Genomic DNA, 113,113 nt, shown 5'->3' with positions numbered 1-113,113 from the left:
CCGTCCGACGGGTCCAGCACGGGGATCGTGCGCCCCGATTCCGTGGGCACGGACGCATTGCCGATGTAGTGGTATTGCATGGAGCCCGATTGTGGGGTGCCCGCGCCGCTTGTCCAGTCCCGGGCGTTGTTCCGCCCCCTCGCTCGCCTTGGCGACTCCAGCGGCTTCAGTCCTCGGGCCAGCCCGCGTCGCGCAGGCCCTGCCGGTCCAGGACCTCCATCTTGCCGCGCCGCAGTTGCAGGCAGCCGGCCTGCTGCAGCTCCTGCAGGATCTGGTTGGTGGTCTGGCGCGACAGGCCCAGCATGCGCGCCAGCTGTTCCTGGGAAACATCCAGCTCGCGGCGCCAGCGCTGGCGGCCCAGGCCGTCCGGCTGCCACTGGTCAAAGCCTTCGGCCATGCGCACCAGGCGCCGCGCCAGGCGCTGCGGCGCAGGCAGCAGCGTGTGCTCCTCCAGCGCCATCAGGCACACGCGCAGCTTGTCGGTCAACAGCAAGGCCAGCGCCTGCCAGTGTTCGGGATGGGCTGCCAGCCATGCCTGCAACGGGGCCTGGGGCACGTGCAGCACGGTGCAGGCCGTGGCTGCCTGGGCGTCGTGGGTGCGCTCGGCTCCATCGAACAGCGCGATTTCCCCCAGCCACATGGGAGGCTCCACCAGGGTCAGCAGTGCTGTGCGGGCCTGCTCGCCACAGGCGGCCGTTCCCGAGATGCTGAGCGCACCACGCGCCACCGCGTACAGGCCGCAGGGCGGGTCGCCCCGGCGGAACAGCCAGTCGCCTGCGGCCAGCGTGCGGGGCTGGGCCAGTGCCTTGAGCTGCGCGGCCAGCTCTGGCGGCAGGGCGTGGAACCAGCGGCCTGCCTCGATGGTGGCCCAGAGGTCGGCCATGTCCGGCGGGCCGGCCGCCGCGCGGCGCCGTACGCCGCGCGGGGCGGCGTGGGCTGCCGGAGCTGCCGGGGCGGGTGCGGGTAAGCCCGAGGTGCGCGATGAGGCTTGTGTCGGATCCATGACAGACGCCAATCCTTGATGACACCACCATGGTTGCGCAACATCCACCGCAGGTGCAGCCTATGAAAACCCTCATCGACCAACTGTCCCAGTACGCGGACTATCACCGTGATCCGCGCAACATCCTCACGCACTTCGTCGGCGTGCCGCTGATCATGTGGGCGGTGGTGATTTTGCTGGCCCGCCTGCAGTGGGCCGCCCCCTTGGGCGACGGCCTGCCCGAGCTGCCATTGAGCCTGGCCCTGCTGGCGGCACTGGCGGCAGGCATCTACTACTGTCTGCTGGACCTGCGCTACGGCATCGCCATGGCCCTGGTGCTTGCCCTGATGCTGGCGCTGGCCCAGCCCATCGCCATGCTGCCGATGGGGGCTTGGCTGGGCTGGGGCCTGGGCATCTTCGCCGTGGGCTGGGTGATCCAGTTCGTGGGCCATTACTACGAAGGCCGCAAGCCGGCTTTCCTGGATGACATCGTGGGCCTGGTCATCGGGCCGCTGTTCGTGCTGGCCGAGCTGGGCTTTGCCCTGGGCCTGCGCCGCGAAGTGCAGCAGGCGGTGGAGCAGCGCAGCGGTCCCGTGCAACGGCGCGCGGGCGGCGCACACGCCTGAAAACGGCCCGGGCGCTGCAAGCTTGGCGCAGGCTTGGCGCCGTAGCATGGCGGGCGTTCCTGCGGAGCCATCCGTGGGGGCGTGTGCCTGCGCCTAAAATCACGCTGCTATCCCCCTGCGGGGGCTTTTTTGTTTCAACTCTCCTCATCCATCATGTCTTTCGACAAAGTCACACCGGGCAAGAACGCTCCTGAAACCTTCAACGTCGTGATCGAGATCTCGGCCAACTCCGATCCCATCAAGTACGAAGTGGACAAGGAAAGCGGCGCCGTCTTCGTGGACCGCTTCATGGGCACGGCCATGCACTACCCGGCCAACTACGGCTATGTGCCCCAGACGCTGTCCGGCGACGGCGATCCGGTGGACGTGCTGGTGATGACGCCCTTCCCGCTGCCCCCGGGCGTGGTGGTGGCCTGCCGCCCCATCGGCATCCTGCTGATGGAAGACGAGTCCGGCGTGGATGGCAAGGTCCTGGCCGTGCCCACGCAAAAGCTGCTGCCCGCCTACGACAAGATCAACTCGCTGGAGGACATCCACGAGATCACCCTCAAGCAGATCCAGCATTTCTTCGAGCACTACAAGGACCTGGAAAAGGGCAAGTGGGTCAAGGTGCTGGGCTGGAAGGGCGTGGACGAGGCCAAGAAGGAAGTCGTGGACGGCATCGCCAACTACAAGGGCTGATCCCTTTCACTCCCGTCGAGGGAGTCTCAACTGCGCTGAGGTAAATGCCCGCTTCGCAGTTGATACAATTTGAAACGCACCCGGTGCCTAGGCGCCGGGTGCGTTTTTTGTTTTGTCGTGGATCAGGGTTTGGACAGATCAATCAGGCGCTGATGGGGACATCGGCCCGGGAGCGAGCAAATGAAGGTGGCAGATTGGCGCATGGGCACGAAGCTGGGCATGGGATTCCTCGTCATGGTCCTGTTCTCGGCTGTTCTGGGAGCGGTGGCCTGGTTGCAGCTGGCGCAGATGCACCGCAACGCGTTGCATTTGTCGGATGTGGCCCTGCCCAGCATGTTCCATGCGGGCGCCATGCGCTCCGAGTACAACCGCTTGCGCCGCCATGAGGCCGGCATTGCCTCGGCGCGCAGCCTGGGCGAGGTCGATGGCTTTGCCAAGCAGGTGCAGGACCGACTGAAAACCATTGGCGAGCATGAGACGGCCCTGCGCGCGCTGATCGACCAGGAGGGCCTGCGCACAGCCTTTGACGACTACCTCGGCTTCAAGCAGCAGTTCCTGGCCATGCATGCGCGCCTGCTGGAGCGCGCGCGTGCCGGCAACTACTCGACCACCGAGGAGCAGGCCTTCATGGCCGACGAGATGGGGCTGATGTTCGCCGGCGAATCCGAGGCGCAGTTCGGCAAGCTGGCCGAAAGCGCCGGCCGCCTGCTGACCCTGCAGCGCGAGGCGGGCGAGCAGGCGCGCCAGCAGGCGCAGGCCGGCTTTGACCTCGCCCGCATCTGGGTGCTGGGCACGCTGGCCGTGGTGGTGGCCATTGCCGCCCTGGTGGGCTGGGCCATCACGCGTGCCGTGACCGGCCCCGTCGCCCAGGCCGTCCATGTGGCGCGCAACGTGGCGGCCGGCCATCTGGAGACGCCGGTCACCAGCCGCCGCCGCGACGAAATGGGCCAGCTCATCAACGCGCAGGAAGACATGCGCCGCAAGCTCGCCGAGCTGGTGGGCGAGGTGCGTGGCAACGCGCAGGGCGTGGCACTGGCCGCGGGCGAGATCGCCCAGGGCAATGCCGATCTGTCGGCGCGCACCGAAAGCCAGGCCAGCGCGCTGGAGGAAACGGCAGCCTCCATGGAGCAACTGGGCGCCACCGTACGGCAGAACGCCGACAGCGCGCGCCAGGCCAACCAGATGGCCGCCTCCGCATCGGGCATCGCCGCGCGTGGCGGCGAAGTCGTGGCCCGGGTGGTGGACACCATGAAGGGCATCAACGACAGCAGCCGCCAGATCGCGGACATCATCGGCGTGATCGACGGCATTGCCTTCCAGACCAATATCCTGGCGCTGAACGCCGCCGTGGAAGCGGCCCGCGCAGGCGAGCAGGGCCGGGGCTTTGCCGTGGTGGCGGGCGAGGTCCGTTCGCTGGCCCAGCGCAGCGCCGAGGCGGCCAAGGAGATCAAGGCGCTGATCCAGGCCAGCGAGCAGCGCGTGGAGCAGGGCACGCAACTGGTGGACAAGGCGGGCGAGACCATGTCGGAAATCGTCACCGCCATCCGGCGCGTGACGGACATCATGGGCGAGATCAGCGCGGCCAGCAGCGAGCAGAGCGCGGGCGTGGCCCAGGTGGGCGATGCCATCACGCAGATGGACCAGGCCACGCAGCAGAACGCGGCCCTGGTGGAGCAAAGCGCGGCCGCCGCCCAGTCGCTGCAGCAGCAGGCACAGGCCATGGTGGCCTCGGTCTCGGTATTCCGCACGGCGGCTGCCGATGCGCCGGCTGTCACCGTGGCGACTGCCGCAGCATCGCGCGCAACGGTTGTTGCCTCCTTGGCATCGCGTCCGGCCCTGGCTCCCATGGCCGCCGGGCCGGCGCAACAGATCGCTGCGGCCACCCCGGCCAAGGCCACCAAGAACACCAAGGCGACCACCGCCGACGATGAGGAGTGGGCCGCGTTCTGAGGCCTCACGCGCAGTTCAGCTCCATTTTCTGGCGGCGCCATGCTTTGCATGGGGCCGCTTTCTTTTTGCTTTTGGTGCTCAGCTGGCGCAGGTAGGGTGCGAGAGGCTGTGGCACAAATCTGCCAGTGAAGGTTTCTGCCTACTACCCGTACCTGAACTTGTCCTGAACAATGCCTGGATACTGGCAGAATGTAAGTGGATGTAGTCCTATTCTTACAGCGTGAACAACGGCGGCTTCTGGCGCCGCTCCCTAGGAACGAAGGGATATCCCGTGATCACCTTGTTCTCATGGCCGCCAGGCCTGGCGGCCACCAGTCTCCCAGCAGACCGCGCCACCGCGGTGGCTCTCCCTCTCCGATTCCTGCCAACGATCCGACTTGCGCGGTTGCGGCAGATCTGTTTTTGCGAAGTCCGTGCCGGGCCTGGTTGACGCCTGTCCATGGCGCAACACAAAGCCGGGCACAACAACAAGATGGCAGGACTTCGACAAGAAAGATGAATGTGAAAAACCTCAAGATCTCAACGCGCATGCTGGGCACCTTCGGCCTGCTGGTGGTGCTGCTGCTGGCCGTGGTGGCCGCAGCCCTGGTGCAACTGCGTTCCATGCGCGCCAGCATGGAAGTCATCACGGGCAACGCCATGCCCAGCGTGGAAGTGATCAACCAGATAGGCACCGATGTCGTGCGTACCCGTTTGCTGGAGGTACGCCATGTCAACAACGACGATGCCGCCTACAAGACCGATTCGGAAAAGCAGCTGGAGCAGCTGCAGCGCCGCCTGGCCGAGCGCAAGAAGGCCTACGAGCCGCTGCTGTCCTCCGACGAAGAGCGCAGGCTCTACGCGCAACTGCTCCAGGAACGCGATCGCTACCAGCAGCTGAGCCAGCAGGTGCTGGCGCTGTCGCGCCAGGGCGAGAAGGAAAAGGCCCAGGCCGTGCTGGGCGGCGAGTCGCTGAAGCTCTACAACGAATCGTCGAACACGCTGGATCTGCTGGTCAAGCTCAACAGCGATGCTGCCTTGCAGGAAAGCCGCAATGCCGAAGCCGTGTACGGGCGCTCGGTCGTCGTCCTCAGCGTGGCGGCGCTGGCCGCCGTGCTGCTGGCCGTGCTGGCCGGCCTATGGCTGACGCGCTCCATCCGCGCGCCGCTGGCGCATGCGGTCGATGCCGCAGACCGCGTGGCCAACGGCGACCTGGGCGGGACCATCCGCATCGACCGCCATGACGAAACCGGCCTGCTGCTGGGCGCACTGCAGCGCATGCAGTCCAGCCTGGTGCAGACCGTGCGCAGCGTGCGCCAGAACGCCGAAGGCGTGGCCTCGGCCAGCGCGCAGATTGCCTCCGGCAATGCCGACCTGTCCAGCCGCACGGAAGAGCAGGCCAGCGCCCTGGAGCAGACGGCAGCCTCCATGGAGGAGCTGGGCTCCACCGTGCGCCAGAACGCCGACAACGCACGCCAGGCCAATCAGCTGGCGCTCAATGCATCCAGCGTTGCGCGCCGTGGCGGCGAAGTGGTGGCCGAGGCCGTGGAGACCATGAAGGGCATCAACGACAGCAGCCGGCGCATCGGCGACATCATCGGCGTGATCGACTCCATTGCCTTCCAGACCAACATCCTGGCGCTGAATGCCGCCGTGGAAGCGGCGCGCGCGGGAGAGCAGGGCCGGGGCTTCGCCGTGGTGGCGGGCGAGGTGCGATCACTGGCCCAGCGCAGCGCCGAGGCCGCCAAGGAAATCAAGGCGCTGATCACGGCCAGCGTGGAGCGTGTCGAGCAGGGCTCGCAACTGGTGGACCGCGCGGGCACGACCATGAGCGAGGTGGTGGCCGCCATCGGCCGGGTCACCGACATCATGGGCGAGATCAGCTCGGCCAGCACCGAGCAGAGCTCCGGCGTGGCACAGGTCGGCGAAGCCGTCACGCAGATGGACCAGACCACGCAGCAGAACGCGGCCCTGGTCGAGGAAAGCGCGGCTGCCGCTGCCGCGCTGCGCAAGCAGGCGCAGGACCTGGTCGAGGCCGTGGCCGTCTTCCAGTTGCCCCGTGGCGCCACGGACAGCCATGCGCATGTGCCGCACAGGGTGGCGGCACCGGCCAGCACCGCAGCGCGCCCCGCAGCCCCGCCTGTCCGGCCCGCTCCGCCCGCCAGCCCTGCGCGGCCCGCGGCCCTGGGCGGCGGCGGTGCGGCTGCAGGTGGCGAGACGCTGGCCCGCCGGCTTGAGCGCGATGCCATACCCCCCATCCGGCCGCGCGCCGGACCCGCGCAGGCCGGCAAGCCGGCGCCACGCCAGCCCGGCCAGCCCGGGCAGGGCGATGACGACTGGGAAACCTTCTGAGCCCTACCCCTGGCGCAGCGGGCTGTGGGCCTGCAGCTCCTGCAGATAGCCGGCCATGCCCTCGCCCTCGCGGTCCAGAAAGCGCGAGATGGCATCGGCAAAGGACGGGTGGGCAATCCAGTGGGCGCTGGGGGTGACCACGGGCAGCAGTGCCCGCGCCATCTTGTGCTCGCCCTGGGCGCCTCCCTCGAAGTGCGCAATGCCGCGTTCTATGCACCAGGCGATGGGCTGGTAGTAGCAGGCCTCGAAATGCAGGCAATCCACGCGCTCCAGTGCGCCCCAGTAGCGGCCGTAGGCCGTTCCCTGCGGGGCCTGCAGCGCATGGGCGCGCCCGTCCGGATGGCCCGCTGACAGCCTTGCGGCCGCAGCATCCAGCGCGATCAGGCTGCAGGCAATGGGCTGGCCGTCGCGCTCGGCGATGAACATCAGCCAGGCCTCGGGCATCCGGCGCGCCATGGCCTCGAAGAAGGCCGGTTCGAGGTAAGGGGCGTTGCCATGCTCCAGGTAGGTGCGCTCGTGGCAGCGGTAGAAAAAGGCCCAGTCCTGTGCGTCCATGTCCGGCCCGTGCAGGGCGCGAAAGCGCACGCCGGCCTCATGCACCTTGCGCCTTTCCTGGCGTATCTTCTTGCGCTTTTCCTGGTTCAGCGTCGCCAGGAAGTGGTCGAAATCGCCGTGCCCGGCGCCATCGGCGCCCTGGTTGCTCCAGTGGAACTGCACGGTGCTGCGCTGCATCCAGCCGTCGGCATCGCAGGCGGCCAGATCCTCGGCATCGCTGAACAGCAGGTGCAGCGAGGACAGCTGCTGCGCCTGGGCCCATTCGCGCACCGCACGCACCAGGGCTGCACGCAGCAAGGGCGTGCGCGCCAGCAGGCGGCTGCCCGGCACGGGCGTGAAAGGCACGGCCAGCACGCCCTTGGGGTAGTAGTCCAGCCCGTGCTGTGCGTAGGCACGTGCCCAGGCAAAGTCGAACACGTACTCGCCATAGGAGTGCGCCTTGGCGTAGACCGGGCAGGCGGCAACCAGCTCGCCGCCCTGCCAGAGCGTGACCACGCGGCCGGCCCAGCCGGTTTGCGGCACGGCGCTGCCGCTGGATTCCAGAGCGCTCAGGTACTCGTGGCGCATGAAGGGCGTGGGCGCGGCCTGCGATGCCAGCAGCGCATTCCAGGCCTGGGCATCGAGCTGCTGCACGCTGTCCAGCACGCGGGTGATAATTGCGGTTTCAGCCATGCCATTCCTTGCGGGCCGGTGTGACGCGCGCTGCCGCCTTTCGCTGTGGGGTGGCCTTGTCGGCCCTGTTGGCTCCATTGCATTCCATGACGCTCTCCATCTGCACTGCCCAGCTCAACTTTGTCGTGGGCGACCTGCCCGGCAATGTCCAGAAAATCATTGCCGCAGCCCGTGAAGCTTATGCCACGGGAGCACGCTTGCTGCTGACTCCCGAGCTTGCCCTGTGCGGCTATGCAGCCGAAGACCTGTATCTGCGCCCCGCCTTTCTGGATGCCTGCGATCAGGCCGTGCAGCAGCTCGCGCGGGAGACCGTGCAGTGGCCGGGCCTGGCGCTGGTGCTGGGCCATCCCTGGCGCGACCCGGGCGCCGGTGGCGCGTTGCGCAATGCGGCCAGCGTGCTGCGCGACGGGCGCGTGGAATGCAGCCATGCCAAGCAGTGCCTGCCCAACTACGGCGTGTTCGACGAGCAGCGCTACTTTGTGGCCGGCCAATCGCCCTGCGTGATCGAAGTGCAGGGCGTGCGCGTGGGCTTGCTGATCTGCGAGGACGCCTGGCATCCCGAACCCGCGCGCACAGCTGCCCAGGCCGGTGCGCAATTGCTGGCCGTGATCAATGCCTCGCCCTTCCATGAGGGCAAGCAGGCCGAACGCGAAGCCACGCTGGCCGCGCGCGCGTGCGAGATGGGCCTGCCCCTGGTCTACGCACATCTGGTCGGTGGCCAGGATGAAATCGTCTTTGATGGCAGCTCCTTTGCAGTGCAGGCGGACGGCTCCATTGCCGCGCGTGCACCGGCATTTGCCGAGGCCTTGCCGCGGGTGGAGGTCCGCACGGGCGGGCAGGGGCTGGTGCTGGCAGGCGAGGTGGTTGCGCAGCCAGGGCACCTGCCGGCGCTGTGGTCCGCCCTGGTGCTGGCCGTGCGCGACTACGTGGGCAAGAACCGTTTCCCCGGCGCCCTGCTGGGCCTGTCGGGCGGTATCGACTCGGCCCTGGTGCTGGCGATTGCAGTCGATGCACTGGGCGCGGACAAGGTGCATACGGTGATGATGCCTTCGCCCTATACGGCCGACATCAGCTGGATCGACGCGCGTGACATGGCCGAGCGCGTGGGCGTGCGCTACGACGAAATCTCCATCGCACCGCAGTTCGAGGCCTTCAAGGCCGCGCTGGCCCCGGCCTTTGCAGGCCGCGCCGAGGACACGACCGAAGAAAACCTGCAGGCCCGCATCCGTGGCACCTTGCTGATGGGCCTGTCCAACAAATTCGGCTCCGTGGTCCTGACCACGGGCAACAAGAGCGAGATGTCCACCGGCTACTGCACGCTCTATGGCGACATGGCCGGCGGCTTTGCCGTGATCAAGGACGTGCTCAAGACCGAGGTCTTTGCGCTGGCGCGCTGGCGCAATGCCAACGATCCGTTCGGCACGGGGCTGGACCCCATCCCGGATCGCATCATCACGCGCCCGCCCAGCGCCGAACTGCGCCCGGACCAGAAAGACCAGGACAGCCTGCCCGCTTATGAGGTGCTCGATGCCATCGTGCGCCGTTACATGGAAAATAACGAAAGCATCGCCTCCATCGTGGCCGACGGATACGCCAGCGCCGATGTGGAGCGAGTGACGCGCCTGATCCAGATCAACGAGTACAAACGCCGGCAGGCGCCCGTGGGGCCGCGACTGACGCGCCGCAGCTTCGGCAAGGATTGGCGCTACCCCATCACCAACCGCTTTCGCGCTTGAAGCACCTGAGGCGGCGGGGTTTCCCGGCCAGCCGTTTTGCCCCGTATTGCATGCACTGAGGAGTTCACCCCATGAAAATGATCACCGCCATCATCAAGCCGTTCAAGCTGGAAGAGGTCCGCGAGGCACTGGCCGACTGCGGCGTCAACGGCCTGACCGTCACCGAGGTCAAGGGCTTTGGCCGCCAGAAGGGCCATACCGAGCTTTACCGCGGCGCTGAGTACGTGGTGGACTTCCTGCCCAAGGTGAAGATCGAGGTCGTGGTCCGCACCGAGGACGTGGACCGCTGCGTGGACGCCATCGTCAACGTGGCGCGCACGGGCAAGATCGGTGACGGCAAGATCTTCGTCACTGCCGTGGAGCGCGTGGTGCGCATTCGTACCGGCGAGCTCGACGACGGAGCCATTTGAGTCCGGGAGCAGGGCAGGGCGCATTCGGCGCCCTGCATTCCTGATGTCTCGATGCTGGCGGCCATCCTCTGCAGGGTGGCCGCTTTCGTTTCCGCTTCGGTTCAGATCACGGCGCGCAAGGGGGCCGTCTCCAGGCCCGTGCCGGCGTTCTGCACCAGGGATTGCAGCAGCGTGGGGATGTCGCTGCCGCTTTCGATCAATCCCATCTGCCACTCGCCCATGAAGCCGTGGCCCACGCAGGTCTGCAGGAACTGCAGCATGCTGTCGTAGTAGCCATCCACATTGAGCAGGCCGATGGGCTTGTCGTGGTAGCGCAGCTGGCGCCAGGTCCAGACCTCGAACAATTCCTCGAAGGTGCCTATGCCGCCGGGCAGGGCGACGAAGGCATCGCTGCGCTCGGCCATCATGGCCTTGCGCTCGTGCATGGTCTGGACGATATGCAGCTCGTCGCAGGCATGGTTGGCCAATTCCTTGTCCACCAGCGCCTGCGGAATCACGCCCACGACGCGGCCGCCGGCCTGCCGCGTGGCCTCGGCCACCTCGCCCATCAGGCCGCTGCGGCCGCCTCCATAGACCAGCTGGCCGCCGTGCTCGCCGATCCAGCGGCCGGTGGCGCGGGCTGCCTCGATGAATCCGGGCTGGTCGCCGGGACGCGAGCCGCAATACACACAAATGGAAAACGTGGGATTTGTCATGCAATGAACCGTTGATAGAGGGCGGCCAGCCAGACGCCGGCGCACAGCAGCAGCGCCAGCATCACGGCCGCGCTGCCCATGTCCTTGGCCTGCTTGGACAGAACGTGCCATTCGGGGCCTATGCGATCGACCACGGCCTCGATGCCGCTGTTGAGCAGCTCCACGATCAGCACCAGCAAGACCGTGCCCGCCAGCAGTGCGACCTCGATCCAGCTGCTTGCCAGCCAGAAGGCGGCAGGGATCAGCACGATGGCGGCCAGCGCTTCCTGGCGGAAGGCTTTTTCATTCCATCCGGCGCGAAGGCCTGACAGCGAATAGCCCGCCGCGTGCCAGACACGCGTCAGGCCTGTGCGGCTTTTCTGGGGATTGACAGGTGCACTGTCGGTCGGGTCGGGAGATGCGGCGGGCATGCTTGCGAGTGTAGGAGATGCGACGCTGCCTCTGGGCCTGTCAGCGCTTTTTCCTGGGTGCCGGTGCCTGGTGGATCAACTGGGTGCCAGCCCATGCGTCATGCCAGAACTGGCGGCGCGGATGCAAGCGGCTCAGAAGTGCCCAGAGCGCCACCCACAGCACCAGCAGCATCAGCGTGGTCAGTGCAGGTACGCCGGCCGAATAGGCCGCCAGCGGCGGCAGCAGCCAGATCCAGCTGAGCACATAGCGCCGCAGCGCGCGCAACTGGCTGACGGGCTGGCCTGCCGCATCCACCAGGCGGATGTGCCAGGTCTTCATGGCCAGCGTCTGGCCCTTGGACCAGAACCAGACGAAATAGATACCCAGCACCACGAACATGAAGGCCTGCAGCGCATGGCGGTTGTCCATGGCATTGCGCGTCTGCGACAGGGTGCCGAACAGATAGCCTGCAATGAAGACCACGCCGAACAGCAGCATGCCCTCGTAGAGCCAGCAGGCCATGCGCCGCGCCAGTCGCGGGGCCATCTGTGGGGAGGCTGCGGTTGCGGCTGCCGTGGTGGAGGCGGGGGATGTGGCGTTCGTCATGCGGACGGGGAGATCGGTGCGTCAGTGCGTCAATGCGAGGGGGGCGCTTCGCCGTGCGATGGCTGGGATGCAGCATCGGGGCTGTCATGCAGTTCCATGGGCGGCAAAGGCATGGGCGTGGCCGAGGGCACCTCGACAGGCGCCGTCTCCACCAGCGCCGGCGGGCGCACGGGATGGGTCTCCACCGCCGCAGGCGATGGGGCCTGGGGCACGGGAAGCGGCGGGTTGTAGATGGTGGCGGGCGGAATCTTCGGCGGATTCGGAATGGTGGCCGGAGCCACCGAGGCCGCCGGAATCCGCGCCAGCCGCTTGGGCGCAACAGGTTCTATGGCAGTGGCGGCGCCCTTGGCCTTGGGCGCGGCGCGCGCGGCCAGCAGGCGTTTTTCCTCGTCGCTGAGCGCCTGGTAGGCCTCCCACTGGGCGCGCTTGTCCGTGGCCAGGCGGTTGGTCAGGGCGAAATTCAGGCGGGCCTGGCTGCGCTGCTGGGCGCTGAGGCTGGACCAGGTCTGCATGCGATCACGCAGCTTTTCCTGCTCTTTTTCACTGAGCTTGTCCCAGCCCTCGGCCAGCGCCATCCAGCGGCGCTTTTGCAGCGCGTCCATCATGGACCAGCGCTCGGACAGGGGTTCAAGCACGCTGCTCTGCGCCGGTGTCAGCTCTGCCCAGCGCGGGCCGGAGGCCAGGTCCGTGGCGCGCTGGCGCGTGGCTGCATCACCGTGCAGGGTCTTGGAGGCTGCGATCGTGGCCGGCGAGACGGTGCTGGGTGCCAGCCGTACCTGCTGCACGACGCGCCAGCCGGTCCAGGCCAGCGCCATCAACAGCACCGCCGCCAGGATGGCGGCGGCTGGGCGGTGGAACGCGGCGCGTGAATCAGTGGGCATGCAGGCAGGCAAGGCGGGGATCAGCGTTCCGTGTTGGTGGCCGAAGTCTTCAGGTACTGGATGAAGCCGGGGTCGGCGTAGGCGGCGGGCGGCAGATCATCGGTCAGCAGGGCGGTATCCACCTCGGCAACCTCGGTCAGACCTGTCTGGTCCGTCTGCACGTTGACGACCACCAGTCCAACGATCAACGCCAGCACCGGCACGGCCGAGATCAGGGCGCGCCACCAGGTGCCGCCTTCGTCGCCCGAGCCCAGCGTCAGCGTGCCGCCCTGGGCCTGGGTTGCGTTGGCGGTCTGCAGCGGCGCAGCGCGCAGCTCGCGCCGGCGAACGGACAGGGCACGCTCGCGCGCGGCCCGCAGCCGTTCGGTGATGTCGTATGGCAGCAACGCCTCGCCGTCGCCCAGGCGCGCGGTGATCCGGCGTGCGATGCGGTCGGCCGCCATTTCGCTGTGGAGAGTGGGCGCAGTCTTCATAGCTCGATTCCTTTGGCCTTCAGTGCCTTGCTCAATGTCTGGATGGCGCGGAAACAATGTGTTTTTACACTTCCTTCGGAACACCCCATCGCGGCAGCGGTCTCCGCGACGTCCATCTCTTCCCAATAACGCATCAGGAAAGCTTCGCGTTGACGTGCTGGAAGCTCCTGTATCTCTTTTTCAATGCTTTGCAAAGTCTGGGCCCGCTCGGTCAGATCCTCGGCGCTGCGGGCGGTTTCACCGTTCTGGCCGGAGTCGGCATAGGTTTCGAGCCAGTCGAAGTCCGCATCGTCGCCGGCCGATGCCTCCAGGTCGCTCATGCGGGTGAAGAGGGCGTTCTGCGTTTTTTGCCTGCGAAACCAGTCCAGCGTGCTGTTGGACAGGATGCGCTGGAACAGCATGGGCAGCTCGGTGATGGGCTTGTCGCCATAGTGCTGCGCCAGCTTGAGCATGCTGTCCTGCACGATGTCCAGCGCCGCCTCCTCATCCCGGACGTGGAAAAAGCTGCGCTTGAAGGCTCGCTTTTCTACGCTTTTGAGGAAGTCGGATAGTTCTTGCTCGGTTGCCAAAAGGAACGCAGGCCCGGATGAGGGGCTCGTTGATGAGGGGCTGAACGGGTGCGGGGCCTGATTATCGCACCGCACTGTCAATTTTTTTCGCAGGATGGCGCGCAGGCTTGTTGCAGTGCGATAATGTCTGCTGCAATTCAAAAAGGCAAACGGGTCACGGTCCGGCGTTTACTCACTCGCCCATGTCTGTTGGTCCTAAGTCCCGCACCGGCCTCACAAGGGCTTCAGGCAAGGGGCACCCAAGGTTTTTCGTTAGAGAAATTCACAAAGGTTGATCATGGAAATTTCCAAAGCCGAGTACTCCAGCGCGGCAGCAGCGGCGTCGCAGTCCCATGCATCCCAGGAGCTGATGGGCTCCGAGATCCTCGTCAAGTCCCTGCAGGCCGAAGGTGTCAAGCAGCTTTGGGGCTATCCGGGCGGTGCGGTTCTGTACATCTACGACGCCCTCTACAAACAAGATTCCATTCAGCATGTGCTGGTGCGCCACGAACAGGCGGCCGTGCATGCGGCAGACGGTTTTGCCCGTGCCACGGGTGAAGTCGGCGTGGCCCTGGTGACCTCGGGTCCCGGCCTGACCAACGCCGTGACCGGCATTGCCACCGCCTATACCGATTCCATTCCCCTGGTCGTGATCAGCGGCCAGACCTCGACGGCCTACATCGGCACCGATGCGTTCCAGGAATGCGACACCGTCGGCATCACCCGCCCCATCGTCAAGCACAACTTCCTGGTGAAGGATGTGCGCGAGCTGGCGGACACGATGAAGAAGGCCTTCCACATCGCGCGCACCGGCCGTCCCGGCCCCGTGGTGGTGGACATTCCCAAGGACGTGTCCTTCAAGAAGGCGCTCTACGCCGGCTACCCCGAGAAGGTGGAGATGCGCTCCTACAACCCGGTGCGCAAGGGCCATGCCGGCCAGATCCGCAAGGCGCTGCAGTTGCTGCTGGCCGCCAAGCGACCCTATATCTACACGGGCGGCGGCGTTCTGCTGGGCAATGCCTGCAACGAGCTGCGCACGCTGGTGGACATGCTGGGCTACCCGGTCACGCATACGCTGCTGGGCCTGGGTGCCTATCCGGCCAGCGACCGCAAGTTCCTGGGCATGCTGGGCATGCACGGCACCATCGAAGCCAACAATGCCATGCAGAACTGCGACGTGCTGCTGGCGGTGGGTGCACGCTTCGATGACCGCGTGATCGGCAACCCCAAGCATTTCATGTCGGTGGAGCGCAAGATCATCCACATCGACATCGATCCCTCTTCCATCTCCAAGCGCGTGAAGGTGGACGTGCCCATCGTGGGCGACGTCAAGGAGGTGCTGACCGAGCTGATCTCCATGATCCGCGAGGCAAGTGCCCGTCCCGACGCAGCGGCCCTGGGCCAATGGTGGGAGACCATCGAAGGCTGGCGCAGCCGCGACTGCCTGCAGTACAGCCGTGGCGATGGCTCGGTCATCAAGCCGCAGTACGTGGTGGAGACGCTGTGGAACATGACCCGCGACGCCGATGCCTACATCACGTCCGACGTGGGCCAGCACCAGATGTGGGCCGCGCAGTACTACCGCTTCGACGAACCGCGCCGCTGGATCAACTCCGGCGGCCTGGGCACCATGGGCGTGGGCCTGCCCTACGCCATGGGCATCAAGCTGGCCAAGCCCGAGTCCGAGGTGTTCTGCATCACGGGTGAAGGCTCCATCCAGATGAACATCCAGGAGCTGGCCACCTGCCTGCAGTACAACACGCCGGTCAAGGTGGTGTCGCTGAACAACCGCTACCTGGGCATGGTGCGCCAGTGGCAGGAGATCGAGTACTCGGGCCGCTACAGCAGCAGCTACATGGACTCGCTGCCCAACTTCGTGAAGCTGGCCGAGGCCTATGGCCACGTGGGCATGCTGATCGAGCGCCCCGAGGACGTGGAGCCCGCCCTGCGCGAGGCACGCAAGCTCAAGGACCGCACGGTGTTCATGGACTTCCGTACCGATCCCACCGAGAATGTGTTCCCCATGGTGCAGGCCGGCCGTGGGATCACCGAGATGCTGCTGGGAGCTGACGACCTCTGAGCATGGTCCCTTGCGGGATCTGCCCGGGGTCACTCCTGCCGCATCCGTTCCAGTGAGCCGTCCTCGAGGCGGCCCCTTTGACGAATCTATTGCCTGCCAAGCCCGACGTTTACCGGCGCCGGGGGAGGGCAGCGAAAAGAGGAATCTTTCTTTCATGAAACACATCATTGCCGTGCTGCTCGAAAACGAGCCGGGAGCCTTGTCGCGCGTGGTGGGCCTGTTCTCGGCCCGCGGCTACAACATCGAATCGCTGACCGTGGCCCCCACGGAAGACGCATCGCTGTCGCGCATGACCATTCAGACGAATGGCTCCGAAGACGTGATCGAGCAGATCACCAAACACCTGAATCGCCTGATCGAGGTCGTCAAGGTCGTGGACCTGACCGAAGGCTCCTATACCGAGCGCGAGCTCATGATGGTCAAGGTCCGCGCCGTGGGCAAGGAACGCGAGGAGATGAAGCGCATGGCGGACATCTTCCGCGGCCGCATCATCGACGTGACCGAAAAGAGCTACACGGTCGAGCTGACCGGCGACCAATCCAAGAACGACGCCTTCCTGCAGGCGCTGGACCGCACGGCCATTCTGGAAACCGTGCGCACCGGCTCCTGCGGCATCGGCCGCGGCGAACGCATCCTGCGCGTTTGATGCGCTGCGACGCATCTGAACCTGAAACCTGTCCCCTTCCCCTTTCAACCCCTACACACACGAAGCCTGGAGCCAACATGAAAGTTTTCTACGACAAGGACTGTGACCTGAGCCTGATCAAGGGCAAGACCGTTGCCATCATCGGCTACGGCAGCCAGGGCCACGCACACGCGCAAAACCTGAACGAAAGCGGCGTGAAGGTCGTGGTCGGCCTGCGCAAGGGCGGCGCTTCCTGGGACAAGGTCGCCAAGGCTGGCCTGACCGTCGCGGAAGTCGACGACGCCGTGAAGGCCGCCGACCTGGTCATGATCCTGCTGCCGGATGAGAACATCCCCGAGGTCTACACCAACAACGTGGCCCCCAACATCAAGCAGGGCGCCACGCTGGCCTTTGCCCACGGCTTCAACATCCACTACAACCAGGTCGTGCCCCGCGCCGATCTGGACGTGATCATGGTCGCCCCCAAGGGTCCTGGCCACACCGTGCGCTCCGAGTACCTCAAGGGCGGCGGCGTGCCTTCGCTGATCGCCGTGTACCAGGACAAGTCCGGCAAGGCGCGTGACCTGGCCTTGTCCTATGCCATGGCCAACGGTGGCGGCAAGGGCGGCATCATCGAGACCAACTTCAAGGAAGAAACCGAGACCGACCTGTTCGGCGAGCAAGCCGTCCTGTGCGGCGGCGCGGTGGAACTGGTGAAGATGGGCTTCGAGACCCTGACAGAAGCCGGCTACGCTCCCGAAATGGCCTACTTCGAGTGCCTGCATGAGCTCAAGCTCATCGTGGACCTGATGTACGAAGGCGGCATCGCCAACATGAACTACTCGATCTCGAACAACGCCGAATACGGCGAGTACGTGACGGGTACCGAAGTCATCAACGACAAGTCGCGCGAAGCCATGCGTGCTGCCCTGAAGCGCATCCAGACCGGCGAATACGCCAAGATGTTCATCCAGGAAGGTCGCACCAACTACCCGAGCATGACGGCCCGCCGCCGCATGAACGCCGACCACGCCATCGAGAAGGTCGGTGGCCAGCTGCGCGCCATGATGCCCTGGATCTCCAAGAACAAGCTGGTTGACCAGAGCCGCAACTGAGATTGCTGCATTCCATCTTGCCTGGGTCGCGCAAGCGGCCTACGCAAGGTGCAGGACAAGGCCACCCCGACGGGTGGCCTTTTTCGTGCAGGGAAGGGGGCAGCGCGAAGGTACACTGACTCTTTCGGGGCGGCGCGGTCCGCTCCCTTAGAATACTATCGTTTTAATAGCTGCCCGCGCCTGTAGGCGCTGTGCTGGAGGCTGGATTGATGCAAAACCACAATGAGTCCAACGAGATTGAGGGCGTGGTGGTGCGCAAGCGCCGCAAGGGTATCTACATCCTGCCCAACCTGTTCACGCTGGCCGCGCTGTTCGGTGGCTTCTACGCCATCGTGATGGCCATGAATGGCCGCTTTGAACTGGCTGCCGCAGGCGTGTTCTGCGCCATGGTGCTGGACAGTCTTGACGGCCGCGTGGCACGCATGACCAATACGCAAAGCGCCTTTGGCGAACAGATGGACTCGCTGTCGGACATGGTGTCCTTCGGTGCCGCTCCGGCCTTGATCGCCTATGAATGGGCGCTCAAGGGCATTGGCCGCTGGGGCTGGATTGCCGCCTTTGTCTATTGCGCCTGCGCCGCACTGCGGCTGGCGCGTTTCAACGTGAATACCGGCACGGTGGACAAGCGCTGGTTCCAGGGCCTGCCTTCGCCTGCTGCTGCGGCGCTGGTCACGGGCTTCATCTGGCTGCTGGACGAAGCGGGCCTGCTGCGCGGCCAGGATGCCTGGCTGAGCTGGACGCAGATCACCTGGATCATGTTCTTCCTGACGCTGTACGCGGGCCTGACCATGGTCACCAATGTGCCGTTCTACAGCTTCAAGGACGTGCACTTCAAGAAGAGCGTGCCGTTTGCCGCCATCGTGCTGATCGCCCTGGGCATCGCCATCATCAACATCCACCCACCCATCGTGCTGTTCGGCGTGTTCCTGCTCTACGGTTTCTCGGGCTATGGCGTCTACGCCTGGCGCAAGGCCAAGGGCCAGCGCACCAGCGTCATCAGCACTTCGACCGACGAGCCCGAGGAGCGCGGCCTGCACAAGTGATGCGGTGCAGCATCTTCACAGCCTTTGTGAACCTGTGCTAAAGTCATCCGAATGCAATACCTGTCGCTAGCTCTACTACTGATGTCCAACGGGCAGAGACAGTAGCGCGCGCGTACATACCTACTTTCACGGCCCGTTTGCACCAGCGACGGGCCGTTTTGCATTTGTGGGGTCGCTGGAGCAGGTGGGTCTTGTTTTTACCTAGACGATAGAAAGCACTTCAGCCATGTTGCAAAACCCTTCGACCAAGTACCGTCCGTTCGCTTTCGCTCCCGTGCGTCTGCAAAATCGCAGCTGGCCCGACGCGACGATTACCAAGGCTCCGATCTGGTGCAGCGTGGACCTGCGCGATGGCAACCAGGCGTTGATCGAGCCCATGGACATCGATCGCAAGATGCGCATGTTCGAGCAACTGGTGAAGATCGGCTTCAAGGAGATCGAGGTCGGCTTCCCCTCCGCTTCGCAGGTGGAGTTCGACTTCATGCGCAAGCTCATCGAGGAAAACCGCATTCCCGATGACGTGACCATCCAGGTGCTGACCCAGGCACGCGAGCACCTCATCCGCCGTACCTTCGAGGCGCTCGAAGGCGTGCCCCGTGCCATCGTCCATCTCTACAACGCCACCGCGCCCGTGATGCGCCGCGTGGTGTTGAACATGAGCGAAGACGAGATCGTCGAGCTGGCCACCACCAATGCCCGCATGTTCAACGAGATCGCTGCCGGCTATCCCCAGACGCAATGGACCTTCCAGTACTCCCCCGAGATGTATTCGGACACCGAGCTGGAGTTTTCCAAGCGCGTCATCGATGCCGTCACCGAGGTATGGCAGCCCACGCCCGAACGCAAGTGCATCATCAACCTGCCCACCACGGTGGAGCATTCCACGCCCAATCTGTTTGCCGACATGGTGGAGTGGACGCACCGCCACATCCAGCGCCGTGATTCCATCGTGCTGTCCGTCCATCCCCACAACGATCGCGGCACGGGCACGGCCACGGCCGAGCTCGCGCTGATGGCTGGTGCCGACCGCCTCGAAGGCTGCCTGTTCGGCAACGGCGAGCGCACGGGCAACCTCGACGTGGTCAACGTGGCGCTGAACATGTACATCCAGGGCGTGTCGCCCGGGCTGGATTTCTCCGATATCGACGGCATCCGCAGCACGGTCGAGCATTGCAACCAGTTGCCCGTGCACCCGCGCCATCCCTACGTGGGCGATCTGGTCTACACCTCCTTCTCTGGCTCGCACCAGGATGCGATCAAGAAGGCCTTCGCCGACCGCAAGGAAGGCGACGTCTGGGACATGCCCTATCTGCCCATTGATCCCAAGGACCTGGGCCGCAGCTATGAGGCCGTGATCCGCGTCAACAGCCAGTCGGGCAAGGGCGGCATCGCCTATCTGCTTGAAAGCGAATATGGCCTCCAGTTGCCGCGCCGCCTGCAGATCGAGTTCAGCCAGGTCGTGCAGCGCGAGATGGATGCCAGCGGCAAGGAGTTGGCTGCGGCCGACCTGTGGAATCTGTTCCAGCGCGAATACGGCCTGCAATCCATGCAGGCGCCGCACTACCGGCTGAGCGAGAACGATGGTGTGGTCAGCCTGTCGGCCGACCTGGCCGTCGAGGGCGGCAAGCGCACGGTCGAGGCCGAGGGCACGGGCCCGATCGACGCCTTCGTGCAGGCGCTGAGCGAGCACTGCGGCCGGGCCGTGCGCGTGCTGGACTACAACGAGCATGCCATCGGCGAGGGCGCCAACGCCAAGGCCATCGCCTACGTGGAGCTGCGCGTGGACGAGTCGCATGTGTGCTATGGCGTCGGGGTTGATGCGAATATCGTCTCCGCTTCGTTCCGGGCCATCATGTCCGGCTTGCAGCGCGTGCCTTCTTCCAAGAAGGCGGCGGCGCAGGAGGCGGTTGCCGCTTAAATTCCGTTCCCTAGCCGGTGCAGCCACAAGCGCACCGGCTTTTTTCATCGCCTGCCCGTGGGCAGGAGCTTCGCATCCACAAGAAAGACGAGACTCCCCATGACCGAACAGTTGATCATTTTCGACACCACCTTGCGTGACGGCGAGCAGTCGCCCGGTGCCTCCATGACCCGTGACGAAAAGCTGCGCATCGCGCGCCAGCTCGAGCGGCTGAAGGTCGATGTGATCGAGGCCGGTTTTGCGGCCAGTTCCAATGGCGACTTCGAGTCGGTGCAGGCCATTGCGCGCGCCATCAAGGACTCCACCATCTGCTCGCTGGCCCGTGCCAATGACCGCGACATCGCCCGTGCGGCCGAGGCTCTGAAGGACGCCAACCGCGCGCGCATCCACACCTTCATCGCCACCAGTGCGCTGCACATGGAGAAAAAGCTGCGCATGACGCCCGACCAGGTGCTGGAGCAGGCGCGCCAGTCGGTGCGCTTTGCGCGCAACCTGATCGCCGACATCGAGTTCAGCCCCGAGGACGGCTACCGCAGCGACCCGGACTTTCTGTGCCGCGTCATCGAGACGGTGATTGCCGAAGGCGCGACCACCATCAACGTGCCCGATACCGTGGGCTACGCCATCCCCGAGCTGTATGGCGCCTTCATCAAGAACCTGCGCGAGCGCGTGCCCAACAGCGACAAGGCGGTCTGGAGCGTGCACTGCCACAACGACCTGGGCATGGCCGTGGCCAACTCGCTGGCCGGCGTCAAGCTCGGCGGTGCGCGCCAGATCGAGTGCACCATCAACGGCCTGGGTGAGCGCGCCGGCAACTGCTCGCTCGAAGAGGTGGTGATGGCCATCAAGACGCGCAGGGACTACTTCGGCCTGGACGTCAACATCGATGCCCAGCACATCGTGGCCGCCAGCCGCATGGTCAGTCAGACCACAGGCTTCGTCGTGCAGCCCAACAAGGCCGTCGTGGGCGCCAACGCCTTCGCCCACGCCTCGGGCATCCATCAGGATGGCGTGCTCAAGGCGCGCGACACCTACGAGATCATGCGTGCCGAGGATGTGGGATGGAGCGCCAACAAGATCGTGCTGGGCAAGCTCAGTGGCCGCAATGCCTTCAAGCAGCGCCTGCAGGAGCTGGGCGTGGAGCTCGACAGCGAAGCCGCGATCAATACGGCCTTTGCTGCCTTCAAGGAGCTGGCCGACCGCAAGAGCGAGATCTTCGACGAGGACATCCTGGCCCTGGTGACGGAGCAGGATGCCCATCAGCAGGCCGATCCCTTCCAGTTCATCTCGCTGGCCCAGCAAAGCGAAACGGGTGAGCGTCCACACGCTTCGGTGGTGTTCAGCCGCGACGGCCATGAGATCAAGGCGCAATCGGATGGAAACGGCCCGGTCGATGCCTCGTTCAAGGCCATCGAGTCCGAGGTGAAGAGCGGAGCCGAGATGCTGCTGTACTCGGTCAACGCCATCAGCGGCTCCACCGAGAGCCAAGGCGAAGTGACCGTTCGCCTGCAGCGCAGCGGGCGCGTGGTCAACGGCGTGGGCGCGGACCCGGACATCGTCGTGGCCTCGGCCAAGGCCTATCTGAGCGCGCTGAACAAATTACACAGCAATGCAGAGATCGTGGCTGCGCAGGGGTAAGCACTCGCCTTATAATTTCATTTAAATTATCGAAAAGTCGCACAAGTTATTGTCACAGTGCGACTTTTTCGATTAATGTAAGGTCTAGTCACAAATTCTTGCTGCTTGGAGCATTTCTCATGCCCACCCTACGCCGTGCCCGCCTCGGTCGATTTGCTCAGGTCATGTCTTTTCTTGCCCTGAGTTGTGCTCTTGCTGCCCCGGGCGCGCATGCCGCGCCCGCCAAGAAAGTTGCCAAGAAACAGGTGGCCGTGGCCCCTGTCAAGAAGAAGGCGGTGAAGGAGCGCGCCACGGCCGCTCCTCAGGGCAAGCGCGTTGCCAAGAGCGCGCGCCAGCCCAGCCGCATCGCTGCACGCAGCGTTGCCAGCCCCATTCGCGCCGTTGCCTACGAGCCGCGCCTGTCCTTCGGCCAGATGGCCGGCCTGCATGCGGTGGCCGATCCTCTGGATCTCAAGAGCAGCGTGGCCCTGGTCCTGGACCAGGACACCCATGAGGTGCTGCTGAGCAAGAACGACCATGCCGTCTTGCCCATCGCCTCGTTGACCAAACTGATGACGGGCCTGTTGATTTCCCAGGCCCATCTGCCGATGGATGAGACCATCACCATCACGCAGGACGACGTGGATACCGAAAAGGGCAGCAGCTCTCGCCTGGCCGTGGGCACCACGCTCACGCGCGCCGAGATGCTGCACCTGGCCCTGATGTCCAGTGAAAACCGTGCTGCCCATGCCCTGGGTCGCACTTTCCCGGGTGGCCTGGATGCCTTCGTGCAGCAGATGAATGCCAAGGCGCGCCTGCTTGGCATGACCGATACCCGCTACGTGGAGCCTACCGGCCTGTCCAGCCGCAACCAGTCCAGCGCCCGTGATCTGGCTGTGCTTGTGAATGTGGCGCACAGCGATCCGCTGGTGCGCGAGTACACCACCTCGCCCGGCTACGAAGTGGCCGTGGGCCGTCGCACGCTGCAGTACAACAACACCAATCGCCTGGTGATGAGCCCCACCTGGGACATCGGCCTGCAAAAGACCGGCTACATCTCCGAGGCGGGTCGCTGCCTGGTGATGCAGGCGCAGGTGGCTGGCCGCAAGATCATCATGGTCTTCCTGGATTCGGCCGGAAAGTTCAGCCGCCTCGGCGATGCCGAGCGCGTGCGCCACTGGGTGGAGTCCATGGGTCAGGTGGCTGGCGATTCCATGATCCACAAGGTCAAGGGCTGAGTTTCTTTGCCCTCAACAACAAAGGCGCCTTGGGCGCCTTTGTTGTTTTTGATCGCTGGTCGTCTTGCCGCCTGCTGATTGCAGCGCCCTGATCAGTGGCTGCTGCGCGCGTAGGGGTTGGGTGGCGGTGCTGCCGGGCGGGTTGCGTTGAAGCCCAGGGCGCCCGAGATCTCCTGTGCGGTGGACTGGAGCTTGGACATCCAGCTTTCGTCCAGCCGGTCGGCGGGGGCGGAGATGGACAGGCCGGCCACCAGCTTGCCCTGGTCGTCGTAGATGCCGGCGGCCATGCAGCGCACGCCCAGCTCCAGCTCTTCGTTGTCGCGGGCCACGCCATGGTGGCGCACCTTGTCCAGTTCGTTTTCCATGTCGGCCAGCCGCGTGATGCTGAAATGCGTCTTGCCGGGCAGGCCGGTGCGCGTGGCGTAGGCGCGGACCTGCTGCGCGTCGTCCGCCGCCAGGAACAGCTTGCCGTTGGAGGTCAGGTGCAGCGGCGCATGGCCGCCGATGGCGCGCACCACCTGCATGCCGGAGCGCTCGCTGTAGGCGCGTTCCACATAGACGATTTCATCGCCCTGGCGCACGCTGAGGCTGACCGGCTGCTGGATCTGCTTGTGCAGCTGGCGCATGGGAATCAGGGCCGCTTCGCGCACGCTCAGGCGGGCCTTGACCAGATTTCCCAGTTCCAGGAAGCGCATGCCCAGGCGGTAGCTGCCCGATTCGGGACGATCGACAAAGCGGCCGATGGCCAGATCGTTGAGGATGCGGTGCGTGGTGGAGGGGTGCAGGCCGGTGCGCTCGCTGATCTCCTTGAGCGATACCGCTTCCTCGCGCGAGGCCAACACGTCGATCAACGTGAACATGCGTTCCAGAACCTGGACGCTGGGCTTGGGGGAGGCCGCGTTATCGTTTTTTTTCATGAGGCGGAGTGGGGTTTCGGCATTCGGTCATTCTAGCGGCGACCATGGCATGGCGGCATATGTGCCGCCAGCAAACAGCGGCTATGCGCATAAGAAATGTCGCGGAAAAGGGAGGGAGTGATGCTGTATCAGCGCGGCAGCTGATCCACGCGCTGCCAGCGCTCGTCAACGCGCACCTCATGGGGCAGGAAGCGCGCCTTGTAATTCATCTTCTGGCTGTCGGCGATCCAGTAGCCCAGGTAGACATAGGGCAGGCTCATGGCCCGGGCCTGGTCGATCTGCCACAGCACATTGAAGGTGCCGTAGCTGGCGGGGTCGTTGGGCTCGTAGAAGGTGTAGACGGCAGACAGCCCGTCTTCCAGTACATCGAGGATGGAGACCATCTTCAGCGTGCCGATGCCGCCATCGGCCGCGGGCGCGCGGAACTCCACAAGGCGCGAGTTGACGCGGCTTTGCAGCAGGAACTGGGTGTACTGGTCCACGCTGTCATGGTCCATGCCTCCGCCGCTGTGGCGGCTTTGCTGGTAGCGCAGGTACAACTGGTAGTGCTCGTTCGAGTAGTGCAGGCGCTGGATCGATGCCGTGAGATCGGCGTGGCGCACGGCGGCGCGGCGCTGGCTGCGGTCGGGGCGGAAGTCGTGGACCAGGATGCGCATCGGCACGCAGGCGCGGCAGCCGTCGCAATACGGCCGGTAGGTGAACATTCCGCTGCGGCGAAAACCCAGTGAAACCAGCTCCGAATAGGCGCTGTTCTGGATCAGATGGCTGGGCGTGGCCACTTGCGAACGCGCCAGCCGGCCATCCAGGTAGCTGCAGGGGTAAGCGGCGGTGGCATAGAACTGCAGGGCCTGCAGCGGAAGATCGTTCGGGTGCGTCATGGTGTTCTGGCGGCAGCCGGTGATGTGTCGCCGGCCTCACCGGACGGTGGCAGCAACGCGTCCCAGTATACGTTTTCGAACTGCCAGCGCATGGGCGGCAGCTGGCTTTGCTCGGCCACGGTCTGCAGGAACCGGGCGCGCGGCATTTCGCGTGCGCCCAGCGAGGCCAGATGCTGCGTCGCCTGCTGGCAATCGATCTGCGCGGCGCCTTGGTGTCTGCACAGCGCAACCAGGGCTGCCAGCGCGATCTTGGATGCGTCGGTGGCATGCGCAAACATGGATTCGCCAAACACGGCGCGGCCCAGTGCCACGCAATACAGGCCGCCCACCAGGCGTCCATCCACCCAGGTCTCCACGCTGTGGGCTGCACCCTGGTGGTGCAGGTCGGCATAGGCATCGAGAATTTCCTGCACGATCCAGGTGCCATCCTGGTCATGGCGCACCGTCTGGGCGCAGTGCTGCATCACGGTCTCGAACGCGCTGTCGATGCGGATCTCGCAGCCCGGCGTGGTGCGAAAGCGCTGCAATGTCTTGCGCAGGCTGCGGTGCAGCCGGAACTGCGATGTCTGCAGCACCATGCGTGGATCGGGCGACCACCACAGTGTGGGCTGGCCTTCGCTGAACCAGGGAAAAATCCCCTGGCTGTAGGCGATGCGCAGGTGCGCCGCATCCAGAGTGCCGCCTGCGGCCAGCAGGCCCGGGATGGGGTCGTTGGGTCCCCATGCCGTCTCCACAGGAGGGAAGGCCTGGTGGGGGATGAGCCATGGGAGGGGATGGGACATGATCGGGTGCGGACGGAGGAAATGGTTTCGTATTCTCTGCAGCCGCAGTCTTGCACAAACCATGCTGAAGAGGGCTGCGTGGATGCGAGGGAATCGCCTGGCCGGGGTAGGTGAACCTCCTACGCGGCCTTGTCGCGCCAGGGGACAGTGCCGCATGGCAGGCTTGGGCTATGCTGGTTCCGTCTTCTTGCGGATGCTTGGCTTTCGCTGTGAAGGCATCGAAGGAGGATGAGCGATGTTTTTCAGCAAAATCTTTGGCGCAAGCCTTGCCGAGCCGCGCTATATCCGTCGCACCCGGGCCTACCTGCAGGAAGCCCGCATGGCGATGCTGGAGCACACCATTGCCGCGGAGTACTACAAGTCCTCCGCCGACATGTATGCGGAACGCGCCGCGCGGCTGGAAGAGGAGCTGCGCGCATGGGAAGAGGGTGTCGAGCAATCCCGTGCCGCCCATGTCTCGCGCCGCGCCCATGCCAGGCACAGCAAGCCCGTCACCGTGGAGCCCGCCGCCCCTGCGTCGCCGCCGAACACGCCCACCGTGGGCATGGTGCGTGCAGCCTGACCCAACAAAAAAGCCCGCATGCGTCGGCATGCGGGCTTTTCATCTGGCTCCTCAACCTGGGCTCGAACCAGGGACCTACGGATTAACAGTCCGGCGCTCTACCAACTGAGCTATTGAGGAATATGTTGGCGTTGGGTCTTGTGCGATTGCAAGGCCACTGAAATTTGGCTCCTCAACCTGGGCTCGAACCAGGGACCTACGGATTAACAGTCCGGCGCTCTACCAACTGAGCTATTGAGGAATACACGTCTATCGACAGAGATCTTGTGCGGTTGCAAGATCTTGAAATTCTTTTGGCTCCTCAACCTGGGCTCGAACCAGGGACCTACGGATTAACAGTCCGGCGCTCTACCAACTGAGCTATTGAGGAACAAGACCTAGATTATATGACGTAAAAAACACGTCGCAGAAAACTCGGGGGATTTTTTTCGGAAGGGCCTGCAGCAGCGGCCCCTCGGGCTCCCCGGCGCCATCAAGGCTCGGGCCTGAACCACAGCCATACCAGCACGCAGCCCATGGAGGTCAGCGCCACGGCCTGCACCCAGGCGGGCGGGCGTGTCCACAGCAGTATCACGGCGCACAGGCTCATCATGGCGCTGGCGCTCCATTTGGCGCGCCGGCTCACGCAGCCGCCCCGTGCCCAGTTGCGCAGCATGGGGCCGAACAGGCGATGGCGCCACAGCCAGGTGTGCATGCGCTGCGAGCTGCGCGCTGCGGCCCATCCGGCCATGAGCACGAACACCGTGGTGGGCAATCCTGGAATGAAGATGCCGGCAATGCCAGTCGCCAGGCTCAGGCAGGCAAACAGCTGCAGCGCCCAGCGCAACGGGGCGGCCGGCATGCGGTGCAGGGGAGGGGGATCGTCATCATGGAAGGCCTGCGCCGTGCCTGCCTGCGCAGTGGCCTCGGGCTCCAGGGCCTGTGCCGTGGGTATTTGCTGCGCGCCTGCCTCACGGTCCTCTGGGGACGCGGTGGATGACTCTCTGGCGGTGCTGGGCATGCTGCGATTGTGCCAGCGCGCTGTGGCCATGGCGGCCAAGAGGTAGCCAAGAGGTGGCCAGGGGGCGGCCGGGAGCCGGGCGGCCGCTATGCTTGGCAACCCACATTTACATGCATAGCCTTGCACTGCCATGACTGTCCGCACCATTTTGAGGATGGGCGATCCGCGCCTGCTGCGCGTCGCCCAGCCCGTGACCGAATTCGACACCGACGAACTGCACCTGCTGCTCAGCGATTTGCTGGACACCATGCATGCAGCCAACGGCGCGGGGCTGGCCGCTCCGCAGATTGGCGTGGACCTGCAGATGGTGGTGTTCGGCTCCGGCCTGCCCAATCCGCGCTACCCCGACGCGCCCGTGGTGCCGCGCACCGTGCTCATCAACCCGGTCATCACGCCCATTGGCGAGGATGAACAGCTCGACTGGGAGGGCTGCCTGTCCGTGCCCGGCATGCGCGGCATGGTGCCGCGCTGGAACCATATCCGCTACACGGGCTTCGATGTGTTTGGCGATGCCATCGACCGCACGGTGGATGGCTTTCATGCGCGCGTGGTCCAGCATGAGTGCGACCACCTCTGGGGAAAGCTCTATCCCATGCGCATGCGCGACTTCAGCCAGTTCGGCTTCACCGATGTGCTGTTCCCCGGCATCAGCGCGGCCGAGGACGACTGAGCGGGCGGTCGCCGCCCGTATTCAAGGATCTGCGGTCAGGTCTTTGTATACAAATCGGTAGACAATTTTTCCATGCTGGCGCCGTACATTGGCACTTCCCGCCAAGGCGGGGATTGTGTGCGTTCGCCCGTCAAGAGCTGCCAAGCAGCCACCGGGCTTCGCGATGCAGGATGCAGGAGAGCGCGGCCTATCGGGTCGGCGGCCAAGGGTGCGCGGGGGCGTGCCTGACGCCCCCCGGCTGCCGCGAACTTGTCCGGCGTTCTGTGAACAAGAGGACAAGGAGACAGCGATGGAAAAAAGTTCTGGCAATGCGCCGGCCCTGGGCGCAGACATCCGCCCGGAGGACGAGCAACTCGGCCTCACGGCCAACACCCTCTATGGTTTGCAGCATGTGCTGACCATGTACGGAGGCATCGTGGCCGTGCCCCTGGTCATGGCCAATGCGGCCGGCATGTCGGCCTCGGACACGGGCCTGCTGATCACGGCCTGCCTTTTCATGGGCGGGTTGGCCACGCTGCTGCAGACGCTGGGCATTCCGTTCTTCGGCTCGCGCCTGCCGCTGGTGCAGGGCGTGTCCTTCTCGGGCGTGGCTACCATGGTCAGCATTCTGCACACGGGCGGCGGCATGCAGGGCGTGCTGGGCGCCGTGCTCTTTGCCTCGGTGTTCGGCCTGATCATTGCGCCCATTTTTTCCAAGCTCACCCGGTTTTTCCCGCCGCTGGTCAATGGCTGCGTGATCACCATCATCGGCCTGTCGCTGATGCCGGTGGCGGCCCACTGGGCCATGGGCGGCAATCCCCAGGCAGCCGACTACGGCAGCATGGGCAACATCGGGCTGGCGGGCCTGTCGCTGGTCATCGTGCTGGCGCTGAGCAAGCTGGGCAACGCCATGATCTCGCGCCTGTCCATCCTGCTGGCCATCGTCATCGGCACGGCGGTGGCGGCCATGATCGGCAAGTCCGACTTTTCCGAGGTGGGCAGCGGCGCCTGGTTCGCCGTGCCCATGCCGCTGCACTTCGGCTGGCCGACCTTCAGCCTGGCGGCGACCCTTTCCATGTCCATCGTGATCCTGGTGACCTTGGTGGAAACCTCGGCCGACATCCTGGCCGTGGGCGACATCGTGGGCACCCGCGTGGATTCGCGCCGTCTGGCCGACGGCCTGCGCGCCGACATGCTGTCCAGCGTGGTGGCCCCGTTCTTCGGCTCGTTCACGCAGAGCGCCTTTGCCCAGAACGTGGGCCTGGTCGCGGTCACGGGCATCAAGAGCCGCTATGTCGTGGCCTTCAGCGGCCTCATCCTGATCGCCTTCGGCCTGCTGCCCATCATGGGGCGCATCGTGGCCTGCGTGCCGCCCTCGGTGCTGGGCGGCGCGGGCCTGGTGCTCTTTGGCACGGTGGCGGCCAGCGGCATCCGCACGCTGGCCAAGGTGGACTACCACAACAACATGAACCTGATCATCGTGGCGGCGTCCATCGGCATGGGCGTGCTGCCCATGGTCAAGCCGGACTTCTATCACCACTTCCCGGACTGGTTCGCCACCATGTTCCATTCGGGCATCAGCTCCACGGCGGTGACCGTGCTGCTGCTGAACCTGGTCTTCAACCACTTCAAGCAGGGCAACCCCGAGCAGCCTTCGGTGTTCGGCGCAGGTTCGGAGCGCGTGCTCAGCGAGGCCGTGCTGTCTGCCCTGGCCGATGGCGACCGGGTGGTCGATGGCAAGCTCTATGACCGCGAGGGCAAGCAAGTGGCCACGGTGTCGGCGCCTGCGGCCGCCATGCACTGACGGCCGCACCCGCGCCAGCGCCTGGATGCAAAAGGCCCGCCCTGGTTGACAGGGCGGGCCTTTTTTTCGCCGCAAGCTCAGACCGCCAAGGCCTGCAGCAGCTCGGTTTCTATGAGCAGCTGGCGCTGGTTGTTCTGCAGTTCGGCGCCCTCGATCAGAAAGCTGTCTTCCACGCGCTCGCCCAGCGTGCTGACCTTGGCCAATTGCACGCTCAGGTGGTGCTGGGCCAGGATGCGCGCCACGGTGTAGAGCAGGCCGGCGCGGTCCGTGGCCGAGATGGACAGCAGCCAGTGCTGGGCTTTCTCGTCGGGCTGCAGCGTGACGCGCGGCGCAAAGGGGAAGCTTTTGACGCGGCGCGACAGGCGCCGGGGGGATGGCTCGCGCAGCGGCCCGCCCTGCATCAGCGCGGCGACCAGGTCGTTCTCGACCATGTGCATCAGCTCGCGGTACTGCTCCTGCATGGCGGGCGCGACCACCTGGAAGGTGTCCAGCGCATAGCTGTTGTGGGCCGTGTGCACGCGCGCATCCAGAATGGAGAAGGCCGCCCGGTCGAAGTAGCCGCAGATGCGTGCGAACAGATCGGGCTGGTCAGGCGCGTAGACCAGCACCTGCAGCCCCTCGCCGGCCAGGGAGCGGCGCGCGCGCACCACGGGGCGGGTGGTGCCCACGTGGCGCGACAGGTGGCGCGTGTGCCAGGCGATGTCGGCCGCCTCGTGGCGCATGAAATAGTCCACGCCCAGCGTGTCCCAGAGCTTCTTGTGCGATTCGAAGGGCTGGGCTGTCAGTGCCAGCTGCACCAGGGCCTCGCGGCGGCGGGCCTCGATTTCGGCGGCTGCATCGGGCGCGCGCCCGCCCATGACGCGCAAGGTCAGGCGATAGGTGTCCTCCAGCAGCTTGCCCTTCCAGGCGCTCCAGACCTTGGGACTGGTGCCGCGGATGTCGGCCACGGTCAGCAGGTACAGGGCCGTGAGATTGCGCTCGTTGCCCACGCGCTCGGCAAAGGCCTGGATCACCTCGGGGTCCGACAGATCCTGCTTTTGCGCGACCTGGCTCATGGTCAGGTGCTCGCGCACGAGGAATTCGATCAGCTCGGCGTCGGCGCGCGCAATGCCGTGGGCGCGGCAAAAGCGCTTGGCCTCCACGGCGCCGATGATGGAGTGGTCGCCGCCCCGGCCCTTGCCGATGTCGTGGAACAGCGCGGCCACGTACAGCAGCCAGGGCTTGTCCCAGCCGCTGGCCAGCTGCGAGCAGAACGGGTACTCATGCGCATGCTCGGCCATGAAAAAGCGCCGCACATTGCGCAGCACCATGAGGATGTGCTGGTCCACCGTGTAGACGTGGAACAGGTCATGCTGCATCTGGCCCACGATGCGCCGGAACGGCCACAGGTAGCGCCCCAGCACCGAGGTCTGGTTCATCAGCCGCATGGCGTGCGTGATGCCGCTGGGCTGCTGCAGGATCTTCATGAAGGTGGCGCGGTTGACCGGGTCGCGCCGGAAGGCCGCGTCCATCAGGTCACGCGCGCCGTACAGCGCGCGCAGCGTGCGTGCCGACAGGTCGGTGAGGCCCACATGGGTCTCGTACATCAGAAAGGTTTCGAGGATGGCGTGCGGCTCGCGCTCGTAGAGATCGTCGCTGGCCACCTCGATGGTGCCGGCCTTCTCGTAGAAGCGCGAGTTCAGCCGGATGCGCGGCGTGGGGCGCGGGTTCAGCCGCTCCTCGATGTTCAGCCGCAGGATCTGGCACAGCTGGGTCACGGCCTTGGCCGCCCAGTAGTAGTGGCGCATCAGCGTCTCGCTGGCGCGCATGGCCAGCTTGCGCCCCTCGGCCGAGGTGGAGCGGTAGCCGAAGGCCTCGGCCACGGCAGTCTGCTGGTCGAAGACCAGGCGGTCCTCATGCCGGCCCGCCACCGCGTGCAGGCGCGCACGTATCAGGCTCAGCAGGGCTTCGTTGTCCTCGAGCTGCCGGCGCTCGAAATCGGTGATCAGCCCCTTGCCGGCCAGGGCCTGCCAGCTGCTGCCCAGGCCTGCGGCACGGGCCAGCCAGATCATGGTGTGCAGATCGCGCAGCCCGCCGGGCGATTCCTTGCAGTTGGGCTCCAGCGAGTAGGGCGTGCTCTCGTACTTGTTGTGGCGCTGGCGCATTTCCAGCAGCTTGCCGGACAGAAAGGCGCGCGCGTTCATCTGGGCCTGGTAGCGCGTCTGGAACTCGGCGAACAGCGGCTCGCTGCCGCAGATGCGGCGTGATTCCAGCAGGGCGGTCTGCACCGTCAGGTCGCGCTCGGATTCCTCCAGGCATTCGGCCAGCGTGCGCACGCTGGAGCCGATCTCCAGGCCCGCGTCCCAGCAACTGCCGATGAATTTCTCGATGCGCGAGGCCAGTTCGGCATCCGCCGTGCCGGCGGCTGGCAGCAGCACCAGCACGTCGATGTCGGAATAGGGAAACAGCTGGGCGCGCCCGAAGCCGCCCACGGCGGCCAGGCAGGCCTCGGGCGGCATGCCGGCGCGATGCCACAGCGCGCGCAGCAGCGTGTCGGCCAGATCGCTCAGGTGCTGAAGCACCAGGCGCACGCCGCGCCGGCCCATGGTGGGCGCCAGCAGCGAGCCTATCCAGCGCCCGCGATCCCGGGCGTACTGCGCGCGCAACTGCTCCAGCGAGTCCGGGGCAGAGGGCGCAGCGTGGGAAGGAGTGTGGTCAGTGGTCTGTTTCATGCGCGGCGAGGGCAGGGAGGGCGCCGGGAGCGGGTGCCCCGGACGCCATGCCATTTTGCCTGCGCATCACGCAAGAAACATGCCGAGCCTCAGCAGCTCGTGGTGGTAACGAAGGGGGGCAGCGCGGGCGAGCCGGCCGACAGGGTCATGACTTCGTAGCCGGTCCGGGTCACCACCAGGGTGTGTTCCCACTGGGCCGAGAGGCTGTGGTCCTTGGTCACGATGGTCCAGCCGTCCTTGCCCAGTTCCTTGATCTCGCGCTTGCCCAGGTTGAGCATGGGCTCGACGGTGAAGACCATGCCTTCCTCCAGCACGGTGCCCGTTCCGGGGCGGCCGTAGTGCAGGATCTGGGGCTCTTCGTGGAATTTCTGGCCGATGCCGTGGCCGCAGAACTCGCGCACCACCGACAGGCCGTGGCCTTCGGCAAAGGTCTGGATGGCGTTGCCGATGTCGCCCAGCGTGGCGCCGGGCCTGACCTGCTGGATGCCCAGCCACATGGCGTCGAAGGTCAGTGCCGACAGGCGCTTGGCCGCGATGGAGCACTCTCCGATCATGAACATGCGGCTGTTGTCGCCGTACCAGCCGTCCTTGGTGATGACCGTGACGTCCACATTGACGATGTCGCCCTTCTTGAGCGGCTTGTCATTGGGAATGCCGTGGCAGACCACATGGTTGACCGAGGTGCACAGATGTCCGGGGTAGGGAGGGTAGCCGGGCGGCTGGTAGCCTATGGTGGCGGAGACCGTGCCCTGCTGCGCCATGCATTCGGCGCCCAGGCGGTCGATCTCGGCCGTGGTGATGCCGGGCTTGATGTGGGGGGTGATGTAGTCCAGCACTTCCGAAGCCAGGCGGCAGGCCACGCGCATGGCTGCGATGTCTTCAGCGCTCTTGATGGTGATGCTCATGCCCGCAATTATCCCATTGCGCCTTCGGGCGTGCAGGGGTAAGGGGCGGCTGTCGCCATCGGGACGGCGCAGCCCGGTAAAATAGCGGCCTCACCGATTCAGCGCCTTGCGGCCAGCCCCCGGAGGGCGGGGCCGCAGGGCGCTTTTCACAAGCCTCCTCACCCAACAGGCCGCCACGTGACCTTGCATCTGACACAGTTGGAGGGTGGAAACGCTCTCAGCTCGTTCCGCGCCCAGCAGCTCCTGACCGAACTGGTCTCCATCCATCCCAAAATCACCGGCATTGCCGCGCGCTTCGTGCACCTGGTGGCCACGGACGCCGCACCTACGCCCGCATTGCAAGAGCGCCTCCAGGCGCTCTTGACCTATGGAGACCCCTATGAAGGCCCGGCCGACGGTGCCGCCCTGGTGGTCACGCCGCGCCTGGGAACGATCTCGCCCTGGGCCTCCAAGGCCACGGACATTGCCCGCAACTGCGGCCTGGGCGTGTTCCGCGTGGAGCGCATCACCGAATACCGCATCGCCTTCAAGACCGGCCTGCTGAGCAATGTGCTGGGCAGCGCGCCTGAACTTTCGGCCGAGCAGACTGCACGGATCGCCGCCTTGCTGCACGACCGCATGACCGAATCGGTCTTCGCCACGCGCGCCGAGGCCGAGCAACTGTTCTCCGCCCTGGACGCCGCTCCCATGGAGTTCGTCGATGTGCTGGGCGGCGGCCGCGCCGCGCTGGAGACCGCCAACCGCCAATGGGGCCTGGCCCTGGCCGACGACGAGATCGACTACCTGGTCGATGCCTTCAAGGGCCTCCAACGCAATCCCACGGACGTGGAGCTGATGATGTTCGCGCAGGCCAACAGCGAGCACTGCCGCCACAAGATCTTCAACGCCCAGTTCACCATCGACGGCGTGGCCCAGGACAAGAGCCTGTTCGGCATGATCCGCAACACGCACCAGGTCTCGCCCCAGCACACGGTGGTGGCCTACTCGGACAACGCCTCCATCATGGAAGGCCATGAGGTCGAGCGCTTCGTCGCCACCTTCGAGGCGGCCCTGGACAAGATCAAGGCGCCCAGCTACCAGAAGAAGCAGGCCGTCAACCACGTGCTGATGAAGGTGGAGACGCACAACCACCCCACGGCCATCTCCCCCTTCCCCGGCGCATCGACCGGCGCGGGCGGCGAGATCCGCGACGAAGGCGCCACGGGCCGCGGCTCCAAGCCCAAGGCCGGCCTGTCGGGCTTCACGGTCTCCAAGCTGTGGGGCAGCGAAGTGGGCAAGCCCGAGCACATCGCCAGCCCGCTGCAGATCATGATCGAGGGCCCGCTCGGTGGCGCGGCCTTCAACAACGAATTCGGCCGTCCCAACCTGACCGGTTATTTCCGCGAGTACGAGCAGCAGGTCGGCGTGGGTGCCGATGCCGTGATGCGCGGCTACCACAAGCCCATCATGATCGCGGGCGGCCTGGGCGTGATCGACTCCGAGCTGACTCAGAAGATCGAGTTCCCCGCCGGCACCCTGCTGATCCAGCTGGGCGGCCCCGGCATGCGCATCGGCATGGGCGGCGGCGCTGCCAGCTCCATGGCCAGCGGCACGAACGCGGCCGAGCTGGACTTCGACTCCGTGCAGCGCGGCAATCCCGAGATCGAGCGCCGCGCCCAGGAGGTCATCAACCACTGCTGGGCCCAGGGGGACAAGAACCCCATCCTGGCCATCCACGACGTGGGTGCCGGCGGCCTGTCCAATGCCTTCCCCGAGCTGACCAACGATGCGGGCCGTGGCGCGCGCTTTGACCTGCGCGCCGTCAACCTGGAGGAATCCGGCCTGGCGCCCAAGGAAATCTGGTCCAACGAAAGCCAGGAACGCTATGTGATGGCCATCGCTCCCGAATCGCTGGCCGAGTTCACGGCCTTCTGCGAGCGCGAGCGCTGCCCGTTTGCCGTGATCGGCACGGCCACGGAAGAACGCCAGCTGGTGCTGGAGGACACGGCGGTGGCCTCGGGCGACCAGAAGTTCCCCGTGGACATGCCCATGAACGTGCTGCTTGGCAAGCCGCCCAAGATGCACCGCGACGTGGCCACCGTGCAGCGCGAGCTGCCGCCCATGGACCTGACCGGCGTGCCGCTGGAAAACGCCGTGATCGACGTGCTGGCCCACCCCACCGTGGCCTCCAAGCGCTTCCTGATCACCATTGGCGACCGCGCCGTGGGCGGTCTCACGCACCGCGACCAGATGGTCGGCCCCTGGCAGGTGCCCGTGGCCGACGTGGCCGTGACCCTGGCCGACTACCGTGGCTTCAAGGGCGAGGCCATGGCCATGGGCGAGCGCACGCCGCTGGCCTCCATCAACGCCCCGGCGTCGGGACGCATGGCCGTGGCCGAGGCCATCACCAACATGCTGGCCGCGCCCATCGAGCTGTCCAAGGTCAAGATGTCGGCCAACTGGATGGCGGCCTGCGGCGAGCCCGGCGAAGACGCGGCGCTCTACGCCACCGTCAAGGCCGTGGGCATGGAGCTGTGCCCGCAGCTGGACATCTCGATCCCCGTGGGCAAGGACAGCCTGTCCATGCGCACCCAGTGGAACGAGGGCGGCCAGGTCAAGAAGGTGACCTCGCCCGTCAGCCTGATCATCACGGGCTTCGCCTCCATCGACGATGTGCGCGGCACGCTCACGCCCCAGCTGGACGCCTCGGAAGACGACAGCACCCTGGTCCTGGTGGACCTGGGCCGCGGCAAGATGCGCATGGGCGGCTCCATCCTGGGCCAGGTGCTGGGCCAGTCCGGCAATGAAACGCCCGACCTCGATGACGCCAAGGACCTGATCGCCCTGGTCGATGCCGTCAACGACCTGCGCGCCAAGGGCCAGATCCTGGCCTACCACGACAAGGGCGACGGCGGCCTGCTGGCCACCGTGGCCGAGATGGCCTTCGCCGGCCATGTGGGCGTGGCCATCAACGTGGACATGCTGGTCACCGAAGGCGACGGCATCAGCGACAGCCGCATGGACTCGGGCGAAGGCAAGAACTGGGCTTCCCAGATCAGCGGCCGCCGCGACGACATGACGCTGCGCGCACTGTTCAACGAAGAGCTGGGCGCCGTGCTGCAGATCCGCACGGCCGACCGCGCCGCCGTGCTGCAGACCCTGCGCGAGCATGGCCTGTCCACCTGCAGCCACATCATCGGCAAGACGCGCCCCGTCTCGTCCAAAGTCGATGCGGGCAAGGGCGAGCTGCAGGTCTGGCGCGATGCCAAGTCCGTCTTCGGCGCCTCGCTCAGCGACCTGCACCAGGTCTGGGATGCCGTGAGCTGGAAGATCGCCCAGCAGCGCGACAACCCGGCCTGCGCCGACAGCGAGCACGCCGCAGCCGGCGAGCCTGCCGACCCGGGCATGCACCTGCACCTGACGTTCGACCCGGCCGAGAACCCCGCCGCACCCTTCCTGAACCTGGGCGCGCGCCCCCGCGTGGCCGTGCTGCGCGAGCAGGGCGTGAACTCCCATGTGGAAATGGCCTACGCCTTCACCGAAGCCGGCTTCGACGCGGTGGACGTGCACATGACCGACCTGCAAAGCGGCCGCGCGCAGCTGCAGGACTTCGCTGGCGTGGTGGCCTGCGGCGGCTTCAGCTACGGCGACACTCTGGGCGCCGGCATCGGCTGGGCGCGCTCCATCACCTTCAACGACAGCCTGTCCGCGCAGTTCCAGCAGTTCTTCGGCCGCAGCGACACTTTCGGCCTGGGCGTGTGCAACGGCTGCCAGATGTTTGCCGAGCTGGCCGACATCATTCCCGGTGCCCAGGACTGGCCGCGTTTCACGCAGAACCAGAGCAACCGCTTCGAGGCGCGCCTGTCCATGGTGGAAGTGCTGGAGTCGCCCAGCCTGTTCCTGCAGGGCATGGCCGGCAGCCGCCTGCCCATCGCCGTGGCCCACGGCGAAGGCTTTGCCAACTTCCGCTTCCGCGGCAATGCGGACAAGGCCATCGCCTCCATGCGCTATGTGGACAACCACGGCAAGGCCACCGAGCAGTACCCGTTCAATCCCAACGGATCGGCCGGCGGCCTGACGGCAGTGACCACGGCCGATGGCCGCTTCACGGCCATGATGCCCCACCCCGAGCGCGTGTTCCGCAACGTGCAGATGAGCTGGACCAACGGCGACAAGTCGGAATTCAGCCCCTGGATGCGCGTGTGGCGCAACGCCCGCAAGTGGCTGGGTTGATGCACTGAGCGACGCTGCAAAGCAGACAAAGGCCCTTCGGGGCCTTTGTTTTTTGGCGCCTGCCCTTACTGCTCCAGCATCTGTCCTGTGCGCGCGCGGGCCTGCTGGACCAGGGTGGAGATCAGCACCGTCTCGGGCAGGTTGTGCCAGTAGCGGCGCGGCATCTCGCGCAGCATGGCCTGCTCCTTCAGGCGCGCCGGATTGAAGGTGCTGGCGTAGTAGGTCAGCCACAGGGCCTCGCCCGCGTCGGCTGGCGGGGCATCGCTGCGGCGCGCGCCGGGCGCCAGGCGCAGCGCATGGCCGTCCCAGTGCGCGCTGCATTGCGGCGTGAGGATGGCCCAGTGCATGTTGGCAAAGCGCTTGCAGAAGAAGGGCGCTGCCGCGCGCACGATGTGGTGCTCGGGCTCGAACCAGGCGATGTGCAGCTCGGGCTGGTCCGGCCGCTGCGTGGTCCGAAAGCGCACAAAGGCGTGCATCTTGTGGATCTCGCGCGAGACGGGGCGGGCCAGGGCCTCGATGGCGCGCCAGTCCGCATCCAGTGCATCCAGCCGCAGTTCGGGCCGGGCCTGCATGCGCGCCAGCCAACGGTGGCATAGCTCGAAGCGGCCCGCCGCGCGGTGCAGGCAGGCATGGCGCAGCGCGGACATCTGGGTGTCCGACAGGGACAGCCCGGCCTCGCCGGGGCCGGCCAGCCCGGCCAGTGCCGAGGCGGGCATGGCCTGCTGCGGCGTGCTGGAAAACAGGTCCACGCCCGCGCCGAGTTGCTGCGCCCCCCGCGTGTCGGGCCACCGCCAGCGCACCACAGCGGGGTCGGCGCCATGGGCCAGCAGCGCCCTGCAGGCTGCGCGAAAGCCGGGCCAGTCGTCGGGGCTGTCGAGTTCGATGGTGAGAGCCTGTGCTTGCATGGCGTGCTCCAGGTTCTAGAACAGGCTGGCCTGCACCGCGTTTTGCACGCGCATGCCGCTGTGCCGCGCCTGGGCCTGGCTGGCCTGCGACTGCGCGATCAGCCGGGTGCGCAGCGCGGCCGAGTCGGTCTCGCCCAGCAGGGGCCGGTGGCCGTCGATCAGCACGAAGGGCAGGGCCTTTTGCACGGGCGCGCGCAGCCGCAGCAGATCGTCCAGCCGCAGCCTGCGCACGCGGCGCGCCGCCAGCAGGCGGTCCACCGTCTGCGTGCCCAGGCCCGGCACGCGCAGCAGCAGGCTGCGCGGCGCACGGTTGAGGTCCACGGGGAACTGCTGTCGGTTGGCCAGTGCCCAGGCCAGCTTGGGGTCGATCTCCAGGTCCAGCATGCCGTGGCGGCTGGCCGCCGCGATCTCGCCCGCCCCGTAGCCGTAAAAGCGCATCAGCCAGTCGGCCTGGTAGAGCCGGTGCTCGCGCATGAGGGGCGGCGCCTGCGGCGGCAGATCGCGCGAGGCATCGGGAATGGGGCTGAAGGCCGAGTAGTACACGCGGCGCAGGCCGTAGCCCGCATACAGCGTGTGGCTGGATTCGAGGATGTCGGCATCGGTTGCGCGGTCGGCGCCCACGATCATCTGCGTGCTCTGCCCGCCCGGCGCGAAGCGCGGCACGGCGGCGCGCTGCGCAGGCGCGCCGGGCAGGGACTGCGCCTGGCGCTGCTCGCGCGTGGCCGCGCGCCAGGCCTGCACCTGCCGGTCCACGCCCTGCATGGCCTGGCGTATGCGCTGTCCATCCTTTTCAGGCGCGAACTGCGCCAGGCCGCTGGCCGTGGGCAACTCCACATTGATGCTCAGGCGGTCGGCATGGCGGCCTGCCCGGGCCAGCAATTCGGGGGCGGCATCCGGGATGGTCTTCAGATGGATGTAGCCGCGAAAGTCATGCTCCTCGCGCAGCCGGCGCGCCACCTCCACCAGTTGCTCCATGGTGTAGTCGCTGGAACGGATGATGCCGCTGGACAGGAACAGCCCCTCGATGCAGTTGCGCCGGTAGAAGTCCAGCGTCAGCTGCACCACCTCGGCCACCGTGAAGCGGGCGCGCTGCACGTTGGAGCTCTTGCGGTTGATGCAGTAGCGGCAGTCGAAGATGCAGACATTGGTCAGCAGGATCTTGAGCAGCGAGATGCAGCGCCCGTCGGGCGCATAGCTGTGGCAGATGCCCATGCCGGTGACCGAGCCCATGCCCTTGCCGTCCAGCGAGTCGCGCCCCTGCGAGCCGCTGGAGGCGCAACTGGCGTCGTACTTGGCGGCGTCGGCGAGGATGAAAAGTTTGCGTTGCAGCTCCATGACTGTATGAATATACAGTAAATTCACCTGGCACACCCGATTTTCCGAGAGCCCATCCCTCGGCCAGGGTCTGGTCAGGCCTTGCCTGGCTCCGGGTTGAACACGCCGTCGCGCTATCGCCATGGCAAGCGGATTGCAATGGTTGGTAGTGCAATGGAATGAAACCGCTTTCAGTGCGGAATGAGTGCTCGCTTTCAATGAATGGGTGGTGTGCATCACGGGAAATGGTGAATGCGTGTTTCCTGCGTCTTTCGCAATGCTTGAAGGCTGGCATGGCCTGGTGCCATCAACGCACGCGCCGATATAGCGCGCTTGCTGTGCGCCATGGGCTTCCCCGTTCCTGGGAGAGAGGCTTGGTGTTGTTGTGATTTGTTTCAAGTTGCCGATAACTATTGCTGATAGGCTTTCGTGTTTGCCGGGCAGTGCCGTTTCATTCAATGCGCCCGGCGATGACAAACACTTGGAGAGGGAGCTTCGGTGTCGCGTGTATTAGGAACAGAGAGCGAAGTGCTGGCGCTGTCGCCGGACGCCTCATCCAGCAAGGCCGCCAAGGGCCTGCAATCGCCCGCCAAATGGCCCGCCATGGGCGCCAACGATGTGGCGGTATGGGGTGAATGCCAGGGCAGCGGCAGCAAGCCCTACCAGACCCAGGTGGACCTGTCGGGGCCTTCCTTCAAATGCTCTTGCCCCAGCCGCAAATTCCCCTGCAAGCACGGGCTGGCGCTGATGCTGATGCGTGCCGGCGGGCAAGTCCCCGAAGGCGGCGATCCGCCCGCCTGGGTGCAGACCTGGCTGGACAGCCGCCAGGAAAAGGCCGAGAAGAAAGAGGCCAAGGCTGCCGCCGCAGCGGCCGAGCCGCCGCCCGACCCCGAAGTCGCGGCCAGGCAACAGGCCAGGCGCGAAGACAAGCGCTGGGACAAGGTGGAGGCGGGCCTGCAGGAACTGTCGCTGTGGATGCAGGACATGGTGCGTGCGGGCCTGGCCAACCAGGCCGGCGACGCGCAGATGCGCCAGCGCTGGAACAACATGGCCGCGCGCATGGTCGATGCGCAGGCCACGGGCATGGCGGCGCGCATCAAGGATTGCCGGGATCTGGTGGACAGCCACCGCGACTGGCCGCGCGACATGCTGGTGCAGCTGGGCCACTGGCAGTTGATCATCGACGCCGTGCGCCGACGCGAATCGCTCAGCCCCGAGGTCAAGGCCGACGTGATGGCGGCGCTGGGCTGGCCCATGGACAAGGCCGAGGTGCAGGCCAGGGGCCAGTCGGTCGAGGACGAATGGCTGGTGGCCGGCCTGCGCATGATCGAGCGCGAAGGCCGGCTTATGGAGCGGCGCGTCTGGCTGCAGGGCCAGCGCACGGGGCGCATGGCCCTGGTGCTGGACTATGCGCAGGGCGGGCGCGGCTTTGAATCGGCCTGGGTGCCTGGCCATCGCTACGGCTGCGCGCTGAATTTCTATCCGGGCCACGCGCCGCTGCGCGCCATTGCGGCCAATGGCAACGGGCCTGCGCTGCCTGCCGATGGCGCCAGCCCGCTGGCCACCTCGGCCGTGGGCGACGTCCTGCAACTGCTGGGCCAGCGCATTGCCGCCAACCCGCTGCAGGCCACGCAGCCGCTGTGCCAGGACCGGCTGCGGCTGGTGCCCGCCCAGGGCCAGTGGTTCGCGGCCTGGCCCCAAGCGCCGGATGCATCGCCGGTCGCCCCTGGCACGGCGGCGCCAGTGCAGCCCGTCCCCGTGGCGATTGACGATGCCCAGGCCTGGCACCTGCTGGCGCTCAGCGGCGGTGCGCCCATGCAGCTGTTTGGCGAATGGGAACCCGGCCCGGCCGTGGGCCGCTGGCGGCTGCTGAGCGCCTGGCAGGCCCGCGAGGGCGACGGCGCCCAGCAATGTATCTGGCAGAACCAGGGTGATCCGGTATGAGCAACGCACAACTTTGGGCTGCGCTGCAGCAATCGGCCATGGTCGGCTCGGACCGGCTGGCCGTGCCGCCTGCGCTGGCTTCGGGCGTGGACCCGTCCGCAACCGGGTCGCAGCAGGCCGTGCAGGCGGCGCTGCAGCCCCGCGCCGACCTGCCCGGTGACTCGCCCGCCCAGCAACTGCTGCGCGCCAGCGCCGTGGCGGCCGTGTTCGAGCGGGTAGGCTGGCAGCCTGGCGCGCAGGTGCGCCTGACGGCACCGCTGGCCGTGCCCGCCGCAGCGCCTGCGGAGTCGCGCACCGCGCCTGCCGATGCGCGCCTGCACACCCTGATGGGCGACGTGCTCAAGGACGGCCCGTTCGAGCTGCAGGCCTCCATGCTGCGCACCCTGGACCAGGCCGGCCAGCGCCTGCCCCATGACCTGCTGGTGCCCGCGCTGGAGCAGGGCCGCCAGTCCGTGGAGCTGCGCCAGTGGCTGGCCCCCGTGCTGGGCGAGCGCGGACGCTGGCTGGGCGCGCTCAACCCGCAATGGGGCTATGCCAGCGGCGTGGAGGAAACCGCCGACCCCGAGCTGGTCTGGCAGGAGGGCTCGGTGGAGCAGCGCGTGGCCCTGCTGCGCAGCGAGCGCGCAACCGATGCCGCCAAGGCCCGCACGCGGCTGGAAGGCAGCCTGAAGGAGCTGGGCGCCAAGGAGCGCCTGCCCCTGGTCCAGGCCCTGGCCGTGGGGCTGGGCATGGACGATGAGCCGCTGCTCGAAAAACTGCTGTCCGACCGCAGCAAGGAGATCCGCGAGAACGCCGCGCAAATGCTCTCGTGCCTGCCGGACAGCGCGCACAGCCAGCGCGTCATGGGCTGGATGCAGTCCATGCTGCAGCAGGACGACAAGGGCCAGTGGATCGTGGAGCCTCCCGAAGAGGGCTCCAAGGAATGGGAGCGCGACGGCATCGCGCTCAAGCCCGACGCCTACCACCGTGGCGGCAAGAAGGCCTGGCTGCTGGAGCAGATGGTGCAGCTCACGCCCGTGTCCTTCTGGACCCGCGCCCTGGGCCTGACGCCCCTGGAAGTGATGGAGTGGAGCCGGCGCAGCGACTGGAAATCCTCGCTGCGCCAGGGCTGGGTGCGGGCCTTGCAATACCAGCTGGACGTGGAATGGATCGATGCCGCCCAGACCATGGGCCGCGACATGCGCCACGACGCGCTCCTGCCCGCCCTCATGGCCCGGCTGTCCCGCGAGGAACGCGAGTCCCGCTGGATTGCCCAGTTCGAGCGCGACAGGCACAAGCTCATCGACGCCATCGAGGGCATGTCCCAGTCGCTGGGCGGTGCCGAACTGCTCTCGCCCGCGCTGTCGGCGCGGCTGACCGAGGCACTGCACGTGGCCGTGGGCGGCAAGCAGATCACGGGCAACTGGCACAGCTACCGCGCCGACCAGGCCCTGCTGTCCTGTGCGCGCATGCTGGACGTGACCGCGCTGGAGCGCTTTGCCGACCTGTGGCGCAAGCCCTCGGTGCTGGATGCGCAATCCGAGCCTGAGCCCGAGCCGCAACCCGAACCTGCTGCTGCGGCAGCAGTCACGGCCACCGCTGCCGCCACAGCCGCTGCAGTTGCCGCACCGGCAAGCATTCCCCTCACGCCCCAGCAGCAGGCGCGCCTCGAACGCAGCCGCGTGCGGCCCTGGGATGAAGAGCGCATGCGCGGCCATCTGGAGCGCATCGTCGATCTGCGCCTGGGCCTGCACCAGGCCTTTGTTGCGCTGCGCGGCCAGGCCTGAGGCGCGCCCGTCCTGCCGCATACCCCGAACCGAACCGAATCCAACCCTTACCCCTTCCCGGAAGCACACCATGAGCCAAGTCCTGCGCCAGCATGCCGAACAGCAATTCGCCGAAGAACTCGAAGCCCTGCGCAAGGTGGACGACCGTCCGCGTCCGCCCAACTGGAAACTCTCGCCCTGGGCCGTGCTCCAGTACCTGATGGGCGGCAAGCTCGGCAACGGCTTCGAGGTCAGCGCCAAGTACATCGGCAATCCGCGCCTGATGGAAATCGCCGTCTCCACCCTGGCCACCGACCGCGCCCTGCTGCTGTACGGCGTGCCCGGCACGGCCAAGTCCTGGGTGTCCGAGCACCTGTCGGCCGCCGTCAGCGGCGACTCCACCATGCTGGTGCAGGGCACGGCCGGCACCAGCGAGGAGCAGCTGCGCTACGGCTGGAACTACGCCCAGCTGCTGGCCCACGGCCCGTCCGAGAAGGCGCTGATTCCCAGCCCCCTGGTCAACGCCATGAAGCTGGGCAAGATCGCCCGCATCGAAGAGCTGACCCGCATCCCCGCCGACGTGCAGGACACGCTGATTACCGTTCTGTCCGAAAAGACCCTGCCCGTGCCCGAGCTGGGCAGCGAAGTGCAGGCCGTGCAGGGCTTCTCGGTCATCGCCACGGCCAACAACCGCGACAAGGGCGTGAACGAGTTGTCCAGTGCGCTCAAGCGCCGCTTCAACACCGTCATCCTGCCCGTGCCGGCCTCGCAGGACGAAGAGGTGCAGATCGTCACCAAGCGCGTGGCCGAGCAGGGCCGCGCCCTGGCCCTGCCCGCCGAGCCGCCGGCCCTGCAGGAAGTGCGCCGCGTGGTGCAGATCTTCCGCGAGCTGCGCAACGGCCAGACCGAAGACGGCAAGACCGTGCGAGTCAAGTCGCCCAGCAGCACGCTGTCCACGGCCGAGGCCATATCGGTCATCAACAGCGGCATGGCGCTGGCCGGGCATTTCGGCGACGGCGTGCTGCGCGCGGGCGATGTGGCCTCGGGCCTGCTGGGCGCCGTGATCAAGGACCCGGTGCAGGACAGCGTGGTCTGGAAGGAATACCTGGAGACCGTGGTCAAGGAACGCAGCGACTGGAAGGACCTGTACCGCGCCTGCCGCGAGCAGCTCTGAAGCCCGCACTCCCGCACCGCTGACCGACCGCATCTTCTGCGCATCTCCTGCGCACTTCCCGTATGGCCACCTCTGCCAATCCGCTTCATTTCTTCGGCATCCGCCACCATGGCCCGGGCTGCGCGCGCAGCCTGCTGCAGGCCCTGGAGCAGCTGCAGCCCGACTGCCTGCTGGTGGAGGGCCCGCCCGAGGGCGAGTCCCTGCTGCCCATGCTGCAGCATGCCGACCTGCAGCCGCCCGTGGCCATGCTGGTCTATGTGCAGGACAGCCCGGCCCATGCCGCCTTCTATCCCTATGCCGAGTTCTCGCCCGAATGGCAGGCCCTGCAATGGGCGGCGCGCCAGGGCGTGGCCACGCGTTTCATCGACCTGCCCCAGACCCACCGCATGGCGCTGGACATGGCCGAGCAGGAACGGCGCCGGGCCGAGGCGGCGGCAGCAGATGCAGCTGATGCAGGCGCGGATGCGGCCGATGGAGGCCAGGATGCAGATGCAGATGCCGACTCGGGCTCCGACTCCGTCGCCGCTGCGGCAGACGGCAGCCAGCTCCAGAGCAATGCCGCCGAGGCCCTGGACCGCGACGACACCACGCAGTCCGTGCCGGCTGCCGACCTTGCCGTCGATCCCTCGGCACCATCCCCGCAGGACTGGCACGATCCGCTGGACCTGCTGGCCGAGGCCGCAGGCTACCCCGACGGCGAAAGCTGGTGGAACCGCATGGTCGAGGAGCGCGGCGACGGCGCCACCCTGTTCGAGGGCATTGCCGAAGCCATGGCCGTGGTGCGCGCCGAGCTGCCCAACGAAGTGCGCGGCGCACGCCATGCCCGGCGCGAGGCGCTGCGCGAAGCCTGGATGCGCCAGTGCATGCGCGAGGCCGTCAAGGCCGGCCACCAGCGCATTGCCGTGGTCTGCGGCGCATGGCATGTGCCCGCCCTGCAGGCCCAGGTCACCGCCAAGGCCGATGCCGCCACGCTCAAGGGCCTGCCCAAGGCCAAGGTCCAGGCCACCTGGGCGCCCTGGACCTACCGCAACCTGTGCTCGTCCAGCGGCTATGGCGCGGGCGTGGATTCGCCGGGCTGGTATGAACATCTGTGGCGCTGCTCCGAGCCTGTGCCCGAGTCCTTGCTCCAGTCCGCACCTGCTGCCGACCCGGCACGCGGCAGCACCCAGCGCACCGTCGGCTGGCTGGCGCGCGTGGCCCATCTGCTGCGCTCCAAGGACCTGGACTGCTCCAGCGCCCACATCATCGAAGCCACGCGCCTGGCCGAAAGCCTGGCGGCCCTGCGCGGCCACGCCAGCCCCGGCCTGCCCGAGCTGGACGAGGCCATCGTCACCGTCATCAGCATGGGCGAGCGCACGCCGCTGCGCCTGATCGAGCGCGAACTCAGCGTGGGCGACCGCATCGGCGGCGTGCCCGCCGACGTGCCCCAGGTGCCGCTGCAGCGCGACATCGAGCAACAGCAAAAAAGCCTGCGCCTCAAGCCCGAGGCGGCCGCCAAGGTCCTGGCCCTGGACCTGCGCAAGGACACGGACCGCGAACGCAGCCACTTCCTGCACCGCCTGCGCCTGCTGGGCATAGAGTGGGGCAGCGTCACCACCGACCAGCAGCGCAACCGCGGCACCTTCCGCGAAAGCTGGCAGCTGCAGTGGGAGCCCGAGCTGGCCGTGCGCATCATCGAGGCCAGCCGCTACGGCGGCACCCTGGTGCAGGCCGCCGCGGCCAAGGTGCGCCAGGCGCTGACGCCCGAGACCCCGCTGCCCGAGCTGGCCCAGACCATCGACGACGCCCTGCTGGCCGATCTGCCGCACCTGGTCGATGCCCTCATGCAGGACCTGGCCGACCGCTCGGCCAGCACCGGCGACGTCTCCCAGCTCATGCAGGCGCTGCCGCCGCTGGCCAATGTGCTGCGCTACGGCAGCGTGCGCCAGACCGACACCCAGGCCCTGGCCACGGTGATCGACAGCATGGCGCTGCGCGCCGCCATCGGCCTGCCCCTGGCCTGCATGGCGCTGGACGAGGACGCTGCAAGACACATGCAGGCCAGGGTGCTGCAGGCCCACGAGGCCCTGCGCCTGCGCGATGCCGAGGAGCCGCGCGAAGCCTGGTTCGGCGCCCTGCGCAGCATTGCCATGGGCGACGCGGGCGCCGCCTTGCTGCGCGGCGCGGCCTGCCGCCTGCTGCTCGATGCCCACCGCCTGGACAGCGAGGCCGTGGCCACGCAACTGGGCCGCAATCTCTCGCTGGGCGTGCCGCCGCTGGACGCCGCCGCCTGGCTGGACGGCTTTCTCAACCGCCAGGCCCTGGTGCTGCTGCACGACGACGCCATCTGGGGCGCCGTCGATGCCTGGCTGGCGCAGCTGGGCGAGACCCAGTTCACCCAGATCCTGCCCCTGGTGCGCCGCAGCTTCTCGGCCTTCTCCAACCATGACCGCCAGAGCCTGGGCGAAAAGGCCCGGCGCGGGCAGGGCAGTGCGGCCGTGGCGGCAGCATCCGCAGGTGCCGCAGGCGCGGCAGGCGATGGGGACGACGGCGCCTGGAACGAGGCGCGTGCCGTGCTCGCCATTCCCGTACTCGATCAACTGCTGGGCCTGAACCTGCCCGCGCAACTGCTGTCCAGCCCGCAGGAGGCCCAGCCATGAACACCGCTGCCACCGTGAACGATGCATCCCTTGCCGGCGCCGACCCCCAGGAGACCGCCCCCCAGCCCACCACCCGCCTGCAACGCTGGCGCCTGGTGCTGGGCCAGCCGTCCGAGGCCAGCTGCGGCGGGCTGGGCCCCAAGGGCAGCTCCATCGACGAGATGGACAAGGCCCTGGCCGCGCTCTACGAAGAGGACAACAAGGACGGCGGCCTCTCGCGCCGCGGCGGGCGGGGCAACTCCTCGCCCAGCGTGGCGCGCTGGCTGGGCGACATCCGCAAGTACTTTCCCAGCCAGGTCGTGCAGGTCATGCAGCGCGACGCCATGGAGCGCCTGAACCTGCGCGAACTCATGCTCCAGCCCGAAATGCTGGAGCATGTGCAGCCCGACGTGCACATGGTGGCCGACCTCATCTCCCTGGGCTCCGTCATCCCGCAGAACACCAAGGAGACCGCGCGCATCGTCGTGCGCAAGGTGGTGGACGACCTCATGCGCCGCCTGGAAGAGCCCATGCGCAGCGCCGTCTCGGGCGCGCTGGACCGCAGCCAGCGCAACCGCCGTCCGCGCCACTCCGAGATCGACTGGAACCGCACCATCCGCGCCAACCTGCGCCACTGGCAGCCCGACTACCGCACCATCGTGCCCGAGACCCTGGTCGGCTACGGCCGCAAGGCGCGCCGCCCGCAGCGCGAAGTCATCCTGTGCATAGACCAGAGCGGCTCCATGGCCAACTCCGTCGTCTACTCCAGCATCTTCGGTGCCGTCATGGCCAGCCTGCCGGCCGTCAGTACCAAGCTGGTGGTCTTCGACACGGCGGTGGTGGACCTGACCGACAAGCTCTCCGACCCCGTGGACGTGCTGTTCGGCGTGCAGCTGGGTGGCGGCACCGACATCAACCGTGCCGTAGGCTACTGCCAGGGCCTGATCAGCGAGCCGCGCAACGCCATCGTCGTGCTCATCTCCGACCTCTATGAAGGTGGTGTGGAAAGCGGCCTGCTGCGCCGCGCCTCCGAACTGGTGGAGTCGGGCGTGCAGTTCATCACCCTGCTGGCACTCAGCGACGAAGGCGCGCCTGCCTACGACGCGCAACTGGCCGCCAAGCTGGCCGCGCTGGGCGTGCCCTCGTTCGCGTGCACGCCGGACGCCTTCCCGCAGCTCATGGCCGCCGCCATCCGCCGCGACGACGTGGCGGCCTGGGCGGCAGGGCAGGGCTTCAAGACCAGCAAGTGACGGACGGCCGGTCGGCCCCGTGACCGGGCTGGCCGCCGGGCATCTCCTACATGGGCAGGACATGCCCAGGCCCCATGATGGCGCCCGGGCAAAAAGAAGTTCCCCGAACAATTCACTGGAGTAATGCGATGGCTGGTGCTGGTTTGCTGATGCTGCTGGACGATATTGCAGCGATCCTGGACGACGTGGCCCTCATGACCAAGGTCGCGGCACGCAAGAGCGTGGCCATGGCCGACGATGTGTCCGTCATGACCAAGGTGGCCGCGCAGAAGACGGCGGGCGTGCTGGGCGATGACCTGGCGCTCAACGCCCAGCAGGTCACGGGCGTGCGGGCCGAGCGCGAGATTCCCGTGGTCTGGGCCGTGGCCAAGGGCTCGCTGATCAACAAGGCCATCCTGGTGCCTGCGGCGCTGCTGATCAGCGCCTTCATTCCCTGGGCTGTCACGCCGCTGCTCATGGTCGGAGGTGCCTTTCTGTGCTTTGAGGGTTGCGAGAAGCTGGCCCACAAATTCCTGCATTCGCCCGAGGAAGATGCCGTGGAGCGCGAGCGCCTGACCCAGGCCAATGCCGATGCGGGCGTGGACCTCGTCGCCATGGAAAAGGACAAGATCAAGGGCGCCGTGCGCACGGACTTCATCCTCTCGGCCGAGATCATCGCCATCACACTGGGCACCGTGGCCTCGGCGCCGTTCGGGCAGCAGGTGGCCGTGCTGGCGGGCATTGCCCTCATCATGACCGTGGGCGTCTATGGCCTGGTGGCCGGCATCGTCAAGCTCGATGACCTGGGACTGTGGCTGGGCCAGCGTGCCAGCGCCGCTGCCCGCGCGCTGGGCCGGGGCATCGTCGCCGCCGCGCCCTGGCTGATGAAGGGGCTGTCCGTTGCGGGCACGGCCGCCATGTTCCTGGTGGGTGGCGGCATCCTCGTGCACGGCGTGCCTGCGCTGCACCACGCCGTGGAGGGCCTGGGCGAGGCCGTGGCCCAGGGCGCGCTGGGCGGCCTGTGGCGGGTGCTGGCCGTCAATGTGCTCAACGCGGTGGCCGGCATCGTGGCCGGCGCCATCGTGCTGGCAGCTGTCGAAGGCATCAAGCGCCTGCGCCGCCACTGAGTTGCGGCAACATCGCCGGCCGGCCCTGCAGTCGGCAAGGCACGCCACGGGGGCCGGCAGGCCCCCGCTTGCATGGAATTTGCGCTTCAGCGCATCGCATTTGACTGTGGGCGCAAGCACATGCATTTGCCTGGAACTCCGCAGGGCCAGGCGTCCTCCTGTTCCTTGGCGGCGGCGCAATGTGTTTGCGCCTGCCGGCCGCCGAGGCTCCGACAGCGGTCCAGCGCCGCAGCGGAGCCGTTGTCGGGACCGGGCGGCTGAATTCGTATCCGCACCGGTCCCTGGGTGTTCATCGGGGGGGTCCATGATTTCCAATCTCACCAAGGCCAGGGTGCTGCGGTCCGTCATCGCCGGCTGCACGCTCGCGCAGGCGGGCAGGGCCGAGAAACTCAGCACCGAGCGTGCACGCACGGCGCTCAACCGCATCTGCGAGCTGCTGCATCTGCCCAACGACCTGGCCGCCATACACGCGGAGCCAGATCTCTACCTCGAATCCCTGGTCCACTTCGAGGGCCTGCCCCAGTTCGAGCTGCGCACGCCGCTGGTGGCCAAGCTCAAGCAGGTGCTGGGCCTGCGCTCGTCCAGGCAACTGACGCCGGCCATGCTCGCGCAGGTCAGCGCGTCACAGCTCATCAACCAGGGCGTCTCCATCATCGCCCTGACCGATCTGCAGGAGTGGCTGCTCAAGCACGACCTGTCGCTGAGGCACAGCCCGCCCATCACGGACATCGACTTCAGGGAGGCCAGAAAGGCCATTGCCTTGCTCGACGCCTTCGACTTCGACACCGAGTCGCTGGAATGGCAAATGAATCACCTGGCCCGCAAGCGCAGCCAGGCCAGGGAGCGGCCTGCTGCGGCTGCCTCTGTCGTTGCATCGGTGTCCGCCATCAATACGGCGGCGGCGCCCTAATATCGGGGCTTCCGAACAAGGCTAGACACACCATGACGTTTCCCCTGCTGGCCGCTGTGGCCCTGGCATTGCAGCTGCTGGCGCCCGCATCCGCCCTGGCGGCCGACGACATCGTGTTCAAGGACAGCGCCGGTCGCGTGCTCAGGCGCAGCGACCTGGACAAGGCCGATGGCCGCTTCAGCTGGGAGCTGCCCTCCGCCAAACCCGTCAGCCAGGCCGCGCGCGATGCCCATGCCTTGGGCCGCGCTGCCGGGCACAGCGGCGATCACCGTGCCGCCCTGGCACATTTCGAGACCGCCTCGAAGCTGGCGCCCCGCTGGCCCTATCCCGTCTACGACGCCGCATTCACCTACCTGCTGCAAAAGGACTTCGATGCGGCCTATCGGCATTACCGGCGCGTCGATGCACTGGCGCCCAGGGGCTTCTTCACCGCCAAGACGGCCGTGCACAGCCTGCGCATGGAGCGCGATGGCAAGCTCCCCCAAGGCACCTATCTGCGCTACCTTGCCCTGGAGTGGGAAACCGACCGCGACAAGGCGCGCCAGGCCGCGCTGGCCATGACCCGCGAGACGCCCGGCTTCGCTCCCGCCTGGAAGACCGTCGCCCATCTGGAGGACGATCCCGCAAAACGTCTCGCCCTGCTGGACAGCGGCCTGAAGGCCGACCCAGATGCCGAGACCCGTGGCTTTCTGCTGCTGGACAAGGCCGTGCTGCTGCGCGAGCGCAACCAGATCCCCGAGGCCATGGTGATGCTGGGAGAGCTGGCGGTGGACCCCCGGTCTCCGCTGGATGTCGAGGCCCTGGCGCGGCACATGCTGGCGCAGTGGGCGCGGCCCTGAGACTGCCGCACCGGCGCCAGCGCCAGCATCAGTTCCAGCACCCTCCAGCCAACTCAGCGCATCGCCAGTTCCACCGCCTCTGGAGACAACCCGTAGGCCTCGACAAAGACCTCGATGCGGTCCTGCGTCTGCGCGTTCACAAACGTCTCCATGCCCACGCTGTCCATCTCCCCTGACAGCATCTGGCCCGTATTCACGGGGCGGGTATCGAGCTGCTGCGCCAGCACGCAGCTGTCCTCTCCCTCCGGCTGCAGGCCGATGAGCCCCGTCTGGTTGTTGATGGCAATCACCCTGGCTTGTCTTTGCATGCTCCGCCCTGTCGTCTGAATCCGTCGTTTCTGGAATGGCGAAAAGGCGCCGCCTTGTGCAACGCCCCTGCCTGTCCTGGCGACTGTAGGCAAGGCTTGGGGACGGCGGTAGAGGCTCGGGGCTTGGTGGACTGCCAAGGAAAATTTACGAATGGCTTTCGGAGATGCTGGGTTTTCTGTTGAATTTGGCGGATGTGCCAAGGCGGTTGCGAGGCGCTTTGACCCGGCGACCTGGAGTGGATGCACTCGACGCGGCATCTGCTGTGCGATGGCCATGCATGGCGAGGAATGCATGAAACCTTCCGAAGCGCTGGCTTTGAACCGTACCGGGATTCGCCATGTGGTCGAGTCCCACCGTGCGACCCTGATGGATGAGGCCGCCATCCAGGAGGAACTGCAGCGCCTGCTGGGCGTGTCGGTCGATGGGCTGACGCCCAGTGCCTTGCCGGAGGCCTTCCGCAGCCAGGTGCTGGCCGAGGCGCTGCCGATGTGGGCAAGGCATTGCGCGCCAGCGTTCCTTCCCGATGAATCGGCAAGTGAACGGCATCTGCCGCAAACCTGCGATAGATACCTGACCAAGCACCTTCATTGCGGGTATCGCGGGCAGCCTCCCCCTCTCAGCCCCCCAGCGCCCCGCGCACGGCAGCACGCTCGCCCATGCGCTTGAAGTGCGCCTGTACCTTGGGGAAGCCGGCGATGTCCACGCCGTCGCCCTCCAGCCAGCCGGCAATGGTGAACAGATAGGCGTCGGCCACGGAATAGTCGGAGCCCAGCACCCAGGGTGTATCGCCCAGGTAATGGCGCTCGATCACGCCAAAGCACTCGGCCATGTTGGCCGCCACCTTGCGCTGCATGGAGGCAATGGCCGGTTCGTCGTCGGCCCAGCGGCCCGCGCGCCGGCCGTGGGCGTGGGCCACGTGCACGGTGGAGGACAGGTAGCCGTGGAACTCCTGCATGTGGGCGAAGGCATAGGCATCATCGAGCGGAGCGAGCCGGGCCTCGGGGAAGCGGCGCGCGACGTAGGCGAGCAGGGCCGGCGTTTCGGTGAGCACGCCGCGCTCGGTCACCAGGGCGGGCACGCGGCCCTTGGGATTGATGGCCAGGTATTCGGGGCTGCGCTGCTCGCCCTTGGGGAAGTCGAGCTTGATGACTTCGTGGGGCGCATTGGCTTCGATCAGGGCGATGCGGGAGGCCAGGGCGCAAGTGCCGGGCGCGTAGTAGAGCTTGAGGGTGGTCATGAAAGAGGCGGGTAGGGATGGGTACGTGCAGAGTCTGCCGTCGGCGCCGATGGCCGGGCCGGCCCTCCAAATTAGTGCGTATTGCACGGCCGTGCAAGCGGCATCTGCGTCTTTGCTTATGCCGGCCCGGCGCTCCAGCGGCCGGCTTCCCTTCATGGCGAAAGCAGTCAGGCGCTGGCCGTATCGCCGCCCTGGCCGATCACCTTCATGCGCTTTTCCATCTCCTTGACCAATGCAGACGGCGCAAAGTCCAGGACATCGCCGAGGCGCAACAGCATGCATCCAGTGAGCATGTAGTCATGGAAGCGATGCAGCCACGGCATCGCAGCTCCAACCTCAAGCCAGTCACCTCGCATCGGTTGCCGCTGGCCTGCAGTGCGATGCGTTGCATGCATCCAACGCGATCCGGCCATGCGGCGGCGCCCACCTTCGGATTTGAGCTAGGACAAGACCGGCCTTGCCCGCCCCTGATGCAATACAGCTACGGGATTTGCCCCGGGCTACTCCAAGACTCTCCATCATGAAAAGAACTCTGCTCGCCGTTGCTGCCGTTTGCGCCCTGTCGTCGGGTGCCGCGTTTGCGCAGCAGGCCGAAGGCCCCTGGATGGTGCGCGTGCGCGCCGTGAATTTGGACAGCGCCAACAAGGACAGCACGGGTCTGGGCCTGTCGATCAACAACAAGTGGATGCCCGAACTGGACGTGTCCTACTTCTTCACGCCCAACATCGCGGCCGAGCTGGTGCTGACCTACCCGCAAAAGCACGACCTGCGTGCCAACGGCCTGGGCCAGATCGGCAGCCTCAAGCACCTGCCGCCCACGCTGCTGGCGCAATACCACTTCACCAATTTCGGCGCTTTCAAGCCCTACGTCGGCGCCGGTGTGAACTACACCCGCTTTTCGAGCGTGAGCTTCGACCCTGCCGTGCAGGCCGCGCTGAACCCCTCGATCAAGAAGAACAGTTTCGGCGGCGCGCTGCAGATCGGTTTCGACTACGCGCTGGACAAGAACTGGTCGCTGAATTTCGACGTGAAGAAAGTCTTCATTGAAACGGACGTGAGCTCCGCCGGCACCAAGGTGGGCACCTTCAAGGTGAACCCGGTGCTGGTCGGTGTGGGACTGGGCTATCGCTTCTGATCTCCGGATCATGAGCGAGGCACGCGCTGCTTCATCCGGCAGCGCGTAGTGAGGCAAGGATGGGTACTTGGTCCGGTATGCCGTTCGCGGCATACCGGATTTTTTTCGTCCCGACCGGCGCCCTGGCCTGCTTCGGGCATGCTGCGGCGCACCACCGGACAGGTCACGAAAAAATCACGCGCGGGGGAAACTGTCCTACCCGCATGCCCGGGGCAGGCGCCTAGGCTGGTGCCTCGGCCTGCCGGTGCGAGTCTTGCGAGGCTCGCTTGCCGTTGGCAGGCGTCAGTCACCATTGGCTGTCCGCCCCTTGGCGACCGCGCCCTGCTGCAAGCCGGGATGCGGCATTCACCATGCTGCGGCGGGCGGCGCACAACGCGAGGCCCCCACCATGCTGTCTGCCCACGAACCTACCGTGTCTTCCTCTGCCCTGGCATCGCGCGCCCAGCGCGTGCCGCTGCCTTTGCCTTCGGCGCCCCGTGCGCCCGCCCAGGGCGGCAGGCGCGAGGCGGCCCCGGAATGGGCGGACCACGCACTGCGCGCGACCCGCGCCGAGCTGCAGCACGGGCTGATGCAGCCCCAGGCCCAGGTTTCCCCCAAATACCTCTACGACGCGCGCGGCTGCGACCTGTTCGAGCAGATCACACGGCTGCCCGAGTACTACCCCACGCGCACCGAGGCCGCCATCCTGGCCGACTCGGGCGCCGCCATGGCCGAGGCCCTGCGCGGCAGCGAGGTGTTGATCGAGCTGGGCGCCGGCAATTGCGAGAAGGTCCGCGGCCTGTGCCGCAGCCTGCGGCCACGGCATTTCGTGGGCGTGGACATTGCGGGCGCTTTCCTGCGCCAGTCCGTGCGGCGGCTGGCCGAGGAATTTCCGCAACTGCAGGCCCATGCCGTCACGGCCGACATCACCGAGCCGCTGACCCTGCCGCCCCATATCCCGCAGGCCGGGCGGCTGCTGTTCTATCCGGGCTCTTCCATCGGCAATTTCGATCCGGTACAGGCCCGGCGCATGCTGGGCCAGATGCGTGCCATGGTCAACGACGACGGTGGCCTGCTGATTGGCATAGACCTGCCCAAGTCCACGCAATGGCTGGAGCCCGCCTATGACGATGCCCAGGGCGTGACGGCGCGCTTCAACCTGAACCTGCTCAGCCACGTCAACAGCCTGCTGGGCAGCGACTTCAACCCGGACGACTGGGAGCATGTGGCCTTCTTCAACGCCGAGCATTCGCGCATCGAGATGCACCTGCGCGCGCGCAGGCCGCTGATCGTGGGCTGGCCGCAGGGGCTGCGGCATTTCTCGGCCGGCGAGACCATCCACACCGAAAACAGCTACAAGTACCCGCTGCCCGAATTCCTCGGCATGCTGGCCTGCGCGGGCTTCGGGCCCTGCCAGATCTGGACGGATGAGCGCCAGTGGTTTGCCGTCATCCATGCCCATGCGTGAAATGCCCGCCGTCTTCCGCTGGGTGCAGCGCTACGAGGCCGTGCGCCAGAGCACCGTGCTGCTGGCCGCGCCCCTGTCGGCCGAGGATGCCTGCGTGCAGTCCATGCCAGACGCCAGCCCGGCCAAATGGCATCTGGCGCATACCACCTGGTTCTTCGAGACCTTTGTGCTGGCCGAGCATGCGCCCGGCGTGCCGCCCTTCGATGCCGACTTTCGCGTGCTGTTCAACTCCTACTACCAGCAGGTGGGCGAGCGGCATCCGCGTGCGCAGCGCGGGCTGCTGACGCGCCCTTCGCTGGCGCGGGTGCTGGCCTATCGCGAGGCCGTGGACCAGCGCATGCTGCAGATGTTCGAGGACTGGGGCATGCAGCCGCCTGCACGGCTGGCCGCGCTGCTGGAGCTGGGCCTGCAGCATGAGCAGCAGCACCAGGAACTGCTGCTGACCGACATCAAGCACCTGCTGTCCTGCCACCCGCTGTGGCCTGCCTACCGGGCGCAGGAGGAGGGCGTGCCTGCGCCGCAAGAGCCCGATGGATTGCCCCCGCCGCTGCAATGGCTGACCGTGCCGCGCGGCATGCACGCCGTGGGCCATGCGGGCGAGGGCTTTGCCTTCGACAACGAGCGCCCGCGCCACGAGGTGTTCCTGCAGGGCTGCGAGATGGCGCGGCGGCCCGTGAGCAATGCCGAGTTCCTGCGCTTCGTCAAGGATGGCGGCTATGCCCAGCCGCAGTGGTGGCTGGCCGAAGGCTGGGACTGGCGCTGCGCGCAGCAGCTGGAGCATCCGTGGTACTGGCGGCGCCAGGCCGGTGGCGTGCTGGACGGCATATGGCAGGAATTCAGCCTGCATGGCGCGCTGGCGCTGGACGGGCGCAGGCCCGTCTGCCACCTCTCTTACTTCGAGGCCGATGCCTATGCGCGCTGGGCTGGCGCGCGCCTGCCCACCGAGGCGGAATGGGAGGCGGCCCTTGCCGCGCAGATGGCGCAGCGCCCGCAGCACGGCGAGCCACCGGGCCCCGTGCACCCGCGCACCATGCAGCCCGGCAGCCATGCGCTGGGCGAGGTCTGGGAGTGGACCCAGTCGGCCTACACCGCCTACCCGGGCTTTGTGGTGGCCGAGGGCGCGGTGGGTGAGTACAACGGCAAGTTCATGGTCAACCAGTACGTGCTGCGTGGCGGCTCCTGCCTCACGCCGCCCGGCCATGCGCGCGCCAGCTACCGCAATTTCTTCCCCACCCAGGCGCGCTGGCAGATGACCGGCCTGCGGCTGGCAAGGGACCTGGCCTGAGCCTACCCGTGCCGCGTTGCCTGGCATTGCATCGCGCGCCGGCGCATGCAGTAGCATCGTCGGCCTCAATGATCCGAGGGAGTTCCATGTTGTTGCGTTCGCTTGTTCTTGCCATGCCGCTGTCCCTGGTCCTTGCCGGCTGCGCCACTGCGCCGCCCCAGGCACCGGCGCCCAGCCAGCCACAGGACCAGCCCCGGCCCCAGGTGCCTGCCCAGGCCCCGGCCGACACGCCACGCGCCGAGCCCGAGGTCGCCAACCTCACGCCCCTGCCCAGCCTGCTGCTGATCGGCGAAGACGCAGCCGGCCGCTACTACTCCATGGTGGCCAAGGCCACCTTCACCATCGAGGCCGATGGCCGCCTGAGCCTGGCCGACCAGGGCGGCGGGCAGGGCGGCGAGCCCGTGGCCCCCCATGCCGACATGCAGGACCAGAGCATGTCCACCGAATGCAAGCCCTATGGCGCCGTGGCCAACCAGCGCACTACCTGGTTCCCGTACACGGGTGTGTTCGTACGCGGCGGCACGCTGGTCGGCGCCCAGGCGGACGGCGCGGATGTGGGCACCAAGGCGCTGACCGAGCACGAGGGCGCCCAGATGCTCTACACAGGCAAGGATGCCGACGCCACCGAGTATTACTACGCGCCCTGTGTGGGCGCGCAGCGCGTGGCCACGGGTTGGCGGCTGGACCGCTATCTGCCCGATGGCGGGCAACTGCGCGTGCGAGCCGATGGGCGTAACGGCAACGGCAAGGGCCAGACACTGGCATTGAAGCTGCCCGAGCCCTTTGCGCCCTTTGTGCTGGTGCGCTACCAGTCGGGAGCGATGATTCCCGTGCCCATGCGTGCCGTGCTGGCCACGGTGGACCTGCCCGGGCGCCGCGTGGTGCTGCAGTTCCAGGGCACGTACGCCGTGGAGCCGGCCATCCGCAAGATGGAACTGCGCCTGATCGTGCCCGGCAGCCGCCCCTCCGAAGGCGAGACCGCCGCACGCCACGCCGAACGCACCCAGGCCCAGTTGCGTGACCTGGCACGCTGCGCCCCGCCGCGCGGCCATGCCATCGAGCCCTGCGCCAATCCGCAGCGCACGCCGGATCCGCTGATCTTCTACTCCTCGCAGGAACTGCGCGAGCGCTCGCGCAGGCCCTGACGGCGTCTCAGACCTTGTCCAGCGCCTGCTCCAGGTCGGCCAGCAGGTCGCTGATGTGCTCGATGCCCACGGACAGGCGCACCATGCCTTCGGTCACGCCGGCCTTGGCAAGCTCCTCGGCATCAAGCTGGCGGTGCGTGGTCGATGCCGGGTGCGTGGCCAGGGACTTGGCATCGCCGATGTTGACCAGGCGCGTGAACAGCTGCAGCGCGTCCAGGAAGCGCGCACCGGCGGCGCGCGTGTCGCTGTCGCCGCTGCCGTTCTTGAGGCTGAACGAGAGGATGCCCGAGGCGCGGCCGCCCAGCTGCTTCTTCACCAGTGCGTGGTCGGGGTGGTCCTGCAGGCCGGCGTAGCGCACCCATTCGATCTTGGGATGCTTTTGCAGCGTCTCGGCGATCTTCTGGGTGTTCTCGCAGATGCGGTCCATGCGCAGGGCCAGCGTCTCTATGCCCTGCAGGATCAGGAAGGCGTTGTGCGGCGACAGTGCGGCACCGGTATTGCGCAGCGGCACCACGCGCACGCGGCCGATGTAGGCGGCCTCGCCCAGGGCCTCGGTGTAGACCACGCCGTGGTAGCTGACATCGGGCTCGTTCAGGCGCTTGAAGCGTGTCTTGTGCTCGGCCCAGGGGAACTTGCCGCTGTCCACGACGGCGCCGCCCACGCTGTTGCCGTGGCCGCCCAGGTACTTGGTCAGCGAGTGCACGACGATGTCGGCGCCGTGCTCGATGGGGCGCAGCAGATAGGGGCTGGGCACGGTGTTGTCCACGATCAGCGGCACGCCATGGGCGTGGGCCACGTCGGCCAGCGCGCGGATGTCGGTGACATTGCCCAGCGGGTTGCCGATGGACTCGATGAAGATGGCCTTGGTCTTCCCATCGATGTGCTGGGCGAAGCTGGCCGGGTCGCGCGGATCGGCAAAGCGCACGGTGATGCCCTGCTGCGGGAAGGTGTGGGCGAACAGGTTGTAGGTGCCGCCGTACAGTGTGCTGGCCGAGACGATGTTGTCGCCGGCCTCGGCAATCGCCTGGATGGCATAGGTGATGGCGGCCATGCCCGAGGCCACGGCCACGGCGGCAATGCCGCCTTCCAGCGCCGCGACGCGCTTTTCCAGCACGTCGGTGGTCGGATTCATGATGCGCGTGTAGATGTTGCCGGCCACCTTGAGGTCGAACAGGTCGGCGCCATGCTGGGCGCTGTCGAAGGCGTAGGCCACGGTCTGGTAGATGGGCACGGCGGCCGACTTGGTGGTGGGGTCGGGCGAGTAGCCGGCGTGGACGGCCAGGGTTTCAATGCGCATGGAGAGTTGCCTTTCTGGTGACGGCTTACGCAACAAGGGCAGAGGCGTGCGATGTGCCATGGGGCGCGGCGCGTTCTCGCATCCTGTTTGCGCAAGTCCTGAGGTTGTTGCAAGCGGAGGACGGTTGGCATTGTGGCCTGCCTGCCTGACGCGTCCAACGATGCGTTGGTTACGAACATATGCGGCGCGCACATGCCAGTATGCAGGGCTGTCCGGCCGCGACCGGATCTGCCTGCCCTCACGGCATCCGGGCTGTGAGTGATTGTGTAATTTTGTTAACGGTGTGCGACAACGTGACCGGATCGCTAGACTCCATCAGGGAGTTGATGGTGACGTTGACAGCAAGACATCTTCTGGCGCTGGCGGTGCCCCTGTGCACCTTGCTGCTGGCCGGCTGTTTCTATGTCTGCTGGCGGCATCTGCGTGCCCGGCGCGAGTTGCGCAGCATGTCGTTCGCCTTCACCGGCTTCAGCCTGGCGCTGCTGCTGCAGATCCTTGAGCGGCCCGCGGCCGTTCCCGTCAATGTGTTGACGACGGCCGCGCTGCAACTATGCGCGGCCTGGTTCGTCACCGAGGCCATGGCCATACGCCAGGGCGTGGGCCCGGATGCACCGCTGGCGGCCGGCTTCGGCGGCGCGGTGCTGCTGGTGCTGGGCTACTACGCCTGGGCCGTGCCCGATGCGCAGGCGCGCCAGCATGTGCTCAATTTCGGCCTGGGGCTGCAACTGGCCCTGCCGTTGTGGCGGCTGCCGCCCCGGCAGCCCTGCACAGGCTGGGACCGGCTGCTGCTGTGGGTGTTCGTGGCCTTTGCCCTGAGTTTTTTCGTGCGTGCGCTGTGGGCGGTGCCGCGCGCAAATCCGGTCACGGCCAGCGTGGCCGGCGAATGGCTGGGCATTTCTTCCTCGTGGATGGCGATGCAGCTGAGCCTGCTGGTGTTCGGCCTTCTGTTTGCCATGCTGTTTCTGGCAGTGGCGGTGCGCGACACCGTGCAGGAGCTGCACAAGGAGCGCGACCGCGATCCGCTGACCGGGCTGCTGAACCGGCGCGCCTTCAAGGAGGCCGTGCAGCACCGGCGGGCCGAGCAGCCCCAGCTGTCGGCCGCCGTACTGGTCTGCGACCTGGACCATTTCAAGCGCGTCAACGATGGCTGGGGCCATGCGGCGGGCGACGAGGTGCTGCAGCGTTTTGCGCGCCTGCTGCTTCGCAGCACGCGCCAGCAGGACCTGGTTGCACGCTTTGGCGGGGAGGAGTTCGTGGCCCTGCTGCCGCACGCCGATCCGCTGGCCGCGCAATTGATCACACGGCGCATACAGACCCAGCTGCGCCTGATGGGCTTCAGCGCGCTGCCCGACGACATGCGCATCACGGCCAGCTTTGGCGTGGCCTGGATGGCGCAGGGCCAGACGCTGGAGCAGGCGCTGGCGCGTGCCGACGCCATGCTCTACGAGGCCAAGCGTGCAGGCCGCGACCGGGTGCGGCTGGTGCCGCAGGAGGAAGGGGCTTAGCCAGGGCTTGGCTTGCCCGGTGTGACCGGCGCCTGCAGCAGGCGTGGGGTGCGGGACGGGCGTGGCGATGGGCGTGGGGCGCTGGACTCGCGCGGTGCATCTGGCTCGTGCGGCGCGTGCGGCTCGTGCGACATATGCGGTGCGTCCTGCTCGCGTGGCGCGTGGGGCCTGCGTGGTCCCTGCGGGCCGCTGGAGCTGCCGGGGCCGCGGGGTTCGGGCGCAGGCCTGGCGGGCCTGGCCGGGCGTTCGGCCACGGCCGGCTGGCGCTGTTCCCAGGCGGGCAGGGCGGCATGCACCATGGCGGCGCCGTGGGCGTCGTTGGCCGCGTAGTGGCGCTGGGCCAGGCTCAGCTGCGGTGCAGCCCAGTTGGAGGTGGAGATCTTCTTGGACTTGTGGAAGTTCTGCCCCAGCACCAGGGCCACGGCCGCGCGCACTCCTACCGAGCTGGCATAGCCGTGGCGCTTGAACACGCGGTCCAGGTCGATCACGTTGTGCAGTGCAACACCCAGGCGCGCGGGCAGCGCGCTGCGGTCATGGTCCAGCCCGAAACCGGCCTTGCAGATGGCTTCGCTGGCCAGCACGTCGGCCGCCAGCTGGCGTGCCTGTGCATGCTGCAGCTGCAGCAGCCAGGCCTGGTCGCAGGTGGACAGCTGCACCACATGGGGGCCGGTGTCGGTCTGGCGGGCGTGGAACAGCGGCTTGCTCTCGGTATCGAAGCCGAGCACGGGCGCTGCCATCAGCGCCGCGCGTGCGGCCGCGAATTCGGCGTCGGTGGCGGGCACGTGGATGCAGCGCTCGGGCAGGGCTGCAAAAGGCGGCAGCAGGCGGCTGTCATCCTTGCTGGGAGCGTGCAGGCGGGGCATGGGGAAAGAGAGGGAAAGCCGAGGCGAGCCGTCAAGTATGCCTGCACTTGCATGCCCCTCGGGCACCGGGTTTTTATCCCCGGTGCGTGTGGACGGAGTTGTGGAAAACTCCGGGTGTAACTTGCCGAATCCGCGCCCTGCAAGGCTTTCCACGGAATGCCTAAAAAATCAGCGCAGTGGCGAAAGGGCGTCGAATAAGGGTATTTGCGGATGGCTGCGCCGGACCCCGATGCAGGGTCCGACGGCTGTTTCAAATGGTGTCTAAAGGCCTTGATCGCTGAATACCGGCACCCGCTTTTCCAGGCCGGCGCGCACGGCTTCGGCCTGGTTGGGGCTGCCCAGCAGGGCCTGCTGCTCCTGCGCCTCGGCCAGCAGGATGTCCTGGGGCGACGCCGTTTCGCTGAGCTGCATCAGCCGCTTGGCCGCGCGCATGGCGTGCGGGCTACTGGCCGCGATCTGGCGAGCCAGGTGGCGCGCTTCCTCCAGCGGAGCGTGGCTCACGCGCGTGGCCAGGCCCAGGGCCACGGCCTCGGGGCCGGGCACGATGCGGCCGGTGTAGACCAGCTCGCGCAGCACATCGCCGCGCACCAGCGGCGCGGCCAGCGCGCAGCCGGCCATGTCGGGCACCAGTCCCCATTTGATTTCCATGATGGACAGCCGCGCATCCTCGGCCACCAGGCGGATGTCCGCACCCAGCGCCAGCTGCAGGCCGCCGCCGTAGGCCACGCCGTGCACGGCGGCGATCACGGGCACGGGCAACTGGCGCCAGCCCCAGCAGATCTGCTGGAAGCGGTTGGCCATGCCATGCGTGCGCCGCGACAGATCGGCCATGTCGGCGGTCTGCTGGCCGTCGGCAATGCCGGCCATGCTGCCCATGTCCAGGCCCGCGCAGAAGGCGCGCCCGTCGCCATGCAGCACCACGGCGCGCAACCCGGGCGTGTCCCGCAGCCGCGCCAATGCGTCGATCAGTGCGTCGAACATGGCGGGGTCCAGCGCATTCATCTTGTCGGGCCGGGCCAGGGTCACCTCGGCCACGCCGTGGTCCACCGATATGCGCACGCGTTCTTGGTTCATGGCTTGTCTCCTTGTGTCTATGCGGTTCTTTGCTGGCGGTCGGCCGCGTTGCGCGATTCGATGGCGCTGCGCGCATTCGCCCAGTCCTGGTCGCTCCAGCTGGCCAGCCCGGCGAAGTTGCCGCCCGTCGCCTGGTATTGTCCGCCGTCTATGGCGATGGTCTGTCCCGTCAGGTACTCGGCATGGCGGCTCATGAGAAAGACGGCCAGGTTGGCCAGTTCGGGCATGCGGCCGTTGCGTCCCATGGGGTTGTCGGCGCGCACATGCTCGCCGCCCTGCGGGTTCAGGCGCGCGCTCATGCCTTCGGTGGGGAACAGGCCCGGCGCAATGGCGTTGAAGCGTATGCCCCGGTTGCCCCATTCCACGGCCAGCGACTGCGTCATGGCATGCACGCCCGACTTGGCCATGGCCGAGGGCACGGTGAAGGCCGAGCCGTTCCAGACCCAGGTGGTGAGGATGGACAGCACGCTGGCCTTGCGGCCCTCGGCCAGCCAGCGGCGGCCGCACTCCAGCGTGAGGTTGAAGCTGCCGCGCATGACGATGTTGGCCACGGCGTCGAAGGCGCGCATGGACAGGTCCTCGGTGCGGCTCACGAAGTTGCCGGCCGCGTTGTTGACCAGGCCCGTGAGCGCGCCGCCATCGGCCCAGATGGCCTCGATCATCTGCTCCACGGCCTCGGGCTGGCGCACGTCGCAGGCATGGCCCACGGCCCGGCCGCCGTGCTGCTGCACCAGCTCCTGGGCGGTCTGCTCGACCACGGCGCCGCGCCGGCCGCACAGGTAGATGTCGGCGCCCATCATGAGAAAGGCCTCGGCCATGACGCGGCCCAGGCCGGTGCCGCCGCCAGTGACGAGTATGCGTTCGCCCTTGAGCAGGCCGGGCTTGTAGATGAGGTCGTCGAGGGTCATGGCTGCTGTCTCCTGTGCTGCCGGGGAAGGGATAGGGGGGACTGCGGCAGCGCTAGGTGCCGCGAGGGGATCAGAGCGTCAGAGCACGCGCGAGATCACTTCCTTCATGATTTCGCTGGTGCCGCCGTAGATGCGCTGCACGCGCGCATCGGCGTACATGCGGGTGACCATGTATTCGTTCATGTAGCCATAGCCGCCATGCAGTTGCACGAGTTCGTCGAGCACCCGGCCCTGCGCTTCCGAGCCCCAGAGCTTGGCCATGGAGGCCGTGGCCGTGTCCAGCGTGCCGGCCACCAGCTGCTCCACGCAGCGGTCGATGAAGGCGCGGCCCACGGTGAGGGTGGTTGCCACCTCGGCGAGCTTGAACCGGGTGTTCTGCATGTCGGCAATGGCCTGGCCGAAGGCGCGGCGCTCGCGCACGTAGGCCAGCGTGGCCTCGTAGGCGCCTTCCATGCAGGCCAGGGCAGCCAGGCCGATGATCAGCCGCTCGTAGGGCAGGTCGCCCATGAGCTGGTAGAAGCCCTGGCCTTCGCGCCCGCCCAGCAGCGCGTCCTGCGGCACGGTCACGTCGTCGAAGAATAGCTCCGAGGTGTCCTGGGCCTTCATGCCCATCTTGTCGAGCACGCGGCCCACGCGAAAGCCCGCGCAGTCCTGCGTCTCCACGATGAGGATGGAGGTGCCGCGCGCGCCCTGGGCCGGGTCGGTCTTGCAGACCACGAGGATCAGGCCGGCCAGCAGGCCGTTGGTGATGAAGGTCTTGCTGCCGTTGATGCGGTAGCGGCCGTCCCTGAGTTCTGCGCGCGTGCGCACGCCCTGCAGGTCCGAGCCCGCGCCGGGCTCGGTCATGGCGATGGCGCCCACCAGCTCGCCGCGTGCCATGGCCGGCAGGTACTTGCGCTTTTGCGCCTCGGTGCCGTGGTTGAGCAGGTAGTGGGCCACGATGGAGTGCACGGAGTTGCTCATGCCCGTGAGGGCGCGGCGCGCCATTTCCTCATGGATCACGGCCTCGTGGCGGAAGTCGCCGCCGCCGCCGCCGTAGTCCTCGGGGATGTCGGTGCACAGCAGGCCCAGCTCGCCGGCGCGGCGCCATATCGCATGGCCCACGTTGCCGCGCTGGCGTGCGGCCTCGTCCTGCGGCTGCATTTCGGTTTCCAGAAAGCGCACGGCGGTGGCGCGCAGGCTTTCCAGCTCGGGGGTGCTCCAGGAGCGTGTCAGTTGCAGTGGCATGGCGTGGCCTGGTGGTTCGTGGGGGTCAGTTGATGCGGCGCTCGCGGCCCTGCCAATAGGGTTCGCGCAGCTGGAATTTCTGCAGCTTGCCGGCGGCCGACAGCGGCAGTTCGGCGCGGAACTCCACCGAGCGCGGGCACTTGTAGCCCGCGATGCGTTCGCGGCAGTGGGCGATGACCTCGGCCTCGGTCAGCGGCTGGCCCTCGCGCGCGACGATCACGGCGTGCACGCGCTCGCCCCAGCGTTCGTCGGGCACGCCGATGACGGCGCACATGGCGACCTGGGGCAGCTGGGCGATGGCGTTCTCGACCTCGGCCGAGTACACGTTCTCGCCGCCGCTGACGATCATGTCCTTGAGCCGGTCCACGACGAAGAGGTAGCCGTCGGCATCCAGCCGGCCCATGTCGCCCGTGTGCATCCAGCCGTCCTTGAGCGCGGCGGCCGTCTCGGCGGGCCTGTTCCAGTAGCCCTGCATGACCATGGGGCCGCGCGCCGTGATCTCGCCCACCTCGCCGGGCGGCAGCTCGCGGCCCTCGCCATCGACGATGCGCACCTCGGCAATGGTCACGGGCCGGCCGGCCGCGCGCAGCAGGCGTTCGCGCTGCGGGCCGGGACGGTGCTCGGCCGGGCCCATGGACACGATGGTGGGCGACAGCTCGGTCATGCCGTAGGCCTGGGCGAAGTCGGCGCCGGGCAGCAACTGCATGGCGCGCTCCAGCAAGGTGGCATCGATGGGTGCCGCGCCATAGAGCATGAGGCGCAGGCTGGACAGGTCGAATTCGGCCAGGCGCGGATGCTCGATCAGCCGGCGGATCATGGTGGGCACCAGGAACAGCTCGTTCACGCCGTGCTGCTGGATGCCGTCCAGGATGGCCAGCTCGTCGAAGGCCGGCACGATGACCTGGGGCACCAGGCGCTGTCCCATAAGCAGTGCCAGGCCGCAGCCGGCCACATGGAACATGGGTGTGACCACCATGCCTACCTTCACATGCTGGCGCGGCACGTTGCTGGCATTGGACAGGGCGTTGATGAACAGGTTGTCGTGGCTGAGCATCACCCCCTTGGGCCGGCCCGTGGTGCCGCCTGTGTACATGACGGCAGCCAGGTCGTTGCCGCTGCGCAGCGCGTCGGCGCAGGGCGTGGCGGCGGCCAGCAATTGCTCGTAGTGCAGCGCGCCTTCGGGCGCGGCGCCCGTGCCGCAGAACACCACGGTGCGCAGGCTGGAGGACAGCTCGCGCAGCCGGGGCACCAGGGGCGCGAAGGCATCGTCCACGAAGAGCACGCGCGTGTCGCAGTCGTCCAGCGAGTAGGCCACCTCGTGCGCACTCCAGCGGATGTTGACGGGATTGACCACGGCGCCCGCCCACCAGCAGCCGTAGAAGTACTCGAGGTAGCGGATGGAGTTCAGGCCCAGCATGCCCACGCGGTCGCCGGGCGCCACGCCCTGCCCGCACAGCAGGCCCGCGAAGCGTTCCACGCGCTGCGCCAGTTGCGACCAGCTGGCCTGTTCGCTGCCGCAGATGGCGGCGGTGGCATCGGCTTTTTCTCGGCGGCCCTTGTGGATGGCCTGGGTGAGATACATGGGCATGGGCGTTTCCTCAGGAGCGGGCAATCCAGGCCGCCAGCGTGTCTTGCAGGCTGGCGGCGCGCGGTGGGCGTGGCTGCTCGGGCACGCTGCGCGAAAAGCGCGGCGCCGGCGCAGGCTGGAGCACGCCACCGGCCTCGGTGAACGTGGCGCGCGCGCGGTTGTGGGCATGCTGGGGCGCCTCGTCCCAGTCGAGCACGGGCGCGAAGCAGGCATCGCTGCCTTCCAGCAGCTCGCACCATTGCTGGCGCGTGCGCGTGCGGAACACGTCGGCCAGGCGCAGCTTGAGCAGGGGCCAGCGTGCGGCGTCCAGCTGCGCGTCGAACAGCGGGTCCTGTATGCCGCAGCGCTGGCGCAGCTCGGCGTAGAACTGCGGCTCGATGGCGCCTATGGCGATGTATTTGCCGTCGGCGCAGGCATAGGTGTCATAGAAGTGCGCGCCGCCGTCCAGCAGGTTCTCTCCGCGCTGGTTGCTCCACTGGCCCTTGGCCTTGAAGCCGTACATGAAGGCCGACAGCAGGGCCGTGCCATCGGTCATGGCCGCGTCGATGACCTGGCCCCGGCCGCTGCGCCCGGCCTCGTGCAGGGCGGCCAGCAGGCCCACGGCCAGCAGCATGCCGCCGCCGCCGAAGTCGCCCACGTAGTTGAGCGGCGGCACGGGCGCCTCGCCAGCGCGGCCGATGGCGTGTAGCGCGCCGGAGATGGCGATGTAGTTGATGTCATGCCCTGCCGCATGCGCCAGCGGCCCGTGCTGGCCCCAGCCCGTCATGCGACCGTAGACCAGGCGCGGGTTGCGCGCCAGGCAGGGCTCGGGCCCCAGGCCCAGGCGCTCCATCACGCCGGGCCGAAAGCCCTCGATCAGCAGGTCGGCGCGTGCGATCAGCGCCAGGGCCGAGGCCTGGCCTTCCTCGCCGCGCAGGTCGATCTCGACCTGGCTGCGGCTGCGCGTGGTGATGTCCTGTGCATCGACCGGCGTGCCGGGCCGCGCGATGCGCAGCACCTCGGCACCCATGTCGGCCAGCAGCATGGCGCAGAACGGCCCCGGGCCCAGGCCCGCGAACTCGACAACGCGCACGCCTTCAAGCGGTCCTGGCATGGAGGTCTCCTTTGTTCTCTTTTCTTCAATGAACCATAGAGCAGAGCGCTATGGAACTGGCGTTGTCCAAGCGAGAGACACCGAGGAAGGGCCGCCCCGCACCGAAGGTGTCGTCCCCCATTGGGGGAAGCCGCTCAGCGGCTCAGGGGGTAATTCCTGTACTCCTCGCGCAACTTCGTTTTCAGCAGCTTGCCGGTGGCTGTGTGCGGCAGCTCGGCCACCTGCAGCACATCGTCGGGCAGCCACCATTTGGCGATGCGCGTGGACAGGAAGTCGAGCATGGACTCGCGGCTGACGCTGTGGCCTGCGCGCGGCACCACCAGCAGCAGCGGCCGCTCCTGCCATTTGGGATGGGCCACGCCGATGATGGCGGCCTCGGCCACGCCGGGATGGCCCATGGCGGCGTTCTCCACGTCGATGGAGGAAATCCATTCGCCGCCCGACTTGATCACGTCCTTGGCGCGGTCCACCAGCTGCAGGAAACCGTCGGCATCGATGGTGGCCACGTCGCCCGTGGTGAAGAAGCCTTCTTCATCGACGGGCGAGCCGCCCTCGCCCTTGAAGTAGCCGCTGGCGATCCAGGGACCGCGCACGCGCAGGTGGCCGTAGGCCTTGCCGTCCCAGGGCTGGGGCCGGCCGTCGTCGTCCACGATCTTGAGGTCCACGCCCCAGACGCCGCGCCCCTGCTTGAGCTTGACCTTGACCAGTTCCTCTCCCGACAGCGCGTCGTGCCGGGGCAGCAGCTTGCTGACCACGCCGATGGGGCTGGTCTCGGTCATGCCCCAGCCCTGCACGACCTGGGCGCCGAACTGGTTCTCGAAGCGCTCCAGCATGGCGCGCGGCACGGCCGCGCCGCCTATGCCTATGCTTTTGACGCCCAGCGCGCGCGGGTCGATGTCGGGATGCGCATCCAGGTACTGGAACAGCATCAGCCACACGGTGGGCACGCCCTGGGAGAAGGTGACCTTCTCGTCGCGCATGAGCTCGTAGACGCTCTGGCCGTCCAGGTGCGGGCCGGGCAGCACCAGCCGTGCGCCGGCCATGGCCGCCGCATAGGGCGTGCCCCAGGCGTTGGCATGGAACATGGGCACGATGAGCATCACGGTCTCGCTCGCGTTCAGGCCGAAGGTGTCGGGCGCCAGCTCCATCAGCGTGTGCAGCACGGTGGAGCGGTGCGAGTACAGCACGCCCTTGGGGTGGCCCGTGGTGCCCGAGGTGTAGCACAGCGAGGAGGCCGTGCGCTCGTCGAACTCGGGCCAGTCGAAGTCCTCGCCCTGGCCGCCCACCAGCTCGTCCCAGCAGCGCAGGTCGGGCAGGTCCAGCGCGGGCATGTGCTCGCGCGAACTCATGCAGACATAGGTGGCGACGGTCTTCAGATGCGGTGCGAGCCTTTCCACCAGCGGCGCGAAGGTCACGTCGAAGAACAGCACCCGGTCCTCGGCATGGTTGGCGATGTATTCGATCTGCTCGGGAAACAGGCGCGGGTTGATGGTGTGCAGCACCGCGCCGCTGCCCGAGACGCCGAAGTACAGCGCCAGGTGGCGCCAGCTGTTCCAGGCCAGCGTGCCCACGCGTTCGCCGGGCTGCACGCCCAGCGACTGCAGGGCGTTGGCCACCTGGCAGGAGGCGCGGCGCATGCCGGCCCAGTCGGTGCGGTGCAGGCCGCCGTCCCGGGTTTCCGGCAGGCGCGAGACGATCTCGGTGTGCGGATGAAAGCGCGCCGCATGCTCGATCAGCGACGAGATCATGAGCGGGCGGTCCTGCATCAGTCCTTGCAAGGCGGGCATGGGGTGTCTCCTGTCGTTTTTGGGTGCGGGAAGACGGGTGTCAGCTGGGCTGGCGCGGTGGGAAAACAGGCTCGCGCTTTTGCAGGAAGGCCTGCACGCCTTCCATGAAAGCCGGCCCGCCCACCAGCTCGCGCTGCCGGCCAGCCTCGTAGCTCAACTGTTGCGCCAGAGTGCCTGCTGCTGCAGCATCCAGCGCCCGGCGTGCCTCCAGCGCCGCACCGGCTGGCAGCCGGGCCAGGCGCCTGGCGGCGGCCACTGCTTCATCGCGCAGCACCGCATCGTCCACGCAGGCCCAGACCAGGCCCCAGTCCGCAGCCTGCTGGGCGCCCAGCTTCTCGCCCATCAGGGCCAGGCCCAAGGCGCGCGCGCGGCCCAGGCGGCGCTCCAGGAACCAGGTCGTGCCCAGGTCCGGCACGATGCCCAGGCGCGGCAGGAAAGGCAGGTAGAAGTAGGCCGAGCGTGCGGCCAGCGTTAGGTCGGCCGCCAGGGCCAGGCCCACGCCTGCCCCGGCTGCCGCGCCGTTGACGGCACAGACCACGGGCACGGGCAGATCCTGCAGATCCAGGATCAGCCGGTTGGACAACTGCTCCATGCGTTCTGCCGTGTGCTCGCCCAGCGTGCGGCCGTCGGCCGGCGCGGCACCGCCCAAGGCCGACAGGTCGGCGCCCACGCAAAATCCCCGCCCCTCGGCCGTGAGCACCAGGGCGCGTATGCCCGCGTCCGCCCGCACCTGTGCCAGCAGGGCGCGCAGCTGGTGCTGGAAGGGCTGGCCCAGCGGATTCATGCGCTCGCTGTCGTGGTGGACGATGAGGGCAATGTCCCCGTGGCGTTCCAGGCGGACGACGGGCGTGTCTTGCGTGTTCTGCGTGTCCTGCATGCGCGGCTCCAGACAGAAGGGTGGGGTGTCGCGGGCTTAGAGCCGCTCGATGATGGTGACGTTGGCCATGCCGCCGCCCTCGCACATGGTCTGCAGGCCGTAGCGCCCGCCGCGCGCATGCAGGGCGTGGATCAGCGTGGCCATGAGCTTGGTGCCCGAGGCGCCCAGCGGATGGCCAAGCGCAATGGCGCCGCCGTTGACGTTGAGCCGCGCCGGATCGGCGCCCGTGGCCTGCAGCCAGGCCAGCGGCACGGGGGCAAAGGCCTCGTTGACTTCGTACAGGTCGATGTCGGAGATGCGCATGCCGGCCTTCTTCAGCGCGGCCTGGGTGGCGGGGATGGGGGCCTCCAGCATGATCACGGGGTCGTGCCCCAGCAGGCTCATGTGGTGGATGCGCGCCAGCGGCTGCACGCCCAGGGCCTTGAGGCCGCGCTCGCTGACCACCATGACGCCGCTGGCGCCATCGCAGATCTGGCTGGCCGTGGCGGCGGTCACGCAGCCGCCCTCGCGGATGGTCTTGACGCCGGCAATGCCCTCCAGCGTGGCATTGAAGCGTATGCCTTCATCCACCGTGTGCGGCTGGCCTTCCCCCTCGGCACCGCCTTCGGCGCTGCGCGCCTGCACGGCGAGGATCTCACGGTCGAAGCGGCCCTCGCGCGCGGCCTGCACGGCGCGCTCATGGCTTTGCAGCGCATAGGCGTCCAGCTGATCCTTGGCCAGGCCGTACTTGCCGGCCATCATCTCGGCGCCCATGAACTGGCTGAACTCCACGCCCGGATAGCGCTGCTGCATGGCCGGGCTCATGTAGACGCCCAGACCGGCCTTGGCGGGCAGGGCGTTGGGCGTGCCCATGGGCACGCGCGACATGCTCTCCACGCCTGCGGCGATCACCATGTCCATGCTGCCCGACATCACGGCCTGGGCCGCGAAATGCAGTGCTTGCTGGGAGGAGCCGCACTGCCGGTCCACCGTGGTGCCCGGCACGGACTCGGGCAGGGACGAGGCCAGCACCGCGTTGCGCGCCACGTTCGTCGCCTGCTGGCCGACCTGGCTGACGCAGCCCATGATCACGTCCTCGACCTGGGCCGGGTCGGCCTGGCTGCGGCGCACCAGCTCGTCCAGCACCTGGGCCGCGAGATCGGCCGGATGCCAGCCCGAGAGCTTTCCGCCGCGCTTGCCGCCCGCCGTGCGCGTGGCGGCAACGATGTATGCCTGTGCCATGGATATGTCTCCTGTTCCTGTATTCCTGGGGGGATGGTGGCCCGGCCGGCGCGGGCCGGGCATCGTCGCAAGCGACGATTCCGGCCAGGGAAAACGCGGGGACGGTGCCTGCCGTGGTGCCTGGGCGGTACGCCTAGCGCGGCGCCATGCGGATGGCGCCGTCCAGGCGCACGCACTCGCCGTTGAAGTAGCCGTTGGTGATCATGGTTTCGGCCAGGTGGGCGTATTCGTCGGGCTGGCCCAGCCGCTTGGGAAAGGGCACGGAGGCGGCCAGCGCCGCCTTCACGTTGTCGGGCGCGCCCTGCAGCAGCGGCGTGTCGAAGATGCCGGGCAGGATGGTGTTCACGCGGATGCCCTCGCCCATGAGGTCGCGCGCGATGGGCAGGGTCATGCCCGTGATGCCGGCCTTGCTGGCCGAGTAGCTGGCCTGGCCCATCTGCCCGTCCTGCGCCGCCACCGAGGCGGTGTTGACGATGGCGCCGCGCTCGCCGTCGGCCAGCGGCTCCAGCGCGAGCATGCCCGCCGCCGACTTGGCGATGCAGCGGAAGGTGCCCACCAGGTTGATCTGGATGATGCGGTCGAAATTGGCCACGGGCAGGTGCCTGATCTCGCCCGTGGCCTTGTCGCGGCTGGCCGTCTTGACGGCATTGCCCGTGCCCGCGCAATTGACCAGGATGCGCTCCTGCCCGTGGGCCGCGCGGGCCTGGGCAAAGCCCGCGTCCACGCTGGCCTCGTCGGTCACGTCCACGCGGCAGAACAGGCCGCCTGTCTCGCGCGCCAGCGCCTGCCCGGCCGTCTCGTTGAGGTCGAACAGGGCGACGCGCACGCCCCTGGCTGCCAGGCGGCGCGCGGTGGCCGCGCCCAGGCCCGATGCCCCGCCCGTGACGACGGCGCTGATGCTTGCGTCAAGCTGCATGTGAAGTCTCCTTGGTTGTTGCGTTGGCAGCGCGCCGGTGCCCTGTCGCCTTGGATCGGGACAGGCGGCAGTCCGCCACCTATGATCTGCTTTCAAGTCTAGGAATCGCCCCGTCTTGCCGCCATCGTCGAAACCGACGAAAGTGCCCGGTGCCTCACCCCTTCACAGTGCCCCCTGCCTGCATGCAGCCCCCAGCGCCCACCCATTCCTCCGGCCCCGGTCCGGGTTCCGGCTACGTGCCGCAGGCCAAGCTGAGCCCGCCGCGCGCCGCTGCCGCCCAGGTGGCCCGGCTGGCCGTTGCCGCGCGCTGGCCCGAGGCCTTGCGCGCCCGCGTCGTGCTGGTGCGCGCGCCGGCCGGCTTCGGCAAGACCACGGCCATGCGCCAGATGCGCGAGCGCCTGCAGGCGGAGGGCCAGGCCACGGCCTGGCTGACGCTGGATGCCGCCGACAACGATGTCTCGCGCTTTCTGCAGTGCCTGGGCGCGGCCGTGCGCACCCTGGGGATGGGGCCGTCGCAAGGCGCCGGCGAGTTGTCCCAGGCCCTGCATGCGCTGGCCGGCGAGGGCCGCTCCTTTGCGCTGTTCATCGATGATTTCGAGGTGCTGCACAACGATGCCGTGCTCGGCCTGGTGCGCCAGCTCATGGAGCAGCTGCCCGAGCGCGGGCGCCTGGTCATAGGCTCGCGCGCGCTGCCGGCCCTGGGACTGGGGCGGCTGCGCACCAGCGGCCAGTTGCTGGAGATCGATGCGGCGCTGCTGCGCTTTTCCGTGGGCGAGGCCGAGGAGTTCTTCCGCCTGCGCGGCTGCCCGCTGCCGCGCGAGGCCCTGGCGCGGCTGCTGGACAAGACCGAAGGCTGGATAGGCGCGCTGTGGCTGGCCTCGCTGGCGCTGGAGCGCCATGGCCCGCACAGCGATTTCATCGAGCGCTTCTCGGGCTCGGAGCGCGCCGTGGCCGACTACCTGGCCGAGGATGTGCTGGCCCAGCAGCCTGCGTCCGTGCGCGACTTCCTGCTGCGCACCAGCATCCTGCGCACGCTGGATGCCCAGGTCTGCCAGGCCCTGGTGCCGCGCGCCGACGGCGCCGCCATGCTGCAGGCGCTGGAGCAGGCCCACCTGTTCCTGGTGCCGCTGGCCGACGAGGCGCAGGGTGGCCAGGGCGGGCACAGCTGGCGCTACCACAGCATGTTTGCCGACTTCCTGCGCGCACAGCTGCTGCGCGAGCAGCCCGGTGAATTGACGCGCCTTCACCTGGCGGCCAGCGGCTGGTACGAATCCTGCGGCCGGCCCGTGCCCGCCATCGAGCATGCGCTGGAAGGCGGCGACCTGCCGCATGCCCTGTCCCTGCTGGCGCGCCATGCCGAGGCGCTGATGGAGCAGGGCCGCATGCGCCTGCTGTCGCGCTGGTTCTCGGCCATGCCGGCGCCGCTGATGGCGCGCGAGCCGCTGCTGCAGGCCGTGGCCGCCTATGCCGACTGCTTCACGCGCGGCCCCTGGCAGGCGCAGCAGCGGCTGGACGCCTTGCGGCCCCGCATGGCCGCGGACCCCGCCGCGCAGGCGCTGGTCATGGCCCTGCAGCCGCTGCTGCTGGCCATGATGGACCGCGTGGAAGAGGCGGCGCCCCTGGGCCGCCAGGCGCTGGCCTGCCTGCCCAGCTGCCGGCCGTTCGCGGACAGCTCGCTGACCAATGCCATGGCCTACGTGGTGTCGGTGCTGGGCGATGCCGAGGAGGCCCACCGCCTGCTGGACGCGGCGCGCAGCACCCAGGCCGGCAGCCTGTTCAGCCGCATGTACACCGAGGCCATGGAGGGCGTGCTGGACCTGTCGGGCGGGCGGCTGCGGCAGGCGGCATCGCGCTTTCGCGTGGCGCTGGCCGCCACGCCGCGCAGCGCCTCCTACAACCCCACCAACGGCAATGCCTGGGCCGGCGTGCTGCATGCCGGCGTGCTCTACGAGACCAACGACCTCGACGGCGCCGACCACCTGCTCAACGTCTACCTGCCGCTGGCCCGCGACGTGGGCCTGCCCGACCATGTGATCTCCAGCTACCGCATGCGTGCGCGCATTGCCTTCGTGCGCGGCGATGTGGATGCGGCCTTCGGCCTGCTGACCGAACTGGAGTACCTGGGGCATGAACGCCAACTGCCCCGCGTGACGGCCAGCGCCCGGCTGGAGCATGCGCGCATCTTCGTGCTGCAGGGCAACCGGGCCGCCGCGTCCGAGGCGCTGGAGCGTGCCGACGATCCCGGCGTATGGCCGCGCGTGGAGCGCCTGCGCCTGCCCCCGCACGAGGTGGAGGACATCGCCATCGCCCGGCTGCGCTGGGGGCTGCACTTTGGCGACTGCCGTGCCGTGCGCGATGCCATCGCCCCCTTGCTGGCCGATGCGCAACTGCGCGGGCGCCGCCACCGCAGCCTCAAGCTGCAGGTGCTGTGCGCGCTGGCCGAGGCGGGCAGCGGCGACATGGGCGCCGCAGCCGCCATGCTGGCCCAGCCGCTGCACCACGGTGCCAGCGAAGGCTTTGTGCGCCTGATGCTCGATGAGGGGCCGCTGCTCGCGCCCGTGCTGCAGCGCGTGCTGTCGCCCTCACTGTCGCCTTCACTGACGCCTTCACTGACGCTTTCACTGTCGCGCCGCACGGAAGCGGCGGAGCCGGAGGCGGCTGCCCATGCGCAGCGGCTGCTGTCTGCCCTGGGCGAGCCTGCCGAGCCCGCCGATCCCCCCGAGGGGCCGGCAGCGGATGCGCGCGAAGGCCCGGCGGGGCCCACGGTGCTTGCCGAGCCCCTGACCCGCAAGGAGCTGCGCGTGCTGGAGCTGCTGGCCTCGGGCTATTCCAATGCGGCCATGGCCGAGAAGCTCTTCGTCTCCGACAGCACGGTGCGCACCCACCTGCGCAGCATCAACCTCAAGCTGGGCGCGCGCAGCCGCACCCAGGCCGTGGCGCTGGCGCGGGAGCTGCGGGTTTTGCGCTAGGCCGCTGGCGGCTCAAGCCTGCAGATGGCGCGCATAGGTCAGGAACACTTCGTCACGCACCCAGCCCAGCGACTCGTACAGCGCCTGGGCGCGCAGGTTGTTGCGGGCCGTGGTCAGGTCCATGCGTGCATGGCCCGTGGCGCGGGCATGGGCTTCGGCCGCCAGCAGCAGGGCGCGGCCCACGCCCAGGCGGCGCGCATCGGGCACCACGAAGAGGTCGTAGAGCACGTAGATGGGCGCGGCCAGCACCGAGCAGAACGAGGGATAGAGCTGGCAAAAGCCCAGGGCGCTGCCGTCCGGTCGGCGGGCCAGCAGGATCACGGATTCGCCGCGCTCCAGCCGCGCCGTGATGAAGGCCCGCGCCGCGTCGGCATCCGCAGGTTGCTCGTAGAACTGGCGGTAGGCGTCGAACAGCGGGGCGATCAGCGCGGCGTCTTCGGGGATGGCGGTGTGTATGGCTGTGGAGTTCATCGGTGGTCCGGGGCTGAGGTTGCCAGCATGGTGCAGGGCAAGGATGCCGTGCTCATATCTTTGCTGAATCTCTCCATTTGGAGATGTGATTTGACCTGGATCATGGACAGGCGGAACACTCCCGGCCCATGTCCGAACAAAAGATCGAGTTCTACAAGGGGGCCGCTGGCGGCTGGGGCGCACTGCGCAGCGTGAGCCAGGCCCTGATGCGCCAGGATATCGCCGTCAAGGGCGCCAAGACGCTGCTGTCGGCCAACCAGCCCGACGGCTTCGACTGCCCGGGCTGCGCCTGGCCCGACCGCAACCACCATTCCACCTTCGAGTTCTGCGAGAACGGCGCCAAGGCCGTGGCGGCCGAAGCCACGGCGCGGCGCGTGACGCCCGAATTCTTTGCCCGGCACACGGTGGCCGAGCTCATGGCGCAAAGCGATTTCTGGCTGGAGGACCAGGGCCGGCTCACCGAGCCCATGGTGTACGACGCGGCCAGCGACCGCTACCGGCCCATCGCCTGGGACGACGCCTTTGCGCTGGTCGCCCGCCACCTGAACGCGCTGCCCGACCCGAACCAGGCCATCTTCTACACCTCGGGCCGTGCCAGCAACGAGGCGGCCTTTCTCTACCAGCTGTTCGTGCGCGCCTACGGCACCAACAATTTCCCCGACTGCTCCAACATGTGCCACGAGTCCAGCGGCAGCGGCATGAAGCCGCAGATAGGCGTGGGCAAGGGTACGGTGCAGCTGGCTGATTTCGAGCAGGCCGATGCCATCTTTATCTTCGGCCAGAACCCCGGCACCAACCACCCGCGCATGCTGGGCGAGCTGCGCGCAGCCCACAAGCGCGGTGCGCGCATCCTGAGCTTCAACCCGCTGCGCGAGCGCGGGCTGGAGCGCTTCCAGGACCCGCAAAGCAAGCTGGAGATGGCCACCCTGGGCGCCACGCCCATCAGCACGCACTACTTCCAGCTGCGCGTGGGCGGCGACATCGCGGCCGTCAAGGGCATCATGAAGCATGTGATCGCGCAGGACGATGCACTGGGGCACGGGTGCGGCGGCGTGCTGGACCATGCCTTCATCGCCGAGCACACGACCGGCTTCGAGGCCCTGGCCGAGGACCTGCGGGCCGAGGACTGGGGCCTGCTCGAGGCCGAGTCCGGCCTGAGCCGCGCGCAGATGCAGACGGCGGCCGAGGTCTACATCGCCGCCCGCAGCACGATCGTCTGCTGGGGCATGGGCATCACGCAGCACATGCATTCGGTGGCCGCCGTGCAGATGCTGGTCAACCTGCTGCTGCTGCGCGGCAACATCGGCCGCCCCGGCGCAGGTGCCTGCCCGGTGCGCGGCCACAGCAATGTGCAGGGCGACCGCAGCATGGGCATCTGGGAGAAGCCGCCGGCCGCGCTGCTGGACCGGCTGCAGCAGGTCTTCGGCTTCGAGCCCCCGCGTGCCCACGGCGTGGACGTGGTCGAGTCCATCCGCCTCATGCTCGAGGGCCGGGGCAAGGTCTTCTTCGCGCTGGGCGGCAACTTCGCGGCGGCCACGCCCGACACGCATGCCACCTGGCAGGCGCTGCGCCGCTGCGACCTGACCGTGCATGTGACCACCAAGCTCAACCGCAGCCACCTGGTGCACGGCCGCGAGGCGCTGATCCTGCCCTGCCTGGGCCGCACCGAGATCGACATGCAGGCCGGCGGCCCGCAGGGCGTGACGGTGGAGGACTCCATGGGCATGGTCCATATCTCCAGCGGCATCAACCCGCCTGCGTCCGGGCGCCTGCTCAGCGAGATCGCCATCGTCGCGCGCCTGGCCGCCGCCACGCTGGGGGCGCAGCGGCCCGTGCCCTGGCTGGAGCTGGCCGGCGACTATGCGCGCATACGCGAGCTGATCGAGCAGGTCTTCGACGACTTCCACGACTTCAACGCGCGCGTGGCCGTGCCGGGCGGCTTCAAGCTGCGCAATGCGGCGAGCGAACGCATCTGGGAGACGCCCCGGGGCAAGGCCGGCTTCTTCGTGCACGCCGTGCCGCGCGACACGCCCGTGCACCGCGCACGCGCCGCGCGCAGCCCCGGCGCATCGCCGGTGTTCACGCTGTTCACCACGCGCTCGCACGACCAGTACAACACCACCATCTACGGCATGGACGACCGCTACCGCGGCGTCTTCGGCCAACGCCGCGTGGTCTTCATCCACGCCGAGGACATCCGCGCCCTGGGCATGAAGGATGGCGACTGGGTGGACCTGCAGACGGTGTGGGATGACGGCCGGCAGCGCAGCGCCGAGCGCTTCAGGCTCGTGGCCTACGACATTCCGCGCGGCTGCATCGCTGCCTACTATCCGGAGACCAATCCGCTGGTGCCGCTGTCGGCCACGGCCATCGTGGCGGGCACGCCCAGCTCCAAGTCCATTCCCGTGCAGCTGGTGGCGCACAGGCTGCCTGCCGTGCCATCTCCCGCGCTGGAAGAAATGGCGGCCTGAAGTGCAAGGCATGGAAGAACTGGCCGCCGCCATCCTGCGCGAATTGGCCACCGAGCCCGCACCCATGTCCCTGCCCAGGCTGGGCAAGCGACTGGGGCAGGGCGCCAGCGTGCTCATGCGCTGCCTGGCGCTGATGGGCGATGCGCCCATTGCCGGCACGCCGGGGCCGGGCTGGGTGAGGCTTGTGCAGGAAGATGGGCGCTGGGTGGCGGCCCTGACGGAGAGCGGACGTTTGCTGGCGGAGGTGCAGGACCGTCAGGCGCTGGCCGAGGGCACGGGCCGCGTGCGGTAGAACTGCATCGGAAATTCCTGCATTTCCTTGGCGTGCTGGTTGATCACCGCGCGCTTCATCTTGCCGACCACGTGCATCTCGCAGGGCTTGCAGTCGAAGCGCAGCGTGAGTTTTTCCTTGCCGTTGATCAGCTGCAGCGGCTCGGCCTTGATGGTGCCCTTGACGCCGATGACGCCCTTGGCCTGCTTGGGGCACAGGCTCATGGAAAAGCGTACGCAATGCTTGGTGATCATCAGGCTGACTTCGCCTTCCTCTTCCTTGCTCTCGTAGGCCGCGTCCATGACCTTGACGCCGTGCTTGACGTAGAAGTCGTGTGCCTTCTGGTTGTAGACGTTGGCCAGGTAGGTCAGCGTGTCCTCGGGGAAGGGCACGGGCGGCTCCACGGGCAGGGCGCGCGGCAGGCGCACGAAGCCGGCCTGGCGCGCGGCCTCCAGCGCGGCGACGGCGTCGCGGCGCAGCTGGTTCAGGGCCGAGGCCGGCACGAACCAGGCCTGGCTCAGCTGCAGGCCGATGTCATGCACGGAGAAGATGGTGGCGCCGAAGCGGCCCAGTTGCTCGCGCAGCGTGGCCTCGGCACGGGCTGCGTCGGTGGCGGCCTGGTGTTCCTGCGCGATGGCGGCGGTGGCGGTGAAGCCGTCCTCGTCGGTCAGCGTGAGCGCAAAGCCGTCGGGCGTTTCCTTGAGTTCGGCCCACAGGCCGATGCGGCGGTCGCTGGACTTCTTGTCCAGCGTGCGCACCCAGGCCATGTCGCGATTGCGGTTGACCTCCAGGCCCTTGCGCAGGTCCTTGAAGCCGGCGATGGGGTCCTTGGGGAACAGGCGCCACAGCGACTTTTTCGCATCCACCGACTCGGCGCGGTTGATCTGCAGGCCCACCAGTTCCTTTTGCAGGTCGTAGTAGCACAGGCCGTCGCCGTTGTGCAGTTCCGTGTCGCGGCTCGAGGTCTCGATCTCCACGAAGTTCTCGCCCACCTTGGTGACCCAGCCGATGGCGCGGCCCGGCGTCTTGGGCGTGTCGAAGGCGCCGATGTCGTCCTTGCGGCCGTTGACGAAGTAGTCGGTGAACTCGCGGTTGAAATTCTGGTCGGGGTCGGGCGTGAAGCTGAACGTGGTGCTGCCCGAGGATGAGCGCGCCAGGGGCGTGTCGGAGAATTCGCGCTCCTCGATGATTTCGTCCAGCAGCTTGCGGTAGTGGGCCGTGATGTTCTTCACATAGCCCATGTCCTTGTAGCGGCCCTCGATCTTGAAGCTGCGCACGCCGGCGTCGATCAGGGCGCGCAGGTTGTCGCTCTGGTTGTTGTCCTTCATGGACAGCACGTGCTTTTCGTGGGCGATGATGCGGCCGCTGGCGTCCAGCACCTCGTAGGGCAGGCGGCAGGCCTGGTTGCAGTCGCCGCGGTTGGCGCTGCGACCCGTGTGGGCGTGGGTGATGTAGCACTGGCCCGAGTAGGCCACGCACAGCGCGCCGTGCACGAAGAATTCGATGGTGGTGCGCGCCGGGTCGGTGGCCGCGCGCACGGCGGCGATCTGCTGCAGGTCCAGCTCGCGCGCAACGACGATCTGCGACAGTCCGGCGTCCTGCAGGAAGCGCGCCTTCTCGGGGGTGCGGATGTCGGTCTGGGTGCTGGCGTGCAGCTGGATGGGCGGCAGGTCCAGCTCCAGCAGGCCCATGTCCTGGATGATCAGCGCGTCGGCTCCGGCCTCGTAGATCTGCCAGGCCATCTTGCGGGCGGCCTCGAGTTCATCGTCGCGCAGGATGGTGTTGAGCGTGATGAAGATGCGGCTGCCGAAGCGGTGCGCGTGGTTGATCAGCCGCTGCAGGTCGCGGATGTCGTTGCCTGCCGTGGCGCGGGCGCCGAAGGCGGGGCCGCCGATGTAGACGGCGTCGGCGCCGTGGTTCACGGCCTCGATGCCGATGTCGGCATCGCGCGCGGGTGACAGGAGTTCGAGCTGGTGGGGCAGGAGGGACATGGGGCTTCGTGGTGTTCTGTATTCGTACCCGCACCGGCGTGGGGGCCGGGCGTCGGGCGCAATGCGGGGGAAACTGGCCCCCACGCTACCCTTGCTGCGCAAGGTCCGCTGCCCCCAAGGGGGCCGCTTTTTGTCTTGGGGCGGCCCGGCGACAAAAAAAGGCCCCCACTCTTGGGGCGGTCCGGCGACGAAAACCTCGCAGCCCGCTTGCGGTGAGGCGCAGCATTATCGCCGCAGCACCGAAAAAACGCGCGCCAGGGGATATGTGCCCGATGCCCTGGCGAGCGGCGCCGGTTTTTGCCTATCCTTTAGGATGCGCACTGCACGGGCCGGGCCGCCATGCCGGATACCCCGGCCCGTGCCTGCCCCGCCCCGGGCCTGATGCGCGTTTTCTGCGCCAGGCCTTTCCCGGCCAGGCAGCGCCCGAGTGGGCCACGCCGCAGCGGATTTCGCTTGCCAGGGCGCCTGTTTCACAGATTGACCGTTTTTTCCAGGAGTTGCCATGCACGCCTTGATTCGCCATTTCCCGTGGGCCGGCCCGGCCCTGCTGTGCGCCCTGCTGGGCAGCGGCGGCCTGGCCTGGGCACAGCCGGGAAGCGGCCCGGCCAACGGGCAGTCGGCAGGGGCTTCCGCTGCGGCGGCTGCACCCGGTACGGCCGCTGCGCCTGCTGCTCCCGGTACAGCCGATGCGCCCCTGGTGGTGCGCATTGCCCATGCGGGGCCGGTGTCCGGCCCCATCGCCAGTCTGGGCAAGGATGAGGAAAACGGCGTGCGCATGGCCCTGGACGATCTCAATGCCAAGGGGCTGGAGATCGGCGGGCGCAAGCTGCGCTGGAAGCTGGAGGCCGGCGACGATGGCGGCGACCCCGGCCAGGCCGTGGCCCTGGCCCGGCGCCTGTGCGACAAGAAGGTGGCGGCCGTGGTCGGCCACCTGCAGTCGGGCACCACGCTGCCGGCCACATCCATCTACCACGACTGCGGCATCGTCATGGTCACGCCGGCGGCCAGCAACCCGGCCATCACCCAGGCGGGCTACGACACCACCTACCGCGTGATCGCCGACGACCGCGCCATGGTCGATGCGCTGGTCGCGCACGCCGTGGGCAAGCTGGGCGTCAAGCGCGTGGCCATCATCGATGACCGCTCGGCCTACGGCCAGGGCATCGTTGCGCTGTTCGAGGCCCAGGCGCGCGAGCAGGGCATCGAGATCGTGGACAAGCAGTTCACCGGCGACAAGGCCACCGACTTCGTGCCCATCCTCACGGCCATCAAGGGCAAGAAGCCCGATGCCATCTTCTTCGGCGGCCTGGACGCCCAGGCCGGCCCCATGCTCCGGCAGATGGCCCAGTTGGCCATGGACAAGGTGCGCCTGCTGGGCGGCGACGGCCAGTGCACGCTGCGCCTGCCCGAGCTGGCCGGCAACACGGCGCCGCTGCGCAACGTGACCTGCGCCGTGGGCGGCAGCCCGCTGGAGCGCATGCCCGGCGGCGCAGCCTGGAAGCAGCGCTACGACCAGCGCTTTCCCGACCAGTACCAGGTCTTCAGCCCCTACGCCTACGACGCCACCATGGTGCTGGCCCAGGCCATGGTGCGGGCCGACTCCATCCGGCCCGATGCCTACATCCCCTACCTGCGCCAGACCCGGCATGACGGCGTGACGGCACCGATTTCCTTCACGCCCCAGGGCGAGCTGCAGGCGCCGGTCGTCACGCTCTACCACTATGCGCAGGGCGTGCGCAAACCGCTGCCCTGACCCCCTGGCGCCCTGACACTCTGACACCTTGACTGCCGAGCACCGTCCACTGCCGCAGGCCGAAGACGAGGCCTGGATGCGCATCGCCCTGGAGCTGGCGCGCGCCGCTGCCCAGGCGGGCGAGGTGCCCGTGGGCGCCCTCATCGTCAAGGACGGCGCCATCGTCGGCCAGGGCCGCAACACGCCCGTGGCCCAGGGCGACCCCACGGCCCATGCCGAGGTGCTGGCGCTGCGCGACGCGGCCGCGCGCCTGGGCAATTACCGGCTGGACGACTGCACGCTCTACGTGACCCTGGAGCCCTGCACCATGTGCAGCGGCGCCATGCTGCATGCGCGCCTGGGCCGCGTGGTCTATGGCGCGGCCGAGCCGCGCACGGGCGCGGCCGGATCGGTGCTGGACGTGTTTGCGCTGCCGCAGATCAACCACCACACGCAGGTGACGCGCGGCGTGCTGGCCGGGGAATGCGCGGCCGTGATGTCGGACTTCTTTCGCACGCGCCGCGCCGAGCAGCGCGCGGCCCAGCCCCATCCGCTCAAGGACACGGCGCTGCGCCATGCGGATTCCACCTTCGGCGGCTTTGCCCAGCCGCAGTGGCGCAGCGACCTGCCGGCGCTGGCAGGCCTGCGCCTGGCCGTGGTCGATGAAGGACCGCACGATGCACCGCTGACCTGGCTGTGCCTGCACGGCAGCCCCTCATGGGGCCAGCTGTTCCAGCCCATGCTGCCCGGCTGGCTCCAGGCCGGCCATCGCGTGGTGGTTCCCGACCTGCCGGGCTTTGGCCGCAGCGACCAGCCCAAGAAGGAGAAGGCGCACAGCGCGGCCTGGCATGTGCAAGTGCTGCGCGAGCTGGTGCTGGCGCTGGACCTGCGGAGCATCGTGCTGGTCGGCCATGACGATGGCGCGCGCCTGGGCCTGGCCGTGGCGCAGGCCGAGCCCGCCCGTTTTTGCGGCGCCTGGCTCATGAATGCCTGGCCCGCAGGCCCGGCGCCCGATGCCTGCGTGCAATGGTTTGCGCAGGCGGCGCGCAAGCCGTCATGGCCCGTGGGCCGCGCCATGCACGAGGTGGGCGATATCGGCGAGGTGGGCGGGGAGGGCGGCGCACAGCCGCAGGCCTGGAACCTGCCGTTTTCCCAACCCGGCCACCGCGCCGCGCTGCAGGCCTGGCCCCGCGTGCAGGCCGAAATGCCGCCGCTGCCGATGGCGCTGCTGGCGCAGTGGAGCCGCCAGCAGCGCCTGTGGGTGCAGGGCGGCGAGCACGATGCGCTGATGCCAGCGCCCGCATGGCGCCAGGCCTGGCTGCAGGCGCTGCCACAGCTGCCGCCAGCGCAACTGCGCCTATCCCCGTGCGGCCATTGGTTTCCCCTGTGCGCTGCCGGCATGGTGGCCGACGCTGTGGAATACTTCCGCCCGTAGGCCTGCGCCGCCGGCCCCTTGCCGGGGCTGCGCAGCGGCAGTGCCCCGTCTTCACTCCCCTTGCAATATGGAGCATGCCGGCCAGGGCCGGCATGGAACCCACTTGGCCACTTCGCGCAGTTCCCGCTCTTCCGGCACGTCCGGCACGCCCCGCAAAAAGGCCGCCGCTGCCGCACCTGCACCCGTTGATCACGCGCACGAACATGTGCATTCCGCCGACGGCACCTGCTGTGCCCACGGGCACGAACATCCACATGGACATGACCATGCACAGGAGCCTTCGCATGCTGCGGCACATGGCCATGGCGCTGCCCACAGCCACGATCACGACCACGAGCATGGCCACGCTCATGCCGCCGATGGCCGCTGCTGTGGCCATGCGCATGACCAGGGTCCGCGCCACATCTATATCTACTCGCCCGCCGGTGCCGTGCGCGACAAGGCCGGCTTCAAGCGCGGCGTGCGCCGCCTGGAGGCCATGGGCCACCAGGTGGAGATCGATGCCGACGCGTTGAGCAGCCACCAGCGCTTTGCAGGCGACGACGCCACGCGCCTGGCGGCCATCGAGCGCGCAGCGGCCAGCGGTGCCGACCTGGCGCTGCCCACGCGCGGCGGCTACGGCCTCACGCGCATCCTGCCGGGCATCAAGTACAAGGCCGTGGCCAAGGCCATCGCAGGCGGCACGCGCTTCGTAGGCCTGAGCGACTTCACGGCGCTGTCGCTGGCCCTGCTGGCCAGGACCGGCGCCACCACCTGGGCCGGCCCGCTGCTGGTGCACGACTTCGGCCGCCCCGACGACGAGGGCGGCGTGGACGACATCATGCTGGACTGCTTCAACGACCTGCTCAGCGGCCAGGGCGAGGGCGCGGGCTGGCAGATGCCGAAGATAGGCCTGCGCGAAGACGGCAAGCCTGCCGTCAAGGACTTCTACATCAGCGGCGGCGCCACGCTGTGGGGCGGCAACCTGGCCGTGCTGGTCTCCCTGCTGGGCACGCCGTACTTCCCGCAGATCCAGGGCGGCATCCTGTTCCTGGAAGACGTGGGCGAGCATCCCTACCGCGTGGAACGCATGCTGACCCAGCTGCTGCATGCCGGCGTGCTGGCCCGGCAAAAGGCCATCGTGTTCGGCCAGTTCAGCGAGTTCAAGCTCAGCTCGCATGACAAGGGCTTCAAGCTGCAGACCGTGATCGACTGGCTGCGCAGCCAGGTCAAGTGCCCCGTGCTGCAGGGCCTGCCCTACGGCCATGTGCCGACCAAGGTGATGCTGCCCGTGGGCGCGCCCGTGTCGCTGTCGGTCGAAGGGCGCGATGCGCTGATCTACTGGGGCCACGTGCACTGAGGCCGGGGACACGCAGGACATGTGGGAGTTCGCGGCCTATCCGTTGCTGGCGTTGATGTTCGTGGGCATCTTCACGCGCGAGGTGATCGCGCCGGCCTCGCGCAACCACTGCGACCGGCGCTGGCTGATCCTGTCCACGCTGCTGGGCCTGGGCACGCTGGCCACCACCTTGGTGGTGGGCCACCTGTTTTCCGACACCATACGCCGCCATGCCCTGTTCGACGTGGGCGGGCGCTGGCCCGCCTTGGCCGTGGGCGGGCTGAGCTTCTTGCTGACCAGCTTCGTCTTCTACTGGTGGCACCGCGCCACGCACCGCTCCGACACGCTGTGGCGCATGTTCCACCAGTTGCACCACAGCGCGCCGCGCGTGGAGGCGCTCACGGCCTTCTTCGCCCACCCCATGGACACGGCGGCGGCCGTGCTGCTGAGCGCGCTGTCCAGCTACTGGGTGCTGGGGGCCAGTCCGCTGGCGGCGGCCTTCGCCATCGGCCTCACGGGGGCGTTCGATCTATTCCTGCATGCCGACATCCGCACGCCGCGCTGGCTGGGATACATCGTGCAGCGGCCCGAGATGCACACCGTGCACCACCAGTACGGCCACCATGCGCAGAACTACGGCCTGCCTGTCTGGGACCTGCTGTTCGGCACCTGGGCCAATCCGGCCGAGCGGGTGGAGCGCCTGGGCTTCGATGCCGACAAGGCCGAGCGCGTGACCGACATGCTGCGCTGGCAAGACGTGCACAAGCAGAACTCCCCCTGAGGCGCTGCGCGCCTTCCCCTCTCGCTTCGCGGGGGGACTACAGCCTCGCTGCGGGGCGGCGCGGCCGGCGTAGGCCCTTGCTCGCTGTCCCTTGTTCTTGGCCGCGCCAGTTTTTGAGGCTCTGTACGGTGGCGGTGGGTGGCTTACTGCTATTCGAGATACCGGCCGTTTTCCTTGCGGCGGGCGCGCATGCCGGTGCGCAGGAAGAGCACGGTGCCGCCTTGCTCGGCCAGCGGCGCGCGCGTGTCGCCGGACAGGTGGGCGTCCAGGCGCTGCGGCAGGTGCTCCAGCAGGGAGCGGATGGCGGTCAGGTCGGTGTCGGCGGCCTCGGGGTGGTCGCGCACAAAGCCTTCGAGATAGGCGCGGGCATCGGCCTGCAGCTGTTCGCGCGTGGTGGCCAGCGAGACATAGCTGACGCCGGCCTGGCCCGGCGCCTCGGTGCCCAGCAGATAGCAGCCGATGTAGTCACCACGGTGCTGGCCCACGGGCGGGTCCTGGCTGAGCTTTTTCAAGAGGCTGAAAGGCCACATTCCACGTACTTCCTGTTTCTGGCGGATGCCCTGCATCCATGTGCGCAGGCCCGGCAGTGATTGTCGCCTGAAGACTGTGCCCCGCAGGCGCGGCTTTCTGTCGTGAGCAATGTGAGCATGTCGCGCGCGCATATGCTACAAACTGCAACACTACGATACGAAACAAGCAGAGGGTGGGGAAAAGAATGGGAATCATGCGAATCCTGAACTCGCGGTGGTGGGGTGTGGGCGCCGTGGCGGTGGTCGGCTCGGCCCTGCTCGCCGGCAGCGCGCTGGCCATCTATGCCGTGCGCGTGCAGCCGGTGCTTGACGGACAGCTCACGCTGGCCGGGCTGGAGCAGCCCGTGCGCGTGCGGCGCGATGATGCCGACATCACCCATATCAGCGCCTTCTCGCCGCAGGACCTGTGGCGCGCGCTGGGCCATGTGCACGCGCAGGAACGCGGCTGGCAGCTGGAGTTCAACCGCCGCCTGATGCATGGCACGCTATCCGAGATCCTCGGGCCGGCCACGCTGGACACCGACAAGCTCATGCGCGCGCTGGACATACACGGAGCGGCGCGGCGCCAGTACGCATCGCTGCCCGCCAACGCGCGCGAGGCGCTGCAGGCCTACAGCGAAGGCATTGCGGCCTTCTACGCGGCGCTGCCCATGCGCCAGCACCCGCAGGTGCCCGAGTTCATGCTGCTGGACACGTCGCCGGGCGGCGGTGACAACTCGGCCTGGGCGCCCGAGGACAGCGTGGGCTGGGCGCTGATGATGGCGCTGGACCTGGGCGGCAACTGGGGCAACGAATTCGCGCGGCTGGCCGCGCTCTCGCAACTGGACACACAGCAGCTGTGGCAGCTGATGCCGCCTTATCCCGGCGAGGCGCCGGCCACCGCCACCGACCTGGCCGCGCTTTACCGGGGGCTGGGCGTATACCGCAAGGAGGCGCAGTCAGCATCCGGTGTATCTGGCGCATCCGGCAAGGCCGCGCAGACCGTGGCGGCGGCGGGCGATGCCGGCGACGTGAACGATGCCTGGGCCCGCTGGTCCCGCGACATGGTGCGCGATGCGGGCACCAACGACGGCAAGGGCAGCAACAACTGGGTGCTGTCGGGCAGCCGCACGGCCAGCGGCAAGCCGCTGCTGGCCAACGACCCGCATCTGGGCTTGAGCGCGCCCGCCATCTGGTACTACGCACGCCTGCAGTCGCCTGCCGGCCAGGCGCAGGACGGCACGCCGCTGTCGCCCATCGACGTGGTGGGGGCCACCCTGCCGGGCCTGCCCTTCGTGGTGCTGGGGCGCACGCGCGAGGTGGCCTGGGGCTTCACCAACACCAATCCCGATGTGCAGGACCTGTACCTGGAGCAGATCGATCCGGGCAACCCGGGCCGCTACCGCACGCCCGACGGCTGGGCGCCCTTTACCGAGCGCAGCGAGCGCATCAGGGTCAAGGGCCGGGCCGATGTGCAGCTCACGCTGCGCAGCACGCGCCACGGTCCCGTGATCAGCGATGTGCAGCCCCAGTACGAGGCCGTGCTCGACAAGCGCCGCTACGCCGTGGCCCTGCGCTGGGCGGCGCTCGACGCCGACAACCTCACCGTGCAGGCGGGCCTGCGGGCCAACGAGGCGCGCAGCGTGGCACAGCTGTTCGAGGCCTTTGCCGACTACCACTCGCCCATGCAGAGCATCGTCGCGGCCGACGTGCATGGCGCCATCGGCTTCAAGGCCGCAGGCCGGGTGCCGCTGCGTGCGGCCGACAACGACCTGCGCGGCGTGGCGCCCGCGCCGGGCTGGGAGGCACGCTACGACTGGCAGGGCTGGCTGCCCTATGACCAGGCTCCACAGGACGATGGCACGGCGCTGGGCTATCTGGCCACCGCCAACCAGCGCATCACGCGCGAGGGCTATGCCCACTTCCTCACCCAGGACTGGAGCCTGCCGTACCGGCACCGCCGCATCTCCGAGCTCATCGAGGCGAAGGACAGGCACGACCTGGTCAGCATGGCCTCCATCCAGAACGACCAGACCTCGCTGGCCGCCCGTGCCCTGCTGCCGCAACTGCTCAAGGCCCTGGATGAAGCGCCGGCCACGCATCCGCTGGCCCCACAGGCGCGCCGGGTGATGGCGCAGTTCGACGGCCGCATGGATGCCGCGCAGGCCGCTCCCCTGATCTTTGCCGCCTGGGTGGACGAACTCACGCGCGGCCTGGTGATACCGCGCCTTGGCGCCCAGACCTTTGCGGCCACCTATGGCAAGCGCGACTACCGCGCGGGCATCGAAGGCATGCTGGAGCGCCGCGATGGCTGGTGGTGCGCTGCGGCGGGCTGCAGCGCCCAGGTCAGCCAGGCGCTGGACCGGGCGCTGGCGCGTCTGCAGTCCATGCAGGGCAGCGACCTGGGCCGCTGGCGCTGGGGTACGGCGCATGCGGCGCTCAGCAGCCACAGGCCGCTGGGCAGCGTGGGGCTGCTGGCGGGCATCTTCAATGTCAGCGTGCCTTCGGGCGGCGACAGCTACACCGTCAACGTGGGCCAGTACCTGCCCGGCGATGCCAGGGCGCCGTTCGCCAACCGCCATGCGGCATCGCTGCGCGCCATCTACGACCTGGCCGAGCCCGAGCGCTCGCTGTTCATCTACCAGACCGGACAAAGCGGCGTGGCCCTGTCCAGCCGCTATGCGGACATGTCTGCCGAATGGGCCGATGGCCGCTACCGGCCGCTGCAGATGGCGCCCGCGCGCTGGCGCCATTCGATGATGCTGCGGCCCCAGTGACGGCCCGCGCCGGCGGCGCCAGGCGGCATGTCGATACCGGTCAGACCGTGAGAAAACCTTCGATCAGCCCTGCCACGGCGGCCGGCTGATCATGGTGCAGCATGTGGCCCGCATCCTGGACCACGGCGGTGCGGCAGTCGGGGATCTGGCGGATGCGTTCATGGTATTCGGCCAGCGTATAGCGCTCCTTCCACCACATGCCCAGGCTATCGTCGCTGGCCTCCACGGCCAACACGGGGGCGGTGATGGCGGCGTACAGGGCCAGCATCTCGTCCACGCGGAACAGCTGGGCGCTGACCAGCTTGTGCGCCGTGTCGCCCAGGATCTCCCAGCGGCCTTCGGCGTTGGGCGCCGCCCAGTGGTGGGCAAGCCACAGGGCCTTGTCCTGCGGCAGGCGCCGATTGGTCTTCATGAGCCGCTGGGCCACTTCCTGCACGCCGGCATAGCTCTTGAGTGCGAGCTCGCCGCTGCGCAGCTGGCGCAGCTCGTCCATCCACTGTGCATAGCGCCTGGGCGCCTGCGCCGGCCGGGTGGCAGGCATGCCGAAGCCTTCGAGGTTGACCAGGCGGCGTATGCGTTGCGGCCGCGCGCCCGCATACATCATGGCCACATTGCCGCCCATGCTGTGGCCCACCAGGTCCACGGGCGTGTCGCCGACTAGGGTGTCCAGCAGATGGTCCAGGTCGCCCAGGTAGTCGGCGAAGTCGTGGCGGTCGCAGGGCCCGGCAGGACGGCTCAGCCCGAAGCCGCGCCAGTCGGCCGCGATGATGCGCCGGCCCGCCATGAAGGCGTCGCCAAAGGCATCGACCACGAACTGATAGGAGGCCGCGACATCCATCCAGCCATGGGCCAGCACCAGCGGCGCCAGCGCCGGGTCGCCATCGACAGCCCCCCATTCGCGCACGTGGTACTCCAGGGTCCGCACGGGCACCATGCGTGAACGCCAGGGGCGGATGGGAACATAGATCGGCGCTTCATCGGCGGCTGCGGCACAAGAGGTGGTGGGAGATGTGGTGGAAGAGGGGGCTTGCAGCATGCCGTCGATTATTCCGTTTTGCTGCTGTGCAGCAGTCAGGGGCGGGACAGGGGAGGTGGGGGATTTCCCCTGGGCCGGAGCCGGGCCGGGATGGCATGGAGGGCTTGCGTGGAATGGCTTGACCGGTCGGTACATTGAAATATCATGCAGCAAACCCATCCTGAAAGAGCGACCGTGGAAATCATCGACTATCCCGACTTGCCTCAGCGCGAGCGCATCCTCAAGATCGCGGCGCAGTTGTTCGCCAGGCTGGGCTACAACGCCGTCGGGATGAGCGAGTTGCAGCAGGCGGTGAAGCTGGGCCGCGGCGCGTTGTACCACCACATCCGCAGCAAGGAAGACCTGCTGTACGACATCTCCCGCGAGTACATCCGTGAGCTGGCCCAATCGGCCCGGCAGATACAGGCAGAGGTGGACGACCCCGTGCAGCGCCTTCAGCGTCTGGGTACCTATCTCGTGCGAAAGATCGCCTCCCATCAGGCAGAGCTGACGGTCTGCTTCAGGGAGGTGTCCTCGCTCACCGCCGAACGGCATGCGGAGGTCATGGGCTGGCACGCCCAGTACGAGCGCGTCTGGCGCGACACCATGGTGGACGGCGCCGAGGCCGGCAGTTTCTGCCCCTACGACCCCGTCGTGCTCAAGGCCGTCCTGGGCATGTACTTTTACAGCTATCTGTGGATGAAGCCCGATGGCGCCCTGGGGCCCGAGATCATCGCGGACCGGCTCAATGGCCTGGCCCGCAGGATGCTGGCCATGGCTCCCCATCCGGCACATCCGTTCTGAGGGTTTGTCCCGGCGCGCGGACCTTCATTCTTCGGCATATTGAAGTTAGTACCGACCAATCGGTACAAGCCAAATGCTCTTTTGTGAGCGGAGGCAGACCCATTGAAAAATCTGTCCTGACAGGGATATGCCCAGCCAGACCAGATTGGTGTCAATGGTTGATGGAGGTTCCGGAGAGCTTCTGGAGGTTTGGGAAGAAGTCCTTTTGTGTCTTGATATTGTACCGATCGGTCGATACTTTGAAGAAGAGGGTCAAGCCATGCAGTCCTGCGAAGACAACTTGTTGTGGAGTCCTGGCGAGGAGTCCCTGGAGACATCCCATCTGGCCCGGTTCGCCCGGCGATATGGATTCGATCCCTCAAGGTATGACGAACTGCACCGCTGGTCCATCAGCGACCTGGACGGGTTCTGGAACGCAGTCTGGGAGTTCGGCTCCGTGGTGGGCGAACGGGGTGACACCGCACTGGTGCGGCGTGGCGATGGAGAGATGTTCGGGGCCCGCTGGTATCCGCAGGCACGGCTCAATTTCGCGGAGAACCTGCTGTGCGGCGACGATGGGCGTCTGGCCGTGATCGAGTTCGATGAGTCGGGCCTGCAGCGCGAGCTGACCATGGGGCAGCTGCGCGCGCATGTCTCGATGCTGCAGCAGGGACTGCGCGCGCTGGGGGTCGGTCCTGGCGACGTGGTCGGCGGCATTCTTCCCAACCACCTGGAGGCCCTGGTCGCCCTGCTCGCGGCGGCTTCCCTGGGGGCCGTATGGGTGTCGTGCTCCCCGGACTTCGGCGCACCGGGCATCGTGGACCGCATCGGGCAGGTGCATCCCAAGGTGCTGTTCGCGGCGGACAGCTACGTCTACAACGGCCAGCGTTTCGAGATGGCCGACAGGCTGGGGCAGGTGCTCCAGGGATTGCATGGCCTGGAGCACCTGGTGGTGCTGGGTGACCCGGGGCGGATTCCGTGCAGCCAGGGGGTGAAGGTCTGGTCATGGCGGGACGTCAACCTGGCGCAGTCCGGAAAGGTCGACTTTGAGAAGCTGCCCTTCGCCCATCCCTTGTATGTGATGTTCACTTCAGGCACCACAGGGCTGCCCAAGGCCATCGTGCATTCGGCTGGCGGTACCCTGCTGCAGCATCGCAAGGAGCACCTGCTGCACTGCGATGTGCAGCCTGGCGATGTGATGAGCTGGTACACCAACACGGCCTGGATGATGTATCACTGGCTCATCTCGGGACTGGCCAGCCAGGCTGCCGTGGTGCTTTATGAGGGCGCTGCCATCGTCAAAAGGCCGCAGGGCGATGATCCGGGCAACCTCTGGCGCATGGCGCAGCAGGCCGGCATCACGCATTTCGGGACCAGTCCGCGCTATCTCGCCGCGCTTGCGGCGGCCGACTACGAGCCGGGTCATCGGCATGACCTGGGCGCGCTGCGCAGTGTGCTGTCCGCAGGCGCTCCCGTGCAGCCTGAGCAGTTCGACTGGCTGTACCGCGCAGTCAAGAAGGACATGCTCTTCGCCTCCATCTCGGGCGGCACGGAAATCATGGGTTGTCTGGTGCTGGGCTCGCCCCTGCATCCTGTCCGGCGGGGCGAAATCACCTGCAAGGCGCTGGGCCATGCGGTCGATGTGGTCGATGGCCGTGGCGCCAGCGTCGTGGGGCGCAAAGGCGACCTGGTGTGCACGCAGCCGTTTCCCAGCGCCCCCCTGACCTTCTGGGGAGACGATGGTGATGCCCGGTACTACGCCGCCTATTTCAAGGAGCGGCCGGACATCTGGACCCATGGCGACCTGGCGGAGCAGACCGTGCGCGGCTCCCTGGTCATCTACGGGCGTACCGACACCACGCTCAAGCCCGGCGGCGTGCGCATCGGTACGGCCGAGATCTACCGAGTGGTCGAGGCGCGGCCCGAGATCGAGGACGCGCTGGTCTTCGGCCGCCCTGTCGATGGCGATGAGGAGATCATCCTGTGCGTCGTGATGAAGGCGGGCATCGCGCTCGATGATGCCCTGCAAAGGCGCATTCTTTCGGACATTCGCTTGCAGGCATCTCCCCGCCATGTGCCACGCCGGATCTTCCAGGTGACGGCGATTCCGTACACGCTCAACGGAAAGCGTGTCGAAGGCGCGGCCAGGGCGATGGTGTCTGGACAGCCCGTCAGGAACCAGGGCTCGCTGATCAATCCCGAGTCTCTGGCGCAGTACGCCGAGCTGATGCAGCGGGAGGCCGTATGAACAGGCGCTCATGGGGAGCCATCGCCGGCATCGGCGAACTCAGGCCGGTCCGAAGGACCCAGGGTGCGACGACCCTGGACCTGATCGCTCAGGTGGCGCGGCTGGCCGTGGCGGACGCCGGGCTGGACAAGGAGGCCATTGACGGGCTGCTGGTCGGCCCCCAGGTGGGGGAGACGCCCCAGCATGTTCCTGCCACGGTGGCGGAGTACCTGGGCCTTCAACCGAAGATGGCCAATGTGGTGGACCTGGGAGGGGCCTCGGGGCCTGGCATGGTGTGGCGTGCGGCGGCGGCCATTGCCACGGGCATGTGCGAAGCGGTCCTTTGCGTCCTGGCCAATACGCGCGAAGCGGATGTTCCCCGCTCCCCGAACCGCAACCCGATCCGCGAGTTCGATGTGCCCTTCGGCGCATCGGGCGCCAACATCTCGTATGCGCTGCCCATGCAAAGGCATATGTCCCAGTACGGCAGCACGCCCGAGCAGTTTGCCGCGATTGCCGCGTGGGCGCGGCACAACGCGCAGTTCAACGAGGACGCGATCTTCCACGGCCAGCCGGCCAGCGTGCAGGACGTGCTGGCGTCGCCCCTCATTGCCGCACCGCTGCACCTGTACGAAATCGTCATGCCCGTGGCCGGTGGCGAGGCCGTCGTCGTCGTCAGCCCCGAACGCGCACGTGCGCTGGGCCACCGGCCCGTGCATCTGCTGGGCGCCGGCGAAAAACTCACGCACCGGGCCATCAGCCAGGCGCCCAGCCTGACCAGCGGACCGCTCAAGCCCGCCATGGCCCAGGCGCTGGCACAGGCGGGCGTGGGCGTGGAGCAGATGAGCCTGCTGTCCCTGTACGACTGCTACACCATCATGGTCGCTCTGACGATCGAGGATGCCGGGCTGTGCGCCCCGGGGCACTTCGGGTACTGGCTGGCCGACCACCGCCTGGGCTTTGACGGCGACAAGCCGCTGAACACCCATGGCGGCCAGCTGGGATTCGGCCAGCCCGACCTGGCGGGCGGAATGACGCATGTGGTGGAAGCCGTGCGCCAGCTGCGCCATACGGCAGGCAGGCGCCAGATCCGCAACGCCGAACTGGCCTTGGTCACGGGCAATGGCGCCACCGTCAGCGAAGCCGTGGCGCTGGTACTGGGAGCCGACGCATGAACCCCATCGAGCAGTTCGAGCGTCTCAACGCTCCCGCCCCCATTCCCACGCAGATCTCGCGGCCGTTCTGGGAAGGCAATGCAGCCGGGCGCCTGGTAATGCAAAAGTGCGGGGACTGCGGTGCCTGGGTCTTCTATCCCCGGGGGCATTGCCCCCATTGCTGGGGCGCACGGCTGGCCTGGTCCGATGCGCGCGGCAACGCGAGGCTGGAGAGCTTTTGCATCGTGCACCGGCCTGGGCATGACGCCTGGAAGGCCGCGGCCCCCTATGTCCTGGCCATCGTCCGGCTGGAGGAAGGCCCTTCGATGCTGAGCACCCTGGTATGCCCGGCGCATGAGGTGCCCGATATCGGCACGCCTGTTCAGGTGCGCTTTGTCCGGATCGGACAGTTCACCCTGCCCATGTTCGAACCCGCCCGTCAACGGCGGTCGTGAAGGCCACTGCCTTGCCGTCCGCAGACTCCACCCCCTGGAAAGGATCCGCCATGCCGAATGCGCAAACAGCCTGGACGAACACCCTCAATGGCATGCCCAGGGTGGGCGATGCCGCCACCCGTGACAAGACGATGAGCCGGCGTGACATCGAGTTGTTCACCGAGATCAGCGGAGACCGCAATCCATTGCACTTCGACGAAGCATTGGCCCGCGCATCCCCGTTCGGCGGCCTCATCGTGCAGGGCGGCGTCACTTCGGGCCTGCTCAATGCCCTGGTCGCGCAGGATCTTCCGGGCCCCGGCTCCGTGTTCCTCGGCATGGAGCTGAGCTTCTCCAAGGCGGTGTATGTCGGCGATACGGTCACTGCGCGGCTGGAGATCAAAAGCGTGCGCGAAGACAAGCCGATCTGCAAGGTCGAGGTATCGGTCAGCAACCACAAGGGCGAGGTCTGCCTGAGCGGCACGGCGACCACCTTCACCGTCGCGCTCAAGGGCGGCACGTAGAGGTCCGCGCGAAGGCCCTCAAGGCGGCCACTTCTCCATTTCGCAAGCGCATCCAGGGCGGGCCGGCGGCCTGCCAGGGGATGGCTTTGCCCCAACGATCCTGACAAGCAACGGGAGTGAGATCCATGACACAGGCAACCAGCGCCGGTGCGGTTCGCGGCGTCCAGGCAAGCGCCACCTCGCAACACGGCCAGCATCGCAAGGTCGCCGCGGCAAGCCTCATCGGCACCGCGGTGGAGTGGTACGACTATTTCATCTACGGGACCTACGCGGCCCTGCTGTTCCCGAAGCTCTTCTTTCCGGGCATGGACCCCCTGGCAGGAACGATTGCGGCCTTTGCCACCTATGCCGTGGGCTTTGCGGCCCGGCCGGTGGGCGCGGCCGTGTTCGGCCACTACGGGGACCGGGTCGGCCGCAAGGCCATGCTGGTGATATCCCTGCTGATGATGGGCGGCAGCACGGTGCTCATCGGGCTGCTGCCCACCTACGGCACGGCCGGGATCTGGGCGGCCGTGCTGCTGTGCGTGCTGCGCCTGGTGCAGGGTTTTGCCGTGGGCGGCGAGTGGGGCTCCGCCGTGGTGATGGCGGTCGAGCATGCACCCGCAAACCGCCGGGGCCTGTATGGCAGCTTTCCCCAGATGGGCGTGCCGCTGGGGCTGCTGCTGTCCACGGGGGTCTTTGCCATCACCTCGGCCAGCCTTTCCGAGGCGGACCTTCTTGCATGGGGCTGGCGCATTCCGTTTCTGGCGAGCATCGTCATGATCGGCATCGGCATGTTCATTCGTCTGGGCGTGCAGGAGTCACCCGTCTTCGAGAAGTTGAAGCAGACCGGGCAGCAGGCCCAAAGTCCGGCCGCAGACCTGCTCAGGCGCCACCGGCGCGTGCTGCTCGTCACCATCGGCATGAAGATGCTGCAGAACGCCGTCTTCTACATCTACAGCGTCTTCATGCTGAGCTACATCGTGGGTGTGTTGCACATGCCGCGCTCGGTGGGCCTGAACGCCGTGCTCATCTCCTCGGTGATCGGCCTGGCCACGATCCCCCTGTGGTCCTGGCTGTCGGATCTGATCGGCCGCAAGAAGGTCTATCTGTTCGGCAACATCGCCTCCATGGCCTTCGTGCTGCCGTTCTTCGCTCTGGCCGAGACCGGCAGCGTGCTGCTGATCACCGTGGGCATGGTCGTCGGCCTGAACGTGCTGCACGATGCCATGTATGGCCCGCAGGCGGTCTATTTCTCCGAGCTTTTCGGAACCCAGGTCCGCCTGAGCGGCGCCAACATCGGCTATGCCATCGGTGCCGTCCTGTCGGGTGGCCTGGCGCCCATGATCGCCACGGCGCTGCTGGCCGCCCAGGGCGGCAAGACCTGGGGTATCGCCCTATACCTGCTGGGCCTGGGTGCGATCAGTGTCGTCGCTACGCTGTGTGCACGCGAGACATACCGGGAAGGCCTGGATGCAGCCTTGAACCAGGAAGGCTCATGACATATGTGGCTGAACGAAACGGCGGGCCTGCAACGGCGGCTCGCGGCCCCGTCGGCGTGGTCGCCCTGGCGCAACTGCTGGGCACCTCTCTGTGGTTCAGCGCCAACGGCGCCGCTGACGACCTGGCGCGCTCCTGGCATGCGACGTCGACCGACATCGGCTGGCTGACGGGGGCGGTACAGCTGGGCTTCATCCTGGGGACGCTGTTCCTGTCGCTCAGCGGCCTGGCCGACCGTTTTGCCGCCAGCAGGATCTTCGCCGCTTGTGCGGTGGCGGGAGCCTTGCTCAACGGCGCCTTTGCCTGGCTGGCACGGGATGTGACCAGTGGCGCCGCCTTGCGCTGTCTCGTCGGTATATCGCTGGCGGGGATCTATCCGTTGGGCATGAAGCTCATCGTGTCCTGGAATCCGCAGCGGGCCGGGGCTTCGCTGGCCTTGCTGGTCGGCATGCTCACGCTGGGGACGGCACTGCCGCATGCGCTGCGCGCCCTGGGCGTCGGCTGGCCCTGGCAGTACGTGGTGGGCACTTCCTCGCTGCTGTCCCTGGTGGCTGCCGCAATGGTCTTTCTTCTGGGGGACGGGCCGCACCTTGCTGCGGGTCGTTCCAAGCCCGCGTTCAGGATGGCGAACGCGCTGGCGGCGCTGCGGTCGGCGGACTTCCGGTCCGCGTCGCTGGGCTATCTGGGGCACATGTGGGAGCTGTACGCGTTCTGGACCCTGGTGCCGCTGCTGGTCTTGCGCACGGGCCTGGCGTCGGGTGGTCCTTTGCCGGTGGCCGGCATGTCCTTTTTCATCGTCGCCGCAGGCACCGTGGGTTGCCTGGCGGGCGGGGTCCTCAGCCGCAGGTGGGGTAGCCCCGCCACCGCGGCGGTCGCCCTGGCGGTGTCCGGCCTGTGCTGTCTGTGCTTTCCCTGGATTGCCCGGTCCGCGGGCCAGGCACCGCTGCTCGCGTTCATGCTGCTGTGGGGCGCCACCGTGGTGGCCGATTCGCCCCAGTTTTCCGCCATGGCCTCCGCCAGCTGCCCGCCCCAGGCCGTGGGGTCCGCGCTGGCCTTGCTGAACTCGGCGGGATTCGCCGTTACCGTGGTCGCCATCGCCGCAGCGACATCGCTGGCCGATGCCCTGGATCTGCGCGTGTCCTGGCTTTTGCTGCCGGGTCCGGTGCTCGGGCTCATCGGGATGAGCCCGTTGCTGAGGAAGGCGCAGGCCTGTTGAGCGCCTGGCGCAGCCGGATGCTGGCCAGCCGTGCCCTTGCGGGGCTGCCGCGCGTTGGCGGGACGGCAGGCCTTCGGCGTGCGCGCCAAGGTCATGAAGCCGCATGAACCATGCGTACCGAGATGCGGACCCCATTCGCGTACGTGGTACTGGAGGTTGCGCATCGGCATCATTTGACGCCCCAGGGGAGCAGCCGCAGCCGGGCTGTCCTCGGGGGCATGGCCGTGCTCAGAACCGCATGTCCGCACTGACCAGGAAGGTGCGCGGCGCGCCCAGGGTGACCCGGGAGCCGGCCCAGTTGGTGGAGTTGGCGTAGAGCTTGTCGCCCACGTTGTCGATGTTCAGGCGCAGCGTCAGCTGGGGCGATACGGGATAGGCCGCCATCAGGTTGACCACGGTGTAGCCGGGCAGGCGTCCGGCCTGGCCATTGGGAATCACGCGGTCGGCCGTGTCGGGGCGGCCGACCCAGGACTTGCCCGTGTGCCGCAAGCCCGCGCCCAGGGTCAGGCCCATGGGCAGCTTGTAGGTGGACCACAGGCTGGCGGCCACTTTGGGGGTGAAGGCCAGTTCGTCGCCGTTGGTGCTGCTCACGCCATTGGCGTAGTCGCCCTTCAGTGCGGCGTCGATGGCGGCGTTGTGCCGCCTTTCGCTGTCCAGGAAGGTCAGCCCGCCGAACACCGACCAGGCCGAGGTCACGGCGCCGGCAATGCTCAATTCCAGACCCTGCACGATCTGCCGGCCGTAGCCCACGGGCTCGGCGGCGGCCGGGCCCATGGCGATGCGGCTGCGCTCGGTGCGGAACAGGGCCGCCCCCGTGGACAGGCGATGGTCGCGCAGGTCCCATTTGGCGCCGACCTCGTAGTGGGTGGAGCGCTGGGCCTTGGAGTTGCGGTGGTTCTGCCCTGTCCACCCGGGGAAGGCGTTGTCGCCCTCGCGCGAGATGTCCGAGCCCGACAGGAAGGAGCCGGGGGGCAGGGCCGACTGGCCATAGGAGGCATAGATGCTGGCCTGGGCCACGGGCTTGTAGATGACGCCGAGCTTGCCGCCGAAGGTGGTTTCGCTGCGCTCATAGCCATCGGGGCCCTGCGGCGCGCCGGCGGCCGTGCGGCTGTCCAGCCGGGTCCGGTAGCGCTCCAGGCGCACACCGCCGGTCATCTGCCACTGCGGCGAGAACTCCACGGTGTCGTAGGCATACAGCGCCACGGTCTGGATGGTGACATCGGCGATCTGCGAGGCCACGGGCCCCACGAAGCCGGCCAGCGGCCGCCGCGGATCGGGGTTGAACAGGTCGGTGGTGCCCGCATTGCCCAGCACGCCATTGGTGGGATAGCGGTTGGCCGAGGAGGTCTCGCGGGTCAGCTCCAGCCCCGCCGCCGCGCGGTGCTGCAGGCCTGCGGCCGTGAAGTCGGCGCTCAGGTTGGTCAGGTTGCCCACCGATGTGTTCTCGCGCTGGTAGGCCTGGCGCTGCGTGGTCACGGTGGCCGTGGCGGCCGCATAGGCCGTGGGCACGGTGAACAGTGCCTCGCGCTCGGTGCGCGCCCAGCGCGTGTGGTTGCTGATGCGCAGCGTGGGCGAGATGCGGTGCTCCACGCGCGCCAGCAGGGCATTCGAGGTGCTGTCGTCATAGTCGGACAGCAGGCCGTAGAAGTTGGAGCGGCCGGCCGTGGCCGAGACGGGGTCGTAGCGCATCATGCCCTTGACCATGGCGGCCGGCACGCCCCAGTCGGGCCGGCTGTCCTGGCGCAGGTGCTGGTAGGACAGGGTGACGGTGGTGGGCTCTCCCAGCCCGAAGGCGACCGATGGCGCAAAGCCGAAATTCCTGACGTTGGCGTATTGCCGCCCCGCGATGCCGCTGTCTTCGGCCAGCAGGTTCAGGCGCCATGCGGCATTGCGCTCGCCGATCCGGCGGTTGATGTCGGCCGTGGCCCGGCGGCGGTCACCGGAGTCGTCGTTGTCGAAGCCGTAGCCGAGGGTGCCGCCCACGAAGTTGTCCAGCGCGGGCGACTTGGACTGCAGGTTCACGTAGCCGCCGGCCCCGCCGCGGCCGTTGTCCGCCGAGGGGCCCTTGATGACTTCCACGCGCTCCAGGTTGAAGGTGTCGCGAGCGTAGGTGCCCGAGTCGCGAAAGCCATCGACGAAGATATTGCCGCTGGTGTCGAAGCCGCGCAGGCTGAAGCTGTTGGTGCTGGTGGAAAAGCCGTTCTCGCCCGCGTTGAAGGTGATGCCGGGGGTGTTGCTCAACGCTTCCGTGAGGTTGCGTGCACCTTGCTCGGTGAGCAGCTCCCGGGGAATGACTTGCACGGTCTGTGCCGTGTCCAGCAGCGAGGACGTGGCCTTGAGGGAGGAACTGGCGCCCTGCCGATAAGGGCTTTCGGCGGGGCCGGTCACCTGCACTTCGGGCAGGGTGGGCGCGGGGCTCGGAGCCTGGGTCTTCGTCTGGGCCAGGCTGGCTTGGGCCGAGAGCATGGCCAGCACGATGGGGGAGTAGGCGAAGACGCGGCGGCGTGGGGATGCGATGGCCATGGCGTAAGGCTCCTTCTGGTGGCGGTTGTCAGGGGGCGCGTGCATGGTCATGAATTTCTTTGACGCGACAAATGAAAATGATAGTAATTATTAATCGCTTTCCGTCAATATCCCGCAGGCAGAGCAAGGACATCCTGCGCCGGGAGTCATGCGGCGGGTTAACCCGGCCCGCGCCGCCGCTGATGCACGGCATCAGAAACAATGATTGGCCGGCCGGGCCGGCGCTGCCTACAGTGGGTTGCAGATTGACCGCACAACAACCCGAAGGAGACAGCGATGCAGCAACGCAGATGGCTGACGGCCGCCATGGCCGCAGGATTGTGGGGCGCCGCCATGGCGGCCCAGGCCGGCACGGTGACGGTGCTGACCTCGTTTCCCAAGGAGCTGACCACGGCCTACCAGAAGGCCTTCGAGGCGGCCAATCCGGGGATCAGGATAGAGATCCTGAACAAGAACACCACGGCCGCCGTGGCCTATGTGCGCGAGCTGCCCGAGGGCCAGCGGCCCGACATCATGTGGGCCAGCGCCCCCGATGCCTTCGAGGTGCTGGCGCGCAACAAGCTGCTGACCGCCGCGCCCGAGACACGCAATCCGGCCGCGCCCGCCAAGATCGGCAACTACCCGCTCAACGACCCGCAGGGCCTGTACTACGGCCAGGCGCTGGCCGGCTACGGAATCATGTGGAACACGCGCTACCTGAAGGCGCACAAGCTGGCGGCGCCCAAGGAGTGGAGCGATCTGACGCGGCCCGAGTACTTCGGCCACATCGCCATCTCCTCGCCCTCGCGCTCGGGCACCACGCAGTTGACGGTGGAGACCATCCTGCAGGGCGAGGGCTGGGACAAGGGCTGGCGCCAGCTGCTGTCCATGATGGGCAATGCCGCCGCCGTGACCGACCGCAGCTTTGCCGTGCCCGATGGCGTGAACAACGGCCAGTACGGCATAGGCATCGTGATCGATTTCTTCGGGCTGGCGGGCAAGTATTCGGGCTTTCCGGTGGACTTCGCCTACCCGGCGATGACGGCCGTGGTGCCTGCCAACATCGCGCTGATCGCGGGCGCCAAGAATGCCGATGAGGCACGCAAGTTCATGGCCTTCACCATGTCGGTGCCGGGCCAACAGCTGCTGTTCGACCCCAAGATCAGCCGCCTGCCCATCCTGCCCTACAGCCAGCTCAAGGCGCCGGCCGGCTACCCCGTGCCGCAGGAGGTGGCGCAACGCGCCAAGGTGCAGTTCGACGCCAACCTGTCCGAATCGCGCTATGCCGTGGTGATCAGCCTGTTCGACCAGATGGTGACCTTCCGCCTCAAGGAGCTGCAGGCCGCCACGCGCGCCATCCAGGAGGCGCAAAAGGCCCTGCAGGCCAAGCCCAATGCCAGGGGCCAGGAGCTGCTCGCGCAGGCGCGCGACATCGCCTACTCGCCGCTGGTGGGCGAAGCCAATGTGAAGGACGAGCAGTTCCTGGAGCTGTTCCGCAAGAGCCGGCGCGATGTGGCCGTGTCCAAGGAGCTGACGGGCCTGGAGCAGATGTGGGCCGACAAGGCGCGTGCCAACTACGAGCGCGCGGCCAAGCTGGCGGCCGAGGCGCGCGGCCTGGCCCGGTAAGCGCGGTAAGCGGCGCGGGCGCCCGGCACCGGGCGCCTGCATGCACTCCCCTTGGCAGCCTCTTTCGCTGCGGAGCATTCGCATGAGCATCGATTCCATGGCGGCGCCCGCCGCCGCCCCCCTTGCTGCGCGCGCGCGGCGCATTCCGTCGGGCTGGGGTCCGTGGCTGGCCTTCGCGCTGATCCTGGCCTTTTTGCTGGCCTTTCTCATCGTGCCCGTGGGCATGGTGGTCTACACCGCCTTCATCAATGAAGGCGGCGGGCTCACGCTGGGGCACTTCGGCAATTTCTTCGGCCAGACCGTCTTCCGCGAGTCGTTCTTCAACAGCCTGGGCGTGTCCCTGGCCAGCGTGTTCTTCGCCAGCCTGATCGCCGTGCCACTGGCCTACCTGACGGTGCGCTTCGAGTTCCGGGGCGCGCTGCTGATACAGACGCTGGGCGTGCTGCCGCTGATCATGCCGCCCTTCGTGGGGGCGGTGGCGCTGCAGCTGATCTTCGGGCGCAGCGGCTCGGTCAACCTGCTGCTGGACGACTGGTTCGGCTTCACCGTGCCCATCATGGAGGGGCTGACGGGCGTGATCTTCGTGGAGAGCATCCACTACTTCCCGTTCATCTTGCTCAATCTCGTGGCGGCCATGCGCAACATCGACGGGGCCATGGAGGAGTCGGCGCTGAACCTGGGCTCGCGCGGTTTCCGGCTGTTTCGGCGCGTGATCTTTCCGCTGGCCATGCCCGGCTACCTGGCGGGCGCGGCCCTGGTGTTCGTCAAGGTGTTCGACGACCTGGGTACGCCGCTGGTGATGGGCGTGACCAATATGCTGGCGCCCCAGGCCTATCTGCGCATCACCTCGGTGGGGCTCGATGATCCGCTGGGCTATGTGATCAGCGTGATCATGATCGCGTTCTCCATCGTCGCCCTGTGGCTGGCCGCGCGGGTGATGAAGGGCAAGGACTACGCCACGCTGCAAAAGGGCGGCAGCGCGCTGCAAAAGCGCCGGCTGTCGGCCTGGGAGGCGCTGCTGGCCTATGGCTGGATCGCCCTGGTGCTGCTGGTGGTGCTGGCGCCGCACATCGGCATCTTGCTGATGTCGTTCTCCAAGGTCTGGAGCTTCTCGGTGCTGCCCGACAGCTACACGCTGGAGCACTACGCCACGGTGTTCACCGACTCGGGCTACATGATCGGCAACACGCTGCTGTACTGCCTGATGGCGGCGGGCATCGACGTGGTGATCGGCACCGCCATCGCCTACCTGATCCTGCGCACGCGGCTGCCTGCCCGGCAGTGGCTGGACTATCTGGCCTCGGTGGCGCTGGCGATTCCGGGGCTGGTGCTGGCCATCGGCTACCTGCGCCTGTTCAAGGGCGTGAACCTGCCCTTCACCGATACGCCCATCGTCACGACCTGGGTGCTGATCATGCTGGCCTATGCGGTGCGGCGGCTGCCGTATGCGCTGCGCTCGTGCATGGCGGCGCTGCAGCAGGTGCACATCTCGCTGGAGGAGGCCGCGCAAAGCCTGGGCGCGGGCCGCACCAGCGTGATACGGCGCGTGATGGTGCCGCTGATGGCCGGCGGCATCCTGGCCGGCTTCGTCACCAGCTTCATCACGGCGGCCGTGGAACTGTCGGCCACCATCATGCTGGCCTCGGCCCAGAGCCAGGCGCCCATGAGCTACGGCATCTACCTGTACATGCAAAGCATTTCGGGGCGCGGGCCCGGTGCGGCATTGGGCGTGCTGGCCGTGGTCGTGGTCGGGCTGGGCACGTATTTCTCGCACCGCTTCGTGGAGCGCTCGCGCGCCACCGTGCAATCGACTTCGGAGTGAAACGCCATGCACCTGGACCCTGTCTCCCTCGAATGCAGGCACATCAGCCTGAGCTACGGCAGCAACGAAGTGCTGCGCGACGTCAACCTCAAGATCGAGCCCGGCGAGTTCTTCGCGCTGCTGGGGCCTTCGGGCTCGGGGAAGTCCACGCTGCTGCGGCTGATCGCGGGTTTCAACCGGCACCAGCGCGGCGAGCTGCTGGTGGGCGGGCAGGACATCACGGGCGTGCCGCCGCATGCGCGCAACATCGGCATGGTGTTCCAGAACTATGCGCTGTGGCCGCACATGACGGTGTACGACAACGTGGCCTTCGGCCTGGTCGAGCGCCGCGAAAGCCGCGACACCATCCGCCGCAAGGTGGGCGAGGTGCTGGAGCTGGTGGGCCTGTCGCAGTACGCGCAGCGCCGCCCGGGCCAGCTGTCGGGCGGGCAGCAGCAGCGCGTGGCGCTGGCGCGCACCGTGGTGATCGCGCCCAAGCTGCTGCTGCTGGACGAGCCGCTGTCCAACCTCGACAAGCAGCTGCGCGTGCAGATGCGCGAGGAGCTGCGCAGCCTGCAGCGCAAGCTGGGCCTGACCACCATCTTCGTCACCCACGACCAGGAGGAGGCCATGACCACGGCCGACCGCATGGCCGTGCTCGACAAGGGTGTGCTGCAGCAGGTGGGCTCGGCGGCGGGGCTGTACGACTATCCGGCCAACCGCTTCGTGGCGGGCTTTGTCGGCACGGCCAATGTGCTGGAGGGCGAGGTGCTGCCGACGGCAGGCGAGTCGCTGGCCTTCAAGGTGCCGGGCCTGGGCACGCTGACCCTGCCGCGCCCGGCCCAGCCGCCCGCGCCGGGGCGTGCGGCGCTGGCCTTCCGTCCGCACCAGGTGCAGATCGCGGTGCGCGACGATGCGGGCGATGCCTCGCGCGTGTGGGTGGAAGGGCAGATCGAAAGCGCCGAGTTCCTGGGCGAGTTCTCGCGCTACCGCGTGCGCGTGGGCGAGGTGGCCGTGGTCGCCGACCAGGCGCATTACGCAGGCATTGCCATGTTCCCCATGGGCATGCCGGTGCGCCTGGGCATCGAGCCCACGCAGCTGCGCTACCTCGACGAGTGAATGATGAGACGGCTAGGGATGTTCCCTGAAACCCGGGCCTGCCCGGGCCGCAGGCCCTGGCGCCTGCGCTAGGCTGGCCGCCCATGGAGATGTATCAGCTGCGCGCCTACGTCACGGCGGCCACGCTGGGCAGCGTCACGCGCACGGCCGAGGCCCTGCACCTGACCCAGCCCGCCATCACGGCCCAGATCAAGGCGCTGGAGGAAGAGCTGGGCGTGGCGCTGTTCGACCGGCGCCCGGGCCGCATCAGCCTCACGCGGGCCGGCGAGGCCCTGATGGAGCCCGCCCGGCAGGTGCTGGATGCGGCGGGTCGGCTGCAGGGCCAGGCCCGCGAGCTGCAGGGCGAGATCACCGGCCAGCTGCTGCTGGGCACGGTGGCCGACCCCGAGGCGCTGCGCCTGGGCTCGCTGCTGCACGGCCTGGTGGAGGCGCTGCCGCTGCTGGACATCAAGACACGCCAGGGCTGGGCCGAGGAGTTGCGCGCGCAGGTCGCGGCCGGCGGCCTGCAGGGCGCGTTCTACATCGGCGCCCACATGCCGCGCGACCTGGGCGCGCTGGTGCTGCAAACGCTGCACTACCGCGTGGCGGCGCCACCCGCGCTGCGCGAGCGCATCCTGCAATCGGGCTGGAAGGACCTGGCGCAACTGCCCTGGATCGGCGCGCCAGCGCAGCACCATGAGCAGGCCCTGCTGCTGGCGCTGTTCGCCCGCCAGGGTCTGAGCCCCAATCAGATCGTGGAAAGCGATGCCGCCGCCGCGCCCGAGAGCCTGGTGCGCGCCGGCCTGGGCCTGGCGCTGCTGCGCGAGGACCGCGCCCTGGCCGCTGCCGAGCATGGCTGCGTGGCCATCTGGCCGCATGCGCGCGTGTCGGCGCAGCTGGGCTTCATCCACCCGCGCGAGACCGAGCACGACCCGGCCCTGGTGGCCACGCTGTCGCAGCTGCGCAGGGTCTGGGGGCTGACCGAGGTTCAGGCGGCGGCGCCGCCGCCGGCCTGAGGGGTGCCTGCCTGGACGATGGCCTCGACCAGCGCATCGAGGCTGCCCTGGCGTTCCTGCTCGCCCACCTCGAACAGCTCCAGCACGCCGGTGCCGCGCAGGATGGCGAAGGCCATGGCCGCAAAGCCCTGGGGGCGGGGATGGTGGGCCGCGATCTCGGGGAAGACGTCCAGGAAGCGGGCGTAGAACACGCTGTCCACATGTACCCGGCGCGCGTCCACGCGGTCGAACAGCGAGGGGGAGGCCTTGCAGCCGAAGAACATGCTCCAGGCCGCCTGGTAGTTGGCCGCGCCGAAGATGTTGTCCCAGGCCAGGGTGACGAAGGCCTCGGCGCGTTCGCGCAGGGGCAGGGCCTTGTCGGGCCAGACCGTGCCCTGGTCGCTCAGCGGCTCCATGACCTCGATGACCAGCCGCTCCATCAGCGCATCGCGGCTCTCGAAGTGGTGCTGCAGCGCGCCCAGCGACACATCGGCGCCGCGCGCGATGGCCTGCAGCGTGGCGCTCTTGAAGCCGCCCTCGCGCAGCAGCGCCAGGGCGGAGTCGATGATCTTGCGTTGCGTTGTCTCCACACGCTCGGTCTGCGGCGTGCGTGCGCGCCGCTGCGTGGCGGACGTCGTCATGTTCTGGGCTCCAGAGGGCAAAAAAATAATAGTAGATTGTTTTTGTTTGTTGCGGGCGTTCAACCGTTGCCGGAGTGCGGCATGGCGGGCGGCAATGCGTCGATCGCCTTTGCTACTCCTTCTTCTTGGGCTTGTCCATAGGGATAAATTACAAGAAATAATAATTTATTGTTTTTTATAGTTGATACCCATCAACAAGGGGCGCACAAGGCCCCGCATTCCAACAGGCATCCCACGAGGAGACATTGCCGTGAAGACCACCGAAGTGTTCCAACCCCTGCGCCGCCGCGCGCCTTGCTGAGAGCCGGAGCACCCCCTTGATGCACAGTTCTTCTTCGCAAGGCCATCTGGAGCGCAGGCTCAAGAACCGCCATATCCAGCTCATCGCGCTGGGAGGCACCATCGGCACGGGCCTGTTCCTGGGCTCGGCCGGCATCATCGAGCTGGCCGGCCCGTCCGTGCTGCTCGGCTACGCCATTGGCGGGCTGATCATCTTTTTCATCATGCGTTTCCTGGGCGAGATGCTGGTCGAGGAGCCCAACGCGGGCTCGTTCAGCTATTTCGCCAACCGCTACCTGGGCCGCTTCGCGGGCTTTCTGGCGGGCTGGAACTGTGTGGCGCTGTATGTGCTCGTGGGCATGCTGGAGCTGACGGCCGCAGGCAAGTTCATCCAGTTCTGGTGGCCCGGCATACCCACCTGGGTGACGGCGGCGGTGTTCTTCGTGCTGATCAACGGCGTGAACTTCATCAACGTCAAGGCCTATGGCGAGTTCGAGTTCTGGTTCGCGCTGATCAAGATCGCGGCCGTGCTGGCCATGATCGCTGCGGGCGTGTATCTGCTGGCCAACGCCGACCGGCCCGAGCAGACCGTGCGCAACCTGTGGACGCACGGAGGCTTCTTCCCCAACGGCCTGTCCGGCCTGGTCATGGCCTTCGCCTTCATCATGTTCGCCTTCGGCGGCGTGGAGATGCTGGGCTTCGCGGCGGCCGAGACCGACCAGCCGCGCACCGTCATCCCCAAGGCCGTGAACCAGCTGATCTACCGCGTGCTGGTGTTCTACATCGGCTCCATGGCCGTGCTGATGTCGCTGATGCCCTGGACCGATCTGCTGGGCCAGCTCAAGGCCGGCGGCGACACCTACAGCAGCAGCCCCTTCGTGCTGGTGTTCTCGGGCCTGGGCGAGAACACTGCCGCCCACCTGCTGAACTTCGTGATCCTCACGGCCACGCTGTCGGTCTACAACAGCATGGTCTACAGCAACAGCCGCCTGCTGTACGGCATGGCCAGCGAAGGCAATGCGCCGCGCTCGCTGATGCAGGTCAACCGCCGCGGCGTGCCGGTGCGGGCCATCGTCTATCCGGCCATCTTCACGGCGCTGGCCATCGTGCTGAACTATGTGGCGCCAGCCGGTGTGCTGGAGTTGCTGATGTCGCTGATCGTGGCGGCCCTGGTGATCACCTGGACCATCATCATCGTGGCGCACTGGCGCTTTCGCCGGGCGCATGTGGCGCGCAAGACCGTGCTGGGCTTTCCCGCACCGGCCGCGCCGCTGACCAACGCCATCTGCCTGGCCGCCATGGCCCTGGTGGTGGGCGTGATGCTGCTGACACCGTCGGTGCGGTCCTCCGCGCTGGCCATTCCGATCTGGGTCCTGGTGGTCTACGGGGCCTATCGCCTCGTGTTCCGCCAACGTCCCACGCCTGTGCTGGAATCCGTACTGGAACCCGCGCACATCCCCCGTTGAAACCTTCAAGGAGAACCAACCATGGCAGACCTGTTCGACAACCCGATGGGCCTGATGGGCTTCGAATTCGTGGAATTCGCATCGCCCGCGCCCGGCGTGCTGGAGCCGCTGTTCGAGAAGCTGGGCTTCACCCTGGTGGCCAAGCACCGTTCCAAGAACGTGCTGCTGTACCGCCAGGGAGGCATCAACTTCATCATCAACAATGAGCCGGGGCAGGCCGCCTATTTCGCGGCCGAGCATGGCGCCTCGGCCTGCGGCCTGGCCTTCCGCGTCAAGGACGCGCACCAGGCCTACAAGCGCGCGCTGGAACTGGGCGCCCAGCCGGTGGAGATCCCCACGGGTCCCATGGAGCTGCGCCTGCCGGCCATCAAGGGCATCGGCGGCGCGCCGCTGTACCTGATCGACCGCTTCGACGAAGGCAAGTCCATCTACGACATCGACTTCGAGTTCCTGCCCGGCGTGGACCGCAACCCCAAGGGCCACGGCTTCCATGTGGTGGACCATCTGACGCACAACGTCTACCGCGGCCGCATGACCTACTGGGCGGACTTCTACAGCAAGCTGTTCAATTTCCGCGAGATCCGCTACTTCGACATCTCGGGCGAGTACACGGGCCTGGCCTCCAAGGCCATGACCGCGCCCGACGGCCTGATCCGCATTCCGCTGAACGAGGAATCGCGCCAGGGCGGCGGCCAGATCGAGGAGTTCCTCATGCAGTTCAACGGCGAGGGCATCCAGCACATCGCGCTGCTGACGGACAACCTGCTGGACTCCATCGACCAGCTGCAGATGGCCGGCATTCCGCTGCTGACCGCACCCAACGACATCTACTACCAGAACCTGGAAGGCCGCCTGCCCGGCCACGGCCAGCCCGTGGGCGAGCTGCAGGCACGCGGCATCCTGCTGGACGGCACGACCGAGGGCGGCCAGCCGCGCCTGCTGCTGCAGATCTTCTCCCAGCCCATGCTGGGCCCCGTGTTCTTCGAGTTCATCGAGCGCAAGGGCAACTACCGCGAAGGCTTTGGCGAAGGCAATTTCAAGGCCCTGTTCGAGTCCATGGAGCGCGACCAGATCAACCGCGGCGTGCTGCAGGCCGAGGCACCGCAGGGCGCCTGATCCCGACAGGCGCAGCGCGCCCGCCCGGCCCTGGCCGGGTGGGCGCGCTGTCGTCAGGGTAAACACGGGCGGCCCTACACTCGGTGCCCATGAATTCCTCCTCGATGCAACCGGTGGCGCTCGGTCAAAGCGCATTGCAAGTCAGCCCCATCTGCCTGGGCACCATGACGTTCGGCGAGCAGGTCGGCGAGGCCGAGGCCTTTGCCATCATGGACCGCGCGCTGGAGCGCGGCGTGGACTTCTTCGACACGGCCGAGATGTATGCCGTGCCCGCACGCGCCGAAACCTGCGGCGCCACCGAGACCATCATCGGCCGCTGGTTCGCCCAGCGCCCCGGCGCGCGTGCCAAGGTGGTGCTGGCCACCAAGGTGGCCGGTCCTTCGCGGGGCATGCCCTGGGTGCGCGAGGGCAAGGGCATGACGGCGGCCGACATCGCCGCCTCCTGCGAAGGCAGCCTGCGCCGCCTGGGCACGGACGTGATCGACCTCTACCAGATCCACTGGCCCGAGCGCAACGTGCCGGCCTTCGGCCAGCTGTACTACGACCCGTCCAGGGAAAGCTCGCAGACCGGCATCCACGAGCAGCTCGAGGCGCTGGGCCGCCTGGTCCGGGAAGGCAAGGTGCGCCACATCGGCCTGTCCAACGAAACGCCCTGGGGCGTGCACGAATTCGTGCGCCTGGCCGAGCAGCACGGCCTGCCGCGCGTGGCCTCGGTGCAGAACGCCTACTGCCTGCTCAACCGCAGCTGGGAAAACGGCATGGACGAAAGCTGCCACCGCCTGGGTGTCTCGCTGCTGGCCTATTCGCCGCTGGCCTTCGGCCTGCTCACGGGCAAGTTCGACGTGCATGCGCCCACCGATCCCGCTGCGCCGCAGGCCGCACGCATTGCGCGCTACGAATCGGTGCGCAAGCAGCGCTGGGGCCGGCCCGAAGCCCTGGCCGCCGCGCGCCGCTACAACGCGCTGGCGCGCGAGCACGGCATGACGCCCACGCAGCTGGCGCTGGCGTTTTGCTACACCAAGTGGCAGGTGGCCAGCACCATCATCGGTGTGACCTCGGTGGCCCAGCTCGATGAGGACCTGAACGCCTGGGGCACGCAACTGTCGCCTGAACTGCTGTCGGCCATCGACGCCATCCGCTGGGAAGCGCGCGACCCTGCGCAATAGGCCTCGGCCCTGAGCAATAGGCCTCGGTCCTGCGCCTTCAGCGGCTGCACTCGCCCTTGAGCGCAGCGGCCGCCAGCATGGGCAGGCTCAGCAGGCCCATGCCGCCGCCCTTGAACTCGCCCTTCATGCAGTCGCCCTGCGCGGCCTCGCGCATGCCGCTGGCCAGCGGGTCCTCGCGCTGCGCATGGATCTGGGGCCTGACCAGGCCTTGCCGGGCCGCCGACTGCACGGCCTCGCGGCCTGCGGCCGAGTCCAGCAGGCGGCCCATGGCCCTGGCGCTGCGCGCCGTGTCCGGGGCGGCTTCGGTGTCGGCGGGCACAGGCGCTTGCGGCGCGGCGGCTGTTGCGGCCTGCTCCATGGCCTTTGCAGCCCCTGCGCCTTGCCTTGAAGGCGGTGCGACGGCGGCGGTGTCCGGCCGCCGCGCAGGCTTGGACGCGGACGCGGGCGCCGGTGCGGGCCGGGCAGCCGCTGGAGCAGGAGAGGGGGCCGGCGTCGGCGTCGAAGTCGGCGTCTCGACCCAGACCACCTGAAGGCGGTGCGCCTCGGCCTGCCCGGTGCCGGGCCGCGCAATGTCCGGGGCCAGACCTTGCCACAGCAGCACCCCATGCAGCAGCAGCGACAGCAGCAGGCCCGCGATCAGCCGCAGGCGTCCGCTGCTCAAGCCTCGGGCCCTGCCACCCATTCCAGCAGGTCGCCGGGCTGGCACTGGAGCGCCTCGCAGATGCGCTCCAGCGTGTCGAAGCGCACGCCGCGCACCTTGCCGCTCTTGAGCAGGGAAATATTCTGTTCGGTGATGCCGACCATCTCGGCCAGTTCGCGCGAGCGCATCTTGCGGCGTGCCAGCATCACATCGAGGTGGACGATGATGGGCATGCTCAGACGAATCCCGCGTTCTCGTCGGCGATGCGCCGCGCCTGCAGCATCACATGGGCGATGGAGACCAGCACCACGCCGAGCAGGACCAGCAGGCCATCGTGCCAGTACAGGCCCAGCGTGACGAAGCGCTGCCCTGGCGGATTGCCCATGCTGGCCGCCACCGACATCAGCGCGCGCGTGAAGGGCAGGGCCAGCGCGCCCGCCAGCACCGTCCAGGCAAAGCGCATCAGGGCGTGCTGCGCCTGCTGGCCGAAGACACGGCCCTGCAGATACTCGCCGAACAGTGTCCACAACTGGCGCAGCGCATACAGGCCGCAGCCCACGGGCAGCAGGCTGACCAGTGCGGTGCGCCAGCGCGCAGCCATGTCCAGCGGCTGGCCGGGCGGCATGCCCAGCAGGCCTTCCGCCTGGCCCGAAAGATCTTGCGGCGACAGCAGGGCGGCTGCCGGCAGGGCCAGCAGCGCGACGGCACCGAGCGCAATCAGGATGCGCGCCGCCTGGGAGTGGCGCCTCAGGGCGTTGCCCGCGGCGTGGGGCGTATAGTTCATGGCACAGCCTTGTATTGATGAATCGATAAAAAATTATTGTAAAACGATAAAAAATTCATGTCCAAGAAAAACTCTCATGTCAGCGAGACACCGGCCACGCAGCTGCTGCGCGCCCACAAGGTGGAGTTCACCGAGCATCCCTATGAGTACCTGGAACACGGCGGCACCGAGCACAGCGCGGCCAGCCTGGGCCTGGACGAGCACATGGTGGTCAAGACCCTGGTGATGCAGGACCAGGACGCCAGGCCGCTGATCGTGCTCATGCACGGCGACTGCAAGGTCTCCACCAAGAACCTGGCGCGGCAGATCGGCGCCAAGAGCGTGGAGCCCTGCAAGCCCGAAGTCGCCAACCGCCACAGCGGCTACCTGGTCGGCGGCACCTCGCCCTTCGGCACGCGCCGCGACATGCCGGTCTATATCGAAGAGAGCATCCTGGCGCTGCCGCGCATCGCCATCAACGGCGGGCGCCGGGGCTTTCTGGTGCAGCTGGACCCGCAGGTCTGCGTGCAGCTGCTGGATGCACGGCCCGTGCACTGCGCGCTGGCAGAATAGATGCCCTGAAGAAATGAACATGACTTGCGCACACGGGAAGGCGGCCCCCGCCTCCAACGGGTTCGCGCAGGTCCTGATGAAAAACATGTGTCGGCGATCAGGGAGGGCGGGCCATCATGGCCGGCCGGATCGCGCGCCGGCGCTCCACAGACCGGCCAAGGACTTCAATTGAACGCGCTCTACCCCCTTCTCGCCACCGTGGCGGCCTACCTGATCGGCTCGCTGTCGTTCGCCGTCATCGTCAGCCGGGCCATGGGCCTGAATGATCCGCGCACCTATGGCAGCGGCAACCCCGGTGCCACCAATGTGCTGCGTTCCGGCAGCAAGGCGGCCGCAGCCGTGACCCTGCTGCTGGACGCCGCCAAGGGCTGGCTGCCCGTGGCCCTGGTGCAGTGGTTCGGCAGCCGCTTCGGCCTGGGCGACGGCACGGTGGCCATGGTGGCGCTGGCCGCCTTCCTGGGCCACCTGTACCCGGTGTTCTTCCGCTTCAAGGGCGGCAAGGGCGTGGCCACGGCCCTGGGCGTGCTGCTGGGCATCAGCGTCTGGCTGGGCCTGGCGGTGGCGCTGACCTGGCTGATC

At 67.7% G+C, this 113,113-nt stretch carries 95 protein-coding genes and 3 tRNA genes (2 of these 98 only partly in view); 55 read left to right on the top strand and 43 right to left on the bottom strand.

The annotated features are described in order from the left end of the window. Positions 1-80, bottom strand: the 5' portion of a protein-coding gene (locus tag A9976_RS28415) for an aldehyde dehydrogenase family protein (protein WP_047218958.1). It extends 1,354 nt beyond the left edge of the window; only the first 80 of its 1,434 coding nucleotides appear in the window; it begins with the start codon at positions 78-80; the stop codon falls past the left edge of the window. Between the two features lie 86 nt (positions 81-166). Further along, positions 167-1,003, bottom strand: a complete 837-nt coding sequence (locus tag A9976_RS28410; RefSeq protein WP_183021740.1) for a Crp/Fnr family transcriptional regulator — start codon at positions 1,001-1,003, stop codon at positions 167-169. A 62-nt stretch (positions 1,004-1,065) separates the two neighbouring features. Between A9976_RS28410 and A9976_RS28405 the strand changes: the two genes are divergently transcribed. From A9976_RS28405 to A9976_RS28390, 4 genes are all read left to right on the top strand, one after another. Then, positions 1,066-1,608 carry a DUF962 domain-containing protein gene (locus A9976_RS28405; RefSeq protein WP_183021739.1) on the top strand — a complete coding sequence of 181 codons (543 nt, stop codon included), beginning with the start codon at positions 1,066-1,068 and terminating at the stop codon, positions 1,606-1,608. 153 nt (positions 1,609-1,761) lie between these two features. Beyond that, complete coding sequence (gene ppa, locus A9976_RS28400) at positions 1,762-2,289, top strand: inorganic diphosphatase (protein WP_183021738.1); 528 nt, start codon at positions 1,762-1,764, stop codon at positions 2,287-2,289. 180 nt (positions 2,290-2,469) lie between these two features. Continuing rightward, a complete protein-coding gene (locus A9976_RS28395; protein ID WP_183021737.1) occupies positions 2,470-4,239 on the top strand; it encodes a methyl-accepting chemotaxis protein in 1,770 nt (589 codons plus the stop codon). A 495-nt stretch (positions 4,240-4,734) separates the two neighbouring features. Beyond that, complete coding sequence (locus A9976_RS28390; protein WP_183021736.1) at positions 4,735-6,570, top strand: methyl-accepting chemotaxis protein; 1,836 nt, start codon at positions 4,735-4,737, stop codon at positions 6,568-6,570. A 3-nt stretch (positions 6,571-6,573) separates the two neighbouring features. On the opposite strand, the gene A9976_RS28385 is transcribed toward A9976_RS28390, so the two are convergent. Then, positions 6,574-7,797 (bottom strand): GNAT family N-acetyltransferase, encoded by a 1,224-nt coding sequence (locus A9976_RS28385; RefSeq protein ID WP_183021735.1) that lies wholly within the window; start codon positions 7,795-7,797, stop codon positions 6,574-6,576. Between the two features lie 86 nt (positions 7,798-7,883). Here A9976_RS28385 and A9976_RS28380 point away from each other — a divergent pair, with 86 nt between their 5' ends. Further along, positions 7,884-9,533, top strand: coding sequence for an NAD+ synthase (locus A9976_RS28380; RefSeq protein WP_183021734.1), 1,650 nt, complete (start codon positions 7,884-7,886; stop codon positions 9,531-9,533). A gap of 71 nt (positions 9,534-9,604) precedes the next feature. Further along, a complete protein-coding gene (locus A9976_RS28375) occupies positions 9,605-9,943 on the top strand; it encodes a P-II family nitrogen regulator (RefSeq protein WP_012206673.1) in 339 nt (112 codons plus the stop codon). Positions 9,944-10,044: 101 nt separating this feature from the next. Here the strand turns inward: A9976_RS28375 and A9976_RS28370 are convergent, their stop codons facing one another. Genes A9976_RS28370 through A9976_RS28345 form a run of 6 tightly spaced genes read right to left on the bottom strand, consistent with a single transcriptional unit; the run spans position 10,045 to position 13,557 of the window. Continuing rightward, a complete protein-coding gene (locus A9976_RS28370) occupies positions 10,045-10,638 on the bottom strand; it encodes a TIGR00730 family Rossman fold protein (RefSeq protein ID WP_012206672.1) in 594 nt (197 codons plus the stop codon). Continuing rightward, positions 10,635-11,048: a diacylglycerol kinase gene (locus A9976_RS28365; protein WP_183021733.1), complete on the bottom strand. Its 414-nt coding sequence runs from the start codon at positions 11,046-11,048 to the stop codon at positions 10,635-10,637. Before A9976_RS28365 ends, A9976_RS28370 begins: the two co-directional genes overlap by 4 nt. Positions 11,049-11,088: 40 nt before the next feature. Beyond that, positions 11,089-11,634 carry an RDD family protein gene (locus tag A9976_RS28360; protein ID WP_183021732.1) on the bottom strand — a complete coding sequence of 182 codons (546 nt, stop codon included), beginning with the start codon at positions 11,632-11,634 and terminating at the stop codon, positions 11,089-11,091. Between the two features lie 29 nt (positions 11,635-11,663). Beyond that, a complete protein-coding gene (locus A9976_RS28355) occupies positions 11,664-12,515 on the bottom strand; it encodes a DUF3106 domain-containing protein (protein ID WP_183021731.1) in 852 nt (283 codons plus the stop codon). Positions 12,516-12,535: 20 nt separating this feature from the next. Next, complete coding sequence (locus A9976_RS28350) at positions 12,536-12,988, bottom strand: DUF3619 family protein (RefSeq protein WP_183021730.1); 453 nt, start codon at positions 12,986-12,988, stop codon at positions 12,536-12,538. Next, positions 12,985-13,557, bottom strand: coding sequence for an RNA polymerase sigma factor (locus A9976_RS28345; protein WP_183021729.1), 573 nt, complete (start codon positions 13,555-13,557; stop codon positions 12,985-12,987). The genes A9976_RS28350 and A9976_RS28345 overlap by 4 nt, the downstream gene beginning before the upstream one ends. Positions 13,558-13,834: 277 nt before the next feature. Here A9976_RS28345 and A9976_RS28340 point away from each other — a divergent pair, with 277 nt between their 5' ends. The 7 genes from A9976_RS28340 (at position 13,835) to A9976_RS28310 (ending at position 23,172) form a co-directional block, all read left to right on the top strand. Further along, positions 13,835-15,616: an acetolactate synthase 3 catalytic subunit gene (locus tag A9976_RS28340; RefSeq protein WP_043819761.1), complete on the top strand. Its 1,782-nt coding sequence runs from the start codon at positions 13,835-13,837 to the stop codon at positions 15,614-15,616. Between the two features lie 154 nt (positions 15,617-15,770). Next, entirely contained in the window at positions 15,771-16,262 is a 492-nt protein-coding gene (gene ilvN, locus A9976_RS28335; RefSeq protein ID WP_012206665.1) for an acetolactate synthase small subunit, read from the top strand. A gap of 77 nt (positions 16,263-16,339) precedes the next feature. Beyond that, positions 16,340-17,356 (top strand): ketol-acid reductoisomerase, encoded by a 1,017-nt coding sequence (gene ilvC, locus A9976_RS28330; protein ID WP_183021728.1) that lies wholly within the window; start codon positions 16,340-16,342, stop codon positions 17,354-17,356. Positions 17,357-17,565: 209 nt separating this feature from the next. Beyond that, positions 17,566-18,399, top strand: a complete 834-nt coding sequence (gene pssA / locus A9976_RS28325) for a CDP-diacylglycerol--serine O-phosphatidyltransferase (protein ID WP_012206663.1) — start codon at positions 17,566-17,568, stop codon at positions 18,397-18,399. Between the two features lie 226 nt (positions 18,400-18,625). Next, positions 18,626-20,317 carry a 2-isopropylmalate synthase gene (gene leuA, locus A9976_RS28320; RefSeq protein ID WP_183021727.1) on the top strand — a complete coding sequence of 564 codons (1,692 nt, stop codon included), beginning with the start codon at positions 18,626-18,628 and terminating at the stop codon, positions 20,315-20,317. Positions 20,318-20,416: 99 nt separating this feature from the next. Beyond that, positions 20,417-21,955 (top strand): 2-isopropylmalate synthase, encoded by a 1,539-nt coding sequence (locus A9976_RS28315; protein ID WP_183021726.1) that lies wholly within the window; start codon positions 20,417-20,419, stop codon positions 21,953-21,955. Positions 21,956-22,074: 119 nt separating this feature from the next. Further along, positions 22,075-23,172: a serine hydrolase gene (locus A9976_RS28310; protein ID WP_183021725.1), complete on the top strand. Its 1,098-nt coding sequence runs from the start codon at positions 22,075-22,077 to the stop codon at positions 23,170-23,172. 92 nt (positions 23,173-23,264) lie between these two features. On the opposite strand, the gene A9976_RS28305 is transcribed toward A9976_RS28310, so the two are convergent. From A9976_RS28305 to aat, 3 genes are all read right to left on the bottom strand, one after another. After that, positions 23,265-24,089, bottom strand: coding sequence for an IclR family transcriptional regulator (locus A9976_RS28305; RefSeq protein ID WP_013801509.1), 825 nt, complete (start codon positions 24,087-24,089; stop codon positions 23,265-23,267). Between the two features lie 128 nt (positions 24,090-24,217). Beyond that, entirely contained in the window at positions 24,218-24,967 is a 750-nt protein-coding gene (locus tag A9976_RS28300; protein WP_183021724.1) for an arginyltransferase, read from the bottom strand. Then, positions 24,964-25,749, bottom strand: coding sequence for a leucyl/phenylalanyl-tRNA--protein transferase (gene aat, locus A9976_RS28295; RefSeq protein WP_183021723.1), 786 nt, complete (start codon positions 25,747-25,749; stop codon positions 24,964-24,966). The genes A9976_RS28300 and aat overlap by 4 nt, the downstream gene beginning before the upstream one ends. Positions 25,750-25,984: 235 nt before the next feature. On the opposite strand from aat, the gene A9976_RS28290 reads away from it, so the two are divergent. Then, positions 25,985-26,311, top strand: a complete 327-nt coding sequence (locus tag A9976_RS28290; protein WP_183021722.1) for a hypothetical protein — start codon at positions 25,985-25,987, stop codon at positions 26,309-26,311. Positions 26,312-26,355: 44 nt separating this feature from the next. Here the strand turns inward: A9976_RS28290 and A9976_RS28285 are convergent. From A9976_RS28285 to A9976_RS28270, 4 genes are all read right to left on the bottom strand, one after another. Continuing rightward, positions 26,356-26,431: transfer RNA gene (locus A9976_RS28285), tRNA-Asn, on the bottom strand. Positions 26,432-26,476: 45 nt separating this feature from the next. Beyond that, positions 26,477-26,552: transfer RNA gene (locus A9976_RS28280), tRNA-Asn, on the bottom strand. A 53-nt stretch (positions 26,553-26,605) separates the two neighbouring features. Further along, positions 26,606-26,681, bottom strand: a tRNA-Asn gene (locus A9976_RS28275). 102 nt (positions 26,682-26,783) lie between these two features. Continuing rightward, positions 26,784-27,152, bottom strand: a complete 369-nt coding sequence (locus A9976_RS28270; RefSeq protein WP_049801494.1) for a YbaN family protein — start codon at positions 27,150-27,152, stop codon at positions 26,784-26,786. Between the two features lie 289 nt (positions 27,153-27,441). On the opposite strand from A9976_RS28270, the gene def reads away from it, so the two are divergent. Together def and A9976_RS28260 are read left to right on the top strand one after the other, a co-directional pair. Next, entirely contained in the window at positions 27,442-27,981 is a 540-nt protein-coding gene (def, locus tag A9976_RS28265) for a peptide deformylase (protein ID WP_183021720.1), read from the top strand. A 289-nt stretch (positions 27,982-28,270) separates the two neighbouring features. Beyond that, positions 28,271-29,764 carry a nucleobase:cation symporter-2 family protein gene (locus A9976_RS28260; RefSeq protein ID WP_183021719.1) on the top strand — a complete coding sequence of 498 codons (1,494 nt, stop codon included), beginning with the start codon at positions 28,271-28,273 and terminating at the stop codon, positions 29,762-29,764. A gap of 77 nt (positions 29,765-29,841) precedes the next feature. On the opposite strand, the gene A9976_RS28255 is transcribed toward A9976_RS28260, so the two are convergent. Together A9976_RS28255 and map are read right to left on the bottom strand one after the other, a co-directional pair. Beyond that, positions 29,842-32,475 (bottom strand): [protein-PII] uridylyltransferase, encoded by a 2,634-nt coding sequence (locus tag A9976_RS28255; protein WP_183021718.1) that lies wholly within the window; start codon positions 32,473-32,475, stop codon positions 29,842-29,844. An 89-nt stretch (positions 32,476-32,564) separates the two neighbouring features. Next, positions 32,565-33,380 (bottom strand): type I methionyl aminopeptidase, encoded by an 816-nt coding sequence (gene map, locus A9976_RS28250; RefSeq protein ID WP_012206651.1) that lies wholly within the window; start codon positions 33,378-33,380, stop codon positions 32,565-32,567. Positions 33,381-33,557: 177 nt separating this feature from the next. On the opposite strand from map, the gene purL reads away from it, so the two are divergent. Beyond that, positions 33,558-37,592 (top strand): phosphoribosylformylglycinamidine synthase, encoded by a 4,035-nt coding sequence (purL, locus tag A9976_RS28245; RefSeq protein WP_183021717.1) that lies wholly within the window; start codon positions 33,558-33,560, stop codon positions 37,590-37,592. Between the two features lie 65 nt (positions 37,593-37,657). Here purL and A9976_RS28240 read toward each other — a convergent pair whose 3' ends face one another. Together A9976_RS28240 and A9976_RS28235 are read right to left on the bottom strand one after the other, a co-directional pair. Next, the gene (locus A9976_RS28240) at positions 37,658-38,497 is read right to left on the bottom strand and encodes a TIGR03915 family putative DNA repair protein (protein ID WP_183021716.1); all 840 of its coding nucleotides are present in this window, start codon (positions 38,495-38,497) and stop codon (positions 37,658-37,660) included. Positions 38,498-38,512: 15 nt separating this feature from the next. After that, positions 38,513-39,832 carry a putative DNA modification/repair radical SAM protein gene (locus A9976_RS28235; protein ID WP_183021715.1) on the bottom strand — a complete coding sequence of 440 codons (1,320 nt, stop codon included), beginning with the start codon at positions 39,830-39,832 and terminating at the stop codon, positions 38,513-38,515. A 477-nt stretch (positions 39,833-40,309) separates the two neighbouring features. On the opposite strand from A9976_RS28235, the gene A9976_RS28230 reads away from it, so the two are divergent. The 8 genes from A9976_RS28230 (at position 40,310) to A9976_RS28195 (ending at position 51,397) form a co-directional block, all read left to right on the top strand. Then, the gene (locus A9976_RS28230) at positions 40,310-41,755 is read left to right on the top strand and encodes an SWIM zinc finger family protein (RefSeq protein ID WP_183021714.1); all 1,446 of its coding nucleotides are present in this window, start codon (positions 40,310-40,312) and stop codon (positions 41,753-41,755) included. Further along, the gene (locus A9976_RS28225) at positions 41,752-43,521 is read left to right on the top strand and encodes a DUF5691 domain-containing protein (protein ID WP_183021713.1); all 1,770 of its coding nucleotides are present in this window, start codon (positions 41,752-41,754) and stop codon (positions 43,519-43,521) included. The genes A9976_RS28230 and A9976_RS28225 overlap by 4 nt, the downstream gene beginning before the upstream one ends. A gap of 70 nt (positions 43,522-43,591) precedes the next feature. Then, complete coding sequence (locus tag A9976_RS28220) at positions 43,592-44,674, top strand: AAA family ATPase (protein WP_183021712.1); 1,083 nt, start codon at positions 43,592-43,594, stop codon at positions 44,672-44,674. 62 nt (positions 44,675-44,736) lie between these two features. After that, entirely contained in the window at positions 44,737-47,313 is a 2,577-nt protein-coding gene (locus tag A9976_RS28215) for a DUF5682 family protein (protein WP_183021711.1), read from the top strand. Continuing rightward, positions 47,310-48,542 (top strand): VWA domain-containing protein, encoded by a 1,233-nt coding sequence (locus tag A9976_RS28210; protein WP_183021710.1) that lies wholly within the window; start codon positions 47,310-47,312, stop codon positions 48,540-48,542. Before A9976_RS28215 ends, A9976_RS28210 begins: the two co-directional genes overlap by 4 nt. A gap of 128 nt (positions 48,543-48,670) precedes the next feature. Beyond that, the gene (locus A9976_RS28205) at positions 48,671-49,648 is read left to right on the top strand and encodes a DUF808 domain-containing protein (RefSeq protein WP_183021709.1); all 978 of its coding nucleotides are present in this window, start codon (positions 48,671-48,673) and stop codon (positions 49,646-49,648) included. A gap of 304 nt (positions 49,649-49,952) precedes the next feature. Continuing rightward, on the top strand, positions 49,953-50,558 hold the full coding sequence (locus A9976_RS28200; protein ID WP_183021708.1) for a hypothetical protein: 606 nt from the start codon (positions 49,953-49,955) through the stop codon (positions 50,556-50,558). 32 nt (positions 50,559-50,590) lie between these two features. Next, on the top strand, positions 50,591-51,397 hold the full coding sequence (locus A9976_RS28195; RefSeq protein ID WP_183021707.1) for a lipopolysaccharide assembly protein LapB: 807 nt from the start codon (positions 50,591-50,593) through the stop codon (positions 51,395-51,397). A gap of 53 nt (positions 51,398-51,450) precedes the next feature. Here A9976_RS28195 and A9976_RS28190 read toward each other — a convergent pair whose 3' ends face one another. Then, positions 51,451-51,705 (bottom strand): hypothetical protein, encoded by a 255-nt coding sequence (locus A9976_RS28190; protein ID WP_183021706.1) that lies wholly within the window; start codon positions 51,703-51,705, stop codon positions 51,451-51,453. 292 nt (positions 51,706-51,997) lie between these two features. On the opposite strand from A9976_RS28190, the gene A9976_RS31985 reads away from it, so the two are divergent. Continuing rightward, on the top strand, positions 51,998-52,372 hold the full coding sequence (locus A9976_RS31985) for a hypothetical protein (protein ID WP_409049561.1): 375 nt from the start codon (positions 51,998-52,000) through the stop codon (positions 52,370-52,372). On the opposite strand, the gene A9976_RS28180 is transcribed toward A9976_RS31985, so the two are convergent. Both A9976_RS28180 and A9976_RS28175 read right to left on the bottom strand, forming a co-directional pair. After that, positions 52,323-52,943, bottom strand: coding sequence for a glutathione S-transferase family protein (locus tag A9976_RS28180; RefSeq protein WP_183021705.1), 621 nt, complete (start codon positions 52,941-52,943; stop codon positions 52,323-52,325). The genes A9976_RS31985 and A9976_RS28180 overlap by 50 nt on opposite strands. Before the next feature lie 167 nt (positions 52,944-53,110). Beyond that, on the bottom strand, positions 53,111-53,266 hold the full coding sequence (locus tag A9976_RS28175; protein ID WP_183021704.1) for a hypothetical protein: 156 nt from the start codon (positions 53,264-53,266) through the stop codon (positions 53,111-53,113). A 197-nt stretch (positions 53,267-53,463) separates the two neighbouring features. Here A9976_RS28175 and A9976_RS28170 point away from each other — a divergent pair, with 197 nt between their 5' ends. The 4 genes from A9976_RS28170 (at position 53,464) to A9976_RS28155 (ending at position 57,955) form a co-directional block, all read left to right on the top strand. Then, entirely contained in the window at positions 53,464-54,078 is a 615-nt protein-coding gene (locus A9976_RS28170) for an OmpW family protein (RefSeq protein ID WP_012206635.1), read from the top strand. A 388-nt stretch (positions 54,079-54,466) separates the two neighbouring features. Then, positions 54,467-55,525, top strand: a complete 1,059-nt coding sequence (gene egtD, locus A9976_RS28165; protein ID WP_183021703.1) for an L-histidine N(alpha)-methyltransferase — start codon at positions 54,467-54,469, stop codon at positions 55,523-55,525. Then, a complete protein-coding gene (egtB, locus tag A9976_RS28160) occupies positions 55,512-56,810 on the top strand; it encodes an ergothioneine biosynthesis protein EgtB (protein WP_183021702.1) in 1,299 nt (432 codons plus the stop codon). The genes egtD and egtB overlap by 14 nt, the downstream gene beginning before the upstream one ends. Before the next feature lie 86 nt (positions 56,811-56,896). Beyond that, positions 56,897-57,955 carry a hypothetical protein gene (locus tag A9976_RS28155; RefSeq protein ID WP_183021701.1) on the top strand — a complete coding sequence of 353 codons (1,059 nt, stop codon included), beginning with the start codon at positions 56,897-56,899 and terminating at the stop codon, positions 57,953-57,955. A gap of 7 nt (positions 57,956-57,962) precedes the next feature. Here A9976_RS28155 and A9976_RS28150 read toward each other — a convergent pair whose 3' ends face one another. Then, positions 57,963-59,252, bottom strand: a complete 1,290-nt coding sequence (locus tag A9976_RS28150; RefSeq protein ID WP_183021700.1) for an O-acetylhomoserine aminocarboxypropyltransferase/cysteine synthase family protein — start codon at positions 59,250-59,252, stop codon at positions 57,963-57,965. A 326-nt stretch (positions 59,253-59,578) separates the two neighbouring features. Here A9976_RS28150 and A9976_RS28145 point away from each other — a divergent pair, with 326 nt between their 5' ends. Beyond that, positions 59,579-60,757: a diguanylate cyclase gene (locus tag A9976_RS28145; protein WP_183021699.1), complete on the top strand. Its 1,179-nt coding sequence runs from the start codon at positions 59,579-59,581 to the stop codon at positions 60,755-60,757. On the opposite strand, the gene A9976_RS28140 is transcribed toward A9976_RS28145, so the two are convergent. The 10 genes from A9976_RS28140 to A9976_RS28095 form a co-directional block, all read right to left on the bottom strand. Continuing rightward, positions 60,754-61,620: a 3'-5' exonuclease gene (locus A9976_RS28140; RefSeq protein WP_183021698.1), complete on the bottom strand. Its 867-nt coding sequence runs from the start codon at positions 61,618-61,620 to the stop codon at positions 60,754-60,756. The genes A9976_RS28145 and A9976_RS28140 overlap by 4 nt on opposite strands. A gap of 261 nt (positions 61,621-61,881) precedes the next feature. Further along, a complete protein-coding gene (locus tag A9976_RS28135; RefSeq protein WP_183021697.1) occupies positions 61,882-62,694 on the bottom strand; it encodes a crotonase/enoyl-CoA hydratase family protein in 813 nt (270 codons plus the stop codon). A gap of 17 nt (positions 62,695-62,711) precedes the next feature. Next, positions 62,712-63,602 carry an SDR family oxidoreductase gene (locus A9976_RS28130; RefSeq protein WP_183021696.1) on the bottom strand — a complete coding sequence of 297 codons (891 nt, stop codon included), beginning with the start codon at positions 63,600-63,602 and terminating at the stop codon, positions 62,712-62,714. A gap of 78 nt (positions 63,603-63,680) precedes the next feature. Further along, positions 63,681-64,829 carry an acyl-CoA dehydrogenase family protein gene (locus tag A9976_RS28125; protein ID WP_183021695.1) on the bottom strand — a complete coding sequence of 383 codons (1,149 nt, stop codon included), beginning with the start codon at positions 64,827-64,829 and terminating at the stop codon, positions 63,681-63,683. Positions 64,830-64,854: 25 nt separating this feature from the next. Next, on the bottom strand, positions 64,855-66,417 hold the full coding sequence (locus tag A9976_RS28120; RefSeq protein WP_183021694.1) for a long-chain-fatty-acid--CoA ligase: 1,563 nt from the start codon (positions 66,415-66,417) through the stop codon (positions 64,855-64,857). A gap of 10 nt (positions 66,418-66,427) precedes the next feature. Further along, complete coding sequence (locus A9976_RS28115; RefSeq protein ID WP_183021693.1) at positions 66,428-67,510, bottom strand: CaiB/BaiF CoA-transferase family protein; 1,083 nt, start codon at positions 67,508-67,510, stop codon at positions 66,428-66,430. A 134-nt stretch (positions 67,511-67,644) separates the two neighbouring features. After that, complete coding sequence (locus A9976_RS28110; RefSeq protein ID WP_183021692.1) at positions 67,645-69,297, bottom strand: long-chain-fatty-acid--CoA ligase; 1,653 nt, start codon at positions 69,295-69,297, stop codon at positions 67,645-67,647. A 40-nt stretch (positions 69,298-69,337) separates the two neighbouring features. Continuing rightward, positions 69,338-70,174 carry an enoyl-CoA hydratase-related protein gene (locus A9976_RS28105; RefSeq protein WP_183021691.1) on the bottom strand — a complete coding sequence of 279 codons (837 nt, stop codon included), beginning with the start codon at positions 70,172-70,174 and terminating at the stop codon, positions 69,338-69,340. Between the two features lie 36 nt (positions 70,175-70,210). Next, a complete protein-coding gene (locus A9976_RS28100; RefSeq protein ID WP_012206616.1) occupies positions 70,211-71,395 on the bottom strand; it encodes an acetyl-CoA C-acetyltransferase in 1,185 nt (394 codons plus the stop codon). Positions 71,396-71,528: 133 nt separating this feature from the next. Continuing rightward, positions 71,529-72,311 (bottom strand): SDR family NAD(P)-dependent oxidoreductase, encoded by a 783-nt coding sequence (locus A9976_RS28095; RefSeq protein WP_183021690.1) that lies wholly within the window; start codon positions 72,309-72,311, stop codon positions 71,529-71,531. A gap of 182 nt (positions 72,312-72,493) precedes the next feature. Between A9976_RS28095 and A9976_RS28090 the strand changes: the two genes are divergently transcribed. After that, positions 72,494-75,280 carry a LuxR C-terminal-related transcriptional regulator gene (locus tag A9976_RS28090; RefSeq protein ID WP_183021689.1) on the top strand — a complete coding sequence of 929 codons (2,787 nt, stop codon included), beginning with the start codon at positions 72,494-72,496 and terminating at the stop codon, positions 75,278-75,280. A gap of 12 nt (positions 75,281-75,292) precedes the next feature. On the opposite strand, the gene A9976_RS28085 is transcribed toward A9976_RS28090, so the two are convergent. Further along, positions 75,293-75,751: a GNAT family N-acetyltransferase gene (locus tag A9976_RS28085; RefSeq protein ID WP_183021688.1), complete on the bottom strand. Its 459-nt coding sequence runs from the start codon at positions 75,749-75,751 to the stop codon at positions 75,293-75,295. Between the two features lie 128 nt (positions 75,752-75,879). Between A9976_RS28085 and A9976_RS28080 the strand changes: the two genes are divergently transcribed. Together A9976_RS28080 and A9976_RS28075 are read left to right on the top strand one after the other, a co-directional pair. Further along, entirely contained in the window at positions 75,880-78,222 is a 2,343-nt protein-coding gene (locus tag A9976_RS28080) for an FdhF/YdeP family oxidoreductase (protein ID WP_183021687.1), read from the top strand. A gap of 10 nt (positions 78,223-78,232) precedes the next feature. Further along, positions 78,233-78,514: a hypothetical protein gene (locus A9976_RS28075; RefSeq protein WP_183021686.1), complete on the top strand. Its 282-nt coding sequence runs from the start codon at positions 78,233-78,235 to the stop codon at positions 78,512-78,514. On the opposite strand, the gene A9976_RS28070 is transcribed toward A9976_RS28075, so the two are convergent. Then, positions 78,478-80,484 (bottom strand): U32 family peptidase, encoded by a 2,007-nt coding sequence (locus A9976_RS28070; RefSeq protein ID WP_183021685.1) that lies wholly within the window; start codon positions 80,482-80,484, stop codon positions 78,478-78,480. The genes A9976_RS28075 and A9976_RS28070 overlap by 37 nt on opposite strands. 502 nt (positions 80,485-80,986) lie before the next feature. On the opposite strand from A9976_RS28070, the gene A9976_RS28065 reads away from it, so the two are divergent. From A9976_RS28065 to A9976_RS28050, 4 genes are all read left to right on the top strand, one after another. After that, positions 80,987-82,237, top strand: a complete 1,251-nt coding sequence (locus A9976_RS28065) for a branched-chain amino acid ABC transporter substrate-binding protein (RefSeq protein WP_183021684.1) — start codon at positions 80,987-80,989, stop codon at positions 82,235-82,237. Positions 82,238-82,265: 28 nt separating this feature from the next. Continuing rightward, the gene (gene tadA / locus A9976_RS28060; protein ID WP_259649345.1) at positions 82,266-83,651 is read left to right on the top strand and encodes a tRNA adenosine(34) deaminase TadA; all 1,386 of its coding nucleotides are present in this window, start codon (positions 82,266-82,268) and stop codon (positions 83,649-83,651) included. Between the two features lie 205 nt (positions 83,652-83,856). Continuing rightward, entirely contained in the window at positions 83,857-84,990 is a 1,134-nt protein-coding gene (locus tag A9976_RS28055) for an LD-carboxypeptidase (protein WP_409049560.1), read from the top strand. 19 nt (positions 84,991-85,009) lie between these two features. Next, positions 85,010-85,750: a sterol desaturase family protein gene (locus tag A9976_RS28050; RefSeq protein ID WP_183021682.1), complete on the top strand. Its 741-nt coding sequence runs from the start codon at positions 85,010-85,012 to the stop codon at positions 85,748-85,750. A gap of 149 nt (positions 85,751-85,899) precedes the next feature. Here A9976_RS28050 and A9976_RS28045 read toward each other — a convergent pair whose 3' ends face one another. Next, positions 85,900-86,280, bottom strand: coding sequence for a hypothetical protein (locus tag A9976_RS28045; RefSeq protein ID WP_183021681.1), 381 nt, complete (start codon positions 86,278-86,280; stop codon positions 85,900-85,902). Between the two features lie 185 nt (positions 86,281-86,465). Between A9976_RS28045 and A9976_RS28040 the strand changes: the two genes are divergently transcribed. Beyond that, positions 86,466-89,036, top strand: a complete 2,571-nt coding sequence (locus A9976_RS28040) for a penicillin acylase family protein (RefSeq protein ID WP_183021680.1) — start codon at positions 86,466-86,468, stop codon at positions 89,034-89,036. 40 nt (positions 89,037-89,076) lie between these two features. Here the strand turns inward: A9976_RS28040 and A9976_RS28035 are convergent, their stop codons facing one another. Continuing rightward, positions 89,077-90,072 carry an alpha/beta fold hydrolase gene (locus A9976_RS28035; RefSeq protein WP_183021679.1) on the bottom strand — a complete coding sequence of 332 codons (996 nt, stop codon included), beginning with the start codon at positions 90,070-90,072 and terminating at the stop codon, positions 89,077-89,079. Positions 90,073-90,216: 144 nt separating this feature from the next. Here A9976_RS28035 and A9976_RS28030 point away from each other — a divergent pair, with 144 nt between their 5' ends. From A9976_RS28030 to A9976_RS28000, 7 genes are all read left to right on the top strand, one after another. After that, entirely contained in the window at positions 90,217-90,855 is a 639-nt protein-coding gene (locus A9976_RS28030) for a TetR/AcrR family transcriptional regulator (protein ID WP_183021678.1), read from the top strand. 259 nt (positions 90,856-91,114) lie between these two features. Continuing rightward, positions 91,115-93,082, top strand: a complete 1,968-nt coding sequence (locus tag A9976_RS28025) for an acetoacetate--CoA ligase (protein ID WP_183021677.1) — start codon at positions 91,115-91,117, stop codon at positions 93,080-93,082. Further along, the gene (locus tag A9976_RS28020) at positions 93,079-94,236 is read left to right on the top strand and encodes a thiolase family protein (protein ID WP_183021676.1); all 1,158 of its coding nucleotides are present in this window, start codon (positions 93,079-93,081) and stop codon (positions 94,234-94,236) included. The genes A9976_RS28025 and A9976_RS28020 overlap by 4 nt, the downstream gene beginning before the upstream one ends. Beyond that, positions 94,233-94,670, top strand: coding sequence for a Zn-ribbon domain-containing OB-fold protein (locus A9976_RS28015; RefSeq protein WP_183021675.1), 438 nt, complete (start codon positions 94,233-94,235; stop codon positions 94,668-94,670). The genes A9976_RS28020 and A9976_RS28015 overlap by 4 nt, the downstream gene beginning before the upstream one ends. A 50-nt stretch (positions 94,671-94,720) precedes the next feature. Beyond that, positions 94,721-95,173, top strand: coding sequence for a MaoC family dehydratase (locus A9976_RS28010; RefSeq protein ID WP_183021674.1), 453 nt, complete (start codon positions 94,721-94,723; stop codon positions 95,171-95,173). Between the two features lie 125 nt (positions 95,174-95,298). Then, positions 95,299-96,654 (top strand): MFS transporter, encoded by a 1,356-nt coding sequence (locus tag A9976_RS28005; protein WP_183021673.1) that lies wholly within the window; start codon positions 95,299-95,301, stop codon positions 96,652-96,654. After that, positions 96,651-97,868: an MFS transporter gene (locus tag A9976_RS28000; protein WP_183021672.1), complete on the top strand. Its 1,218-nt coding sequence runs from the start codon at positions 96,651-96,653 to the stop codon at positions 97,866-97,868. Before A9976_RS28005 ends, A9976_RS28000 begins: the two co-directional genes overlap by 4 nt. 228 nt (positions 97,869-98,096) lie before the next feature. Here A9976_RS28000 and A9976_RS27995 read toward each other — a convergent pair whose 3' ends face one another. Continuing rightward, on the bottom strand, positions 98,097-100,436 hold the full coding sequence (locus tag A9976_RS27995; RefSeq protein ID WP_220808931.1) for a TonB-dependent siderophore receptor: 2,340 nt from the start codon (positions 100,434-100,436) through the stop codon (positions 98,097-98,099). 231 nt (positions 100,437-100,667) lie between these two features. Here A9976_RS27995 and A9976_RS27990 point away from each other — a divergent pair, with 231 nt between their 5' ends. From A9976_RS27990 to A9976_RS27975, 4 genes are all read left to right on the top strand, one after another. Continuing rightward, entirely contained in the window at positions 100,668-101,996 is a 1,329-nt protein-coding gene (locus A9976_RS27990; protein ID WP_183021671.1) for an ABC transporter substrate-binding protein, read from the top strand. Positions 101,997-102,078: 82 nt separating this feature from the next. Then, positions 102,079-103,818, top strand: coding sequence for an iron ABC transporter permease (locus A9976_RS27985; protein WP_183021670.1), 1,740 nt, complete (start codon positions 102,079-102,081; stop codon positions 103,816-103,818). Between the two features lie 6 nt (positions 103,819-103,824). Further along, the gene (locus A9976_RS27980; protein ID WP_380109332.1) at positions 103,825-104,916 is read left to right on the top strand and encodes an ABC transporter ATP-binding protein; all 1,092 of its coding nucleotides are present in this window, start codon (positions 103,825-103,827) and stop codon (positions 104,914-104,916) included. Positions 104,917-104,999: 83 nt separating this feature from the next. Then, positions 105,000-105,911, top strand: a complete 912-nt coding sequence (locus tag A9976_RS27975) for a LysR family transcriptional regulator (protein WP_183021669.1) — start codon at positions 105,000-105,002, stop codon at positions 105,909-105,911. On the opposite strand, the gene A9976_RS27970 is transcribed toward A9976_RS27975, so the two are convergent. Further along, on the bottom strand, positions 105,884-106,531 hold the full coding sequence (locus A9976_RS27970; RefSeq protein ID WP_183021668.1) for a TetR/AcrR family transcriptional regulator: 648 nt from the start codon (positions 106,529-106,531) through the stop codon (positions 105,884-105,886). The genes A9976_RS27975 and A9976_RS27970 overlap by 28 nt on opposite strands. Before the next feature lie 320 nt (positions 106,532-106,851). Here A9976_RS27970 and A9976_RS27965 point away from each other — a divergent pair, with 320 nt between their 5' ends. The 3 genes from A9976_RS27965 (at position 106,852) to A9976_RS27955 (ending at position 110,558) form a co-directional block, all read left to right on the top strand. Continuing rightward, on the top strand, positions 106,852-108,276 hold the full coding sequence (locus tag A9976_RS27965; protein WP_065348041.1) for an amino acid permease: 1,425 nt from the start codon (positions 106,852-106,854) through the stop codon (positions 108,274-108,276). Positions 108,277-108,297: 21 nt separating this feature from the next. Further along, a complete protein-coding gene (gene hppD / locus A9976_RS27960; protein ID WP_063325866.1) occupies positions 108,298-109,392 on the top strand; it encodes a 4-hydroxyphenylpyruvate dioxygenase in 1,095 nt (364 codons plus the stop codon). 104 nt (positions 109,393-109,496) lie between these two features. Continuing rightward, positions 109,497-110,558: an aldo/keto reductase gene (locus A9976_RS27955; protein WP_183021744.1), complete on the top strand. Its 1,062-nt coding sequence runs from the start codon at positions 109,497-109,499 to the stop codon at positions 110,556-110,558. A 37-nt stretch (positions 110,559-110,595) separates the two neighbouring features. On the opposite strand, the gene A9976_RS27950 is transcribed toward A9976_RS27955, so the two are convergent. Genes A9976_RS27950 through A9976_RS27940 form a run of 3 tightly spaced genes read right to left on the bottom strand, consistent with a single transcriptional unit; the run spans position 110,596 to position 111,982 of the window. Continuing rightward, positions 110,596-111,219, bottom strand: coding sequence for a hypothetical protein (locus tag A9976_RS27950; RefSeq protein ID WP_183021667.1), 624 nt, complete (start codon positions 111,217-111,219; stop codon positions 110,596-110,598). After that, positions 111,216-111,431 (bottom strand): helix-turn-helix transcriptional regulator, encoded by a 216-nt coding sequence (locus tag A9976_RS27945; protein WP_013801570.1) that lies wholly within the window; start codon positions 111,429-111,431, stop codon positions 111,216-111,218. Before A9976_RS27945 ends, A9976_RS27950 begins: the two co-directional genes overlap by 4 nt. 2 nt (positions 111,432-111,433) lie before the next feature. Beyond that, the gene (locus A9976_RS27940; RefSeq protein ID WP_013801571.1) at positions 111,434-111,982 is read right to left on the bottom strand and encodes a DUF2975 domain-containing protein; all 549 of its coding nucleotides are present in this window, start codon (positions 111,980-111,982) and stop codon (positions 111,434-111,436) included. Between the two features lie 57 nt (positions 111,983-112,039). Between A9976_RS27940 and ybaK the strand changes: the two genes are divergently transcribed. Together ybaK and plsY are read left to right on the top strand one after the other, a co-directional pair. After that, positions 112,040-112,534 (top strand): Cys-tRNA(Pro) deacylase, encoded by a 495-nt coding sequence (ybaK, locus tag A9976_RS27935; protein WP_012206589.1) that lies wholly within the window; start codon positions 112,040-112,042, stop codon positions 112,532-112,534. A gap of 168 nt (positions 112,535-112,702) precedes the next feature. Further along, positions 112,703-113,113, top strand: the 5' portion of a protein-coding gene (gene plsY / locus A9976_RS27930; protein ID WP_183021666.1) for a glycerol-3-phosphate 1-O-acyltransferase PlsY. The gene runs 270 nt beyond the window's last position; only the first 411 of its 681 coding nucleotides appear in the window; it begins with the start codon at positions 112,703-112,705; its stop codon lies off the right edge, out of view.

The organism is Delftia sp. UME58 (assembly GCF_014170385.1).
GTDB classification, from domain to species: domain Bacteria; phylum Pseudomonadota; class Gammaproteobacteria; order Burkholderiales; family Burkholderiaceae_C; genus Comamonas; species Comamonas acidovorans.
This window is presented reverse-complemented; position numbering and strand designations above follow the sequence as displayed.

What these genes read in the sequence shown, in the direction of transcription:
- A9976_RS28410 (WP_183021740.1), bottom strand. Translation starts at nt 1,003, where the DNA reads ATGGATCCGACACAAGCCTCATCGCGCACCTCGGGCTTACCCGCACCC.
- A9976_RS28405 (WP_183021739.1), top strand. Translation starts at nt 1,066, where the DNA reads ATGAAAACCCTCATCGACCAACTGTCCCAGTACGCGGACTATCACCGT.
- ppa (WP_183021738.1), top strand. Translation starts at nt 1,762, where the DNA reads ATGTCTTTCGACAAAGTCACACCGGGCAAGAACGCTCCTGAAACCTTC.
- A9976_RS28395 (WP_183021737.1), top strand. Translation starts at nt 2,470, where the DNA reads ATGAAGGTGGCAGATTGGCGCATGGGCACGAAGCTGGGCATGGGATTC.
- A9976_RS28390 (WP_183021736.1), top strand. Translation starts at nt 4,735, where the DNA reads ATGAATGTGAAAAACCTCAAGATCTCAACGCGCATGCTGGGCACCTTC.
- A9976_RS28385 (WP_183021735.1), bottom strand. Translation starts at nt 7,797, where the DNA reads ATGGCTGAAACCGCAATTATCACCCGCGTGCTGGACAGCGTGCAGCAG.
- A9976_RS28380 (WP_183021734.1), top strand. Translation starts at nt 7,884, where the DNA reads ATGACGCTCTCCATCTGCACTGCCCAGCTCAACTTTGTCGTGGGCGAC.
- A9976_RS28375 (WP_012206673.1), top strand. Translation starts at nt 9,605, where the DNA reads ATGAAAATGATCACCGCCATCATCAAGCCGTTCAAGCTGGAAGAGGTC.
- A9976_RS28370 (WP_012206672.1), bottom strand. Translation starts at nt 10,638, where the DNA reads ATGACAAATCCCACGTTTTCCATTTGTGTGTATTGCGGCTCGCGTCCC.
- A9976_RS28365 (WP_183021733.1), bottom strand. Translation starts at nt 11,048, where the DNA reads ATGCCCGCCGCATCTCCCGACCCGACCGACAGTGCACCTGTCAATCCC.
- A9976_RS28360 (WP_183021732.1), bottom strand. Translation starts at nt 11,634, where the DNA reads ATGACGAACGCCACATCCCCCGCCTCCACCACGGCAGCCGCAACCGCA.
- A9976_RS28355 (WP_183021731.1), bottom strand. Translation starts at nt 12,515, where the DNA reads ATGCCCACTGATTCACGCGCCGCGTTCCACCGCCCAGCCGCCGCCATC.
- A9976_RS28350 (WP_183021730.1), bottom strand. Translation starts at nt 12,988, where the DNA reads ATGAAGACTGCGCCCACTCTCCACAGCGAAATGGCGGCCGACCGCATC.
- A9976_RS28340 (WP_043819761.1), top strand. Translation starts at nt 13,835, where the DNA reads ATGGAAATTTCCAAAGCCGAGTACTCCAGCGCGGCAGCAGCGGCGTCG.
- ilvN (WP_012206665.1), top strand. Translation starts at nt 15,771, where the DNA reads ATGAAACACATCATTGCCGTGCTGCTCGAAAACGAGCCGGGAGCCTTG.
- ilvC (WP_183021728.1), top strand. Translation starts at nt 16,340, where the DNA reads ATGAAAGTTTTCTACGACAAGGACTGTGACCTGAGCCTGATCAAGGGC.
- pssA (WP_012206663.1), top strand. Translation starts at nt 17,566, where the DNA reads ATGCAAAACCACAATGAGTCCAACGAGATTGAGGGCGTGGTGGTGCGC.
- leuA (WP_183021727.1), top strand. Translation starts at nt 18,626, where the DNA reads ATGTTGCAAAACCCTTCGACCAAGTACCGTCCGTTCGCTTTCGCTCCC.
- A9976_RS28315 (WP_183021726.1), top strand. Translation starts at nt 20,417, where the DNA reads ATGACCGAACAGTTGATCATTTTCGACACCACCTTGCGTGACGGCGAG.
- A9976_RS28310 (WP_183021725.1), top strand. Translation starts at nt 22,075, where the DNA reads ATGCCCACCCTACGCCGTGCCCGCCTCGGTCGATTTGCTCAGGTCATG.
- A9976_RS28305 (WP_013801509.1), bottom strand. Translation starts at nt 24,089, where the DNA reads ATGAAAAAAAACGATAACGCGGCCTCCCCCAAGCCCAGCGTCCAGGTT.
- A9976_RS28300 (WP_183021724.1), bottom strand. Translation starts at nt 24,967, where the DNA reads ATGACGCACCCGAACGATCTTCCGCTGCAGGCCCTGCAGTTCTATGCC.
- aat (WP_183021723.1), bottom strand. Translation starts at nt 25,749, where the DNA reads ATGTCCCATCCCCTCCCATGGCTCATCCCCCACCAGGCCTTCCCTCCT.
- A9976_RS28290 (WP_183021722.1), top strand. Translation starts at nt 25,985, where the DNA reads ATGTTTTTCAGCAAAATCTTTGGCGCAAGCCTTGCCGAGCCGCGCTAT.
- A9976_RS28270 (WP_049801494.1), bottom strand. Translation starts at nt 27,152, where the DNA reads ATGCCGGCCGCCCCGTTGCGCTGGGCGCTGCAGCTGTTTGCCTGCCTG.
- def (WP_183021720.1), top strand. Translation starts at nt 27,442, where the DNA reads ATGACTGTCCGCACCATTTTGAGGATGGGCGATCCGCGCCTGCTGCGC.
- A9976_RS28260 (WP_183021719.1), top strand. Translation starts at nt 28,271, where the DNA reads ATGGAAAAAAGTTCTGGCAATGCGCCGGCCCTGGGCGCAGACATCCGC.
- A9976_RS28255 (WP_183021718.1), bottom strand. Translation starts at nt 32,475, where the DNA reads ATGAAACAGACCACTGACCACACTCCTTCCCACGCTGCGCCCTCTGCC.
- map (WP_012206651.1), bottom strand. Translation starts at nt 33,380, where the DNA reads ATGAGCATCACCATCAAGAGCGCTGAAGACATCGCAGCCATGCGCGTG.
- A9976_RS28240 (WP_183021716.1), bottom strand. Translation starts at nt 38,497, where the DNA reads ATGCAAGCACAGGCTCTCACCATCGAACTCGACAGCCCCGACGACTGG.
- A9976_RS28235 (WP_183021715.1), bottom strand. Translation starts at nt 39,832, where the DNA reads ATGGAGCTGCAACGCAAACTTTTCATCCTCGCCGACGCCGCCAAGTAC.
- A9976_RS28225 (WP_183021713.1), top strand. Translation starts at nt 41,752, where the DNA reads ATGAGCAACGCACAACTTTGGGCTGCGCTGCAGCAATCGGCCATGGTC.
- A9976_RS28220 (WP_183021712.1), top strand. Translation starts at nt 43,592, where the DNA reads ATGAGCCAAGTCCTGCGCCAGCATGCCGAACAGCAATTCGCCGAAGAA.
- A9976_RS28215 (WP_183021711.1), top strand. Translation starts at nt 44,737, where the DNA reads ATGGCCACCTCTGCCAATCCGCTTCATTTCTTCGGCATCCGCCACCAT.
- A9976_RS28210 (WP_183021710.1), top strand. Translation starts at nt 47,310, where the DNA reads ATGAACACCGCTGCCACCGTGAACGATGCATCCCTTGCCGGCGCCGAC.
- A9976_RS28205 (WP_183021709.1), top strand. Translation starts at nt 48,671, where the DNA reads ATGGCTGGTGCTGGTTTGCTGATGCTGCTGGACGATATTGCAGCGATC.
- A9976_RS28200 (WP_183021708.1), top strand. Translation starts at nt 49,953, where the DNA reads ATGATTTCCAATCTCACCAAGGCCAGGGTGCTGCGGTCCGTCATCGCC.
- A9976_RS28195 (WP_183021707.1), top strand. Translation starts at nt 50,591, where the DNA reads ATGACGTTTCCCCTGCTGGCCGCTGTGGCCCTGGCATTGCAGCTGCTG.
- A9976_RS28190 (WP_183021706.1), bottom strand. Translation starts at nt 51,705, where the DNA reads ATGCAAAGACAAGCCAGGGTGATTGCCATCAACAACCAGACGGGGCTC.
- A9976_RS31985 (WP_409049561.1), top strand. Translation starts at nt 51,998, where the DNA reads ATGAAACCTTCCGAAGCGCTGGCTTTGAACCGTACCGGGATTCGCCAT.
- A9976_RS28180 (WP_183021705.1), bottom strand. Translation starts at nt 52,943, where the DNA reads ATGACCACCCTCAAGCTCTACTACGCGCCCGGCACTTGCGCCCTGGCC.
- A9976_RS28175 (WP_183021704.1), bottom strand. Translation starts at nt 53,266, where the DNA reads ATGCCGTGGCTGCATCGCTTCCATGACTACATGCTCACTGGATGCATG.
- A9976_RS28170 (WP_012206635.1), top strand. Translation starts at nt 53,464, where the DNA reads ATGAAAAGAACTCTGCTCGCCGTTGCTGCCGTTTGCGCCCTGTCGTCG.
- egtD (WP_183021703.1), top strand. Translation starts at nt 54,467, where the DNA reads ATGCTGTCTGCCCACGAACCTACCGTGTCTTCCTCTGCCCTGGCATCG.
- egtB (WP_183021702.1), top strand. Translation starts at nt 55,512, where the DNA reads ATGCCCATGCGTGAAATGCCCGCCGTCTTCCGCTGGGTGCAGCGCTAC.
- A9976_RS28155 (WP_183021701.1), top strand. Translation starts at nt 56,897, where the DNA reads ATGTTGTTGCGTTCGCTTGTTCTTGCCATGCCGCTGTCCCTGGTCCTT.
- A9976_RS28150 (WP_183021700.1), bottom strand. Translation starts at nt 59,252, where the DNA reads ATGCGCATTGAAACCCTGGCCGTCCACGCCGGCTACTCGCCCGACCCC.
- A9976_RS28145 (WP_183021699.1), top strand. Translation starts at nt 59,579, where the DNA reads ATGGTGACGTTGACAGCAAGACATCTTCTGGCGCTGGCGGTGCCCCTG.
- A9976_RS28140 (WP_183021698.1), bottom strand. Translation starts at nt 61,620, where the DNA reads ATGCCCCGCCTGCACGCTCCCAGCAAGGATGACAGCCGCCTGCTGCCG.
- A9976_RS28135 (WP_183021697.1), bottom strand. Translation starts at nt 62,694, where the DNA reads ATGAACCAAGAACGCGTGCGCATATCGGTGGACCACGGCGTGGCCGAG.
- A9976_RS28130 (WP_183021696.1), bottom strand. Translation starts at nt 63,602, where the DNA reads ATGACCCTCGACGACCTCATCTACAAGCCCGGCCTGCTCAAGGGCGAA.
- A9976_RS28125 (WP_183021695.1), bottom strand. Translation starts at nt 64,829, where the DNA reads ATGCCACTGCAACTGACACGCTCCTGGAGCACCCCCGAGCTGGAAAGC.
- A9976_RS28120 (WP_183021694.1), bottom strand. Translation starts at nt 66,417, where the DNA reads ATGCCCATGTATCTCACCCAGGCCATCCACAAGGGCCGCCGAGAAAAA.
- A9976_RS28115 (WP_183021693.1), bottom strand. Translation starts at nt 67,510, where the DNA reads ATGCCAGGACCGCTTGAAGGCGTGCGCGTTGTCGAGTTCGCGGGCCTG.
- A9976_RS28110 (WP_183021692.1), bottom strand. Translation starts at nt 69,297, where the DNA reads ATGCCCGCCTTGCAAGGACTGATGCAGGACCGCCCGCTCATGATCTCG.
- A9976_RS28105 (WP_183021691.1), bottom strand. Translation starts at nt 70,174, where the DNA reads ATGCAGGACACGCAGAACACGCAAGACACGCCCGTCGTCCGCCTGGAA.
- A9976_RS28100 (WP_012206616.1), bottom strand. Translation starts at nt 71,395, where the DNA reads ATGGCACAGGCATACATCGTTGCCGCCACGCGCACGGCGGGCGGCAAG.
- A9976_RS28095 (WP_183021690.1), bottom strand. Translation starts at nt 72,311, where the DNA reads ATGCAGCTTGACGCAAGCATCAGCGCCGTCGTCACGGGCGGGGCATCG.
- A9976_RS28090 (WP_183021689.1), top strand. Translation starts at nt 72,494, where the DNA reads ATGCAGCCCCCAGCGCCCACCCATTCCTCCGGCCCCGGTCCGGGTTCC.
- A9976_RS28085 (WP_183021688.1), bottom strand. Translation starts at nt 75,751, where the DNA reads ATGAACTCCACAGCCATACACACCGCCATCCCCGAAGACGCCGCGCTG.
- A9976_RS28080 (WP_183021687.1), top strand. Translation starts at nt 75,880, where the DNA reads ATGTCCGAACAAAAGATCGAGTTCTACAAGGGGGCCGCTGGCGGCTGG.
- A9976_RS28075 (WP_183021686.1), top strand. Translation starts at nt 78,233, where the DNA reads ATGGAAGAACTGGCCGCCGCCATCCTGCGCGAATTGGCCACCGAGCCC.
- A9976_RS28070 (WP_183021685.1), bottom strand. Translation starts at nt 80,484, where the DNA reads ATGTCCCTCCTGCCCCACCAGCTCGAACTCCTGTCACCCGCGCGCGAT.
- A9976_RS28065 (WP_183021684.1), top strand. Translation starts at nt 80,987, where the DNA reads ATGCACGCCTTGATTCGCCATTTCCCGTGGGCCGGCCCGGCCCTGCTG.
- A9976_RS28050 (WP_183021682.1), top strand. Translation starts at nt 85,010, where the DNA reads ATGTGGGAGTTCGCGGCCTATCCGTTGCTGGCGTTGATGTTCGTGGGC.
- A9976_RS28045 (WP_183021681.1), bottom strand. Translation starts at nt 86,280, where the DNA reads ATGTGGCCTTTCAGCCTCTTGAAAAAGCTCAGCCAGGACCCGCCCGTG.
- A9976_RS28040 (WP_183021680.1), top strand. Translation starts at nt 86,466, where the DNA reads ATGGGAATCATGCGAATCCTGAACTCGCGGTGGTGGGGTGTGGGCGCC.
- A9976_RS28035 (WP_183021679.1), bottom strand. Translation starts at nt 90,072, where the DNA reads ATGCTGCAAGCCCCCTCTTCCACCACATCTCCCACCACCTCTTGTGCC.
- A9976_RS28030 (WP_183021678.1), top strand. Translation starts at nt 90,217, where the DNA reads ATGCAGCAAACCCATCCTGAAAGAGCGACCGTGGAAATCATCGACTAT.
- A9976_RS28025 (WP_183021677.1), top strand. Translation starts at nt 91,115, where the DNA reads ATGCAGTCCTGCGAAGACAACTTGTTGTGGAGTCCTGGCGAGGAGTCC.
- A9976_RS28020 (WP_183021676.1), top strand. Translation starts at nt 93,079, where the DNA reads ATGAACAGGCGCTCATGGGGAGCCATCGCCGGCATCGGCGAACTCAGG.
- A9976_RS28015 (WP_183021675.1), top strand. Translation starts at nt 94,233, where the DNA reads ATGAACCCCATCGAGCAGTTCGAGCGTCTCAACGCTCCCGCCCCCATT.
- A9976_RS28010 (WP_183021674.1), top strand. Translation starts at nt 94,721, where the DNA reads ATGCCGAATGCGCAAACAGCCTGGACGAACACCCTCAATGGCATGCCC.
- A9976_RS28005 (WP_183021673.1), top strand. Translation starts at nt 95,299, where the DNA reads ATGACACAGGCAACCAGCGCCGGTGCGGTTCGCGGCGTCCAGGCAAGC.
- A9976_RS28000 (WP_183021672.1), top strand. Translation starts at nt 96,651, where the DNA reads ATGACATATGTGGCTGAACGAAACGGCGGGCCTGCAACGGCGGCTCGC.
- A9976_RS27995 (WP_220808931.1), bottom strand. Translation starts at nt 100,436, where the DNA reads ATGCACGCGCCCCCTGACAACCGCCACCAGAAGGAGCCTTACGCCATG.
- A9976_RS27990 (WP_183021671.1), top strand. Translation starts at nt 100,668, where the DNA reads ATGCAGCAACGCAGATGGCTGACGGCCGCCATGGCCGCAGGATTGTGG.
- A9976_RS27985 (WP_183021670.1), top strand. Translation starts at nt 102,079, where the DNA reads ATGAGCATCGATTCCATGGCGGCGCCCGCCGCCGCCCCCCTTGCTGCG.
- A9976_RS27980 (WP_380109332.1), top strand. Translation starts at nt 103,825, where the DNA reads ATGCACCTGGACCCTGTCTCCCTCGAATGCAGGCACATCAGCCTGAGC.
- A9976_RS27975 (WP_183021669.1), top strand. Translation starts at nt 105,000, where the DNA reads ATGGAGATGTATCAGCTGCGCGCCTACGTCACGGCGGCCACGCTGGGC.
- A9976_RS27970 (WP_183021668.1), bottom strand. Translation starts at nt 106,531, where the DNA reads ATGACGACGTCCGCCACGCAGCGGCGCGCACGCACGCCGCAGACCGAG.
- A9976_RS27965 (WP_065348041.1), top strand. Translation starts at nt 106,852, where the DNA reads ATGCACAGTTCTTCTTCGCAAGGCCATCTGGAGCGCAGGCTCAAGAAC.
- hppD (WP_063325866.1), top strand. Translation starts at nt 108,298, where the DNA reads ATGGCAGACCTGTTCGACAACCCGATGGGCCTGATGGGCTTCGAATTC.
- A9976_RS27955 (WP_183021744.1), top strand. Translation starts at nt 109,497, where the DNA reads ATGCAACCGGTGGCGCTCGGTCAAAGCGCATTGCAAGTCAGCCCCATC.
- A9976_RS27945 (WP_013801570.1), bottom strand. Translation starts at nt 111,431, where the DNA reads ATGCCCATCATCGTCCACCTCGATGTGATGCTGGCACGCCGCAAGATG.
- A9976_RS27940 (WP_013801571.1), bottom strand. Translation starts at nt 111,982, where the DNA reads ATGAACTATACGCCCCACGCCGCGGGCAACGCCCTGAGGCGCCACTCC.
- ybaK (WP_012206589.1), top strand. Translation starts at nt 112,040, where the DNA reads ATGTCCAAGAAAAACTCTCATGTCAGCGAGACACCGGCCACGCAGCTG.